The organism is Maricaulis sp. (genome assembly GCF_048270095.1).
Classification (GTDB): Bacteria; Pseudomonadota; Alphaproteobacteria; order Caulobacterales; family Maricaulaceae; genus Maricaulis.
On record NZ_JBLWTL010000005.1, the window covers coordinates 57258 to 153492 of the forward strand.

The following is a 96235-nucleotide window of genomic DNA, read 5'->3' on the forward strand; positions in this document are numbered from 1 at the left end:
AAAAACGACCGAACTCGTTGTGGCGTCAGATAGTCGGCTGTCTGGCGGACGCGCATGGGACTGCAATCCTAAGATCGTTCTCCTCCCTCGATCTGATGCTGTAATCTCATTTGCCGGCGCAACTCATGATGCCTACCCCCTGATGCTTCAGGCAGTGAACGCGATCAACATGCATAATCCGGCTTCCAATAGGGTGATGGATATCTCGGATCTCAAGGGGCATTTGGTGAGAGTGTTTACCGACACTCAGTCTTTCATCAAGAACCTGCCGTTCGGACAAGTTGAAGCAGATCCCCCAGAGGCAGTTTTCCTTTTGAGTGGCTATTCATGGAAACAGGGAAAGTTTCGAATTTGGGAGCTGCATTTTGACTCCAACATCCAAAAGTTCACATTTCGACCGGTATCAGCATGGCGGGGTCAAGCAGCGGAAGCACGAAAAGTTGTAAAGTTTGTTGGCGATGAGACCGTGGTAGCAGAGGCGAAGGAGCGACTTACTGCTCTCCTCAAAAGCAGAGGGAAAATTGATAGCGGGTCTCTGGATATGGAACCATTTGAAGTATTGCGCGATCTTATCCGCGAGGCAAAGCATCCTACTGTAGGCGGGCCTCTCCAGTTCGTTAAGATATATCGGCACTCCAATGTTGTGCCATTTGGAGTGTACTGGCCGGATCGGACAAGCGGAAAAACTTGTGTGTTGGGGCGACCGTTATTGGATTATGAGAAAAATCCTTGGTCGACCATTGACCCAGACACACTTGAGAAGTGTTGAAAGTAGTATTTCTAGCAAGTTCAATCACGCACCCCACAAAAAAAAGCCCCAGCGTCCCCGCCAGGGCTCTTCCCGTTCAGCCTGGCGCAAACGCTAGTCCGCAAACATATCCGCATACCTGTGCCGCGGCCGCTTTTCCCAGTCGCGCGTATGATAGACCGACGACACCATCACCGGCGCCACCGTGGTTGCTTCGGCGAAGACCATTTGTTCCAGGGCGGTGTCGACCTTGCCCCAGGAGCAGGCTTCCTTGAGGGTTGAGGAGGAGCAGGCGCCGTCGCGCACGTCGGCGACGGTGATCTGGACGGCGTAGGCGTGCATCGGCACTTCTTCGCCGAGGATTTCGGCGCAGACGACGGTGTCCTGGGCGAAGTTTTTCGGGACGCCGCCGCCGACCATGAACAGGCCCGTCTTGCCGGCCTTGATCTTGATCTCTGTGAGTTCGCGGAAATCGGCGACGCTGTCGATCGACAGATAGGGCTGTTTGGCCTTCATGCGCTCGACCTGGTGTTTGACCAGGCCGAAGCCGGCGGAGCAGTCGGAGAAGGCGGGGCAGAAGATCGGCACGCCGTGCTCATAGCAATCCTGCACGAGGGAGCCTGGCTTCTTGGCATTGCCGTCGGCGAGCCATTTGCCCATCGCCTTGATATAAGAGCGCGAGGAGCGCGGGCCAGGCTCGAGCATGTCGGCGATTTCCAGCGTCGCGTGATCGCAGGCCTGCAGTTCTTCCTCATCGATATAGGTATCGTAGATGCGGTCGATATAGAGATCGCGCAATATGCGGTCGTCGGGGATTTCCTTCGCCTGGTAATGCTTGAAGCCGAGGGCCTCGAAGAAATCCATGTCGACAATGGCGGCGCCGGTCGAGACGATGGCGTCGACCATGTTGTGACGCACCATATCGCGCCAGACATCCATACAGCCGCCGGCCGAGGTCGATCCGGCCAGCGTCAGGATGACACTGCAATCCGGATCGGCCACGGCGGCCTGCAGGATGCGCGAGGCGCGCGCGGCATCGCGCGAGGTGAAGGACATCTTCTCCCACGCGTCGATCAGGGGACGACCATCGAAAGCCGTAATGTCGATATGCTCGACAGGGGAGGACAGGAGTTCCGCTTTACGGTTCGATTGATCAGTCATGCACGTCTCCGCAATTTCGGACGGCGGCGGCGGGCGCGGGCCAGATTGATGACCGTCGAGTCCTCGCCGGTCGCCCGGTCTGGTTGTTGATCGAACATGGAGGGCCAGGGGGCGTCCGCCACCATGGCCAGCTCCGTGCTGCCAAAGCCGTTGAAGTCCGACGCAATCGCCGTCCCATAGGCTCCGAGCATGCCGATCTCGATAATGTCACCCTCGGCGGTATCGGCCGGGAGCTCGAATGGTCCTTGCATGGCATCGAGCGAATCGCAAGTTGGACCGAAGAAACGGAACATCGCCGTTTCGGCCTGGCTCGCGCCGCTGGCGCGGTGATGGCGCACCGGGAAAGGCCATTTGGAATGCGCCGCATCGAACAGGCGCCCATAGGCGCCGTCGTTCAGATAGAGCGCATCGCCCTTGACCAATTCGACCCGCACCAGCACCGATTCCGCTTCCGAAACCAGGGCGCGGCCGGGCTCACACCACAGATCGGCATTCTCCAGCACCATCATCTCTTCGAAGGCATCCTCGATGGCGCGGACATATTCGGTCAGCGGCGGCGGGGTCAGGCCGGGATAGATGGACGGGAAACCGCCACCGACATCGACGATGTCGACGGTAACGCCGGCCTGGGCAATCAGGCGCGAGGCCTCCATCATCGCCGAGCGATAGGCCGAAGGCAGCATGCACTGGCTGCCGACATGGAAGCTCACACCCAGCTCATCGGCATGGGCGCGGCAGCTACGGATCAGCTCGGCGGCGTCGAAGGCGGGCACGCCAAACTTGCCGGCCAGCGAGAACACGGCCCCCTCATTGGACACCGCCAGGCGCACGATCAAAGTCAGATCGTCCGCGTGATTGGTTTCCTCGAGGATCTTGTTCAATTCCGCTTCGGTATCGAGCGCGAAGATGCGCACGCCAAATTCGTAATAGGCGCGGCGGATCGACTCGCGGCTCTTGACCGGATGCAGAAAGGCCTTCTTCGCGTCCGGGCAACGCTCGGAAATCAGCGCGATCTCGGGGATCGACGCGACATCGAAAAAGCGCGTGCCGGCTGCGTACAGACCGTCGATAATCCATGGGCTGGGATTCGCCTTGACGGCGTAGAGCACTTCACCCGGAAAATTTTCCTGAAACCAATGGCTAGCTCGGGCCAGACGATCCGGACGTGCACAGACGACCGGCTTTTCTAGGTGCCGTAAGCGGACCAGGTCCAGGGGAGTATGGTACGTGTGCAATTCACGTGACCCCCTGTTAGTTGTTTACCCAATCCGGCATCGTCACCTCCGCCGGGAAAACGCGAGTAGGGCCTATTGCCGATCGTGTAAAGAAAAAAATATCAGAAAGTGCTGCAGGAGGCTTGCCGGGGCAGGCGCGGGGCGGGGGTGTGGGGGTGCTCCGGACGCGGAAATTTCGTGCAGGCAGGCGCGGGCTGGCGCGCGAATTCTGTCAGGATGGCCGCGAAAAACGCGTGTGTTATCGTCCATGATGGGCAAAATGCCTTGCGGCAATCCTGCCCGTGCCCGAGCGGCGCCCCTGAACCGGGCCGCTGAACCGGGCCCCCGAACCGAGCCATAGAGCCAGCCATAGCGAGCGACCATGCCCTTTCTCGATATTACCGTCATGCCCGTGCCGACCGCCAGCAAGGCGACCTATCTGGAGCATTCGCGCCAGTCGACGCCGCTGTTCAAGGAACAGGGGGCGATTTCCGTCACCGAGGCGTGGGGCGATGATGTGCCTGACGGCGAGGTCACCGACTTCAAGCGCGCGGTCAATCTCAAGGCCGGCGAGACCGTCGCCGTGGGCTGGATCACCTGGCCCGACCGGGCGACCCGCGACAAGGCCTGGGAGGCCCTGATGCAGGACGGGCGCATGATGGCGATGGAGATGCCCTTCGACGGCAAACGCATGATCTTCGCCGGATTCGAGCTCGTGCAGGAGAGCTGAACGGGCGGAGCGGGGGCGCGCCGAATAAACGGGGACAGGCGCCTCGTTTTAATCGATGCTCGCCGGGAAAAACGGTACGTGACCCGCTGCTTTAAGACACAACAGCTAATCTCAGGTTTGGGGTGCGATAATGGTACACAAGGGCGACGATCAGAGCGCAAACCCAGCTTCAAAAAATAAGCCTCTTAGGTGGATTCTGCCGGCTGATAATGGAGTGGATAACTATATAGTGCACAATTTTGCCTTTGTTTATATTTTACTATACTCGACCGTAGCTATGGTCGAGTATAGTGCCAGTGACATTGTATTGCGGCTTGATTCGTCTATGGCATCTGGTGCATTTTTTGCCGCTCCAGTAATTCTCTTTTATGCATTTCTAGTTCTTAGGTCTATTGCGTTTCTTTTTTATAGTGACAAGCCACCTGCTAGGTTTTTCAGCTGGGTCGTTTCAATTGTATCTATGGCTATAATTTCAATATCGTTTGTTGCCACATACTCGTCGGTTTCGGCGTTATTTTTTGCCTACCTATCCTTGCTTATGATTCATGTTATTGTGAGAGATAGCAGATATTTCGGCCTCGCGCTGAAATTGAATGGTCCCGCTAAAGGGATTGTCGGAAACATTTTCTCACGGTCGAGAAGTTTCGAAGGGCAATCACATAAAACCTCTCCCTCTCTATTGGCGATGGTCGTCATTAAGAGGAATTTCGATTCAATATTGTTGGTGTCAATTTTTTCCCTCACTATAGTAAGCATTATCGCGGCATTTGCAAGCATTGGTTATTCGACAGTTTTTATAAAGACGGCGACTCTATTGTTTAGGGTAAGTTCTTGGCTTAACGTCAATTTTCCAATGAATCTTATTTCTGCGTCGTTCTTTGTGTTGTGTGTAATATCACTTGCTCTTGGATGCGCAGTCACTCTCCGATGGGCGGGTAAAATTTCTAAATATGCCGCAACCTGTTCAACCGCTTTCGCTTTCTTGGGAATTATGTCGATTGGTGGTCAGCATGTCGACCGCAGCTTTGGTCATCTAAGCGACATATCGCTTCCATCAGCATCCTCTCGGTTAGAGGCCGAGGCAGTTCAGGCCTTCCGCGTGCTGGTGCTTGCTGAGTTTCTAAGCCCTGACAATGGAAATGCCGAGAGGGCCACCCAAGCTATTAGGGTTGGGTACAGGGAGTGTCTGGCACTGAACGCAGAGTCAACAGAATCAAATGAACTGACGGATGCTGAATATGCAAGATATGCCGAAATATGGGACCCCGCGACCGATTATTTTCGGCTGGGAAGCGAGACTTTAATTTGTTCGCATAGGCGGTTTCTTGCCGAATATATATCGACGCTGGCTCGTTTGCGGGGGTGGGCGGCTGCCTCATCTGAGTTTGTTGAGACAAGTCGTCTAACCCAAAATTTTCCACCCGATGCGCAGTTCGCGCTCAGTGCGCCGCCAAGCCCTGAAAACCTCAGCGCGCGTCTGGAAGAATTCAAGCTCCGTAGACCTAGAGTCGCGGCGTTGGTCGGAATCTCAAATCAGGTTTCCGGCGACTTGATTGCAACTCTGTCAGGTATGCTCGGCATGGAAAGCGAGTTCATGAAGGCGGTTTTATTCGATGGCTTGATGGACGCAATGTTTGTGATTGGTGATGAAGTCCCAGCGGGGCGCTTAGACCTTAACCATGACCGGGCACGGCAAGTGGCACAAGATTTTGCAATTGATTCGCGGTGGGAAGGCTTGGCCTCTACGGATTTTTCCGATGCGAGTTTCGCGCGACCGGCAATTCTTGAAATGATGACTATCCTTCGGGAGGACGCGGAGGTCGCAAGGGCGCAAGTTCACCGCCATATGCAGGCTGAGGGGGGTATTCGACCCCACAGGACAAATGGACCATATTCGGAGGCTGGAGAAGCACTTTTGAAGATTATTCGGCGGCTATGATTGGGTCGGTCCCGAAGCTTGCAATGGTGGAATGAACGGGGACACGTACCGTTTTTCCATCAAGGCTCACTGCGCGGACGCCCCGGGAGGCCGGGGCGGCGGCGGGCGGATTTGGTTGCCAAGTCTGTGACCCAGTGATCGTCGCAGAGTGGGTAACCTGTCTGCGTGAAATCAACGAATAGCGTTTCCTCGGAATAAATGGTGCCGGCACCCATTCCCGCAAGCCAAGCCTCTATAAGATTGTTTGAATTTCCAGTTTTGCCCCGACCCGCGCCGGGCAGAGCCATCCCTGAAACCCTTGCCAAGCAGGGCGCCAGACTGGACTTGTCTCGTCAAGGGCGCGGGAGCGCCGCTTCGCGGTCAGGACCCTTGACGAGACAAGTCCAGCCTGGCCGGATGCCGGCATGGTTTTCCGGGCGGGGTCTGGCCCCGCATTGGCCCGATCCGCTCGCCGCCTCACATCAACACGCCGACGGCGACCGCACCTGCAGCACAGCTGCCGTCTCCGCCGCCGTCCAACTTGTCCGCCCCCGGGCGGTGCGGCGCTATAATCGTGGCCGCCTTCGCTCTTTGACATCGTCGATTGATCACCACAAACGCGTCCGCGCCGCGCCGGAATGCCGCCGGACGGCCGGCAGTGTCCAGGCGCAGGGCCGGTGCTTCGGTGGCAGACTGACAGCCTCTGCCATGCGCCCTGTCATGGCGTCCGGGCATTTACCGGCAGGGCTGCAGCCCCGCAATGACAGGATGACAGACTGGCAGAGTGTTTGCCGCGAGAAACGCAAAACCGCGTGGCGGGGGGGCGTCCGGACTAATTGGCGCCGGGCCCCCATTCATCAAATTACGCGCATCGGCCGCGTCAGACCCCGCGGACCGCTCTGTCGCGCTGAACCCGCTCATGCCTTCGGGCGCCACCGATCCAGCCGCAGATCAAAACCCCACCACCATCCCCGGCCCGTAAGCACGCCAGATCCAGCAAAGCGCGATGCCCAGTGCCAGCCAGGGGCCAAACGGCAGGGGCTGGTGCGGGTCCGGCGCGCGGCGGCGGATCAGGGCCAGGGACAGGACATAGAGCAGGGCGCTGACGCTGCCCGCCAGCAGGACCATTGGCAGTAGCCAGGCGCCACACCAGGCGCCGCCGGCGGCGAGCAATTTGGCGTCGCCGCGGCCGAGGCCGTCGCGGCCGCGAAAGCGTTTATAGGCCAGTTCCAGCGCGACCAGCACGCCATATCCGAGCGCTCCGCCGATGATCGCTGCCCAAAGATCAGAAAAAATCAGTCCGTTCACTGCAATCCCTGCGGCGATCAGAGGCAGGGTCAAAACGTCCGGAAGCCTTTGTGTGCGCGCGTCAATCAGGCTCAGCGCCGCGAGCGTGAAAAACAAAATTACGGTCGCAGCGTGAATCAGCATCATCTTCCTCTTGTCACAAATGTGTCATGCCCTTACGCCACAAAGCCGTGACCAAACAGGGGGACGCCCAAGATGACAGACGCCGCTCTGGCGCTCCACGCCGAAGATCTGAAAATGACATTCGGCGAAACCAAAGCGCTCGACCATGTCAGCCTGTCCGTCGCACGTGGCGAGATGGTGGCCTTGATCGGACCCTCCGGTTCGGGAAAATCGACTCTGCTGCGCGTTGCCGCTGCCCTGCAAGTGGCCGATGCCGATTGCGGGCCGGTCTCTGTGCTCGGTCATCGCATGCAGTCGAAGGGCAAGATTGCCTCGGGCGTTCGCGAGCACCGTTCGCATCTCGGCTTTATTTTCCAGCAATTCAATCTGGTCGGCCGTCTGTCGCTGTTCGGCAATGTGCTGATCGGTGCGCTGGGCCGGATTTCGCCCTGGCGCGGTGCGTTGGGAATATTCCCGGCCGCTGACAAGCAAAAGGCGATGGATGCGCTCGAGCGGGTCGGCATTGCCGGCTTCGCCGCCCGCCGCGCCTCCAAACTCTCCGGTGGCCAGCAGCAGCGCGGCGCCATCGCCCGCGCCCTGGTGCAGGGCGCCGAGGTCTTGTTCGCTGACGAGCCGATCGCCTCGCTCGATCCGGTCGCCGCGCGCACGGTGATGGAATTGCTGCGCGAGCTGAACCGCAAGGATAATCTCACCGTCGTCGTGACGCTGCACCAGGTCGATTATGCGCGCCAGTTCTGCGACCGCATCGTGGCACTCAACAAGGGCCGCGTCGTATTTGACGGACCCAGCCTGGAATTGACCCAGGAAAAGCTGATCGAGATCTACGGCCCTGAGTATGAGCAGGCCTTCTACGGGGGAGATGACGCATGAGCGGCTGGGTAACAAAGAGCTTGCGTGCGCTGGTCACCGGTCTTGGCCTGATGCTGGCCGCCTGCGCGCCGGCGTCGACGCCGGATGCCGATGAGACCACCGGCAGCGGCTCTGCCGCGTCGCGCGGGACGCTGAATTTCGGCATTATCGCGACTGAATCCTCCTCCAATCAGTCGGCCAACTGGCAGCCCCTGATCGATGCGATGTCGGAGTGGACGGGCTATGATATCCAGCCCTTCTATGCCTCCGACTATGCCGGCATGATCCAGGGCATGCGCTATAACAGCGTGCAATTTGCCTGGTTCTCCAATTTCTCCGGCTTGCAGGCCGTGCGTCTCGCCGATGGTGAAGTCTTCGCCAAGGCCACCTATCCCGATGGCAGTGAGGGCTATAATTCCGTCCTCATCGTGCCCGCCGACAGCGATATCTACTCGCTCGACGATATCCTGACCTGTGATCGCTCGCTCGATTTCGGCATGGGCGATCCCAATTCGACCTCCGGCTATCTTGTGCCCTCGGCCTTCATCTTTGCGCCGCGCAATATCGATCCGGCGGAATGCTTCAACTCGGTGCGCAATGCCAATCACGAGGCCAATGCGGTCGCGGTCGCCAATGGCCTGATTGATGTCGGCACCAATAACACCACCAGCCTGACCGTGCTGCACGGCTCGCGCCCGGAAATCGCCTCGCGCATCCGCACGATCTGGACCTCGCCCGCGATCGGCACGGATCCGATCATCTGGCGCAATGATCTCGATGAGGAAGCCAAGCTGCGGCTGCAATCCTTCTTCATGAATTACGGCCGCCGCGGCACGCCGGAAGAGATTGCCGAGGCCCGCGCGGTACTTGAGCCGCTCTTCTTTGGTCTCTTCCTGCCCGCCTCCAACACGCATCTCGATCCGATCGTGCAGCTGGAAATCGTTCGCGACCTGATCCTGGCCCGCAATAATACCGACCTGACCGATGCCGAGCGCGCCCAGCGCGTTGCCGAGCTGGAAGCCCGGCTGGCCGAGGTCGAAGCGGGCAATACCGAGCTTGTCAGCCTGTCGAGTGCGACCGGGCAGGCCGGCAATGGCGGCGATGCGGAACTGGAGTCGACGCGTAACTGGCCGCTGATGGGCGGTCTGGTCTTCCTCGCCGGGCTGTTGCTGGCGGGCCTGCTCTGGGCTGGTGCCCCGCGCGGCCCCGGACCCAAGCTTCCGCTGACCGAGCGGCTGGCGAATGCCTTCATCGCCGCCGGCGTGATCATCATCCTGGTCTGGAGCTTTGATCCGGCCGACATGGACCGCAGCTATCTCCTGGTCGAGAATTTCGGCGATATGCAGGAATTCCTCGCCGGCTTCTTCCCCGACGATATTTCCAGCGCCGCATCGCGCGGGGCTTACTGGACCGAATTGCGCGCCGGCATCGCCGAAGCGGTGCCGCAGATGATCATCACGGTCCAGATCGCGATCTGGGGTACTTTCATCGCGGTCATCGCGGCGATTCCCTTCGGCCTGCTCAGCGCCCGCAATGTTGCACCGGGCTGGGTCGTACAGCCGGTGCGGCGTCTGATGGATGTGTTCCGCTCGATCAATGAGCTGATCATCGCCCTGATCTTTATCGCCGCCGTTGGTCTGGGGCCGCTGGCGGGGGTGATGGCGCTCGCGATCCACACCACAGGTGTGCTGGCGAAGCTGTTCTCCGAAGCCGTCGAAGCGATCGATCACGGTCCCGTCGAAGGTGTGCGGGCGACAGGCGCCCTGCCACTGCATGAGGTGATCTGGGGCGTGATCCCGCAGGTCGCGCCGCTCTGGACGTCCTTCGGGCTCTATCGCTTCGAATCGAATGCGCGTTCCGCGACCGTGCTGGGCCTGATCGGTGCCGGCGGTATCGGCCAGATCCTGTTCGAGGCCGTGCGCGCCTTTGATTATCAGCGCACTGCCGCGATCGTCATCGTCATCATTCTCGCCGTCAGTGCGATCGACATGATGTCCCAGCTTCTGCGTAAACGCCTGCTCTGATTGGCGCATACGACGTTTGAATGAAAAACCGCTGCGCTCTCGCGCGGCGGTTTTTTTCTGCCGTCCATCCAGTGCAACAAACCTGTCATGCAGGCGTCGCAAAAGCGTCATGGCTTCGGAATATCGCTAATTCCGGAATTACCGAAACCGAGAAACAAGCTTCACGAAACAATCGCCCGATTGTCACATTCGGGCTGTACGACCAAACCATCGCTTCTGATGGTTGGCGCCCATCAGAGACGAGAGCCCGATGATCAGACGTATTTTGGCGAGCACTGTATTGGCTGCACTGGCATCTTCCACGGCACTGACATCCGCCCATGCGGACGCTGCGAGCGGCTGGGAATTTGACGGCGTGCCCGGCTGGAGCAATGCCGCGAGCGGCGACAGCTTCACCTTCCGCGGCCGCATCTATCTCGATGCCGCCAATGTGGATTTCGAACGCGCCGGCACGACCACTTCATTCAATGCCAGTGAAATCCGCACAGCGCGCCTGGGCGTGACCGGCCAGTATTCCGGCGTCGGCTATGTCGCCGAGTTCGATCTGATCGATGAGGCGGTCATTGCCAAGGATGCCTATCTCACTTTCCATGCTGACGGCTTTGATATCCTGGCCGGCAATATGAAGACGCCGAACTCGCTCGAGGAGCAGACATCCTCGCGCTATATCACCTTCATGGAACGCGGGACGGGCATTGAACTTTTCGGGCTCGGCCGCCGGGTTGGCGTCGCCATTGCCCATCACGGCGAAAACTACACCGTCAAGGCAGGCCTTTATGGCGGTGCGCCGGGCGATCTGAGCGAGAGCTTCGAACTCGATGACAGCTCGGCCATCGCGGCCCGCGTCACCTATACGCCGGTCCATACCGATGCCCTTCTTGTGCATCTGGGCGCTTCGGTGCGCGAGTTTGATTATGGCGATGCCGGCACGCGCGTCCGCGCCCGTCCGCGTACCCATATCACGGACCGCATTGTGACTGCCGACTTCCGTCCGGGCAGTGCGCTTGGCGAAGCCGGAAGCTCGACCTTTATCGGGCTGGAAGCCGCGACGGTCTCCGGCTCCTTCCATGCCCATGCCGAATACATGACGATGGAGCTGGACGGGCCGGCGGGCAATCCGCGGATCGACAGTGCTTTCGTCAATCTGGGCTATTTCATCACTGGCGAGACGCGCAGCTACAGCACGTCGAGCGGCACATTCAGCCGCACGCGTCCGGCCAGGCCGGTTTCGGAAGGCGGGACGGGGGCTGTTGAGATTGCGGCGCGATATGATTATTCCGACCTCAACGACGTCGCGGCCGGCGCGTTGACGACCTGGACGGTCGGGCTCAACTGGTATGTGGAAGATCATTTCCGGGTGATGGCCAATTACGTCACCGGTGAGCTGGCTGTCGCCGGCGGAGCCAATACCGATGTGTCCGGGCCGCAAGTGCGCGTCCAGTGGGACTTCTAGACATCACCGGTTCAGGCTGTGGCCTGCATCATCGTCTCTGACTGAAAAGGGAATCAGACGCATGAAAATCACCACCCATCTTGCAGCCCTCGCCGCTGTCCTGGCGCTTGGCGCCGGCGCCGAGGCCCAGCAACGCGACCAGATCCGTATCGTCGGATCCTCGACGGTCTTCCCGTTCTCGACCGCGGTCGCAGAATCATTCGGCGCCAAGACGCGTTTCTCCACGCCGGTTGTCGAATCGACCGGTTCGGGCGGCGGCTTCCGTCTGTTCTGTGCCGGTGTCGGCCTTGACCAGCCGGACATCACCAATTCCTCGCGCCGCATGCACGCCTCGGAGTATGAGCGCTGCCAGGCCAATGGCGTGCGCCAGATCACCGAAGTGCAGATCGGCTTTGACGGTATCGTGCTCGGCTCCGCTGATCACGGCAATCCGCCGCTGGAACTCACCTTGACCCAGCTCTGGCTTGCACTCGCGGCAGAAGTGCCCGCCGATGACACCTGCACCAGCTTTATCGCCAATCCGAATAATCGCTGGTCAGATATCGACGCCTCCCTGCCGGCCCAACGCATCGAAGTCTTCGGTCCACCACCAACCTCCGGCACGCGCGATGCTTTCGTCGAGCTGGCCATGCAGGGCGGGGCAGCCGGTATTGCCTGTATGGACGCGCTCAAGGACAGCGACAGCGATCGTTTCGAAGGTATTGCCAGCCGTATTCGCGAAGACGGAAAATGGGTCGATGCCGGCGAGAATGACAATGCGATCGTCCAGACGCTGATCAATACGCCCGATGCTTTCGGCGTGTTCGGCTTTTCCTTCCTCGATCAGAATTCGGATCGCCTGCACGGTGCCATCATCAATGGCGTGGCGCCGGAATTCGATGATATTGCGGATGGGTCCTATCCGGTGTCCCGCTCGCTCTACTTCTACGTCAAGAACCAGCATGCCGGCCTCGTGCCTGGTCTGGCCGAGTATGTCGGTGAGTTCACCTCGGACGATGCCTGGGGCGAGTTTGGCTATCTGACGGATCGCGGCCTGATCCCGCTGCCCGATGGTGGGCGTGAAACGGTCGGCGAAGCGGCCCGCTCGCTGACCGCCATGACGCAGGCGCCGGAATAGTCGACGCCGCAGACTGACATGGAAAACGCCGCCCCGAGGGGCGGCGTTTTTTATTCAGCTTCAGTCCTCGACGCGCCGGCGGCGCAGGCGTTGCCAGAAACGTCGTCTTTCCGGCTTGGGCTGAGGCTTGAGATTGATGATGAAGTCGATCGCGCACTGTTGCCAGGAATGTTTCTCGGCGTGGGCGCGCGGGGCGGCGCGGTCGATCTCGAGGCAATCGAGACAGGCCTGGCGCAAATCCTCATTGATGAAGCCGCCACCCGAACCGGGAATAATATCCTTGGGGCCGTGGGCCGGGAAGGCCGCGACCGGTGTGCCGCAGGCCATGGCTTCCAGATTGACGAGACCGAATGTGTCGGTCCAGCTCGGGAAGACGAAGACATCGGCATCGGCAAAATAGCGCGCCAGCTCATCGCCGAACTTCGACCCCGGGAATACCGCCTTGGGGTATTTGACGCCGAGCGATTCGCGCTGCGGCCCGTCGCCGACCACGACCTTGGTGCCCGGCAGGTCGAGCTCCAGGAAGCCCTCGATATTCTTCTCGACCGCGATGCGTCCGACATTGACCCAGATCGGGCGTTCCAGACCCTCATAGACATCCTTGCCATCAACCATCCGCTTGTCGGGGTTGAACTGGACCGTGTCGACGCCGCGCGCCCAGGGGGTCAGATTCTTGAAGCCGCGCGCGGCGAGATCGTCACGCATGGACGGCGTCGTCACCATCATCCGGCCGCCGGCATTATGGAACCAGCGCATGAAGGCATAGCCGGCCGCCAGCGGGATGATCGGGAAGCGGGCATTGATGTATTCGGGGAATTTGGTGTGATAGCTCGTGGTGAAGGGCAGTTTCCATTTCACGCAGATCGCGCGTGCGGCCATGCCCAGAGGGCCCTCGGTCGCGATATGGATCGCTTCGGGCTCGAATTCCTTGAAGCGGCGCGCGATATCCTTGCGGGCGCCGAAGGCGAGCTGGATTTCCGGATAGGTCGGCAGCGGCATGGTCTTGTAGCCGAGGCCGGGATGGATCACCTCGACTTCATGGCCCATGGCGCGGCATTCGGCGACGGTGCGCGACAAGGTGCGCACGACCCCGTTCATTTGTGGCTCCCAGGCATCGGTCACCAGCATGATGCGTTGCGGCTGGTCGTCGCCGCCATTTTCCGTATCGGCCGCAGCAGCAGCGTCATCGTCATCAATGTCGGCGTCGGGGCGTTCTGTTTGTTCGGTCATCGCGTTGTCGTCTGCCTTCTTGCTACGGGCGGCGCCAGGCACTGGCAGGCTCGTCCTGTCTCTGGCCCAGCATAGCGGGCATTTGCGGGCAATGAAGCGGCGATAGCGGTTGCTCCGCCGGGGTGGGTCAGTCGCCGCGCATCGCGAACCGGGCGTCCGGGGAAAAGGGCTCGAAAAGCAGTGCCGGTCAAGGCGAAGATTCCGTCTTCGCGCCGGGTTGCAGCGGAAAATTCAATCGCCTCGCGGCCGAATCAGACGGCGTGCTGCAAACTTTCGTCTCGGCGAACCTGCGCCGGCATGGGCGGCGATGCCCGTGCGCGCTGGCTTCGGCGGTGAAACAGAGGACTGGGCTTGCCGCGCCGGAAAGCCCGGATCATTCTCCGGACCATTCCCTGGCAGGCCATGCGGGCCCGTCGGCAATGGAGGGCACGCCTTGAATACACAGCCTCGCGACAGCATGAACTGGGACAGCCTGGATACAGTGAAATTCGCCGATGAGGACGAATCAGTCGTCCATCTCGCTGAACGTACCGGGTTGAATGCTGACGCCCAGGCGCGCATCCAGACCGCCGCGGTCAAGCTGGTTCAACGCGCCCGCACTTCCAGTCGCAATCGCGGGCTGATGGAATCCTTCCTGCAGGAATTTGGCTTGTCCAACCGTGAGGGCCTGGCCCTGATGTGCCTGGCCGAAGCGCTGCTGCGCGTGCCCGATGCGGTGACCGCTGACCGGCTGATTGCCGAGAAGATTTCCGGTGGTGACTGGGTCGGCCATGCGGGCAAGTCGGAAAACTGGCTGGTCAATGCCTCGACGCTGGGGCTGATGATGACCGGCGGGATTATCGAAGTTGACCCGGAAGCGCGCAAAAACCCCTCGCTCTATCTGCGCAAGATGACGCAAAAGCTCGGCGAGCCGGTCATTCGCGCCGCCGTCATGCAGGCGATGCGGATCATGGGTGAGCAATTCGTGCTTGGCCGCACGATCAAGGAAGCGCTCAAGCGCGGCCGCAAGGCCGGCAATAGCCTGTGCTCGTTCGATATGCTCGGCGAAGGCGCCCGTTCCGCCGCCGATGCGGCCCGCTACCAGCAGCGTTATCTCGACGCGATTGCTGTCGTTGGCGCCGCCCGGGGAAAGGGCTCGATCGAGCAGGTCCACGGTGTTTCGGTGAAGATTTCGGCCCTGCATCCGCGCTTTCATGCGGTGCAGAGCGAGCGGGTCATGGCCGAGGTCTATCCGCTCTTGCTCGAACAGGCGCGCGCGGCCAAGGCGCATGATATCAGCCTCTGCTTTGATGCCGAGGAGAGCGATCGCCTGGTCCTCAGCCTGCAATTATTCGACCGGCTGGCCCGCGAGCCGGAGCTGGAAGGCTGGGGCGGGCTCGGCCTTGCAGTCCAGGCCTACCAGAAGCGCGCACCGCAGGTGATCGAACGGGTGATTGCGCTAGGGCGGGCTACCGGACGGCGCCTGCTCGTGCGTCTGGTCAAGGGGGCCTATTGGGATACCGAGATCAAGCTGGCCCACCAGATGGGCTGGCCGGACTTTCCGGTCTGGACCACCAAGCCGGCGACCGATCTCAACTTCCTCGGCTGTGCCCGCGCCATGCTGGCTGCGCCGGATGCGATCTATGGTCAGTTCGCAACCCATAATGCGCACTCGCTTTGTGCCGTGCGCGAACTGGCCGAACAGGCCGGGGTCGAAAGCTATGAATTCCAGCGCCTGCACGGCATGGGTGAAGCGCTCTATCTCGCCGCCGATGAAGCCTATGGCGAGACCGCTGTGCGGGTCTATGCCCCGGTCGGCAGCCATGAAGACCTCTTGCCCTATCTGGTGCGCCGCTTGCTGGAGAATGGGGCCAATACCTCCTTCGTCCACTCCTTCCTGGATCCCGACGTGCCGGCGGAGGATGTCGCCAGCGGGCCGTTCGGCACGCGGACGCCATCAGCGCGTCACCCGTCCATCGCCACGCCAATGGAGCTTTATGGCGAGGAGCGCGCCAATTCTGCCGGGATTGATCTGTCCCAGAACGCCGTGCGCGAGCGCATCGCCCGGGCGGTCGAGGCGCTCGACGATGCCGGGCCTATCGTCTCCGCACCGCTGATCGGCGGCATTGCCCGCCTCGGCGGCGCCGCGCGGGCCGGCCAGGAATTGCCGGTCACCAGCCCGGTCGACCGCTCGCGTATTGTCGGGACTGTGCTGGAGGCGACGACCGAGGATATTGACGCGGCCTTCGAGCTGGCTGTGGCGGCACAACGGATCTGGGATGCGCGCGGCGGCAAGCATCGCGGCGCCATCCTGCGCCAGATGGCCGATGCGCTGGAGGCCGATGGTGATCGTTTTCTGGCGCTGATGGCGCGCGAAGCGGGCAAGACCCTGGCTGATGGCGTGGCGGAATTGCGCGAGGCGGCTGATTTTTGCCGTTATTACGCGGCCCAGGCCGAGCGCGAATTCGACGCGCCGGTGCGCCTGCCCGGACCGGCCGGCGAGACCAATCATCTCGGCCTCAAGGGACGTGGCGTTTTCGTCTGTATCAGCCCGTGGAATTTCCCGCTGGCGATCTTCACCGGCCAGCTCGCGGCCGCCCTGGCGGCGGGCAATGCCGTGATCGCCAAACCGGCGGAACAAACCCCGTTGATCGCCCATGAAGCGGCGCGGCTCTTCTTCGAGGCCGGCTTGCCGGTTGATGTCCTGCACATCCTGCCCGGCCGCGGCGAGAGTGTCGGCGCTTCGCTGACCAATGACCCGCGCACGGCGGGCGTCGCCTTCACCGGTTCGACCGATGTCGCGCGCATGATCAATCGGTCGCTGGCGGCGCGTGATTGCGCCATCGGCCCGCTGATCGCCGAGACGGGCGGACTCAATGCGATGTTCGTCGATACCACGGCCCTGCGCGAGCAAGTGGTTGATGATGCAACGCTGTCGGCTTTCGGCTCTGCCGGACAGCGCTGTTCGGCGCTGCGCATCCTTCTGGTGCCGGACGATAATGCCGATGCGACGATCAAGGCGCTGGCCGGTGCGATGGATGAGCTGGCGATTGGTGACCCGGCCGACCCGGCGACCGATATCGGGCCGGTGATCGATGGCGAGGCGCGCGAGATCCTGCTGCGGCACATGGAGAGAATGGAGGCCCAGGGCACGGTGATCCGTCACCTTGATTCCGGTGTCTGGGGTGAGGCCGGCTGCTATTTCGGACCGGCTCTGGTCGAGTTGCCCTCGGTCGACCTGCTCGAGCGCGAAGTGTTCGGCCCGATTCTGCACGTCATCCGGTACAAGCGGAACCAGTTGCACGATATCGCCGCCGCCCTCGCGTCGAAGGGTTATGGTTTGACCCTCGGTATTCACTCCCGGCTGGAGTCTTTCCACAGGGAAATCCAGGCGGCGGTGCCGGCGGGTAATGTCTACGTCAATCGGTCGATGACCGGCGCTGTCGTCGGGGTCCAGCCCTTCGGTGGAGAGGGCTTGTCGGGCACGGGCCCAAAGGCGGGCGGACCGCATTATCTGCACCGTTTCGCCGGCGAGCGCGTGGTCACCGTCAATATCGCGGCCCAGGGCGGCGACCCCGAATTGCTCAATCTTTCCTGAGCCGGTTTCGAGCGTCTGCAGGCAGGTCTCAAACCCGTTTGAGGCCTGCCTGAAGGGCTGTCTCAGAGATTAACCGGGTGTGCCGGCTTGCCTTCGTGGTTAACCGGTCATTAACTAAAAAAACCACTTTCGACCGGTATGCCCCGTTGACCACGAGGCCAAGGTTGATCCACTATATATTGGGTCGGCTGGAGACAGCGGCACACTATACAGGTTTTTCCGACCATTCGGGTCTGCCGGGTACGCGAATCGACTTCCGCGCACCGCAGGGAAGAATTGTCTCGGAGTTGAGGAGCATGACCATCATGACGCCACCGGATTCGGCCACCAGCCGCCAGTTAGACAGCGGCGCGGACATCGTCCGTGCGCCCCGCCGTGGACAGCCGAAATCAAACGCGGCGACGCATTTGCGCGTGGTGGAATCGATCCGTATCGATCGCAGTCGCGATGCCCTGCTGACCGAGTTTGGCAAGCGCACGCTGGAAGACCGCTATCTGCTCCCCGATGAGAGCTATCAGGACATGTTTGCCCGCGTCGCGACGGCCTATGCCGACGATGCCGAGCACGCCCAGCGCCTGTATGACTATATCTCGAATCTCTGGTTCATGCCGGCTACGCCGGTCCTGTCGAATGGCGGCGCCGAGCGCGGCCTGCCGATCTCCTGCTTCCTCAATTCGGTCGGTGACAGCCTCGACGATATTGTCGGCACCTGGACGGAAAATGTCTGGCTCGCCTCCAATGGTGGCGGCATCGGTACCTATTGGGGCGATGTGCGTTCGATCGGCGAGAAAATCGGCGTCAATGGCCAGACCTCCGGCATCATCCCCTTCATCCGCGTGATGGACAGCCTGACCCTGGCGATTTCGCAAGGGTCCTTGCGCCGCGGTTCGGCTGCCGTCTATCTCGACATCCACCATCCGGAAATCGAGGAATTCCTCGAAATCCGCAAGGCGTCCGGCGATTTCAACCGCAAATCACTCAATCTCCATCACGGCCTCAACATCACCGATGCCTTTATGGAAGCGGTGCGCGATGATCTCGAGTTTGAACTGCTCTCGCCGAAGAGCAAAGAGGTCGTCAAAACCGTCAATGCCCGCAAGCTGTGGCAAAAAGTGATGGAGCTGCGCCTGCAGACCGGCGAGCCCTATATCATTTTCTCCGACACGGTGAATAACAATCTGCCCGCCCACCAGCGCAAGCTGGGCCTGAAGGTGCGCCAGTCGAATCTGTGTTCGGAAATCATGTTGCCGACCGGTTTCGATCATCACGGCAAGGACCGCACCGCCGTGTGCTGTCTGTCCTCGCTGAACGCGACCAAATATCTCGAATGGAAGGATGATCCGACCTTCATTGAGGATATTTTCCGCTTCCTCGACAATGTGCTGCAGGACTTCATCGATCGCGCGCCGCCGGAAATGGACCGCGCTGTCTATTCGGCGATCTGCGAGCGGTCGGTCGGTCTGGGCCTGATGGGTTTCCATACCTTCCTGCAGCAGATGAATGCCCCGTTTGAATCGGCGATGGCGAAAAGCTGGAACATGAAAATGTTCAAGCATATCCGCACCCATGCCGATGCCGCCTCGGTGGTGCTGGCCGAAGAGCGCGGCGCCTGCCGCGATGCCGAAGAGAATGGCGTCAAGGCGCGCTTCTCGCACAAGCTGGCGATCGCACCGACCGCGTCGATCTCGATCATTTGCGGTGGCGTCTCCGCCGGCATCGAGCCGATCCCGGCCAATGTCTACACCCACAAGACGCTGTCAGGCTCGACCACGGTCAAGAACCCGCAGCTTGAAGCCCTGCTCGAGGCCAAGGGCCTGAATGAGCCGGAAACCTGGTCATCGATTCTCGAGCATGAAGGCTCGGTCCAGCATCTCGACGCGCTCGACGAGCACGAGAAAGCGCTGTTCCGTACCGCGTTTGAAATCGACCAGCGCTGGGTGATCGAGCATGCCGCCGACCGCACGCCGTTTGTGTGTCAGTCGCAATCGCTCAATGTCTTCCTGCCGGGCGATATCAATAAGTGGGATCTGCACATGCTGCACTGGACGGCGTGGGAGCGGGGCGTGAAATCGCTGTATTATTGCCGCTCCAAATCGGTCCAGCGCACCGCCTATGCCGGTTCGCAAAACAAGTCCGAGATCGAGGAATCGCTCGCGGCCGCAGCCCCGACCGATTACGAGGAATGCCTCGCCTGCCAATAGGCGCCGCATCGCAAGTCTCTGAAAGCGCCGGTTCTTCTCCTTGAAGCGCCGGCGTTTTCATGTCGGCTTTCGGGACGCGCTGGCGGCCAGTATCGTCAGAAAACCGACCGGTCCCATTGCATTTGAGTGGACACATCCCCGCGAAACCCGTTAACAATATTCTCGTTAAGGGTGAATCCGGGTGCTTCGGCACCTCGTATTTGCTTGTATCGCTTCTGGGGAGAGTGCGATGCGACTGGGACGGACATCACAATTGCTTTGCGCGGGCATTGTCGCGTTTTCCGGGGCCAGCTATGTGCTGACGGCACCCGGTCAGGCCCGATCTGAATGGGCCTCCGCCAATCAGATGATTCAGGGGCAGTTTCCGGTCGAGGCCCCGGTGCGCCCGCTCTCCGCGCCGGCAGCCCGGGTCGCACTCACCGCACTGGCGCTCAATTCCGGCCAGGCCGATCATGACGCCTTCGCAGCGATGACCGTCCAGCCCGCTGCGCAATTTGATATGGGTGCGGCTGGTACCATCAAGGTGGCGGTTCTTGATGATGTCGCGCGCGATGCGAGTTTCGGGACGACCCGGCCAGGCCGCGGCGAGCATTCTCCGGTCGTGGTCGACCCGGCTGATCACCGCACCATTGTCGCGGTCAATTATGAACGGCCTTTCGTATCGCGCGGCGAGGGCGAACAGCTCGATGTCTCGCTGACCCCGCGGGCCGCAGTCAGTCTCGGCCCCGAAGGCTCGGCCGCCGGTGCCGGCGCGGAGGTCCGGATCGGCCGTTATCTCGCTGACGACTATCCCAGCTGGTATGTCTTTGCCGGAGCCGACCGGCGGGCCTTGATGTATGATCCTGCCCAGGGCATGGATTTCAACCGCGCGGTCTATATGACTAATCGTGAAGTGATCGGCGATGCCCAGGCCGGTGTCGCCATGCGGGTCGGCGAAGTCGATCTCTCGCTCGCCTATGTGCAGCGCAATTATCGCTATGTCGTCGGCGTCGACAAATTTCGGGAGAATGAGAGTTTTGGCGCCGTGACCGTGAATTGGCGCTGGTAGACTCACTTTTCCCCGGACAAACTGAGTCCAGCCCGCATCTAGCTGTAGACGTTTTGCTAACCACAGACGCAATATGTTGTGTGTCGGGTCGAAACCGATTCCCATTTGCCTGAGGTGAGCCGCTATGACCGAGAAATCCGCTGAAATTCCGGGCCTGATGACCCTGAGCCACGCCTACAAGCCTTTCCGCTATCCGTGGGCGCATGATTTCTGGAAGAAGCAGCAACAGGTTCACTGGATGCCGGAAGAGGTTCCGCTCGGTGAGGATTGCAAGGATTGGGCGACCAAGCTCAATGATAATGAGCGCAATCTCCTGACCCAGATCTTCCGCTTCTTCACCCAGTCCGACATCGAGGTGAATGACAATTACATGGAGCGCTATGCGCGCGTCTTCAAACCCGTCGAGGTGAAGATGATGCTCTCGGCCTTCTCGAATATGGAGACGATCCATATCGCGGCCTATGCGCTCTTGCTCGAGACGATCGGCATGCCCGATAGCGAATTCTCCGCCTTCATGGATTACAAGGCGATGGCCGATAAGCATGATTTCATGCAGAAATTCGGTGTCGAGACCAATGAGGACATTCTGCGCACGGTCGCGATGTTCGGCGCTTTCACCGAAGGCCTGCAGCTGTTCGCCTCCTTCGCCATGCTGATGAATTTCCCGCGCCTCAACAAGATGAAGGGCATGGGCCAGATCGTCACCTGGTCGATCCGCGATGAGAGCCTGCATTGCGAAGGCATGATCAAGCTCTTCCACGCTTTCGCTGAAGAGACCGGTGCCCTGAGCCAGGCGGTCAAGGATGATATCGTTGAATGCTGCCGCACCGTCGTGGCGCTGGAAGACAAATTCATCGAGCTCGCTTTTGAAATGGGCGAGGTTGAGGGGATGACCCCGGCCGATATCAAGACCTATATCCGCTATATCGCCGACTGGCGTCTCGGCCAGCTCGGCCTGCCCAAGATCTACAATATCGAGAAACACCCGCTGCCCTGGCTGTCAGAAATCCTCAACGGCGTCGAGCACGCGAATTTCTTCGAAGCCCGCGCCACGGAATATTCCAAGGGCGCCACCAAGGGCGACTGGCACGGCGATGAGGGTGTCTGGTCGATGTTCGACCAGGGCAAGGCGAAGAAGGTCGAGCCGGCGGAGTAGGGGAACCTTCCTTCTCCGTGAGGAGAAGGTGCCCGAAGGGCGGATGAGGCGGGCAATGGTTCCGTCTGCCAGCTTGGCGCTCACCCGCCGCACCCCCGGCTTCGCCGGACCCTCTCCTCACGGAGAGGGAAGCGGCTTGGGAATCTTGGGGACATGGTCCCGCGTGAGCGGCCGCGTCTGCCCTGTCCCAGCGGCGGAATAAGAAGTAGCGCAGAACTGGTCACAGTTACTTGCGAGCGCGCTCTACCCAAAACGGGACACGCACCGGCCTCATTGAGGCCGGACCATGTCCCGGTCCTGCGCTTTCGGGCATTGCGGACAATCCAGCGGGAAGTCTGCGTTGGTATGCGGGGGTATTTGAAGGTCTCCCGAGGGATTGTCCGCAACCCGGTGAAGCCGATTAAGGAAGCGCGTCCGGCCCGTCAGCCCCTGCGCTCCCAGCGCCACCCGATCAATCGCCAGCTGTGCACCGCCGGGTTTTGAACGTGGCGCTATTATGGGCGCACCTGGCAGGGCGGGGACAAGTTGCCGGCGCGGCGAGGCAAGCGATTGCCCTCATTGCCGGAATATCGAGGGCCTCAAGGGACAGGCGTCGGCCGGCCGCCTGCACGATCCTGCCCGGCTGCCGGCACCTCATGCTCGATGCAAAGCTCCAGGCTGTCAGCGCCCCGCAGCGGCTGATTGAGCAGGGCGCAATAGTGCGGCGCTCCAAGCGGGGCACGGTCGCGGAAATGGCGACAGGTCAGGCATTGGGCGAAGCTGCGGCCGCCGCGCTGGGTCAGCCAGGCGCGCAATACTGTCTCCAGGCTGGCGGCCAGGCGGTCGCGCTCGGGCCGGGGCAGGTGGTCGATGGCGTCGGACAGTTCGCCCAGCGGGTCGCGATCTATCAGGGCGCGGCCGGCCGGCGTCACCGCCAGCTGCACGCGCCGCCGGTCCTGCCCGTCTGTGCTGCGCGCGACCAGGCCTTTGCGTTCCAGCGCATTAAGCGTCTGCGAGACCGTGCCCTTGGTGAGGCCGAGATAGGCCCCGAGCCCGCCAGCGGTGCGCGAAAACCGGTTCGCCAGGGCCAGAAAGCGCAAGGCTTCCCATTGCGCCGGCTTGAGACCATCGGCATGGCCCTCATTGAGCATCAGGCGGCTGAGCCGCTCGAGATAATTCATCAACGGTGTCATTTCATCTCCAATGGTGTCGACTAAATACCGACTTGCGCGCCCTGGCAAGATCAGTTAGCTAATTAGCATCGAGTCGATACTTACTGGAGAACGCCATGAAACACAGTCTTTTCGCCTGCGCCGCGCTGACCGCACTTACCGCCTCCGCCGGCGCCCATCCTGTGAATTCCCCGCAGGATACTTCTGTCGATCCGGCCTTTGACATCACCCGCGTGACGGCCACAACCGATGGTCGCCTGGTCACATTCATGATGGAAGTCGCCGGGGTGGCGGGCAGCGTGACGCCGGAACCGACGGGCCAGCTGGCCGGCGCCAATGTCGAGGCCTATGTCTGGCCAACAAACCTCGATCCGGCTGTTGTCGGCTTCGACGCGGGATCGGGTACTCTCGCCCTGGCGATCACAGCCCACCCCGATTTCGATGACACGCCACTATTCGACGAAAATGGTGATGGCGATCCGGCCAATGATGGCGCTGGCTGGCATTCCCATTGGGTGGTTTTGACTGCGGACGAGGCCTGCGGCGCTGGCCTCAAGGTGCGCGATGTCTCGCCGGGCCAGGACTTGTTACCGGCCACGGCGCCCTACTTGCCGATCGCCCTCGACAGCCCTGGCATGAGCCCGGTGATCGATGGTCATCTCGCCCAGATCACCGTGCCGCTTGCCGACGGTGAATCCGTCAGCTTCGACGGCGTCACCGCCAGCCTGCACGTCAATGATGCCGGAACGGCACCGCTGCTCTGTGTCTCCGGTGTGCATGACATCGCCTCGGGAGACTTGTCGCTGCCGGGTGTGATCATGGCCAGCGAGCCGCACTGACAAACCGGCCGGCGGGGCAAGCCCTGCGCCCGCCGGCCCATTGCTACCGCCGCCAATGCGCCGCACGCTCACGAAGAGGCCCGACATGACGCTCAGACCCGCACCGCCCTGGCAGGTATCCGAATGGATCAACACGCCGAACCCCTTGAGTCTCGACGCTCTCAAGGGGCGCATCATCGTGCTGGAGGCATTCCAGATGCTTTGCCCCGGTTGTGTCAGTCACGGTCTGCCCCAGGCACGGCGCATCGCTACCGCTTTCGCTCCCGAGGATGTCGCCGTGATTGGCCTTCACACCGTGTTCGAACATCATGAGGCTCAGGGCAGCCGCGTTGCACTCGAGGCCTTCCTGCATGAATACCGTTTCGACTTTCCCGTTGGTATCGATGCCCCGGGCGATGGTGGCCTGCTTCCCGGCACCATGCAGGCTTACCAGATGCAGGGCACGCCGACCCTCGTCCTGATCGACCAGCTCGGCCGCCGCAGGGCACAGCATTTCGGGTCAGTCGAAGACATTCGCCTCGGGGCGCAGATCGGCGCGTTACTCGCCGAGCCTGCCCGCGCGCCCGCGGTTGACATGGATGCTACCGGTTGCGTTCCGGGGCCAGGCCGGTGCGAATAGGCGCCGGTTGAGTTACTGCCTCAAATCACAACCTCGCCCGCCGGCTCGCGCATATTATAGCTCGAGGCCATCACGCGTCCGTAGGCCCCGCCATTGGCGATGAGAAACACGTCGCCCTCAAAGCTCTCCGGCAAGAGCCGCTGCGCGCCCATCTTGTCGGCGGTTTCGCAGATCGGGCCGACAATATCGGCGACATAAGCCGGCGCATCATCGAGCCGCGTCAGGTTGAAGATCTCGTGCCGTGCGCCGTAGAGCGCCGGGCGGATCAGACTGTTCATGCCGGCATTGATGCCGACAAAGCGCGCATCCGGAGTCTGTTTCAGCTGGGTGACGCGGGCCAGCAGCACGCCGGCCTCGGCGATGATGAACCGGCCTGGCTCGAGCCAGAGCTTGTATTGCGGGAAGGCGGTGTGGAGATCGCTCAGCACGGCGCCGAGCGCGTCCATATCAATGCGGCGGGCGCCTGAGGCCTCGTCGACACCCAGCCCGCCACCGAGATCGAGAATGCGCACATCGGGCAGGACGCGCGCCGTCTCGGCCAGGAAGACACCGACGCGGCGCCAGTGATCGGGATCGCTGATGCCGCTGCCGGAATGCACATGCAGGCCGATGATTCTGGCACCGGCTTTGGCGGCGAGTTCGATGCCCTCAGGCAGTTCGTCGGCATGCAGGCCGAACTTGGCGTCGGGTCCGGCGGTGCGGACATGCTTGTGATGGCCCTCGGGGCGCTGGGGATTGACCCGCAAGGTGATCTCCGAACCGGCGAAAATCTCCGGCCAGTGGCGCAACGGGTGCAGCCCGTCCAGGGTGAGGTGAATGCCCAGCTCGATCGCCTCGGCATATTCGCTGCGCGGCGCGAAATTCGGCGTGAACAGGATGCGGTCGACCGGTAAGCCCGGCACGGCGGCCATCGCGGCGCGGACCTCGCCGATCGAGACACACTCCACTCCAAGCCCGGCGGCAACCGCCGTGCGGATCACATCGGGATGGCCATTGGCCTTCATCGCATACCAGCCGCGGTCCAGATGCGGCAGGTTGGCGACAGCCCCGGCCCGCGCCTTCACGGTTGCCAGATCATAGACATAGAGCGGTGCATCCATCGGGCAGAGCGCTAGCAGGGCGTCGCGCTGCGTCTTCCACCACACGGCCGGGCCGGCGGCGGCGACGGAGTCACTCTGGCCAATCTCGCGCCAGCTCGGACCGAAGGTCGGGTCGAGAGGTTTGGGCTGGATCAGCTGGTCGTGCAGGCGGCGGCAGAGCGGCTTGCCCTGGTCTTCATCGACGACAACGGTGAGGTTGAGATCATTCGCCGCCTGGCTGATCAGGCGGACGGGATAATGGGCAAAGGCCTCCATCGCCGGTCCGAGCTGGGACAGCAGGGCGCGCACCCCGCGCCCGACCATGGAGACGGCGGCGCAATTTTCGATCATCTCGACGCGGGCGATGGTGGCGAGTTCGTCCTGCAGCGCGGCCAGGACGGCCGGGGTGAGGCTTGGATCGGCATCGAGCGAGACGGTGACCGAGGTCTGCGAGGTCGATACCAGATCGATCGAGACCCCATGACGGGCGAAGGGCTCAAACGCGCTGGCAAGGAAGCCGGCCGCATGCCACATGCCGTCGCTCTCGAGCGTGATCAGGCGGACACCGAACTTGACCGAGACGGCTTTCAGGCGCGGGGCATCTTCGGACGGTGTGGCGCTGATCGTGGTGCCGCTCATCTCCGGGCGATGCGTGCACAGGACCTGCATCTCGATCCCGGCCTTGCGCACCGGCGCGATGGCGCGCGGATGCAGTACGGAGCCGCCCATTGAGGCAATCTCCTGGGCTTCGTCATAGCTCAGCGCCTTGATCTGGCGCGCCGCGCCGGTCAGGCGTGGGTCGGCGGAGAAGAAGCCGGGCACATCGGTCCAGATTTCCAGCCGTTCGGCAGAGAGCTTGGCGGCGAAATACGCCGCCGACGTGTCCGACCCACCGCGGCCAAGCAGGGCGGTATCGCCATCGGGACGCCGCGCGATGAAGCCCTGGGTGAGGGTGACCGTGAATCCGCCGTCATCAAGGCGTTGATGTAGACCGGCATCGGGGCCGTACGCGCAATCGGCGCTGAGATAGCCGCTGACCGGACCGCCGGTTCGGCTGGTCAGCAGGTCGCGGGCGTCGAGCCATTGGCACTTCACACCGGTCTGGTTGAGCCAGGCGGCGCTGAGGCTGGTCGCCATCAACTCGCCCTGGGCCATGATGCGGGCCCGCGAACGTGCCGAGGCATCGCCGGTCAGGGCCAGTCCGGCGCGCAGCTGGGTCAGCTCGGCGAAGCAGGGTGCCAGCACGGTCTCGCCTTCAAGCGCCAGCTCCGCCGCGAACTTGATATGCTGTGCCTTGATCGCGTCGAGTTCGGCCTCGCCCTGGCCCGCCATTGCGGCGGTGATCAGGGCTTCGAGCTGGTTGGAGATTCCGGCCAGCGCGCTATGGACCACGAAGACGCGCTTGCCGTCGTCGCGCAGGGTTTGGATGCGTTTGGAGATCATGCGCCAATCGGCCAGCGATTTGACGCTGGTGCCGCCGAATTTCAGTACGATCCAGTTTTGCGCGTTGTCCATGATCATCTCCTGCCCGCGAAAGGGCGCTTGGCTCCTTACAGGCTTGGCGTCTTGGGGCCAATGGATAGTTGCCGGTCAGCCTGCTTTTCTGCGGCGCTGCCCGACGCCCGGAGTTTCGCGTTTACCCTTGCGGCAATTCGTGCAAGAGACTGGCGATGATGCCTTTTCAGATCGCCAAGACGCCTTCCGACGCCGTTGATCAGCTTGTTGTGCTGTACCAGGGCTCCGTTGAACGCCTCCAGACCGCCCTCAAAGCCTTCCTCGATGGCGGTCCTCCACCCAGTCCCGAAGCCCGCGCCCAGGGCGCTTTCGCCTATCCGGAATTACGCGTGACCTACCTGCCCGAAGGGCCGCCGCCGCCGGTCAGCCGGGCGTTCGGAAAGTTTACCGATGCCGGTGTGTTCGCGACTTCGATCACCCATCCCGAATTGTTCCGCGATTACCTGATCGACCAATTGACCCTGCTCAATGACGAGTATGAGATCACGATCGAGACCGGCCTGTCGGCGGTCGAAATGCCGTTTTCCTATGCGCTGGATGATACCGATCATCTCGACATGAATGCGGCCAGCCCGGCCGAACTCGTCAGCCATTTCCCCTATGCCGATCTGAGCAAGGTCAATGATGATCTGCCCAATGGCCTCAGCCCGTCGACCCCGGGCGAGGTGCGGCCGCTGAGCCTGTTTGCCGCGCCGCGCGTCGATTTTTCGCTGCAGCGGCTGCGCCATTATACCGGCACGCCCTATGAGGATACGCAGCAATTTATCCTGTTCACCAATTATCACCGCTATGTCGATGCGTTTTCGGCCTGGGCGATCCGGCAATTGAAGGAAGACAATGACTATGAGTCATTCTCGGCCGCCGGTTTTGTTGAAGTTGATGCCGACACACCCAATGCCCATGCCATTGTCGAGGGCGCGCCCTGGCGCCGCTTCCAGATGCCGGCCTATCACCTCAAGGCACCGGGCGGGCGCGGTATCACGCTGGTCAATATCGGCGTCGGTCCGTCCAACGCCAAGACCATCACCGACCATCTCGCCGTCCTGCGCCCGCAGTGCTGGCTGATGATCGGCCATTGCGGCGGGCTGCGTCATTCCCAGCGTCTCGGCGATTATGTGCTGGCCCACGCCTATCTGCGCTATGATGGCGTGCTCGACGAGGACCTGCCGATCGAAGTGCCGGTGCCGCCGATTGCCGAGATCCAGATTGCTCTGGCCAGTGCCGTTGCCCGGGTCAGCGGTGACAAGGGCGAGGCGCTCAAGGCGCGCCTGCGCACCGGCACTGTGGCGACCTTCGCCGACCGGAACTGGGAATTGCGCTATGCCGCCCAGGCGCGGCGCATCAATCAGTCGCGCGCCATCGCGGTGGACATGGAATCGGCGACGATCGCCGCCAATGGTCTGCGCCTGCGTGTGCCCTATGGCACCTTGCTCTGCGTCTCCGACAAGCCACTGCATGGCGAGCTGAAACTGCCGGGCGCGGCCAATCTCTTCTACCAGCGCTCGGTGTCCGAACACCTGGCGGCCGGTATCGAGACGGTCGAGATCCTCAAGCGCGATCGCGGCGCGGCGCTGCATTCGCGCAAGCTGCGCAGCTTTGACGAACCCCCCTTCCGCTAGGCCTGAAGGCGCAAAGATTGTGGGCGGCGGGCCTTGCCGCGCTGCCCACGATTGCGTACCTCCAAGCCATGACACGGATCACACCCCTCGACGGCGTTCACAATTTTCGCCACTTCCACGGCTATGAAGCCGCCGATGGCACGCGTGTGCGCCCCGGCCTCTATCGTTCCGGCCATTTCTCGCGCTCCAGCGAGGCCGACCGGGATCTTGTACGCGCGCTTGGCATTACCGTCGTGGCCGATCTGCGCCGTCCTCGCGAACGCAAGCTGGAGCCCTCGTCCTGGCCGGCTGACCATGTCCTGCGGGTAATTTCCTCTGATGCCGATGATGATGGCGAGCCGCCACACCTCAAATTCCTGCGCACCGGCGATCATTCGCTCGAAGCCGTGCGGGCGTATATGCAAAGCGCTTATCGCCGCATTCCCCGGGAGACGGGCAATCAATCGGTTTTCCGCGAGGGCTTCAAGGCACTGGCCTCGGGCGAGGCCGATGGCGGCTTTCTGGTCCATTGCGCGGCCGGCAAGGACCGCACCGGGATATTCTGTGCCCTGGTGCTGGGCGAGCTCGGCGTCAGCCGGGACGAAATTATCGAGGACTATCTGCTGACCAATACGGCGGTTGATTTCGACAGTCTTGTTCCGATGGTGCGCCAGCGCCTGCAGGAGAATTATGGTCATGTCATGCCGGATGAAGTGATGCGCGCCTTTCTCGGTGTCGAGGCCGATCTGCTTCACACCGCGCTGACCACGATCGGCGATCAGGACCGGTATCTGCGCGATGTGCTCGGCATTACCGATGACGAGCGTGCCGCGCTGCGGGAGCGCTGGCTGGAGCGATGAGCCCGCTCGCCGGACAGGCAGGCTTGGAGGCCGGGGCGCGGCCCCTGCTCGAGATCACCCGGCCCTGGCGTGATCCGATTGCCGCCTTTGCCCCGCTGGCCGGCGAGGACAGGGCGCTGCTCCTGCATGATGGACGCAGTGGCCGGGCGCGCATCTTCGCCCGCCCGTCGCGCGTTTTCGACGATGGCACGCGCGCCGGTTTCGAGACGCTGCAGGCTGAATTCCGCAGGCCCGGCACGGAGGGCATGCTGGCCGGTCTGTTCGGCTATGATCTGGCATCCGCCTTTGAAACCCTGCCGACCTATCCGGCACGCTGGCCGGCGCTTGCCTTCGCGCGCTATCCGGTCTGGGCCGAATTTGACCACACGGCCGGGACGCTGATCGTGCGCGGCCGCGATCTGGAATTGATGCATGGTTTTGCCGACCTGCTGGCCTCGGGACAGGTAACCAGCCCGACAGGGTCAGGTCCCATGGCGGCACCGCCGGCAGCCGGCTGGTCGCCCCGCTGGTCGCCCGAGCATTATCTCGCTGCCGCCGCCCGCGCGCGCGACTATGTCCATGCGGGCGATGTCTTCCAGGTCAATATTTCCCAGGCCTTCGAGGCTGAACTAAATCCGGGCGATGATCCCTATGCGGTCTTTGAACGTCTGTGCCGTGCCAGCCCGGCGCCTCATGCCGCCTATTTCCGCCTCGATCCAGCCCATGTGATCCTGACCAATTCGCCGGAACGCTTCGTCTCGGTGCGCAGCGGTCATGTCGAGGCGCGGCCGATCAAGGGGACGCGCAAGCGCTCCGGCGATGCGCTCGAAGACGCTGCGCTGGCGCGTGAACTGGCCGCCAGCGCCAAGGATCGCGCCGAAAACCTGATGATCGTCGATCTGATGCGCAATGATCTCTCGCGCGTCTGTACGGCCGGCTCCGTCAATGTGCCGGTGCTCTGCGCCGTGGAAACCTATGCCAATGTGCATCATCTGGTCTCGGTGATTGAAGGCGTGCTGGACCCGGGCCTCGACGTGTTCGACCTGGTCGCCGCCAGCTTTCCCCCTGGTTCCATCACCGGCGCACCGAAAGTCCGGGCGATGCAGATCATTGCCGAGCTCGAAGGCGAATCGCGCGGACCCTATTGCGGAGCGCTCGGCTGGATTTCCCAGGATGGCGATATGGACCTCAATGTGATGATCCGCACCGCGGCAATGCGGCTGGAAGGCGATGCCTGGCACGCCACCATCCGCTCGGGCGGCGGCATCATCGCCGATTCCGACCCTCAGGCTGAATATGAGGAAACCCTGACCAAGGCGTCGGCCCTGCGCCGGGCGGTGGAGGGGCCGGCATGACGGTCTGGCTGAATGGTGAATGGCTCAATGATGAAGCGGCTGGTCCCGGCGCCGGTGATCGCGGCTTTCTGCTCGGTGACGGCCTGTTCGAGACGCTGCGCTATAGCGGCGGGCGCGTGTGCCGGCTTAAGGCGCATGAGCAGAGATTGCGCGCCAGCTGCCAGGCGCTCGATCTGACCTGCCCGCTGGACGCGGTATCGCTGGGGCCGGTCATCGCGGAACTGGCCGGGCGTGCGGGTCTGCCTGAGGCGGCGATCCGGCTGACGCTGACCGCCGGTCGCGGTGAGCGCGGTCTGGCGCGGACGGGCGCGCACGAGCCATTCTGCCTGATTACCGCCGCGCCGCTGGGCGCGCGGCCCGCCTCGCTCAGCCTGGCCAGTATTGGCCTGCAACGGTCGGGCAGCAGTCTCGCGGCGCGGCACAAAACTCTGAGCTATATTGATAATGTGATGGCGCGGCGCGAGGCCCGGCGGGCCGGGGCCGATATGGCGCTGCTGCTCGACACGCAGGGCCGGTTGTCCGGCGCCGACTGCGCCAATCTGTTCTGGCTGCGCGATGGCCGGCTCTTCACCCCGGCACTGGAATGTGCGGTTTTGCCCGGCACGGCCCGGGCGGCGATTATCGCGGCGATGGATGTCGAACAGGGCGGGTTCGGCCCGGACAGTCTGGCCGCGGCCGAATGTGTCTTTGTGACCAATGCGCTGATGGGTGCGGTGGCGGTCAGCCGGATCGATGGCGGGCCCGCCGGGGCCGGCCAAGCTGTGCCTGCGGCCGTCAAGGCTGTGCTGGACTAGCTGCGTGCGACGACAATCGACTGGCGCGGGCGCAGATAGAAGACTTCACTAATGTCGAACTGGCTGACGCCGAGCTCGCTGAACATCGTGTCGTAGCGGTATTTGACCTCGACCATGATGACCGACCGGTTCCGCTGCAAGACGCCCGCGGGCACAGGCGCGGTGCCACCAGCGGCATAGGCCGTCATGCCTACCGCATCGCTCCACTGCACGCGCACTTCGTCGGAGCCATTCATCAGCACGCTTGTGATGCGTACCTGGAGCGGGGCGGTGTTGAAGGGGGCGATGATGACGCCGCCGGCATTCATGATGTCGTCCATCTCGCTGTCGGTGATGACATCATCTTGCGCCACCAGGTCGGCGAGGGCGCTGGCCGCACTGGTAATCTTGCGATCGATGGACAAGGCGAGGCTGATCTCGACCGCCCCGAGATAGAGCAGGATCATGAATGGCGCGATCAGCGCGAATTCGACCGCTGACGCGCCGCGGTGATCGCCGCAGATCCGTTTCACAGCGCGTTTGAGGGCATTAATCATCGAAAGGCTCGTTTCGGAACACGCTCGCCGCTGACAATAGCCGCTGATTGCCACCCATATTCGACAATGCGCCACCGAAATTCGGCGTCAGCAGTGACCAGCGGTAGAAGACGCGGACCAGCACGATGTCCCCGGCCTCGCCCGGGTCCCAGCCAAAACTGGCATTGTCGAGCGTGCCGTCCGGCAGGACCGGACTGCCTTGGTCAACAGTGTCGAAGCCCTGGAAGACGCGAACGTCAAATTCCAGCCGGTCGCAATCACCAACGACTTCGATACGGGCGCAGACTTCATCCTGAAAGCCTTCGCGAGTCATGCCGGCGGCCTGCGCCTGGCCGGTGCGGATCTCGCGGGCGGTTTCGAGCACAGCATTTTCAAGCACTGTGCTGGTGAAGAATACCGCGGCAATCTCGATCATCGCGAAGAGCAGGAAGAAGAAGGGCGCTGCCACCAGTGCGAACTCGACGGCAGTCGCTCCGGAGCGATCGCGCCGTGCGCGGCGCAGCAGCCGCAGCAGCGGCTGGCCGGAAGTCTTCGACGTCGGGCAGCTCATATTCGTGACTCCACAGGATGAAGGTATGGATCGTGTGCCGTCAGGACGGGTCGCTGACGGCCGCTTCCACGATGGCCAGGCGACTCGATTGCCCATCCGTCAGCTGGGTTGTGCGTCCGAAATCATCGCCAACCCGAGGCACTTCATCGCAGGTTTCCGCACAGGAAAAGGTTGAGCGCTCCGCCCCTCGATACAGCGCCACCTGGTTTTCGGTCGGATTGGTGACCGCGATGTCGCGCGAATAGATCACCCGGCCGATGCGATCCATGGCAATGACATTGGTGCGGCCCTGCAGCCGTCCGGTCAGGACCAGGGTGCGACCGTCATGGACGAGCGCATCAGCGATGGAAGGATTGCCGATAATGATGGCCGAGGCTTCGCCGGGCAGGCGCACGACTTGTGCATGCTCGACAGCAATCGTCAGATCCTCGGCGAGCGCCGGTGCGCTGCAGACGAGGGCGATGGTCATGATGGATGCAAATCGGCAGATCATGGAGGCGCTCCGTGGGCACGGGTGATCCGTGTATGACCCATCATCTCGCGCGCGTCTGAATCTTTTCTAAACGCTGATGCAATTGTTCGAATGGAAATCAAAGCGCCAATATTGTCATTTGGTTTACTATAGCGAGCACTTGCTGATATATAGATTTTGTTAATCACGATTATTTACTGGATGGAAATTCTTCTCGTGTCTATTGGTCAGCGTTCAGGAGGGGTCGGGACGGATCGTCTCCTGGTGGTGTGGACCTTTACGGGAGTAAAAAAAATGAAAATGATTTCTCGCTTTTTCAAAGACGAATCTGGTGCAACTGCAATTGAGTATGGCCTCATCGCCGCTCTGATCGCGGTCGTGATTATCGGCGCTGTCACTGCGCTGGGCACCGAGCTTTCCGGTAATTTCGCTGCGATCACCGCCGCGATCTAAACCGCACCCGAAATACCGGGTTAAAGCAAGGCCGCTCCGAAAGGAGCGGCCTTTGTTTTGTTTGATAGCCTCTGTACTGTGCAGATTGCCATTTTCGCCAACCTGCCATTAATGCTCTGCCGCTAGGCTGCCCCGATCTGCAGACCGGGGAATGAATTCATGCTTGTTCAAATCGCCAGCCTGAGCCTTGTGGCGCTGCTTCTGTACGGTGCCTTCACCGACGCAACCCGCTTCATCATCCCGAACTGGCTGACAATCGCCGTCGCCGTGCTGTTTCCGGTTGCCGCGGTGCTGGCCGGTTTCGGTTGGGCCGATGCGGGCAATCATCTTCTGGCCGGATTGCTGGCGCTGGTTCTGGGCATGGCCCTGTTTGCACCCGGCTGGATCGGTGGCGGTGATGCCAAACTGTTTGCAGCAACGGCACTCTGGTTTGGATGGCCGGGTCTCGCCGGCTTCCTGATTCACACCGTATTGCTTGGCGGCGTTCTGGTCCTGGTGCTGCTCATTGCGCGCAAGGCGCTGCCGATGGCGGGTATCTCCCCGGAAAAGCTGGACGGAAGTGCGCTCGCACCAGCGGCACCGGTGCCCTATGGCATCGCAATTGCGGGCGGTGCGCTGTGGAGTTTGCCGGCAACGGTCTTCGCATTTCAATTTTGAAGCGCCGGAAAATACGCAGGAAATGCGGCAATGTTCGGATAGAATTAACGAGGCTTTGAGGAATTGGACGTCTCATCACGGATATATTCGTGTGCCTGAGAGGTTTGAAGCGTCCAATGAACGCGGTCCGTATTGCCATTCTTGTTGCCGCAGCCTTTGCTGCGATCGCCGTGGCATTCTTTGTCAGACAGGCGATGTCGCGCCCTGAAGCGCCGCAAGCGGTCGTGGTCGAAGAGCGCCCGGCAATCCGGATTCTGGCTGCGCGGCGCGATCTTGCGATCGGCGAACGAGTCGGCGCGGCGGACTTTTATTGGCAATCCTGGCCCGATGAGGCGATGAGCCCGGGCTATATCGCTGAAAACCGCGGTGCGGGAATTGAAGATTTTGCCGGTTCGGTGGTGCGCGCGCCGATTGGCGAGGGCGAACCCATTACCGGGCGCCGCCTGGTGCAGCCTGGCGATGCCGGCTTCATGGCTGCCGTCCTGTCGCCCGGAATGCGGGCGGTTGCGGTCCCGATCTCTGCCGAACGCGGCGCGGGCGGCTTCATCCTGCCAAATGACCGCGTCGATGTCATCGTGTCGTTCGAGGAAGATGTCGCAAGCCAACGCGGCACAATGCGGTCCTATGTGGCCCGCACCATCGTTGAGAATGCCCGTGTGCTTGCGATTGACCAGACCTATGGTGAGGGTGAGGAAAGTGTAGTCGGTGAAACGGCAACGCTGGAGCTGACCCCTGACCAGGCCCGGGCCGTGTCGCTGGCGGTCGCGCGTGGTGAGATTGCACTCGTCCTGCGCAGCCTGCTCGACAATGAGGGTGGGCCAGTCCTGCTCAATGGCGGCGAGGCTGCAGCCATGGGCCGAGAGGCTGATTCCGACAATTCCAGGCAAAGGAGTGTGACCCTGATCCGTTACGGACATTCACAGACCGTTGTTCTGGCCGGCGATAATTGAGGTCTGAGGTGATGATCCGCTCAATATTCCTGTTCGCTGCCCTCGCGATGGCTGCGCCCAGCCTGGCGCAGGCGCCCGGTAGCGAGCGCGGAAATACGATGCAGGTCTATATCCGCGAACCGGGCAATGGCCCGGTTTCCGAGAGTCTGCTTCTGCCCCTGAGCAAGGCTGCCGTCATCAATCTGCCGGTCGATGCTGTCGATATTCTCGTGACCAATCCGGAAGTTGTACAGGCTGTGATCCGGACGCCGCGTCGGGCCTATCTGCTCGGTATTTCGGTTGGGCAGACCAATGCCTTCTTCTTTGATGCTGACGGTCAGCTGATCCTCGATCTCGACTTGCGCGTCGAGCGCGATCTGGGTCCGTTGCGGGAATCGCTCACCCGTTTCCTGCCCAATGCCCGCGTCACTGCCGAAGCCATGAATGACCATATTGTCCTGTCCGGCTCTGTACCGAGCGCCGTCGATGCCGACACCGCCCTGAGCATTGCCCAGCGTTGGGTCGATGTGCCGGAGAACATCTTGTCGATGATCACGGTCGAGGGGCGCGACCAGGTGATGCTGAAAGTGCGCATTGTCGAAATGCAGCGCTCCATCGTGCGTCAATTGGGCGTCAATCTGAATGGCACGACCAATTTTGGCGAGTTCGCGCCGCCGGTGCGCGTGCAGCGCTACCAGAATATCAACGGGATCGACATTCCTGTCGTCGATTCAAACGGCAATAATGTCTTCGATACGATCAATGAAGGCTCCTATGCCAGCCAGACCACGGTGGGCACGGACAATGGCTATGGCGTCGCCGGGCGGGCCCTGGGCGGGCTGGTCATGGGCGGCACGTTGAATAATCTGGTCGACGGCGTCCTTCAGAGCTCGATCGGTGCAACCCTAAACGCACTGGAGCGTGTCGGCCTGGTACGCACACTGGCTGAGCCCAATCTGACCGCAATCACGGGCGAGTCGGCGAATTTCCTTGCCGGCGGCGAGTTCCCGGTTCCAACCGGCCGCGACCGCGATGGCAATGTGATCATCGAATACAAACCCTTCGGCGTCGGGCTCGGCTTCACACCCGTTGTCTTGTCCGAGGGGCGGATCAGCATGCGGATCTCGACCGAGGTGTCCGAGCTTTCCTCCGACGGCGCACTGGTCTTGAACCAGTCCGTCAGCACAGACGGCGCGGGCAACCAGATTGTGATCCCCGGCATGACGATCCCGGGGCTGACGGTCAATCGAACCGAGACCACGGTCGAGCTGCCATCGGGCGGCAGCCTTGTTCTTGCCGGCCTGATCCGTGAGGAGACCCGCCAGAATCTCGACCAGGTCCCCGGTATTGGCAATGTGCCGATCCTCGGTTCGCTCTTTCGTTCGCGCGACTTCCTCAACCAGGAGACCGAACTCGTCATTCTGGTCACGCCATACCTCGTCGATCCGACCAATCCCGCCGCCCTGGCGACGCCGGCGGACGGCTATGAAAATGCCAATGAGATGGATGCCATGCTCTTTGGCCGCCTTAACCGGATCTACTCCGTGCCTGGCGCCGATACCGGCGAGCGGCGCTGGAATGGTCCCGTTGGCTTCCTGTTCGATTAGTGGAGTATCCGATCGTGTCGAAACTCAGCGCAAAATGCCTCGTCATCGCCCTTCTGGGGTCGATGGTGCTGGCCGCCTGCTCCACGACGACGCCGACTGGTCTTGGCCTGCCGCAACCGAGCGCGGTTGCTGAAACTTTCCGGGCCGACATGCCTGTTGATCCGCGCGATAATGGTTTGAGCTGGGCCCAGGAGGACATGCTCCGGGCCATCGCCACCGAGTACAAGGTGCGGGGCCACGGGCCGCTGGTGATCAGCTATCCCCAGGGCGCCGCCAATGAAGATGCCGCGATCGGCGCCATCGCCGCTTCGCGCACCTTCCTTTACGAGCAGGGGCTGGACTGGCGCCAGATTACCGGCGGCGCCTATGATGCAAGCCGGCAGGTCAATGCAGCGGTCATTTTCAGCTTTACGCGCTATCGCGCCATTGCGCCTGACTGCCCGCAGGGCTGGGAAAATCAGCGCCCCGATTTCGACAATCGTCATTCGGCGCGTTTCGGCTGCGCACTCGCAACCAATCTGGCGGCCATGATCAGCGATCCGCGCGATCTCGTTGCGCCGCGCAATATGGATGCCTCCGATGCCGGACGCCGACAGACCATTCTCGACCGGTACCGGGCCGGGCAATCAACGACGAGCGAACGTAGCGAGCACGAAAGTGGCTCCGTTAGCAATGTCGGCAACTAGTTGAGGGGCGGAAGGAGCGATCATGGCTGACGCAAAACATGCCCTGAACAGGGACGCAATTCTGGACGGGGATGATCCCTTTCTCGATGCTTCGGATATCGAGCGGCTGATGCTCGGCGAGGCGGCGCCGATGGCTGCGCAGGCCGCCGCGAAACCTGCCCCGGCGGATGTCGACAGGGGGAGCCGGCGTTTTGGTGCCGGCTCGACGCCCGAGGCCGATGAATTCCTTGATAGCTACCATTCGGAAACCCCGGCACCGGCACCGCAGTCGCAAAGCTCTCTCGACGCCGAATTCGCAGAGCTGCAGGACGAGTTCATGGCGAGCCAGGCCTCGATGCCGGCCGGCGAGGCCCTGTATGGTGAGATCGATCGCGAGATTGCCGATCAGCCGGTGCCGCGTATCTCGATCGCAGCCTTTTGCGAGCGCCCCGAAACCGGGGCGCTGGTGCATAACGCGGCCGGCGACCGCCGGCTCGCCAAGGCGCATATCGCGGTTGAGCTTGGCGGACTGCCTGCGGCCATCGAACGCTATCATGACGCGACCACGCCCAATCTCCTGATTGTGGAATCAGGCATGCGCGGGCAGGGCTTGTTCGAACAGCTTGAGGAACTCGCCAGCGTCTGCGACCCGGACACCAAGGTCATCATCATTGGTGCTGCCAATGATATTGCGCTCTATCGTGAGCTGATGAAGCGCGGCGTGAGCGAGTATCTCGTGCCGCCGATGACGCCGCTTCACCTGATCCGCTCGATTTCGGACCTGTTTCTCGATCCCGAACAACCCTTTGCCGGCAAGACCATCGCTTTCATCGGTGCCAAGGGCGGTGTCGGGTCTTCGACCATCGCGCATAATTGTGCCTGGTCCTTGTCGGAAGGCCTGCAGACCGATGCCGTTCTGGTCGATCTCGACCTTTCTTTCGGCACGGCTGGCCTCGATTTCAACCAGGACCCGGCCCAGACCCTGGGCGATGCGCTCAACGAACCGGACCGGCTGGATGATGCATTGCTCGACCGGCTTCTGGTACGCTGCACCGAGCGCCTGAGCCTGTTCTCGGCGCCCGCGACGCTCGATCGGGACTGGGAGTTCACCCCGACGGAATACGAAATGGTCCTCGACAAGGTCCGCCGCCAGGCGCCCTTCGTCGCGCTCGACCTGCCGCATCTCTGGCTGCCCTGGGTTCGCGATACCCTGCTTTCGGCAGACCAGGTCGTCGTCACCGTGACGCCGGACCTCGCCTCGCTGCGCAATGCCAAAAACCTGTTTGACCTGATCGCCGGCGCCCGCCCCAATGATGAGCTGCCCAAAGTCGTGATCAATATGGCCGGTATGCCGAAACGTCCGGAAATCCCCGTCAAGGATTTTGCCGATGCGCTGGGCACCCAGCCCGCGCTGGTCTTGCCATTCGAGCCGCAATTATTTGGCAAGGCAGCGAATAATGGCCAAATGATCCACGAGCTTGATCCCAAATCCAAGGCTGCGGACGGGTTCGCTCATCTCGCCGGACTGGTGACCGGGCGCACGGCAGGCCCGATGCGCAGGCGCTCCATCGTTTCGAAACTGTTCGGAGGCTAACCCGTCATGTTCGGAAAACGGGCTGGAGGTCCAAAACCGACGCCGGCACCGGCGGCACCGGCCCCGAAGCGGGCCGAGGCCCGCGCCGCGCCTGTTGCCAGCTCTGCGACCCGTACCGCATCCGACACAGCGGCGAATTCAGGTAGCAAGCTGGCCGCCAAACTGGCGCCGCAACCGGCTGCCAAGCCAGCCAACAAGCCGGCCGCCAAAGCCGTGCCGCGCACCGCACGTGTCGCGGCCGACCCGGTTGGTGGGCGGTCTGAAGAATATTACGCAATCAAGACGACGATCTTCAATGCCCTGATCGATACGATTGATCTGGGCCAGTTGTCGCGTCTCGACCAGGAGACGGCCGCGGAGGAAATCCGCGACATCGTCACCGAGATTATCTCGATCAAGAATGTTGCGATGTCGATCGCCGAGCAGGAACAACTGCTCCAGGACATCTGCAATGACGTGCTCGGCTATGGCCCGCTCGAGCCCTTGCTGGCCCGGGATGACATCTCCGACATCATGGTCAATGGCGCCGATGCCGTCTTCATCGAAGTCAATGGCAAGGTCGAGAAGACCAATATCCGCTTCCGTGACAATGCCCAGCTGATGAATATCTGTCAGCGGATCGTCAGCCAGGTCGGCCGCCGGGTTGATGAAAGCTCGCCGATCTGTGATGCGCGTCTCGCCGATGGTTCCCGGGTCAACGTCATCGCGCCGCCTCTGGCGCTGGATGGCCCGACCCTCACCATCCGGAAATTCAAAAAAGACAAGCTGACCATGCCCGATCTGGTCAATTACGGCTCGATCACGCCGGAAGGCGCCAAGGTGCTCGCCGTTATCGGTGCCAGCCGCTGTAACGTGCTGATCTCCGGCGGTACCGGTTCCGGCAAGACGACGCTGCTCAATTGTATGACCGGTTTCATTGAACTCGATGAGCGCGTCGTGACTTGCGAAGATGCCGCCGAACTGCAGCTTCAGCAGCCGCACGTGGTCCGTCTCGAGACCCGCCCGCCCAATCTGGAAGGCAGTGGCGAGGTCACCATGCGTGACCTGGTCAAGAACTGCCTGCGTATGCGCCCTGAACGCATCATCGTTGGCGAGGTCCGCGGGCCGGAAAGCTTTGATCTGCTGCAGGCGATGAATACCGGCCATGACGGCTCGATGGGCACGCTGCACGCCAACTCACCGCGCGAAGCCATGGCGCGGATCGAATCCATGATCACCATGGGCGGCTATAATTTGCCGACCCGCACGATCCGCGAAATGATCGTCGGTTCGATCGATGTCATCGTCCAGGCAGCGCGCCTGCGCGACGGCTCGCGCAAGATCACGCACATTACCGAAGTGATCGGCATGGAGGGCGATGTCATCGTCACCCAGGATCTCTTCCTCTATGAAATCCAGGGCGAGGATGATGATGGCGGCATTACCGGTCGCCATGTCTCGACCGGTATCGCGCGTCCGAAATTCTGGGACCGCGCCCGCTATTTCGGTCTTGACCGCGAACTGGCCGCTGCCCTCGACGCGTCGGAGGCCTGAGCATGAGCCCCGACCTTGCCTTTATCCTCGCCGCGGCCGCGGCCTTCTTCGCAGTTGGCGGCGTCGGCTGGGTCACTCTGGGTGCGATGGGCGATGCCCAGTCGAAAAAACGTCTCGACCGGGCGGTCGGCGGGCGGCCTGCCCGTTCCAAGCGCGCGAATGCGACCCTCGACAGCGCCGCTCAACGGCGCCGCCAGGTCCAGGATTCGCTCAAGGACATGGAGCAACGCCAGAAGGATATCCGGAAGAAATCCATTACCCTGAAGGCGCGAATCCAGCAGGCCGGGATGAGTTTCACCCCGACCGCGTTCTGGATTACCTCGGCGTGCCTCGGTGTGGCCGGCTTCCTGATCGCTCTGGTGACCGGGCAAAGCCTGTTGGTCTCGGCAGGCATTGCACTGGTTTCCGGGTTGGGCATGCCGCGCTGGACGCTCGGGTTGTTGCGAGGCCGCCGTCAGGGCAAATTCACTGGCGAGTTTGCAAACTCCATCGACATCATCGTGCGCGGCGTCAAATCGGGCCTGCCGCTCAATGAGTGCCTCAACATTATCGCCCGCGAATCCCCGGAGCCGATCTGCTCGGAATTCCAGCTGTTGACGGAAGGCTTGCGGGTCGGTCAGTCACTGGAGGACGGGCTCGACAAAATGTGTGAGCGCATGCCGCTCCCCGAGCTCAACTTCTTCCGTACCGTGTTGATCATCCAGCAAAAGACCGGTGGCAATCTGGCCGAGACCCTGGGCAATCTGTCTGGCGTCCTGCGCGCACGCCGGATGATGCGCGAAAAAATCGACGCCCTGTCCGGCGAGGCCAAGGCCTCGGCGGCGATCATCGGCTCGCTCCCACCAGGCGTGCTCGCCATCGTCTACGCCACGACGCCAGACTATATGAGCCAGATGTTCATCCACCCCACCGGCCAGCTCATGCTGCTCGGCGGCGCGACCTGGATGGCGATCGGGATCTTTGTCATGCGCGGCATGATCAATTTCAAAATGTGAGGCGATGGGCATGTTCGGCATCAGCTTCAACGATTTGCGCGACTTTCTGACCGACCCGGAAATGCTTGTGATGGCGATCTCCGCCATCCTGGTCTTCGCCACCATCGTCACCCTCGCCGGGCCAATGATGGGCGGCGACAATCTCGACAAGCGCGTCAAGTCGGTTCGCAACCGGCGCGAGGAATTGCGCAAGCGCAATCGCGAACAGCTCGAGGCCAATTCGCGCGGGCGCGGCGGCGGTTCGATCCGCAGTGTTGAAGCCAAGGGCGTGATGCGCAAGGTGGTGGATTCCCTCAACCTGCAAAAGGCCTTCGAAGACCCCGCTTTGCAGATGAAGCTGCAACAGGCCGGATTCCGCGGCAGCCGCCCGGCGGTCACCTTCTACTTCTTCCGCCTGACCATGCCTTTCATCCTGCTGGCGGGGGCCTTGTTCTATGTCTTCATGGTCAATGATTTCGGCCTGCCGACGATCACCCGGGTCTGTTTCTCGCTCGGCTTTGGCATGCTCGGCTACTACGCGCCGAACCTGTATCTCTCAAACGCCGCCGCCAACCGTCAGCAATCCATCATGGGATCATTTCCCGACGGGCTGGACCTGCTATTGATCTGCGTCGAGGCGGGCATGTCGATCGAGGCTGCCTTCCACAAGGTCGCCACCGAGATTGGAAATCAGTCGCTCGAACTGGCGGAGGAGTTGTCCCTGACCACGGCCGAGCTCGCCTATCTGCCCGATCGCCGTGTCGCCTACGAAAATCTCGCCAAACGCACCAATCATCCCGGCGTCAAGGCCGTCTGTACCTCGCTGATCCAGGCCGAGCGCTACGGTACGCCCCTGGGTCAGGCCCTGCGGGTCATGGCGAAGGAAAATCGCGACATGCGCCTGGCCAATGCCGAAAAAAAAGCCGCTGCACTGCCTGCAAAATTGACAGTGCCGATGATTGTCTTCTTCCTGCCCGTGCTGTTCGTGGTTATCCTCGGACCGGCCATCATTCGCTTCAACAGCATGTGATGGCCTCAGTTGGCGCGCTATTTGAATAGTGTGCCCCATGTTGGACAGGTGGACACAGCCCATGTTTTCCGGGCGCAAATCGGCGGACAAGCTCCGCGACCAGATCGATGCAGCGGATCTGGCTGTGGCGTCAGCCATGGCTGCGATCTTTGAGGATGATGTTGCGGCAGCGCGCAAGGCGCTGGCGGCTGCGCCGAAAACCCATTTCGCGGATATGGGCTGGAAGGTGGATCTCGCCACGGCGATGATCGAGCTCAAAACGGGACGTCACAAACAGGGAATCCAGAAGCTGATCAGCGTCTGTGCCCGTCTCGACGACACTTCGATGGGCCGCGACGACAAGAATTATCTTCGCCTGTACGCGCTCTATCGAGCCAGCGAAGCCTCCAAGGGCGGCAAGGCACCGATGGAAATGCGGATTCTTGTGGAAGATTTCCGCTTCGATCACACCATGGTGACGCCCTTGCTGCGCAAGGACTTTCCGCTCAAGAAAATGGATGATGCCGAGATCGCGCCGCCGCCACCGCCGCCGCCCGCCATTCCGCTTGTCGAAAGCTGATCCCGGACTTCCGGTTTCGATCAGCCGACTTCAATCCCGGAACCGAAGACGTCAGTCCCCGCGCAGCGAATCATAGCTGCGTCGTGAGGTCAGCATGGCGCGGACATAGGCCATATTCGATTCGGCCATCGCCGGTGTGACATCATAGCGTGCCACTTCCTCGGCTTCCGCGAACCGGCCCTGCAAGGCAATCACAAGGGCGAGATTCTGGCGTACTGCGGCTTCGGCGCCGGGCCGGATCATGGCTTCGCGCAACATGCGCTCGGCGGTTTCCGCTTCGCCTGACAGCGCATGGGACAGCGCCAGATTGGACATTGCCGTTGGCTCTCCCGGTGAAAGAACCAGGGCGCTGCGGAAGCTTTGCCGGGCCTGGTCGGGCTGGCCACCCTGCTCATAGGCGACGCCGAGCGTGTTGAAGACGCGCCAATTGGTCGGATCAGCCTGCGCCGCCCGGCGCAGCGGCTCGGTGGCGCGGGTGCCGCGGCCGGTTGAGGTGAGGGCGGTTCCATAGGCGAGCAGTAATTGCGGGCTGCCCGGATGGAGGGCCAGGGCCTGCTGCGCAATCTCGATGGCCCGCTGTGGATTGCCCAGCTGGCGCAGCGCATTGGACAATTCATAGGCCGCTTCAAGATCGGAAGGGTTGAGTTCATGCGCCTCGGCCCAGAATGTCGCTTGGGTCAACATGTCCTGGCTTCGGATCGCGACCCGTTCCTGACTGGTTGCGGGCACGATGCTGCGCGCATCGAGTTCGGCGGCGAGCGCCTGCTCCTCGTCGGTGCGCGCTGTCGTCGCGCACGCGGTCAGAACAAGGGCGGCAAGGGGGATGGCGAGGAATGAGATGCGCATGACGGGACCATTTACTGCGAGCCTGGCTTGAATCTGCGCCCGCCCGGTCAAGAATGCGTTAATACACACGGCGCCGGCGATATCGCCGCACCATGATCCCGCAGGGAAGGTCAGCCCCATGAATTCGTTTTTCTCGTCCTCGGCTTCGGCGCGCACCGTTCGTCTGGTCAGCCAGGCGCAGCGCGACGATGTGGTCGCCCAGCTTCCGGCCGCCGAGCGCCCGCTCGCGGCGGGTTTCGCGGGCAAGCCTGGCCAGATCGTTCTGCTGCCATCCGACAGTATTTCGGGAGCCTTGTTCGGGATCGGCAATGGCGAGGATGCGTTTGCCCTCGGCGCAGCAGCCTTTGGCTTGCCCGAGGGTGACTGGCAGATCGATGACATGCCTGACGCGCTCAATCCCGGCCTCGTTTCGCTCGCCTGGGCGCTGGGCAGTTATCGCTTTACCCTGTTCAAGGCCGCTGAGCGCGAGCCTGCGCGCCTTGTGCCGCCTGCCGGGACCGATATCGCCGAAATCACGTCGATTGCCTCTGCGGCGATGCTGACGCGCGACCTGGTCAATTCCCCGGCGGATATCATGGGCCCGGAGGGGCTCGAAGCGGCCTTCCGGAAACTGGGTAAGCAGCATGGCGCCAAGCTCACCGTCACCAAGGGCGACGCGCTTTTGAAGCAGAATTTCCCGATGATCCATGCCGTCGGCCGCGCCGCCGGCGAAGCGCCGCGCCTGCTCGAACTGGAATGGGGCGATCCGGCGCATCCGCGTTTGGCCCTGGTGGGCAAGGGTGTGTGTTTCGATAGCGGCGGGCTCGACCTGAAGCCGGCCGCCGGCATGCGCTGGATGAAGAAGGATATGGGCGGCGCCGCCAATGCAATGGGGCTGGCCCAACTGGTGATGGCGGCGAAATTGCCCGTGCGGCTGCATGTCCTGGTGCCGGCGGTCGAGAATGCGGTGGGTGCTGATGCTTTCCGGCCCGGCGATATCCTGGTCTCGCGCCAGGGGATCACGGTTGAGATCGACAATACCGATGCGGAAGGCCGCCTCGTGCTGGCCGATGCGCTGAGCCGCGCCGTTGAGGACAAGCCGGACCTGCTGATCGATTTCGCGACCCTGACCGGTGCGGCCCGCGTGGCGCTCGGCCCGGAAGTCATGCCCTTCTATACCGATGACGAGGCCCTGGCAGCGGAGATTTTCGCGGCCGGAAATGCCGTCGCTGACCCGCTCTGGCGCATGCCGCTCTGGGATGGTTATGAGCGCGAAATCGAGGGTGATATCTCCGACATCGTTAATAGTGCCGCCATCCCGCTGGCCGGCTCGATCACCGCCGCGCTCTTCCTGCGCCGCTTTGTCGGGACATCCAAATGGGTGCATTTCGACATTTTTGGCTGGAATCTGAAGGATCGCCCCGGCCGGCCCAAGGGCGGCGAGATGCAGGGCGCGCGTGCCGTTTACCAAATGCTCAAACAGCGCTTCGTAAACTAGGCCCGAATCGATCACGGGCTTCAGGGTAGCAATATGGCTTCGCAGGCGATGACATCGCTTGAGATGATGAGACGCGTCTCGGCGGATGCCGTTCGCGGGGCTGCGGCCGATCTCACAGCGCGCCAGTTCGCGCTCCTGCTGGCGATTTTCATGCGCCCGGGACCCCATAGCGTGCGTGAACTGGCGCAGGCGCTCGACCTGCCAAAACCGGCGGTGACCCGGGCGCTCGACGTGCTCGAACGCCTTGGCTTCATCCGGCGCAAGCGCGACCAGACCGACCGGCGCGATGTCTCGGTGCATCGCACTGTCAAAGGGGCCGTGTTTCTGTACGATTACGGCGAAACCGTTGCTCACCGCGCCGAGGAGACCGCCTCATGCCCGCTCTGGATCCCCGCCTCACACCGGCACGCCCCGACCTTGCCGCTGCCCATCTGAAGGGGCAGGTCGAGGCGACGCGTTTTGTTGAACCGGTGGACTATCAGGCGATTGCCGCCTCGGTCGCGATCCGCCGCACGCCGGAAGCTGACGGCGCCGTGGATGACCAGCTATTGGCCGGCGATATTTTCGCCCTGCTCGAGGAGAAGGATGGTTGGGGGTGGGGCTTTTCCCGCGCTGACGGTTTTGTTGGCTGGGTCGATTTGCTGTCCCTGAGCCGTGAGGTTGAAGCGGTGGACCACCGGGTGACGGCGCTCCGCACCTACGCCTTCTCCGAACCGGACCTCAAATCCGAGCCTAACCTCTTGCTGTCGCTCAATTGCAGTTTCAGGGCCGGCCGTCGCGAAAGCCGCTATGTCGAGGCGATCGGGCTGGGCTGGGTGTTCGTGCCGCATTGTGGCTCGCTTGACGAGCGCGCGTCCGATTTTGTCGCCGTCGCCGAATCCTTTCTCGGCGCACCCTATCTCTGGGGCGGGAAAGAGAGCCTTGGTCTCGATTGTTCCGGCCTGGTGCAGATGGCGCTTCTTGCGGCGGGGACAGCCTTGCCCCGTGATTCCGATCAGCAGGAAGCGTATCTGGCCAAGCACTGGCGTGATGTGACCGGAAACCCGCAACGCCAGCGCGGCGACATCGTCTTCTGGCCGGGGCATGTTGGCATCATGACTGACAGCGAACACTTGCTGCACGCCAATGGCCATTGGATGGATGTCACGCTCGAGGAATTCGGAGCGGCTGAACGCCGCATTCGCGAAGCCCATGCCCCGGTCCGCGCGATATACCGCCAAGCCTGATTTCCGCTTTTCAGACAAAAAAAGCCCCCGGAACATGCGTTCCGGGGGCCTTCTTGTCATCAGTCCGATCAGGCCTTAATGGCCGTCGTTCGGGAGCTCGGCAGGGGCTGCCTCGTCGATGGCTGCCTCCATGGGCTCGGTCGCATCCTGCGCCGCCGGCATGTCCACCGCGTCCATGGCATCGGTCATCGCCGCTTCGACAGCGTCCGGCGCGTCGGCGGGCAGCGGATCAGGCAGGGCCATTGGTGTGTCCGACAGGCTGCGCAAATAGGCGATCAGGTCCATACGCTGGCCTTCATCGCGCAAGCCGGCGAAAGTCATCGCAGTGCCCGGTGCATAGGCGGATGGGCGTTCGAGATAGCCATCCAGCTCGGCATAGCCCCAATCACCACCCAGGCTGTTGAGAGCCTCCGAATAGCTGAAGCCCGCAACCGATGCGACAGCGCGTCCGACGACGCCCCAGAGATGAGGGCCGGTACCATCGGCGCCGCCATTCTCGAAATTATGGCAGGACTGGCAACGACGGGCGACGCGTTCGCCGGCACCGATATCGGCACTGGCCAGCAGAAGTCCGTAATCGGTTGGGCCTTCCACAACGGCTTCCTGCGAGGCGGACCCGTCGCTCTCAAGCGCTGCCCAGTCAACCGGATACGCCGTGTTCTCAGCTGTCAGCTCGTCGGCTGCATGGGATTTCACCAGCATGTGCCCGAGTTCAGTGATCGCCAGGATGGCAAGAATGCCGCCAATAATGACGCCAGCAATCTTGTTGAAGAAGAGATCGCCCATCGACGCCCCCGTTATGATTTAGCCGAAAGTTGAGCCGTGTTTGGCATGCGCCGCGCTTGCAGGCAACAGGCTAGCGCGTTCCTGTGCATGCGGTATCGCGCCGCATTTTGTGCTGTCTGGAGCCGGGGTGCAATATCTGTGGCGCGCTTGCGGGCGCAAAAGCCGGTCCCCACATGTCTGACCACGCCGGCAAGCGATCCATCGCCGGACGCTGCATTTGCCACGGAAGCGCCTTAATCCATGCCTTGAAAACACCGGATTGCGGGACGAGATCAGACCTCTAAGCCGCACGCATTTCGCGTGCATTACGAAATTGTTACCTGAGGTTAATGACAAAATGATGCGTACCATTATTGCCGCTTCTCTCTCGGCTCTTGCGATCGGTTCGGTCGCGCAGGCCCAGGATACAAGTTATACTCTCGGCGCCGGCTATGAGCGCTTCAGTGGTGACGGTGTTGACCTTGATTCAGTCGTGCTGCGGGGTCGCTACGACTTCAATCGGTATTTCGGCGTAGAGGGTCAGGCCAATATCGGCGTTGGCGATGACAGCGTGACCGAGCTCGGCGTTACCGCCGATGTCAGCCTCGACTACGCTGTTGGCGTGTTCGGCGTTGTCCGCCCGTTCAGCAATGAATACGGCAATGTCTTCCTGCGCGCCGGCTACACCAATTCCCAGATCGACGCGAGCGTCGCCGGCTTCTCCGGCAGTGCCGACTCCGACGCCTGGGCCTATGGCATTGGCGGCGAATACCTGTTCGACAGCCGCAATGGTGTCCGCCTGGACTACACCAATTTCGATTATGATGGTGGTGGTAGCTCTGATGTCTATGGCATCAGCTATGTGCGCCGTTTCGGCGGCTAAGCGCCCCCGTTAGACCGCAGAATGGGGCCGTACGCCAAGCGTGCGGCCCTTTTTGCATTTGGGGTTCAGATTTCCCCGTCAGCCCATAATTCCACCAGGCGCCGGGCGATGGCGACCGATGGCGGCAACTGGGCCTCGCGATGTTGGCCGATGAGCATGGCGCGAACCTCGTCGCGGCTGAACCAGCGGGCATCTTCCAGCTCGTTCTCGTCGACGGTCACGGTGGCATCGGTGACCGGCGCGACCAGGCCGATCATCATCGAGGAGGGGAAAGGCCAGGGCTGGGTCATCACATAACGGATGGCGGCCGTGTCAGCGACGACGCCGGCTTCTTCCTGCAATTCGCGGGCGCAGGCTTCCTCGATGGTTTCGGCCGGCTCGACGAAGCCGGCCAGGGCCGACCAGATGCCCGGGGGCCAGCTGGCCTGGCGTCCGAGCAGGCAATTTTCGCCATCAATGGCGAGCATGATCACGACGGGATCGACGCGGGGGAAGTGCTCGGCCTGGCAGCCGCCACACACTCGTTTCGCGCCGCCGCAGACGATCTCTGTCGCCAGGCCGCAATTGGCGCAAAACCCGTGGCGCTCATGCCAGGCGAGCAGTGCCTTGGCGTGGGCAAAAATCGCAGCCTCGCTCTGGCTCAAAGCCATTGCCGCCTGGCGCGCATCCATGAAGGCGAGGCCGGCCTCGGCTGGTGGTTCCTGGGCCAGTTCGGTGGCGAAGACCGGATCGCCACGCAATTCGCCGAGATAGACCTGCAACAGGGCCGGGCCGTAGAGCCGGGCGCATTCGTCGAGCTTCATCCAGCCCAGCCCGTCGCCCCCCGCAATCGCCGGCAGGCCCCGGAACAGCACCATGGTCCAGGCATTCTCGCGGCCGGCCTGGGCGGCGAGCTTGTCAGGGTCACGCCGCAAGAGTTCACCGCGATCCAGTGGCGACCCGGCAAACACGAGCGGCGGCCGATTAATCAGGATGGAACGGTCACTCATGGCTAACTCCCGGGGGCAGGGGCAAGTCGCAGGGTCTACTCGGGTTCCGGACGCGCTTCAACGGGCGCCCGGCTCAAAGCATGAAGCGGTCGAGATGGCCGGGTGTCTCGCAGGACCAGCCCAGCTCGCGCTCAATCCGTTCGCGCAAGGCGCGCGAGGAGGCCGGTTCACCATGCACAAGGAAGGTCTTGCGTGGCGGCTTTTTGAAACCCTGAAGCCATCGCATGAGCTCATTGCTATCGGCATGGGCTGACAGCATGGATATCTCTTCCACCTCGGCCTGGATGGGCACATTGCGGCCGTGGATCCGCAGTTCGTCGGCACCGGCGACCAGGGTCGCGCCGGGTGTTCCCGGGGCCTGAAAGCCCGAGATGACGATCGTGTTGCGCGGGTCCGGGGCATAGGATTTGAGGTGGTGCAGGATGCGCCCGCCGGTCGCCATACCGCTTGCCGAGATGATCACTTTCGGCATTTTGTCTACGGTGAGCGCCTTGGAATCCTCGGTGTCTCGGACATAATTGACCATGTCGCCGATCTCCCGGGCATCCTCGGGCGATATCCTGTGGTCACCGAAATGATGGCGCAGAATGGCGCTGGCATTGATGGCCATCGGGCTGTCGAGATAGACCGGCACGGCTCTCAGCCGGCCGGCCTTTTTCAGCTTCCACAGATAATAGGTCAGCAATTGCGCCCGTCCGACGGCGAAGGAAGGGATGACCACCGTGCCGCCGCGTGCGGTGGTTCGCTCGACGATTTCGGCCAGTACTTCGCTCGCATCCCCCTGCTGATGCAGCCGATTGCCATAGGTGGATTCCAGCAGGAGATAATCGGCGTGCCCGATGGGTTCGGGATCGAACAGGACCGGGTCATCATAGCGGCCCAGATCGCCGGAAAACGCGATCGTGCGATCATGCCATTTCAGCGTCACCGTTGCGGCGCCGAGGATGTGGCCGGCGCGGCGCAGCTGCAGCTGTGCGCCATGGCCAATATCGGTCTCGACCCCAAACTCGACCGGGCGGAAGCTTTCCATCGAGGCTTCAGCCTCATCTTCGGTATAGAGCGGCAGGGCCGGTTCATGGCGGGAGAATTTCTTGCGATTGGCGTATTCGGCATCGCGTTCCTGCAGATAGCCGCTATCGGGCAGCAATATCCCGCACAGATCAATTGTCGGCGGCGAACACAGGATTTCGCCCGCATAGCCGTCGCGGATCAGGCGCGGCACATAGCCGGAATGGTCCATATGGGCATGCGACAGAACGACGTTGTCGATCGAACGCGGTGCGACCGGGAAGGGGTCCCAATTGCGGGTCCGCACATCGCGTCGGCCCTGGAACATCCCGCAATCAAGCAGGATACGCCTGCCATCCGCCTCGATCAGGTGTCGCGAACCGGTGACGGTGCCGGCGGCCCCCATGCAGGTCAGGCTCATCTCGGTCAAGGCGGGGCTCCGTTTCATTCTCGGCGGCGCCCGAGGGCGGCGGGTTCGCCAATCGTATCAAGATGCTGCGGGCTGTCGAAAGAAATATCCGGCACTCGTGCCTTGTCCGGTGAACTATTCGCGATTGGGTGCCAGCCAGCCCGAAAGCAAGACGCGTCCGAGCCAGAACACTGTGAGGATCACGACAGCCAGGATCGGCGCGACCAGCAAAGGAGGGTGCTGAAGGAACTCCGGCAAGACATTGCTGTTTCCCAGGAAGAATATAGTCACGGCGATGAACATGGAAAAGCCCATCCGCCAGAGGTGTCTCGCGATGCGGTTGCGGCCTGAAAGGCCGCGGCGCCTGATAAGCCGAAAGTCCAGCACCCCGAAGAACATCGCCAGCGCGGCCAGCACATAATACGCAGCCGGTGGTGGGAGGTCTTCCGGCTCCCCAAGGCTGGCCGGTGCGAAGAATCCACTGATCGCACAGGCAAACGCACAGACGATAATGACAGAAAACGCGATGGTTTCGAACCGACCCGTTGTCCCATCAGTTCGTTTTGCTGCAACCCAGCCAGTGGCCACAAGGTAGAGGGCGAAAACACCGAGAAAGCCGGTGAAGATAATCTCGCGCGTGAAGCTCAAATAGATGCCGCTCAATGCCAGGGCGATCATGCAGCCCAGGAAAAGGTTTCCGGCAAAGCGGTGCACGAAATGCCCCTTGCGAGACAGTATCGCTACCGATCCGGCCAGGACCGTGACCGAACCGGTTATCAAGTGGACAAGCGCTATCTGCGGGATTTCCATTGGCCAACTCTCTCTCTCTGTGTGTTCGGGACGAGCCGGGTCAAGCTCGAACTGTTCACGCGTGTCGGGAGCGGCTGAACATCAACACACCGCCGACCCAGATGAACCAGACGATGAAGCCGAGCCCGAAGACGCTTCCCGCCTCGCCCAGCGCCGGCACGACAGTCAGCAGGCCGGCTGTACCAATAATGGCACCCAGCGCATTGAGTCCGGTTGGCAGGGATTTCGACCACTGACCCGCCCAGCTCAGCAACAGGATCCAGAGGCCGCCCGCGATCTCATTGCCGCCGCCCAGGCCCTCTTGCACGATTGCGAGCACCTGCCAGACGGTGGTGGTCAGTGGCGAGTCTGCGGCCTGCAGGTTGATCACTCTGCCAAGCGCGACATTGGCGAGCATGCCGCTGGCGAGAAGCAGTCCGGCCCAGATGAGGCCAAAGCTGGTGGCGGTTTGGGCCAACCCGGCACAGCCTGATTTCACGCGCTGGTGGAGGGCAACCGCAAGGATGACAAGACAAAATGCATTGCCGACGTAGATGATCAAATTCCACGCATGCATCACCGACTGGTTCTCGACCAGGAACAAGACATGTTGCGCCGGATCGATCTGCCCACTGCCAAAGCGCGCCGGCCCAAGGACCGTGAAATAAAACCAGAAGCCAATGAGATAGGTGCCAGCAGCCAGGATAGCTGCCGCGCCGCCAAGACGTTGAAAGTTGATCATACCGGTGATTATCCTGCTCGAACGAAACACGAGACCGGCAAGGACCGCCCTCGTGAACTGATGGGTGCCGCCACAGTCAGGTGATGACTGAAAGGAACGGCTGAACTGCTCGATGTCTGCCCGAACCGGCACATGCTGTCGCCCGCGCCTATTGGCTGAGACATGGACATGTTCACGCCTGTCGGGCAGGACAGCTCGCAGATCGCCGGTGCCGGTTTCCGAATCGGGGGAGGGCCGCTGCGACGCGAACTGGAGGATAGCATTGAACGAGACCGTCACACTGGCACTTGCGACGGCCACACTGGGTCAGGTCGCGCTTTGCACGACGATTCTGGCGATGCGATCTGCGCAATGGCCGGGGTATTGGGCGCTGGCGACGTTTTTCATTGCAATGGGTATCGTCAGTGCCGGCCCGCTTGTCTCAGCATTCTTGCCGGCCCTGGAGTCGCGATATTTCTCGATAACCATTCCGGCCTATCTGCTCATGGGTCCGGCGCTTTATTTGTATGTGGAGGCGCTGACATCGGAGCGCGTTTGGCGCCCGAATCGTCGCGAAGCCCGCCATTTGATTCCGTTCGGCTTTGGTCTGGCGGCCATGGTATTGGCGAACTCGCTGCCGGCGTCCGAACGCCACGAAATCTTTGTTGTCGGGGAGACCAGCGGCGCGCTTTTTCCGGCCGTCGTCGTGATTTTCATCTTCGCGCTCGTGCTGGGCTGGATGATCCAGTCGGCTTACTATGTGGTTCGCATCCTGTCCCGCCTGACATCCTATCGCCGTCGTCTCAGAATGCTGTTCGCCAGTACCGAAAACAGTGAACTCAGATGGGTCGGAGGGCTCCTCCTGATCATGGGGACGACATGGCTGTTGTCATTCGTCAGCCTCGTCTTTGACAATTTCACCGGGCGTTCGTTTGCGGGGCCGCAGACCGCAGCGCTGATGTCACTTGTCCTGGTCTGGTCATTGGCGAGTTGGGGCTTGCGGCAAAAGCCGGGGTTTGAGGGCCGTTATCTTGATGACGAGACAGACGAAACTGCCGCACCTTCACCGATCTCCGGCTCAGACGCGAAATACACCCGATCGGCATTGACCCCGGAGCAGGCAGGACGGATCGCGGCGAAGATCGAGGCTGCGATGGTCCGGGATCAAATCTATCTCGACCCGACGATTTCACTTCCCGTATTGGCTCGCCACATTGGAGCGCCGACCAATCATATTTCGCAAACTCTCAACGAGACCATCGGCGAATGCTTCTTTGATTACATAAACAAGTGGCGAATTCGCGCGGCCGAACCACGCATCTCCGCGGGATCCGAGACCATTCTCGAAGTCGCGATGTCGGTCGGGTTCAACGCACGGTCCTCGTTTTACAAAGCGTTCAAACGGGAAACCGGGCAAACGCCAAGTGAGTATCGACGGTCGAAATCGGAGGCGTGACCCGGGGGTGTAGCGGAGCGACACCGGGAAGCACGATATCGATCAAGGGTCGGACGGGTTGACCGGAATGCGCGCGATCGGACCGCTTGTGTGATCGGAGACGACGTCCTGGTTGCCGCGCGCGAAGACCATGCGAGTTTTCCCGGTGCCGAGGCGCGCATCGCCGCGGAGAGTTTTCGCCGTTCGCTGTGAAGCCATGACTTGCACCATGCCGCCCGGCTTGCGATATAGAGCGTGGAAGATCGGCGGTGGACGAGCTCCTCGCCAACCCGGTCAGGTCCGGAAGGAAGCAGCCGTAACGAGTTTTCGCACGGGTCGCTGTCCGGTCTTCCACGCGCACCAGCGCAATTAGCCCCGCGCAGCCCGGATTTCAGTCACCTGAATTTTCAGGCACCCGAATCTCAGTCAAGCGAGCCGATATGGACGATACGCCGCTGCCATCCGACGAGACAGGCGCAGCGGAGGCGCTGATGCCGGGGCTCGATCTGCCCAAGGCCGGCCCGGTTCCCGGATATCAGGTACTGGCGCGCAAATACCGTCCCGACACGTTCGAAGACCTGATTGGCCAGGCGGCGATGGTGCGCACCCTGACCAATGCCTTTGCGGCCGGTCGCATCGCCCACGCCTATATGCTCACCGGCGTGCGCGGCATCGGCAAGACGACCACGGCGCGCCTGATCGCGCGGGCGTTGAATTTCCGCAATGCCGAGATCAATCAGCCGTCGATGAAGCTCGATATCCGCGGCGAGCATTGCGATGCCATCGCCCGTTCGGCCCATGTCGATGTGATGGAGATGGATGCCGCCTCGCGCACCGGTGTCGGCGATATTCGCGAAATCCTCGAGGGCGTGCGCTACGCTCCGGTCTCGGCACGCTATAAAGTCTACATCATCGATGAGGTCCATATGCTCTCGACCTCCGCCTTCAACGCCCTGTTGAAGACGCTGGAGGAACCGCCCGAGCACGCCAAATTCATTTTCGCCACCACCGAGATCCGCAAGGTCCCGGTGACGGTGTTGTCGCGCTGCCAGCGTTTCGATCTCAAGCGGATTGATCGCGAAGTGCTGACCGATCATCTTGAGCGGATTTGCGGCCTCGAATCGGCTGCGGTGGAACGCGAAGGGCTGTCATTGATCTCCCGCGCTGCAGAAGGCTCGGTGCGCGACGGGCTCTCCCTGCTCGACCAGGCGATTGTCCAGGGTGCCGAGGCTGATGGCCCGGTAACCGCGATCCAGATCCGCGACATGCTCGGTCTGGCCGACCGCGCCCGCGTGCTCGATCTGCTCGAACATGCGCTGGGGGCCCGCACCAAGGAAGCCCTGACCGAACTGACTTCGCTCTATGATGGGGGCGGCGACCCGGTCGTGGTGACACGTGATCTGCTCGATTATGTCCATGCCGCCTCGCGGGTGAAGGCGGTCGGCTCCGGCGCCGATCTCGGTGAGGCCGCCGATACGGTGCAACGCCTCGCGGCGATCGCCGAAAGCCAGAGCCTGGCCCAGCTGACGCGTCTGTGGAAAATCCTGCTGACCGCACTCGATGACGTCCGGACCGCGCCCGATCCGCTGGCCGCTGCCGAGATGACGCTGTTGCGTCTGGTCGCGGCCTCGATGTTGCCGCCACCGGAAGATGCGGCTCGCCTCCTGGCTAGCCAGCCACCGGCTGCTCCCGACAGGGAGGCGCCGGGAAAGCCTGAGCCGGCCGCTGCGCCGGCCGGTGCCGAAGCCGCGCTCGACGCTGAGGCCGGCACCACTGATACGCCCGGGGTACAGCAGGGCCCGGACACATTTGAAGCGCTGATCGCCATGCTGCAGGAACGCCGCGATATCATTCTGCAACTCGATGTCGAGCGCTGTGTGCGCCCGGTTTCCTTCAAACCCGGTGCGATGACCTATCAGCCGGCCGAGGATGCACCATCGGATCTGGCGCAACGCCTGTCCAAGCGTTTGCAGGAATGGACCGAGACGCGCTGGATGATCCTCGCCGATGCCAATGCCAGGGGCGGCGAGACCTGGTCGGAACGCCGCCAGCGCGGCAAACAGGAAAGAATGGCTGATATTCGCAGCGACCCGGCTGTGGAAGAGGCGATGCGTCTCTTCCCCGGTGCCGAGATTGTCCGCGTGATTGAAGCCGCGACCACCGAACCCGATGACGAGACCAGCCAAGCGGAGAATCGCGCATGACCGATTTGATGGGATTGATGAAGCAGGCTCAGGCCATGCAGCAGAAAATGGGCGAAGCACAGGAAAAGCTCGCCGCCAGCCAGGTGGTCGGTGAAGCCGGTGCCGGGCTGGTCACGCTGACCTTGAGCGGCAAGGGCGAAATGCGCGCCCTGTCGATCGATCCATCCCTGCTCAATCCCACCGAGGGCGAAGTGGTCGAGGATCTGGTGATGGCGGCCCATAATGACGCCAAGCGCAAGATGGAAGCGCTGCAGCAGGACGTGATGAAAGACGTCGCGGGCGGCCTGCAATTGCCACCCGGCATGTCGATGCCGGGCTGAGCGGACTGGATACGACCCGATGCGCACCGCCTCTGCCGGACCTGAAATCGAACGCCTGATGGCGCTGCTCGCCAAATTGCCGGGCCTGGGCCCGCGCTCGGCACGGCGTGCCGCCCTGCATCTGCTCGGCAGGCGCGACAGCCTGATGCGTCCGCTCGCCGAGGCGCTGGGCGATGCCGCCGACAAGATCGGCGCCTGCAGCGAGTGCGGCAATCTCGATGTCACCAATCCCTGCGCGGTCTGCGCCTCACCGGGCCGGCAGCCGGCGGCGCTGTGCGTCGTCGAGACGGTGGGCGATCTGTGGGCGCTCGAACGCGCCGGCGCCTTCAAGGGCCGTTATCACGTGCTCGGCGGTGTGTTGTCAGCCCTCGATGGCGTGCGGCCCGACGATCTCAATATCGCCAAGCTGATCGAACGCGCGGCGCGCGAGGAGATCGTCGAAATCGTGCTCGCGCTCAACGCGACAGTCGATGGTCAGACGACGGCGCACTACCTCGCGGACAAGCTGGCGCCAACGGGTGTCTCGGTCACTTCGCTGGCGCGCGGCGTTCCGGTGGGCGGCGAGCTCGACTATCTTGATGACGGGACGCTGGCCGCAGCCTTCCGCAGCCGGGCGGCCGTCTAACCAGCCCTGTTCAGCCGGGCAAATCGCTCTATTGTCGACTCACCCACCAAGGAAGAGGCGACCGGCAATGGACGATGAAGCGGAGCGTAGTCTGCACCTGGACATCCGGCTGACGCGCAAGACCGTCACCCTGTTCTTCTGCATCGGCCTTTTCATGGTCTCGCTGGTCATGGCTGCGCTGACCTCGGTCAAGCTCCAGCAGTTTCATATCGGCGGGCTTGCCGTCCTGGTCCCGGCCGGGACCATCGCCTTCGGTCTCACCTATCTGGCAACGGATGCGATCAGCGAAGTCTGGGGTCGCAGCTATGCCCTGTGCGTCGTACTGGTCGGCCTGGTGATGCGCTTGCTGATGATGTTGTTGATCATGTATGCGCTCTATGCCGAACAGGTCTTCCCCTTCATCTCCGCCACCGAGGACTGGACCGGGGAACGTCAGGCGGCGTTCGAGTCGGTGTTTCGGGCCGGCATCCGGCTCAATATTGCAGGCATGATCGCCTTCGGCATCAGCGCCTGCGCTGACGTTCTGATCTTTCACTATTTCCAGAAGCGGGACGCCGGCAAGAACCGGCTCTGGTTCCGCAACAATTTTTCGACGATTACGTCGCAAATCCTCAACAGCGTCATTTTCATCAGCGCCGGATTTCTGGGCGCGGTACCGATGGCAGCGATCGGCAGCCTGATCCTGGGGCAGATCGTCGTCAAGATCGTGGTGGCGGCGTTCGATACGCCGGCCATCTATCTGATCCGCAATTTCGCTGAAGGCCGGCGCTTGCTCGACTTGCGTGGCTAGAGCGTCAGCGCCCGGGCCATGCTGGCCAGTCGTGGCGGCAGGCCGGATTCAAACGCCGAGGCCTGGGCCCAGCGGCGGCGCAGGCGGGCCGGGATTTCACCCAGCTTTCCGGGCATGATGCGGGCTGCAGATTCCGTCATTTCCCAGCTGCGTATACCCAGCGCTGCAAGTCCGCGGCCGAGCACCCGTCCCTGCCCGAGCGGGACATCATAGCTGCGATAATATTTCTTGTAGTGAGCGCTGCCCGCGCCCAGATCGACGCGCTCAATACCGCGTTCGGCTGCGTGTCTGAAAATGCCCTGCATCAACAGCAGGCCCGGTGAGTATTTCGCCAGTTCCGGGTCATAGGCCGGGAACCATGAATGGTAAACTTCGCCCGCAACCAGACCAAATTCGACTGCGGCGAGCCGGTCGCCGAACCAGAGCGCCGCGGTCAGGCCGCCGAATTCCGAGCCTTCGCCCTGGCGTAAATCGGTCAGCGCCGCCTGGACCCAGTCAATCGCGAAGACGTCGAGCTTGCCGGTCGCGCGATACTGGGTCTGTTTCCAGTTGCTCAATGTCTCGAACAGGCGCCCGTCGGGATCACCCATCTGTATGCGCACCGGACCGTGATCCCGCTCCGCATTCCGTTGCAGGCGTGCCGTCTTGCGGAAGTGTGACGGCGATTCCGTCTTCCGGGCCGCGAAATAGGCGTCGGCGCCACCCGCGAGATCGACAATTGTCGAGCCGTCAATGTCGCGCATGGGTGCCGCCTGATCCGTGAGCGGGCCATACCAGTTATCGAAGACAAGCGCCGAACCACCGGCACTTCCGAGGACTGCCCTGAGATCAAAGCTCTGGCCGGGGGCAGCGATAATGCCCTGATAATCGCTCATTGGCGCGCCGATCGGCCGGATCACGCCCTCGCGGGCCGCATGATGCGGGAAAAAGCCGATGATCTGCCCGGCATCTTCGAAGACGGCAATCCGGACATCGTCGCGTACGCGGGCGATGCACCGGGTGAATTCAAATCTCAGATAGGGACTGACAAGCCGGCCACCGGGCGAAGCCCAGGCGTTCCAACGCGAGACCATTGCGTCGTCGATGTCCCCGATTGAAACGATTCTCACGTGCACTCAGCTTCCCCGTTCTCGCCTGTGAGGGGAGACGCAAGTTGCGGGCCGGATGGATCACGCCTAATTGCAGGCGACAGTTTTTGTCCGGGCCACTGTGCTAGGCTTCAGCTCACCCATCAGATTCGGATCGACGCCATGGATATCGCCACGCTTCTTTTACTCGCCGGGCTCGGCATCGTGCTCGTACTTCTGGTTCTCATTCTGGTTCGCAAGCCGGCCGATAGCGGCGCCGCAACGGCGGTGCAGGTCGAGGAGCTGAAGCTCGAACGCGATGAGCTGCGCAACGAGTCGGATCGCCAGTCCGCGGCGCTGTCAGAAGCTCGCCAGGCGCTGGCGCGCATCGAGACTGCAGTCGAGGAGCGTGATCGTCTGCGCGTGAAGCTCGAGGCAGTCGAGGCGGAGAAGGGAAAGCTGGACACCCAGTTCGCCAGCCTGCGCGCTGAACATGATGCCGCCATCCGCCATCATGACGAAAAACTCGCCGAGCTCGAAAAGGCCCGCGAGAAGTTGACCGAGACCTTCAAGTCGACCGCCGCCGAGATCCTCAAGACCAGCGGGGCGGAGATGAACAAGCAGGGCGCCGAAGGCCTGCAGGTCTTGCTCAAGCCCTTGCGAGAACAGCTCGACGGCTTCCAGAAGCGGGTGATCGATGATGCTGAAAAGCGGATGGGCCAGACCACCGAGATCAAGACCCTGATCCAGACCCTCCACTCGGATGCCCGCCAGATGTCCGACGACGCCAAGGGGCTGGTCAATGCGCTGCGCTCCTCGGGCAAGGTGCAGGGCGATTGGGGCGAGATGGTGCTGGCGACGATCCTGGAACGTGCCGGCTTGCGCGAGGGCCAGGAATTCTTCACCCAGCAGAGCGAGACCACCGATGATGGTGCCCGCCGCCGGCCCGATGTCGTGGTGGAAATGCCGGGCAAGCAACGCCTGGTGATCGATTCAAAGGTCAGCCTGACCGCCTTCGAGCGTTGCGTGAATGCGGAGGACGAGGACGCGCGCGGCGTCGCGTTGAAACAGCACATCAATTCCGTGCGCACGCACATCAAGGCGCTGGGCGACAAGGACTATGCCCAATTCTACGAAGGCGTCGATTTCACGCTGATGTTTATCCCGCTTGAAGGTGCGGCCTCGCTGGCGCTGCAGAATGATCCGGAGATCTCGATCTTCGCGGGCGAACGCAATGTCATGATCGCGACTCCGACGACGCTGATGATGGCGATGCGCACCGTGCATAATCTGTGGACCATCGACCGGCAGAACCAGAATGCCCGCGAAATCGCCAGCCGCGCCGGCTCGCTCTACGACAAGTTCGAGGGCTTTATCGGCGATCTGGAAAAGGTCGGTCAGCGCATCGATGCGGCCAAGACTGCCTGGCACGATGCCAAGGGCAAGCTGTCCGAGGGGCGCGGTAATCTCGTTCGCCAGACCGAGATGCTCAAACAGCTTGGCGCCGGAACCAAGAAATCACTGCCCGATGATTATCTCGAAGCGGCTGGCCTCGACACCGAGGAGGAAACTGCCACACGGCCTGCCCTCACCGCCCCGGAGGCGGCGGGCGAAGCGTCCAATTCTTGATTCGCTAACCGGCACGTCCTATCTAGAGCCCATGGCTGTCAGAGAAATTATCACCGTTCCCGATCCGCGCCTGAAACTGGTGTCCAAACCCGTCGAGCGGGTGGATGACGATTTGCGCGAACTGATGGATGACATGCTGCAGAGCATGTATGCCGCCGATGGCATCGGCCTGGCTGCCATCCAGGTCGGTGAACCCAAGCGGGTGATCGTTATGGATCTGGCCAAGGCTGACGAGGCGCCGCAGCCGCGCTATTTCGTCAATCCGGTCCTGTCCGACCCGTCCGATACACTGCAGCCCTATGAAGAGGGCTGTCTGTCCGTGCCGACCGTCTTCGATGAAGTCGAGCGTCCAGACCGGATCAAGATCGAGTATCTCGATTATGACGGCCAGCCGCGCGAAGAGATCGCCGAAGGCATGTTTGCCGTCTGTATCCAGCACGAGATGGACCATCTCGAGGGCATTCTCTTCATCGATTATCTCTCGCGCCTCAAGCGCCAGCGCGCCGTGGCCCGGGTCAAGAAGCTGGAAAAAGACAAGACCCGCGAAGACGCAGCCTGAGGCACCGGCCTGCCCTATTGGGGCGGCGGCGTGCCGAGAAGATCGGAAATCGCCTGCACATACGCGCGAAAGGCGGTGCGCCCGGCCTTCGTGATGCGCACGCGGGTCAGGGGCTTTCGGCCGAGGAAGCTCTTCTCGATCGTCACGAAGCCTGCCTCCTCCAGCTTTCGCAAATGCACTGACAGATTGCCCTGCGTCGCATCGAGCACCGACTTCAATTCCGTAAACTCGGCCACTTCGGCATTCGACAGATAGGTCATCACGCCGAGCCGGAGCCTGCCGTGAATGACTTCGTTGATCTGGCCGATTCCCGATTCTGGTCCCGGTTCGTTCATCGGATCAGGACTCCGCCTTCCGGCCTGATCGCATCATGATCCAGCCCGGCAAGGCCATCAGGGCGAACATCCCGAACGAGGCGACCAGGACGAATTCCGGAGTGCCGGCCGTCAAGGCCAGCAGCACCGCCGTGACAAACCAGCCCACCGATACGGCGCCGAGCCATAATCTCTGCCGGATCCGGAAAGCGATGAACCACACCATGCCCTGAACGGCAAAGATCGCGGCGCCATAGCTGAACCAGGCATCGGGGCTGTCGAGCTTGACCGCGGTAATCCAGAAGATAGCGAGCAGGCAGAGATTGGTGGCACCGATGGCCGAGAAGGCATAGTCCAGCGCGCGCCCGGCCATCGTCTTGGGGCCGTTCTTGCCCGCCCCGCGCAGAATGACCACCAGGACGCCGAGGAAAACCAGGGTCGGTCCGAGGATGACTGCGAGCATCCCGATACCGGTGATTTCGAGCCGTCCGCTGAACTCGGCCCATTGCAGCAATGTCTGGACGCCATAAATCAGACCGGCCGCAAACAGGGTCTTTCCGGTCGTCTGGCCCGGAGGTGTGGTGTCGGAGACCAGTTCGCGCATGAAGGCGAGGTCGGCGTGGGCGTTTTCCTTGTCCTGATTCATGGTGTCCTCTGAGTCGGCAGGCGGGCCGGGGCGATCCTGCCCCAGCCCGGAAGGGAAGTCATGACTGCGTTGCTTGTGGGGCGAGGGCCGGTTCATCCTTGGCGGGTTGGCGCCCGTACCGCCGGCCATTGATCCAGGCTCCAAGCCAGCTATTGCGGACCAGAAGCTGATAACTGCCCAGCAAAATGATCAGGGTGATGGCCAGCACCAGCGCGAATTTCACCTCACCCGGCCAGGCGAGATCCGACACCATGACCTGCAGGGCCATCACCAGTGGCAAGTGCATGATGTAGAGCCAGTAGGACGAGTCTGCGAGATAGCGCCGGATACGGCTGTGTCCGGACCAGAATTGCAGCGCCAGACCGGTGATCGCCAGGGTCCACGCCCAGCTCGCAATCGCATAGCTTGCGGCCAGAATGGCCTTGTCCGGTCCCGGTGCCGGTGGGACAAAATCCGGGACCAGCCCCAGTTGACGCACACAGATCATGGTCGCCGCCAGCGCCAGCGCTGTATTGACGGGCCACCAGCGCCGCCAGGCATCGACCAATCCCGATTGCCCCTGCACCAGCCAGCCGGCGCCAAACGCCATGCCGTAAGCGATCAAGGCTCCATTATTGGGCACGAAGCCGGTGTCGGGTGTGGGAATTCCGAACCAGGCGTACCAGGCGGGGTTGAGCCAGAACCAGAGGCCGATGGGCGCTGCCAGGACGGGAATGCCGATCGGGGTTCTCAGGATCAATGCGGCCAGGCGGTCGACCGGGTTTTGTCGCGCTTCCGACCGGTCGCCCAGGCGGGGCACCAGATAGAGCGCAGCCGCCGCGACGTAGAAAATCAGCAATAGATAGAGAAACCACAAATGGGTGAGCGGCAGCGTGGCCAATTCCAGCGGCGGTGGCGGCGGTGTGCCTTCGGGCACCACCCCGCCATTGGCCTTCAGGAAGCCCCAGATGAAGACGGCCGTGATCATGGCGAAGAGCGGGCCCCAGAAGATCACGAGCGGCAGGGCGATCCGTTTGCTCCGATCTCGGAGGAAACCGATCACGCCGCGCTTTTCTATCGCCATGCGGGCAAAGAAGCCGGCGATGAAAAAGAACAGCGTCAGCCGGAAAATGTGCGGGACCATGAAGGCGAAGGCGAAACCCTCTCCGGCGGCAACATCCTGGGTGGCCCAGATTTGTGGGCCCGGCAGGAAGGACATTGAGGCGTGGAGGAGAATTCCAAGCATCAAGGCCATGGCGCGAACCGCGTCCAGCGCGTGCAGGCGTTCGGTTTGAGGGTGGGTCACGGGCAGTCTCCGATTGTTCGAAGATCAGCAGATATCATAGACTAGTTTATAATGTAAACCAGTTTTGCTATTAACCGTGCGCCCGGCGCTGTCAGGTCGGTCGGTTAGAAGCGTCCAGCCTGGAAATCCGTTACCGCTTGCTGCAATTCCGCCTGTGTGTTCATCACGAAGGGGCCATAGCGGGCCACTGGCTCATTGAGCGGCTGGCCAGCGACCAGCAGGAAGCTGGCGGCCTTGGCCCCGGCCCTCAACTCCACCGTATCGCCGTCGCTCAGCACGGCGAGGTCGGGATCCTTGACGCTCTTGCCGCCGGCCGAGACCTCGCCCTTGTAGACCGAGATGAAGACGGTATGTCCGGCGGGTACGGCTTCGCTGAACGTGGCGCTCGGCTCGAGGGTAATGTCGAGCAAGAGCGGCTTGGTCGCGATCTGTTCAACCGGGCCGGTGGTGCCGCTGGCGCTGCTGCCGGCCAGGACGCGGATCTGGCTGCCCTCGCGATCCTCGACTGGGATTTGCCCGGCGGAGAACTCCTGGTAACGCGGCGCGGTCATCTTCTGTTTCGCCGGCAGATTGACCCAGAGCTGGAAGCCCCACATGCGGCCGTCTTCCTGCTCCGGCATCTCGGAATGCACGATGCCGCGACCGGCCGTCATCCACTGGATGCCGCCAGGCCCGATCACGCCCTTATGGCCCTTGTTATCGCCATGGCGCATGCGGCCATCGAGCATGATGGTGACGGTTTCAAAACCGCGATGCGGGTGGCTCGGGAAGCCGGCGATATAATCATCGCGATTATCGGAGCGGAACTGGTCGAGCATCAGAAAGGGATCGAGATAATCCAGCCCCTGATGCCCGAGCATACGGGTCAGTTTGACGCCGGCTCCGTCGGAGGTCGGCAGGCCGCGCGAGATCTGGCTGATGCGGCGGGCTCTGGTCTTTGCGATTGTGCTCATGACGGGCTCCTGTTCGCTGTCCTGAGGCTCAAACTAGGATTTTGCCGGAGCGGAAAACAGCCGCCACCGCGAAAAGCATTCTTTCCCCTGTGGAGAGGATGACTTGTTGCTTGACCCGGGCAGGCGGGCACAGGATCGTGACCGGAAGAATTTCAGGGAGATTGCCAACATGAAACTGATCCATGCCAGCGCCGCGCTTGGCCTGATAAGCCTTGCAGCCTGTTCCGCACCGCAATCAACGCCAGCCAGCGACGACATGCTGCTCGCACTGTCGCAATATTGCGGTCAGGCCTTCGAAGGCGGCGTGGTCAGCGATGATCCGCGCGATGCCGACTGGGCGGCGGAAGTGCTCACCATCCATTTCCGCGAGTGCAGTGAGGACGAGGTCCGCATTCCGCTGCATGTCGGCGAGAACCGGTCGCGCACCTGGATCATCAGCCGTCAGGGTGATGGCCTGCGCTTGCAGCATGATCATCGCCATGAAGATGGCAGCGATGATGCGGTGAGCATGTATGGTGGCTCGACGGTGACGCCGCCCGCCAATGGGCGCGCTGAGTTCCCCGCCGATCAGTTCTCGAAGGATTTGTTCGAGCGTGAGGGCCTTGCCGTCTCGGTCACCAATGTCTGGACGCTTGCGCTGACCGATGAGGCGCTGACCTATGCGCTGGATCGCCCGGAGCGCCATTTCGAAGTCAGCTTCGATCTGACCCGGCCGGTGGATGTTCCGCCAGCCCCCTGGGGTTTCGAGTAGGCTTTCAGGGACATGTGCCTTTGGCGCATGTCCCGTTGCCCTGCGCTCTAGTCATCATCTGATGGTGCACATGCACCATTCTGCGCAATGCTGACGCCGGCCGCCGCCGCTGTGCAGGCATTGCCATAGGTCTGGCCATCGCAGCCGCAGACCGGGCGATATTCGCGCGTGCAGGCTTGGGGGCGAGGCGTGCAAATACCGCTCTGGTCGGCGGCGCCGCACTGAGCTGCCGGCTCATAGCGGCAATAGGCGCCGCTATCGGCGCAGCCGGTTCCCATCATTCCGCCGCACATGCCGCCAATTTCCGCCTGCGGACGCGGGTCGGTTGCCGGGCTGGACGGGTCTGATGTGGCGCAGGCGCCCAGCGCCAGGAGTCCGAAAACGAGGGTGATCAGTATGCCGGCTGGTTTGGTCATGATGTCGCTCCTGCTTGGCGGTGAGCCTATATCAAAGTTAAGACAGCGGGAAGAATGCACTTGATTTTGACAGGAATAAGCCACGCATGACGCTTCGCCTCGCCTTTATGGGTACGCCTGATTTTGCCGTCCGCTCGCTCGCCGAGATCGCCGCAGCGGGGCATGAGATCGTGCGGGTCTACACCCAGCCGCCACGCAAGCGCGGGCGGGGTCAGTCGGAGCAGAAAACGCCGGTACACCAGCTGGCCGAAGTGCTCGGAATCCCGGTTTCCACCCCTGTCAGCTTTAAGGATGATGCGGTGCTCGAGGAGTTCGAGGCGCTTGATCTTGACGCTGCGATTGTCGTGGCCTTCGGACAAATCCTGCCACAGCGCGCGCTCGATGCGCCGCGGCTGGGTTGCCTCAATCTGCACGGCTCCCTGCTGCCGCGCTGGCGCGGTGCGGCGCCGGTCCAGCGCGCCATCATGGCGGGTGACGCGGTGACGGGCGTGCAGATCCAGCAGATGGAAGCCGGCCTCGATACCGGCCCGATCCTGCTCTCCGAAACCGTTGCGATCAGTGATGCCGACACGGCCGCCAGCCTGCACGACAAGCTGATGAATGCCGGCGCGGGCCTGTGGGGACCTGCCCTGGCAGCGCTGGAGCGCGGCTCGCTGCAAGCCGTGCCGCAAGCGGACGAGGGCGTCACCTACGCCAGCAAGATCACGCCGCAAGAGGCCCGTATCGACTGGTCGCGCCCGGCTGCCGAGCTCTCCCCGCACATTCGCGGCCTCTCACCCTTTCCCGGTGCCTGGTTCGAACTGGCGACCGAGAAGGGGCCGGTCAGGGTGAAGGTTCTGCTCGCGACCAGCGAAGCCGGTGAAGGCGCGCCGGGTACAGCGCTCGATGACGCGCTGTTGATCGCCTGCGGCTCCGGTGCGCTGCGTCTGAGCCGTCTGCAACGCGAGGGCAAGGGCGCGATGAAAGCGGAGGACTTCCTGCGTGGCACGGCGGTGCCGGCCGGAACGGTGCTGGGCTGATGCCGCGCTACAAACTCATCCTGGAATATGACGGCACGCCCTTCTATGGCTGGCAATGGCAGGATCATGGCCCCTCGGTCCAGGGCTCGCTGCAACGCGCTGTCGAAGCGCTCAATGGCGCACCGGCAATCGTACAGGGCGCCGGTCGCACCGATAGCGGCGTGCATGCGCTGGGGCAGGTGGCGCATGTCGATCTCGACAAGGATCTGCGCTGCGACCGCGTGCGCGATGCGCTCAATCACCACCTTCGCCCCGACCCGATTGCGGTACTCGAGGCGGAAAAGGTGACGGAGGAATTTCATGCCCGCTTCTCGGCGACGAAGCGGCACTATCTCTACCGCCTGATCGACCGCCGCTCGCCGCTGACCCTGGACAAGGGCCAGATCTGGCGCGTGCCGCAACAGCTCGACGGCGATGCCATGCATGCCGCCGCGCAAATGCTGGTCGGCAGCCATGATTTTTCCACCTTCCGCGATGCGCAATGCCAGGCGGAGAGCCCGGTCAAGACGCTCGACGAGATCCGCGTTTCGCGCATTGGCGAGGAAGTGCAAGTGACCTGCTCGGCCCGCTCCTTCCTGCACCGCCAGGTGCGCTCCTTCGTCGGATCCCTGGTCGAGGTCGGTGTGGGCAAATGGTCAGTGCGTGATTTCAAGGCCGCGCTTGATGCCGCTGACCGCAAGCGCTGTGGCCCGGTAGCGCCGTCTGACGGGCTCTATCTGGTGGCGGTGGACTATCCGGACTGAGGCCGGTGACTAACCCGCCGGAATTGCGGGCGTCATGGCGAGGCTGATCAGGATCACCATGATCTTCGCGGCCAGGATCGGCACCGCGCAGGCTGCCGCTGATGTGATGGTCGGCGTGCCCAGCGCGATATAGGCGATGCGCCAGTGCACCAGTATCCGCAGATAGCCATAGAGGCCGGACAGGATACCCAGGACCTGAAGATTGATCAGCCCGGCCAGGAAGAGTGTCCAGAAGCTCGCCTGCACGGCGAACAGCAGGATTGAGCTCCAATTGTGCAGCACCACCCAGGCGGCCCAGCGTCCGCGCGCGCCAACGATGTGGGCTGCGAGCGAGGCGGCCAGCGGAAACACGACCCAGGACAGGGAATAGACGAGGAAATCCTCAAGCCCGTAGCTGCGCTCGCCGGCCGAGCCATGCCAGGCGCTGAGCAGGATGAGGGCGACCAAAGGCAGGGCGAAGACCGCGGCGGAGAAGGAATGCCAAAGCCCGCCCATCGAGGTGTCGAAACTGGTTTCCCAGCCATCCTTGAAGGTGAGAATGCGCCAGCTGCCCTGCAGCGCCAGCCAGGCTTCGGCGACCAGACGCATCATGCCGGCGTGTCCGCGAAATAGGCGCTCAGGATACGGGTATAGATCCGCGTCAAAGTCTCGATATCGGCGACGGGCACACATTCGTCGATCTGGTGCATGCTGGCACCTACCAGGCCAAACTCGGCGACCGGGCCGTATTTATGGATGAAACGGGCATCGCTGGTGCCACCGCCTGTGGTCAGCGCGGCGCGGCGTCCGGTTTCCGCCTCGATGGCGTCCTGCAGCAATGTGGTGAATTGCCCGGCCGGGGTCAGGAAGGCCTCGCCGGTGACATGGATATCGCAGGCGACCTCACCATCGAAGGTCAGGGCAACAAGCGCCGCTTCGGCTTCGATCCAGCGCCGCAGCTCATCACCGGTATGGGCGATATTGAAGCGGATATTGAACCGCGCCTCGGCATGGCCGGGGATGACATTCGTGGTCGGATTGCCCACATCAATGCTGGTGACTTCGAGATTCGAGCGCTGAAAATTCTCCGCTCCATCATCAAGCACACGCGCAGTGAGGCGGCCAAGCAGGGTCAACAAGGGCGGGATCGGGTTTTCCGCCCGTTCCGGATAGGCGACATGGCCCTGGCGGCCAGTCACGTTGATCTGGCAATTGAGACTGCCGCGACGGCCCGATTTGATCGTTTCACCCATCACGGTTGGATTGCTCGGTTCGCCAACCAGACAGTGATTGAAGCTCTCGCCCTCGGCCGCGAGCTGTTCCAGCGCCGCCTTGGTGCCATTGATCGCCATGCCCTCTTCATCGCCGGTGATCAGGAAGGCAATCGAGCCGGCCGGTTCGCCCTGATCGGTGAGCAAGCGCTGGACGGCGGCGACCATGGCCGCGATGGCGCCCTTCATGTCAGCCGCACCGCGACCCCACAACACGCCGTCTATCGCTTCGGCGGCAAAGGGCGGGTGGGTCCATTTGGCGTCATTGCCCGAGGGCACGACATCGGTATGGCCGGCGAACATGAAACAGGGTGAGGCGCTGCCGCGGCGGGCATAGAGATTGTCGATCTCGCCGAAGGGCAGGCGGCGGCAAGCGAAGCCGAGACTTTCCAGTGCCTGCTGCACCACATCCAGCGCCCCGGCATCGGCTGGCGTCACCGAGGGGCAGCGGATCAGACGCTGGGCCAGCGCCAGTGGATTGGAAAGATCGAGTTCAGTGTTCATAATCGAAACATAGCCGGTTCGTCCGGGCGCGCCAGAACAAGGATGCAGCAATGAGCACGTTCGCAATCAGCGAAGTCGAAGAAACTTCCAAATGCAGCTATCCCGCGCCGTTCAGTGAGCCGTGCCGCGGACGCCACACTCGCCGCCTTGGCGAGCTTGCCGGCCTGACCCAGTTTGGCGTCAACCAGGTTCGGCTCGAGCCCGGTGCCTGGTCATCCCAGCGCCACTGGCACACGCATGAAGATGAATTCGTCCAGGTGATTTCCGGCGAGGTCGTGCTGGTGATGGATGGCGGCGAGACCGTGATGCGCCCGGGCGATTGCTCCGGCTTCCGTGCCGGTGTCGAGGACGGGCATCATCTGGTCAACCGCTCGCGGGAGGATTGCGTCTTTCTGGCCATTGGCACCCGTATTGATGCCGATGGCGCCGAATACCCCGATATCGACATGAAGGCCCTGCCGGAACGCTATGACCGGCCGGGTGCGGGCACATTCGTGCACAAGGACGGCACGCCCTACTGAGCTTTAGTGCGAGCGCCCGTGCGTTTCGCGGAAGCGTTCCATCGAGATCGAGATCTTGAAGGTCTCGCGGTATTTGGGCGAGCCGACGGGGCGCGGCGGGTGCTGGGCGGTCAGGGCGAGGATGCGTTCCAGGGTGTCGTGGGCGGCACCGCTCTGGCCGGCGCCGATATAGGCGTGCAGCTCGACCAGCGCATCCGACAACGGATCGCCGCCACGGATGATGAAATAGGGCTCATTGGCATCGAGCCGCTTGAGAACATCGAATTCCGACGGGTTGTTGGCGGAGCCGTAGGGCGCTGTCGGATCGGCAGCATCCGGATTGGTCTTGGCTTTCACATCGCTCACGGCAATATCCTTCATGGTTCTTCGCTGGCGGGTATTGCATCAGATTCGAGCGCCCCGCGACAGGGCCGCATCAGCGTACTGGGCGGATTTCTGGCTGTTGTCCCGGGAAAAGACTAGAAGACCGCCATGACCCAACAATCTTCCAGACAAATCGCCATTATCGGTGGCGGCCCCGCCGGCCTGATCGCCGCCGAGCGCCTCAGCGCCCATGGCCATGGCGTCACCGTTTATGAACGCATGCCGACCCTTGGGCGCAAATTCCTCATGGCCGGACGCGGCGGGCTTAACCTGACCCATAGCGATGACCGCGAGGCTTTCATGGCGCGCTATCGCGAGGCCGCTGGCTGGATGTCATCCTGGCTGGAAGTTTTTACGCCGGCTGATCTGTGTGCCTGGGCCGAGAGCCTGGGGCAGGAGACCTTCGTCGGCACCAGCGGCCGTGTCTTCCCGCAGGCGATGAAAGGCTCGCCGCTCTTGCGCGCCTGGATCGCCCGGCTCGAGCGGCAGGGCGTGCAGTTCCGCCTGCGCCATCAGTGGGCGGGCTGGAGCGCGGACGGCGCGCTCATGTTCAACACGCCCGAAGGGGATCGGGTTGTCGACAAGCCTGACGCCGTCCTGCTGGCGCTCGGCGGCGCGAGCTGGTCGAAACTGGGTTCCGATGCCGGCTGGGTCGATATGCTGCGCGCGCGCGATGTCGAGATCGATGATTTCGCCGCCGCCAATTGCGGCGTCGAGATCGCCTGGAGCGAGATCATGAAATCGCGCTTCGCTGGCAAGCCGTTGAAAACGATCTCGATCAGCCTCAATGGCGAGACCGTGCGCGGCGAGGCGATGATTTCCGCCTACGGGCTGGAAGGCGGCGCGGTCTATGCGCTCTCCACCCCGATCCGCAAGGCGCTGGCGACCGGTTATCCGGTCACCGCCACGATTGATCTGCGCCCCAATCACAAGATCGCCGAAGTCACTGCCCGCCTCAGCGACGCGAAGAAGGGCCAGTCGCTGGCCAACACCCTGCGCAAGGCCGGCCTCTCGCCCGAAGCGATCAGTCTGTTGCGCGAAAGCGGCGAACTGCCGACAGCCCCGGCCGATCTGGCGCGGCGGATCAAGGCCACACCCGTCACGATCACCGGTCAAACCGGTCTGGCACGGGCGATTTCCTCATCCGGCGGCATTGCCCGCGAGGGTCTCGATATCGGCCTGATGATCAAGGCTATGCCGGGCGTCTTCGTCGCCGGCGAGATGATTGACTGGGAAGCGCCCACCGGCGGCTATCTGCTGCAGGGCTGTTTCTCGACGGGAATCGCTGCGGCGCGCGGGATTGAGGTCTGGATGGGGTTGCAGGCGGAGCCGGAAGGCGCGGCGGTGTCTGAGGATGCGGCTGGCGACGGCACTGACGGCGAATAATCGCTCCGGGTGGAAAAGACCGGGACGGACAAGGTTTCCGGCGATTTAGTGGAGGCTGTCCCAGTTATTCGCGCATTCCGGACTCAAGTTTCGGGCCAAGCTTTCCAATACCAAGTACCGGAACTCCTGGAGGGCAAAATGTTTGGGTTAAAAAAAAGCTACAGAGTGGGCGATGAATTCTTTTTGGGAGATAAATTTAAGTTGATTGTGAGAAATCCGGACGATGAAGGTCTTGTCAGGGTCGGGCGAGATATCCGAAATATTGAAGTGCTTTCTCTGTGGGACAATCAAGGTTGGTTTTTGAAATACAAATTTCCGTTTGATTCTGACGTCGAGAATTATATCGGGACGATCATTAAGCGAACCAATAAAGATATGATAGAGCTCCGAGCGTTTGATTATCATGGAATTGAATATGAAGTGGGTGCGGGGTTGCGAAGTGCTTCACCTACAGGACGACGAAAGAAATAACTCTTATCGAATAAACTGGGACAGACACAGTCAGCCCCCACTTCCCCGTTTCAATTCACATATCTGCGCCCCGGCGCACAGCCTCCCATAAACCGCTTGCCAGCAGCGGGCCCTGCGGGGTTCAGCGTGTCAAGGCCGCCTTCGGCGCCGCTTCGCGGGCATGCGCCTTGACACGCTGAACCCCGCAGGGCGACATCTCGGCATGAGGTTTTGGTGGAGGTTGGGCACATCCGGCGCCGGATGCTCGGTTCAATACAGCACCGGCGGGACATGGTCCCCTCCAGGCGCCGCCTGAAAAACGGTACGGGTCCCCGTCTGTTCTGCGCGCACAACGAGATTGGCTGATTGCGAATGGCTGGCGTGTGCCCCCGAATTAGACAAGTAGGATAACAAGATGAAGTTTCTAACTCGACGGAGCGTAGGTCCACTCGCGAGCGACAAGCTCTACGAAAGTGCACATGACCGATATCAAGAAAGTCTAGGTCTTAGCATGAAGTACATGGACGAAGCTCTTGTAAAGCTGGCCGCTGGAGTGCCGTTCCATGACGGGGTTGTTTCGTCAATTTCGGTGGATGGGTCTGAAGTTTCAATCGCGTATGTAATTGGAGATCTTCAGATTGGTTATCGATTTGTCACTGTCAAGTATATTGATGGACACGTAAGCAACGAAACAAAATGTAAATCCGTTGTCCGGGATAGACGGTCGGAAATTTTGGCGAGTGAGTTTGTATACAATAATGATGGGGCATGGGTTCACAACTTGCTTTTTGTTCCTACGGGCGAGTTTTCGATAACTTTTAGAACTCTTCTAATTGCTGAGAAGTCAATGAAAAGCAGAATTATTGATTACATTGGAGATCCATACTCAAATGAAAAGACGGACGCACGTAATAGATGGTGAAATGTGGAATAAACGAATAGGCAAACGAATAAACGGGGACATGGCGGTAATCGCGGCTGCAGGACAAATAGGGGCACACACAATTAATTCGATCCTACTCCGCTAAATTCATTGCCTTTACCGAGTTTCGGCCTGCCCGATGCGGGCCGGCCTTGGTGGGACGCGAAACGGCGGGGGCGTCGATTTTGTCGACCGCATTCACCGGCCATCAAAGAGGGACGTGTACCTCTGGTACGCGTCCCCGGGGAAAAGGGGAGCTTCCCCTGAGGACAGGTACCCGAGGTACCTGTCCCTCGCTGTGCCGTTGAATAAGCGCGGTCTTATGTATCAAACGCACCAAGTGTCATGATGATTAAGGCTCCTTCAGTTCGCCGCCTCATCGCCGCGTTGTTTGCGGTCGTAATTGTAACTCTCGCCACCCCATCGGCTCACGCCGGGAAGGTTGTATTTACAGGCGAACGCGAACGACTGTCGCCATCGCTCCCCGGCAATGTCCTCATAAATGAAATGGCCCCACAGTATAAGTCGCTCACCTTGGGCAAGACGCTCATACTGCCGCCATCCGTGCACGCAATATGGGGAGGAGAAGCTGCGCTCGGACCCTGCCTGCGGAGGCAGTTCAAGCTCTGCTTCCAGAAATCGGAGATCCCGCTCTCGCTCATTGATGTCGTGTTCGTAGCCCACCGAAATGGACTCAGCGACGATCAAAGCCGGGACACGGCCAACATTTCGCACAACGATATTGGCGTCAAAGGGCCAACTGGGGTTTTCATCCCCGCGCGCTTTGTCGAGGTCTATTTTTATCTCAGCATATGGCACTCGGACCCGCAGATAAGGCTTTTGTTCGCGCAAGAACTGCTTTTCTGCAATGCCCGCTTGACGCCTTGCCTGTTCGAGCGCCTGAAAGGCGTAGACAGCCGCTTTTCGGCTCTCGCGCAGAGTTTCGTAGATAACGAATATGCCCACCACGCTGACAATCAGGCCAACCATTCCAACCCACAGCATCGCGAAGGTCCACTTCGCCATATCGCTTTGAGCGCTAAGATCGGCTATGGTGGCTTGGCGCTCTTGCTCGGCATCTATGCGCTCAGCCAAACAGGTAAGGCGCGCCGTAGCGGTATCGATAACGCGGCATATCTCTTCGGCGCGGGAGTAATGGGCGTACTGGTCGGTTGCCTGGTGTTCTTCTCGCTGCTTCTGACTGAAATAATCTATTGAGGCGGTGCCGGCCCAAGTCGCGGTGACGCCGATCAGCAGAACAATGATCGCAAAAGCGATCAGATGTGGAGGGCTTGCGTCCCTATCGCGCTTAGACATGCCAGCATAAAAGCAGCACTGAACTTTCCGCGCGAGAGTTTATTTCGAATGTTGACCTCTTTCTCGTCGATTCCGATGGCAGCGAGTTTTTCGACAAGCTGGGCATAGGTCACGCCGTGGCGCTTCAATTCGGCCTTTAGGATATTGGCCGCGCGGGTCTCGAAGTCGGTTTGTTCGGGCATTTGTATCGCCTTTGTGTAAAAAAGTACTGTAAACGATACTTATGCCCTTGCATTAGATACGTCAACGCACTATATACGTTACATTGGTAACGGACATAGTGACATGGCTCAACATTTTCTCCTCTCCGCTCAAGCGCGCACCCTCTCGCTTAAGGACATCTACAAGGCTGGCGAAGAGGCCGCCTATGAGACGTTCCGGGCGATGCGCTGGGCTGACACGCATGGCGAGGCTGTTTGCCCGCGCTGTGGCTGCACAGAGACCTATGACATTGCCACCCGCCGCAAGTTCAAGTGCGTGGCCTGTCATCACCAGTTTTCGGTCACGTCCGGCACCATCTTCGCCAGCCGCAAAATGGACTTCTCTGACCTGCTTGCCGCGATCTGCCTGTTCGTCAACGGCGTGAAAGGTATGAGCGCGCTTCAAATGAGCCGCGATCTGGACGTCCAGTACAAGACGGCTTTCGTGATGATGCACAAGCTGCGCGAAGTTCTGGCCGCTGAAATGCGTGGCCTTGAGCTGTCAGGCGAGGTCGAGATTGATGGCTGCTATATCGGTGGCCATATCCGCCCGTCGAACCTGAAAGAAGATCGCGTTGACCGCCGCTTGGCCAAGCACCAGACCGGCACCCGCCGCGTTGTGGTCGCCCTGCGTCAACGTGGTGGCCGCACACTGCCATTCATTGCCCGCCGTGAGGGCGAGGGTGTCGAGATTGCTTCGCGCATTGTGGCGGACGGATCAACCATCTTCGCTGACGAGGCGGCACACTGGGATGATCTGGTTCGTGACTTCCCGATGGGCCGCATCAACCATTCCGAGGCGTACAGCCTGCACGGCAAGCACACCAACAACGTCGAGAGCTTCTTTTCCCGCCTGCGCCGCATGATCCGTGGCCAGCATCACAAGGTCAGCCCGCAATACCTGCACCAGTACGCCAGTGAAGCAGCTTGGAAAGAAGATCACCGCAGCGTTGCCAATGGCGCGCAGGCTGGCCGGGTTATCTCACTGGCGATGGCTTTGCCGGTTAGCAGGGCTTGGGCTGGGTACTGGCAACGGGCGGCTTAATCCACTCACCGAAACCGCTTCGTCACGTCCTTAACTCGCCCGGTCACGTCTCTGACGCGCTCGTCAGTGGCTTCCCATTCCATCCGGGCGATCACAGCAAGGGCGATGGCGTGATTGCCTTCTGCCCCGGCTCTCATGGCATCACAGACCAGCGCTTTGAGCTGGCCACGGGCGAATAGCTGGGTTGGTGCAGCATTTCCGCCCATGACCCGGATAGCGGCTTCAATAGTGCGTAGATCGGCCTGAGCTGATTTGATGATGGCGCGGAGTTCATCGCGCTTCTGGTGTAGAGCTTTCATGCCCGGCATCGTGCCGGAAACCAGCGCTCAAAGCATCATGACACTTGGTGCGTTTGATACATAAGGCCGAATAAGCGCACGCGCGCGGGACGTGGTCCGGTCCTGCGGACCGGTGCATGTCCCGACTTGCTGGGTGCTCGACGACTGCGGCTGGACGGCTTCAATCCAGACAATACCGGCAGCAGGTAGCGCTCGACCCAGGTCGGGACATGCACCCGTTTCGGGGAAACGGGACCACGTCCCGGCAGCGACCTGTACTTATACCGAAAGTAAATGTTGCCCGCATCCCCTGCGGTACAACTTGTCCGCCCCCCGGCGGTGCGGGGTTATAATCGCGGCGGTTTCGCTCTTTGACATTGTCGATTGATCCCCACCAACGCGCCCACGCCGTGCCGGAAGCCCGCCCGGCAATGGCAGAGTGGCAGTCTCTGCCACCCGCCCTGTCATGGCGTCCGCGCCTGTGCAGACAGGGCTGCAGGCCCGTAATGACAGAGTGGCAGACTGGCAGGGTGTTTCCCACGAAAAATTCAAAATCCGCCCAAGCGGGACACCGACCCTCCGGGACTGGCACAATCTACCCGTCCCCGATATCCGGGGATATGACGGGCGCGCATTCCACCATGCCCCCGGACGGCCCGGCTCCCATACCCGCTAACGCGTGACGGAAACCCCCGCGTCAGGCGAAGCTAGCGCAACAGCTCATTGATCGAGGTTTTCGAGCGCGTCTGGGCATCGACGCGCTTGACGATCACGGCGCAGGCGAGTGACGGCCCGCCCTTTGGGTCGGGCAAGGTGCCGGGCACCACGACCGAATAGGCCGGGATTTCGCCGCGGGTGATCTCGCCGGTGGCGCGGTCGACAATCTTGGTCGACTGGCCGAGATAGACGCCCATCGAGATCACGGCGCCGGTGCGCACGATCACGCCTTCGGCGACTTCGGAACGGGCGCCGATGAAGACGTCGTCCTCGATGATCACGGGGCCGGCCTGCAAGGGCTCCAGCACGCCGCCAATGCCGACACCGCCGGAGATATGCACCCGTTTGCCGACCTGGGCGCAGGAGCCGATCGTCGACCAGGTATCGACCATCGTGCCTTCATCGACATAAGCGCCGAGATTGACATAGGACGGCATCAACACCACGCCCGGCGCGATAAAGGCGCCGCGCCGCACGGCGCAAGGCGGCACAGCGCGAAAGCCCGCCGCCTTGAATTCGGCTTCGCCCCAGCCCTCGAATTTCGACGGCACCTTGTCCCACCAGCCGGCGCCGGCGACGCCGCCATCGATCAAACCCATTGGATTCAGCCGGAAACCCAGCAGGACGGCTTTCTTCAGCCATTGATTGACCGTCCAATTGCCGTTGGCCTGCCGTTCGGCGACCCTGGCCTGGCCGCTATCGAGCTGCTGGATTGCCGTTTCGACGGCATCGCGTATTTCGCCGCCGGTTTCGGTGGAGACGTTGTCGCGATTGTCCCAGGCGGATTCGATAATGGTCTGGAGGGGGTCAGTCATCGGAAGTCTCCGGTGTCGTCGATGTCCGCATTTCACCCAGAAACGTCGTCAGGCAATCGGCGGCGAAGTGGACGTGGTCGGGGTGTTCGCCCGGTGCGGTGTGGTCTTCGGTACGCAGGCCTTCCTTCGCGCGGATCAGGACGGTTGTGAAGCCCATTTCATGCGCGGTTTTCAGATTGCGGACCGAATCCTCGAACAGGACAGATTGCGGCACGGGCAGGTCGAACCGGCTGGCAAAGCGGTCGAAGCCCTCGCGGTGCGGCTTGGGCGTGAAGCCGGCGGCCTCGACGTCGAAAATATCGTCGAACAAATGATCAATGCCGAGATGGATCAGGACATTCTCGGCATGTTTGAGCGAGCCATTGGTGTAGACGAGACGCTTGCCGGGCAGGGCCTCCAGCTTGCGGATCAGCAGTGGATTGGCCGGAATAACGCTGTGGTCGATATCATGGACGTAGTCGAGATACTCACGGATATCGAGCGGGTGATTGGCCATCAGCCCGTGCAAAGTGGTGCCATATTCGCGCCAGTAGGATTTCTGCAGCAGGCGCGCCTCGTCCTGCGGCAGGTCGAGCAGGCGGGCGACATATTCGGTCATCCGGGCGCTGACCTGGGCCATGACCGGCGCGTCGGACGGGTAGAGCGTGTCGTCGAGATCAAATACCCAGTGATCGATATGGGTCAGGTCGGGGCGGTTACCGGTCACGCCGCGGGCCTTCGAAATCGGATTCCTCGATCGTCACGCGCACACCGCCATCGACCGGTTCGGGGATGCGGCGGAAATTTGCTGTCGCATAGCCACGCTCGGCGCAGCTGGTGCGTTCTTCGGCGAGGAAGCGGGCCGGAGCGATGCAGAAGGCGTCCTGGCCACCATTGATCGGGCGGCGTGCTGTTGGCGTCAGGCGCTCGGCATAGAAAAAATTATTCACCGTTTCCAGCCGCGCCGCCAGCAGCCGGGCGCATTCGCCGGCATGCAGTCGCCACCAGCCCCGCGACTGCCATATCTCGCCGGTGCGGTAGCCGATCGCGGCCGCGATATCACCGTCCGACTGATTGCAAACCGTCAGACCGCTTTGGGCATTCCGGGTCATGGCGCGCGATTCGAGGGCATCGATCAGGGCGGTATTGGCTGGCCTTGAGGCGAGCTCGGCATCGCCTAGGAAGCGGGTAATGGCGCGGTCGGTGCCGCGGCCGTCATAGCCATCGACGGCGGTTATCGGATAGCCGGCCGATTGTAGCAGGCGCTGGATCCCGGCGATCTCGGCACGCCTGCCGAAGCTGTCGGGCCCGACCAGTACGGTCCGGTCGCGGGCGGCGCCTTCCCGGACAATGAAGTCGCGCGAGGCCAGTCCAAGCGAGGTGCAGCGTGTATTGGCGACGACCTCGAAATCGGCTTCATCGACGCACAGGGCGGTATTGCCGCGCCATTCGCGCACCCCACCGAGATAGGCGTCACTGGTCTTGGCGTAGAAATAGAGCGGTTGATCGTCCGCGAGTTCGACCTCGGAGGCGACGGCCTCGCAGGCACCGGGCCGGAGCCGCATCCAGCCCTGGATGGCGACACCGCCGCTAACCGGCCAGCCGGTCGCGACATGCACGATATAGCTGGTTTCATTGCAGATATCATAGGCCCGGGCCGGAGCGGTGACGCAAAATGACAGGCCGAGGAGGATCAGTAATCGCATCAGCATGGTAGTCGGCGTCCTATCCTGCGGCATCCGGCAGAAGCGCGGCGATCTCGGCCCGCAAATCGTCCAGCCCCTGGTGTTTGCTGCTGGAAGTCGCGACGGCCCGCGGGAAGGCGGCCGGGCGCTTGCGGATCGCGGCCAGGGTTTCCTCGATCGTGCGCGCGACTTGTGGCGGCTTGATCTTGTCGCACTTGGTCAGCACGATCTGATAGCTGACGGCGGCCTCGTCGAACACGTCCATGATCGCATGATCAACGGGTTTGAGCCCGTGGCGGCTGTCGATCAGCAGGTAGACACGCTTGAGATTGACGCGGCCGCGCAGGAAAGCGCGCGTCAGCCGGGTCCATTTCTCGACCACATCCTTGGGCGCCTTGGCAAAGCCATAGCCAGGCAGATCGACCAGGCGCAGATTGCTGCCCTCGAGATTGAAGAAGTTGAGCTCGCGCGTGCGGCCCGGTTCGCCCGAGGCACGGGCCAGCCCGGTCTGGTTGGTCAGCCCGTTGATCAGCGACGACTTGCCGACATTGGAACGGCCGGCGAAAGCGACTTCGGTCCGGTCTGGCGGCGGCAAATGATCGAGATCAACCGCACCCATGAGGAATTTGCACGGGCGCGCAAACAGGCGGCGGCCTGTGGTCAGATCCAGATCATCGTCGGACGCGGTCAGCTCCGGTCTCCCCTCATGCGGTCGCGGATATGGGCGATCAGCTTGTCGAGCTGGGTCTCATTTCCGTGGCGGCGCATGATGACATATTGTTGTGCGACCGACAGGGCGTTGTTCCAGGCCCAGTAGATCACCAGGCCTGAGGCGAAGCCCGCCAGCATGATGGTGAAGACGAAGGGCAGGAAGGCGAAGATCTTCGCCTGCATCGGATCGGGCGGCGGCGGGTTGAGCGCCTGCTGCGCAGCCATGGTCAGGCCCATCAGAATTGGCCAGATGCCGATCGCAAGAACACCGCCGAGAATCGGCCAGCTCGACGGATCGAAGGGCAGCAGGCCGAACAGATTCCACATATTGGTCGGATCGGGTGCCGCCAGGTCGCGGATCCAGCCGAAGAAAGGCGCGTGGCGCATTTCGATGGCATTGAAAAGGGTCTGGTAGAGGGCGAAGAAAATCGGAATCTGCGGCAGGATCGGCAGGCAACCGGCGAGCGGATTGATTTTCTCTTTCTTGTAGAGATCCATCATCGCCTGTTGCTGTTTTTGCTGGTCGGCCGCGTAGCGTTCCTTGATCTCGGCGACCTTCGGCTGCACCGTTTTCATCTTCGCCATCGAGGCAAAGGCGCGGTTGGCGAGCGGGAACATCACGATCTTGACCATCAGCGTCAGGGCGAGAATTGCGAGGCCGACATTGCCGGTCAGGTTTTCCAGATGGTGCAGCAGCCAGACGAAGGGCCGCGCCAGGAACCAGAGCCAGCCCCAATTGATCGCCATATCGAGCTTCTGGATGCCCTGGTCATTCTGTGCGGCCTGCAGCACATCGAGTTCCTTGGCGCCGGCAAAGATATGCGTGACCGAGCTGAGCGAAGCACCGGCGGGCAGGATTTGCGCGGTTTCGACATAGCTGGACTCAAAGGCGGTGATGCCGGCGCGCTCGATGGTGCGGAAACGGGCGGTGAAGCTGCGGTCCTGGTCCGGAATGGCGGCGGCCATCCAATAGCGCATCGTGATGCCAGACCAGCCGCCAATGCCGCTGGCTTCGTCTTCTTCGCCATCTTCAAGCTTGGAGAATTTGCGCTGGATCAGGCGGCCGTCGACCACGGCGAGGGCGCCTTCGAACACGGCCATATTATTGGTCAGGTCGGTCGGCATGCCTTCATCGCGAACCAGGCCGTAGCGCTGCAGTTCGACATCGCTGCCGGTCGTATTGGTGACGCTGTCGGAGACGGTGAAGAGGTAGTTTTCGTCAATGCTGATCGTGCGTTCGAAATGCAGGCCCGACGGGCTGTCATAGCCGATCACGACCGGGGTCTCGGTGGTCAGGACATCGCCGGAAATCAGCGACCAGACCGTGGTGCCGCCTGGCAGGTCGGTGAAGCCCGGAGTCGGCGATTGCCAACCGTCACGGACATAGAACACATCCTCGCTGCCAATCGGGTTGAGCAGGGAGATCAGCTCGTCGCCGCCGACCTCGACCGTGTGACGGCGCAGGCGCAAATCATCGAAGCGCGCACCGGTCAGGGAGAAGGAGCCCTCAACGCTCGGCGCATCGATTTCGACGCGCTGGGCCGTGGCCAGGGCTTCGGGACGGTCCAGGGCGGAGACTGTCGGCTCTGCGGTGAGGGAGGCGGGCAGGTCGGGATCGACTCCCTGGTCGATCAGGCTGGCCTGTTCCGCTTCCAGCGCAGCGCGCTGGCGCTCCTGCGCCGGCCCGGTGACCAGGAATTGATAACCGAGCATGATGGCCAGCATCAGCCCCAGCGCGATAAAGAGATTGCGTTGTTCTCCGCCCATGACGTTCAGGCCTCTCAGGCTCGTTGTTTCGCGTTGCCCGGGGCCTCGTCAGACGCGAGGCTCACCAATGCACTTTCAACATCTTGCAGCAAATACGGCCAGGCCCGATCGGCGGTGGTCGCGCGTGCAATGAATACATAGTCAAAGCCGGGCCGTCCGTGGAGGGGCAGTAGCAGCCGCGCCGCTTCGCGCAGGCGTCGCTTGACCCGGCTGCGTACAACCGAATTGCCGACTTTCTTTGTGGCTGTGAAGCCGGCGCCCAAACGCAAAGCGCCGTCCCGCTGGCGTGCCTGAATGACAACACCAGAGCGGACGGCTTTTTTGCCTTGCGCGCAATACAGGAATTCACGCCGCTTTTTCAGCCGGTCAATGGCTGGCGGCGTGGTGTCCATGATCGTTAAGCGGAGAGCCGCTTGCGACCTTTGGCCCGGCGGCGAGCCAGGATAATACGACCAGATTTGGTGGCCATGCGGGCCCGGAAGCCGTGCCGGCGTGCGCGGACGAGCTTGGACGGTTGAAAAGTGCGTTTCACGGTCGCGCTCCATCGGCGATCAATTCAAGAGCGGCGCTAATACGCATATGCGGAGCAGGCGTCAAGCGCGCGGGCAGTTATTCGCATCAGCGCAGGGTGCCGAAATTGCAGTGACGGTGTAGGAATATCCAATGCATGAACCGGTATCAATCGATCCAGCAACCGTGAAGACACCGGTGCGTCTGCGGCTTGTGGCCGGAGTTGTCTTGCTGGGCGTCATGCTAACGGCGCTTTTTCTCGGTGCCTCGCCCCAGGCCCTGCTCGGTGCGATGGGCGCGGATGGATGGGAAAGCTGGGCGAACGATCACCTCCTGCTGGTCAGCATCATCTATGCGGTCTTCTACATGCTCGCCGTCACCATCTCGCTTCCCGGCGCGCTCTGGTTCACCATCGGCGCCGGTTTTCTGCTGGGCAGTACAGCGGCGATTCCCGCTTCGGCTTTCGGGATTGTTTTCGGCGCGGCCAATGCCTGGCTGATCATGCGCTATCTCGCCGGCCCGGAATTGCGGCAACGCTTCAGCGCGCGCATTGCCCGGTTCGCGGCCGGATTTCAGCGCGATGAATTCGCCTATATCGTCCTGTTGCGCGTGCTGCCCTTGCCCTTCTTCCTGGTCAATCTGGCCGCGGCCCTGCTCGGGCATCGATTCCTGCCCTATGTCGCGGGCACTTTGCTGGGCTCTCTGCCCTCCATCATTCTCTACGCCAATCTGGGGGCAGGGCTTGGCGAACTGGTCGAGGCCGGCGTGCGCCCGGGCCTGTCCGACCTGACGCGTCCCGCTTTTCTCGTGGCGCTGGCAATGGTTGTGCTGATGGTGGGCGTCGCGGTCGGGCACCGGATCCGGGTCCGGCGCCGGAGTCGCGAAGCCTTGCCGCAATCCCGGGCCTCGGATATGCGGCACGCCAGAGATGAATGATCCTGCCCCCCCAATCCCGGATGCCAAGCGCGATCCCCTGAACCGGCTGGGCGGCGCTGTCGCCGTGCTTTGCCGCGGGCTGACCGAGAGCCTGCCGGGTCAATTGCTGATGCTGACCGTTGGCCTGATCGCGATCGGGGTTGTGCTGGTCTATTTCCCCGCTTCGGCGAGTTATCGCCTGCAATGGATGATGGGCCGGGCCGAGGCGGCGCACCTGGCCGCGCTCGCTGCCGATGTCGCACCGGGTGGTGCGCTGGGCGAGGATGAGGTCGGGGCGCTGCTGGCGGGCGCTGACGCGGTCGCTGTGTCGCGTGTGCGCAATGGCATGAATGAGCTCGTGCTTTACGCCGGCCCGATCGACGGCCCCCTGGTGGAGAGCGATGTACGCACCACCGGCTGGGTCGGGCATGTGCGCGACACGGTCGGCACGCTCACCGCCGGGCCTGGCCGCTTCGTGCGGATTCGCGCCACGCCGATGGGGCGCCGCGACGAAGTGATCGACGTCATCGTCCCGGAAGCGCCGCTTAAAGCCGGGCTGGCTGACTTCTCGCGCCGCTATCTGGCCTATTCCGTCCTGATCGCGCTGGGCGTCGGGGTGATCATCTATCTGTCGCTCTTCTACCTCTTTGTGCGCCCGATGCGGCGGCTGGCGACAGCGATGATTCGCTTCCGCTATGCGCCCCATGATCCGGCCCGAACCATCCGTCCCGGCGGCGCGCGCAATGAGATCGGTCAGGCCGAGACCGAACTGGCGCGGATGCAGACGGAAATCCGTCAGGCGCTGCACCAGCGCGAGCGGCTCGCCGCGCTTGGCGAAGCGGTCGCCACCATCAATCACGATTTGCGCAACGTGCTCGCCAGTGCCCAGCTCGTCTCCGACCGGCTGGCGACCGACAGCGATGAGCGCGTGCGCGGCATGGGCCAGCGTCTGGTGCGGGCGGTCGATCGCGGGGTGCGTCTGTGTGAGGCGACGCTGGAATTCGGCCGGGCCGAGGAAAGCCCGCCCGTGCGCCAGCGCGTGATCCTCGCTGATCTGCTCGAGGAGGCCGCCGATGACGCGCTTCTCGTCGAGGGCGGGACCGGGATCGACTGGCGCAATCAGGCCGGGCCTGACCAGACCATCCACGCCGATCCCGATCATGGGCACCGCATCTTCCTCAACCTGTTCCGCAATGCGATCCAGGCGATGGCCGGCAGTGATGCGCCGGCTGTGCTCGAAGTGAGTGCCAGCGCCGAGACCGGATTCTGTCGCATTGACGTGCGTGATACCGGGCCGGGCTTGCCGTCACGTGCGCGGGACAAGCTCTTTCGCCCCTTCGCCGGCTCGACCAAGCGTGGCGGGACCGGGCTCGGCCTGTCGATTGCGCGGGAGCTGGCGCGGGCGCATGGCGGGGATATTGAACTGGTCTCGACCGGCCCTGAAGGCACGGTGTTTGCGGTGCGTCTGCCGGTCTGATTTCGGGTGGCCGCATGGTCGACCCGCAAAACCGCGTCCCGCTTTTTCTGAATGTGCTCAGACTTTTTCGCTGACCTTGATCGCCAGACGGCAACCGGCCTGGATCAGTCCGGACAGGAGCGGATAGCCCGGAGCGTCCTTGGCCCCTTCCTCGACGGCGAGGTCACGATGGGCCAGTTCTTCCATACGAAACTGGTCAAACCGGTCGGCGAGTGCGTCTTCACCCATGGCGCGCAGCTCGGTGATCTGGCCGGCATAATGCTGTTCGATCACCGTCTCGACCGCTTCGGTGCAGGCATGGGCCGCCTTGTCGCCCATCAGGGCGGTTACGGCGCCGAGCGCGTGGCCGGCCATGTTCCAGACCGGACCCAGTGCAGTCGGGCGGGCCCGGTGTTCGACCAGCAGGGCGTCGAATGCGTCCAGATGGGCCTGTTCGTCGGCTTCCATCTCTTCAAGTTGGCGGGCGATGCGGGCCTTGTGCGGCAGCTTGCCGTAAATCGCCCGCTGGCCGCCATAAATCGCCACGGCTCCGTATTCACCGGCATGGTCGACGCGCAGCATTTGCTCGATCCGGTCCGGATCGCGGCGCTTGCCGGGCAGGGGGATGCCGGGTTGGGGAATGATTTCGCCGGGCGTGCCGGCCTTGTCGGCGGGGCGGGTGGTCATGATGCCTTCAACCCCCGGAAGCCGACCCAGGCCGCGACGCCCGCCATGCCGGCGGAGATCAGCGCGTTATAGCCGGCCATCGAAATACCCAGCATGCGCCAGGCCGCCTCGTCGCACAGTACGACCGGCCGTTCGCCATTGAGGGCCGCCATGATGTCGCTGGCGGTGATACTGCCGCCGCCGGACACGGTGCAGCTGGCCGGGCCATCCCACCAGCCGTTTTCGATCCCGGCATGCCAGCCGGCAAAACCGGCTGAATACAGCAGCAGCGCGGCCATCGCGAAAAGCGCCCAGGGCGCGAAGCGGGCAAGGTCGGGCTTGATCATCAGCGCAAATCCGACGGCGAAGCCAAAGGCGATCACAGCCATGTGGATATGACGCTGGTCATAGCAAAGCGCGCACGGGTCGTAATGGCCGATATATTGAAATCCCCAGGCGCCGAACATCATCAGCAGCGAGCCACCCGCGAGCAGGAGCGGCCATCGGGTCAGCGGAAAGCGGGACAGGACAGGGTTCATCTCGGGCATGATTACCGACCTTGATTGGGCTCGCACCGTGACGAATGCGCACACAGGAAAACGATTTCTAGAAGACAGATTGCAGGTAAGTCTTGATGACATCAATCACCGCATGTCCAAAGACCAGCAGCAGGGCGATCCAGACCATGCCCAGCACCAGACCGGCGATCACCAGCAGGCCATCGCGCGTCAGCAGGCCAAGCGCCGCAATCGCCAGCGCAATGCCCGGTGTCGTATTGGTCGCGGGTAGCGGGATCAGGATCGAGGTGCAGAAAACCACGAATATACCGCCGACCAGGCGTTCCGCTGTCGGGCCCGACAGGGCGGTCAGCCGCGGCCGCGCCAACGCTTCCAGCCAGCCAAACCATTTGCGGCCACCTTGCGCCATCCGCATCAATCCGCGCTTTTCCAGCCGGCTGGCCTTGAAGCGTGCCGGCAGCCAGGGTTCGCCGCGTCCGAGCAGCATCTGCGCCGAAAGCGCCATCATCGGCAGCGCCATCACTTGCGGGACGCCATAGAGGAAAGGAATAGAAACCGGCAGCGCCATCGCAAACAGGATGATCCCGAAGGCGCGTTCGCCCAGCGCGTCGACGAATTCGCCCAGGCTCATCCCGTCTTCGCCAGCGCCATCAGCGATGTATTCGAGAGCGCCAATCAGCCCGCGCGAGGCAGTCGTTTCGGTCATCGGGCCTCCTGGATCGAAAAGCGTCCGCAAACCTAGCTGTACGAGGGCTGCCGGTCGAGCGCATTGGGCCGTTGACAGCGGGCGCGCGGATCGTCAGCTTGCGCCTCCTGCATTTCCCACGGTTAGCCCCTGTGGCGGAACTGGTAGACGCGACGGATTCAAAATCCGTTTCCTCACGGAGTGCCAGTTCGAGTCTGGCCAGGGGCACCATTTTTCGACAGACCGGTTTCAACGCGAATCGGCCGGTACTCTCGCCACCGGAGAGCACCGGTGCTAGCCTTTGCCGGCACCCCTCAGGAGACCGGTTCGTGCCATCCACAACCAATGCCTTGCTGTTCGCCCGCGCGAGCCTTGCCGTCATCTTTATCTGGTTTGGTGCGATGGGTTTCACGCCGGTTGGCGAAGCTATTGCAGGCTCGTGGATCAGCGGCCATGCCTTCCTGTCGGGACTTGAAGACCAGGCCGCCTCTGCTGCCCGGGCGCTGGGGATTTACCAGATCGTGATGGCTGTGTTGATCGGTGCGCCGCTGCCGCTGGGCAGTTTCCGCCGCATCGGTTTCGTCCTGCTGGGGATCTTCGCAGGTCTGGCGGTGACGGCGCTGGTGACCAATCCGGTCTGGCTCGCGGCCGAGGGCGGGTTTCCGGCGATCGGGTCGGGGCAGGGCATTTTGAAATACATCGCCATTCTGGGCCTTGCCCTGTGGGCCGGCAGTTTCGATAATTCCCGGATATTCTCAAACCGGACCAGCAAGACGCGCGCGATCAGCCTGCCGGTGATGTGGTGCGGACTGTTTATCGTGCTGGTCTGGATCGGCCTGATGAAATTCACCGCTGCCGAAGCCGCCGGTATCGCGCCACTGATCGCCAGTAGCCCGCTGTTTTCCTGGATGCAGGCCTTCATCCCCGATCGCGTGATCTCGGGTCTGATCGGGGTGATCGAGCTGTTCACCGCGCTGGCTTTGCTGGGATATTGGTTCAATCCGCGCCTGTTCCGGATCGGTCTGTTGATGTCGATCATCACCTTCGTGCTGACGCTGTCATTCCTGGTCACCTATCCCGGAGCCTGGGACGCGGATCTCGGTGGCTTCCCGGCGCTCTCGCGCAGCGGTCATTTCCTGCTCAATGACCTGGCACTGCTGTCGGTCTGCTTCGCTTTCATCACCGAAACCCGGGTGCGGCGCTACCGCTAGGCCGCCGCCCGGCCCGTTACCAGCTGTCTTCGAATACGCGCAGGAAATTGCCGCCGAGCACCTTCTCGACCACGGTTTCTCCATAGCCATGGGCGAGGAGTTCCTCGGCGATCCGCCGCATGCGCTGCGGACCATTGAGTCCGGTCACAAAGGGGGGCGGCCCTTCGCCAGGGGCGGCAATCCCGGTCTCGCGCCGGTGGACGATGCTGGCATTCCAGTCCTCCATCGCCCCGGGCGAGGTGTCGAATTCCAGCATCAGGGCGTCGCTGCCAATGCCAACATGCTCGGTGCCGCAGATATCAAGCGCATGGAGGAGGTGGCGCATATAGTCGGCCAGCGTCTGTTGCTCGAGGCCCGGCGTCAGATAGGCCAGCTCATACAAGCCGACGACCCCGCCCTGGTCGGCGATCGCCCGGAGTACCGCGTCCGACCGATTCCGTGGATGATCATAGACGCCCTTGCAGCCGGCATGGGACAGCATAACCGGACGGTTGGACGCGGCGATGATGTCGAGCGTGGAGCGGTCATTGGAATGGCTGGCATCAATGGTGACGCCGACGGCATTCATCGTATTGACGGCGCGATGCCCCGATTCGCTGAGGCCGGCCGTTTCATCCGCAACCATCACGCCGGAGGCCCAGGGCGAACTCCCGTTATAGGAGAGCTGCATCGAGCGCACGCCCAACCGATGGAAGAAAGGGATACGTTCGATATCGCCCTCGAACATGGTGGCGGCTTCAAACGCATAGATGATGCCGATGCGCCCACTCGCCTTTGCGCGCGCGATATCCGACACCTGCAAGACCGGCAGGTAGTGCGCCGCATGACGGGTGATCTCATTGCTGATCCAGCCGATATGGTCGACCGCACCTTCGAAGCCGGCACCTGATCCGCCGAGACTGTATTTGACCGCGGTCAGACCCGTGGCGCTCAATTGCCGACCGAAGGCCTCGTCTTCCGGGTTGCTTTCGAACGCCGGCAGCATATTGCCATTGATCACCGTGGCGCGCGCCATCAGGGCGTCAAGCCGGGCCGGATCCGCCCGGCTCGTGAAGGGAAGGGCCGGTGCGGCGAGCGCCGCCGTGCCAGCCATCAGGAAGTTGCGGCGGTGCAGTGGGAGGTTGGTCATTGCAGATCCTTGAACAAGCGGGCATTTACGTAGGTGCCTACATATATCCACGCGACCGAGCTCCGTCATGTCCGAAACCCTAAGGATCCGTCATGTCCGAAACTGACTATATCCGCGATCGCGGCAGCCGCGCCCTCGGCGCGAGACTGCGCCGCATATCCGAAGCGATCGATCTGGATGCGACCCGATGCTATGCGCTGACCGGATTGAAATTCGAGCAGCGCTGGTTCGGCACGCTGAACCAGCTCCGGCTCAAAGGGCGGATGTCGGTGGGTGAGATTGCCGCGGTGCTGGGCGTCACTCATGTCTCGGTCAGCCAGGCGCGCAAATCGCTCGAACTGAACGGGCTGATTGCCGCAGAAGCCGACCCGCGCGACGGCCGGCGGACATTGCTGGCGCTGACGGCTGCGGGTGAGGCGCTTGTCGACCGATTGAATCCGCTATGGGAGAGTTTCGAGGCCGTGGCCGCGGAAATCGAGGCGGAGGCGGGCGGCGTGATCGCGGCCCTGGAGCGGCTTGAAAACAGCCTGAAGCGGCAATCATTCGAGGACCGCGTACGCAGTCGATTCGAGGCGGATCAGTAGAAAACGGCCATGGTAGCGCCCGCCAGCGTGCCGCTTGCCGCAGATTTCCTGCGTAACCTTGTGAAACTTCGTTCACAACACCTGCGCAATGACGCCCTTTGCTTGACGGTAACCCGGACGCACATACTCTGGTGAAAACCAATCGGGAGAATTGGCCTATGGGAGTATTCACCAGCATCACGCGTGAAGCCGGGTTTTTGACGGCGATGCTGCGCGTGCTCGGTCAGATCAAGAAGGTCGGGCCGGCGTCAGGCCTGCGCGTGCCCGATCATATCGAAAAGACCGTGGATCGTTTCGCGGACCGTCCGATGGCGCTCACCGATGAGGGTGAGGTCAGCTATGCGGCGTTCGACGCCTATGCCAATCGAGTCGCTCACTGGGCCCTGGAACAGGGTATGAAGCCCGGCGAGACCGTTGCGCTCTTCATGTCCAACCGCTGGGAATATATCGCCGTCTGGTTCGGTCTGTCCAAGGTCGGTCTGGTGACTTCGCTGATCAATAACCAGCTGCAGGGCAATTCCCTCGCGCATTGCCTGACGATTGGCGAGACACGCCATTCCATTGTCGAGGCGTCGCTGGCTGACGCCTATATGTCCGCCGAAGCGGCCGGCAATGTCGAGGCTCAGGCCTGGTGCGTCGATGGCGAATTTGCCGGCTCGCGCGATTTCAACGCGGCGCTGCAGCGTCAGAGCGATGCGCGGCCTGATCCATCGGTGCGCGCATCGGTCAAATCGTCCGAGCCGGTGCTGAAAATGTTCACCAGCGGCACGACCGGTCTGCCCAAGGCGGCGCTGATGACGCATGTGCGGGCGCTATATTATCTCAACATTTTCGGTATCGCAGCCAAATGCACAGACCGTGACCGCATGATGATGGTGCTGCCGCTCTACCACGCGACCGGCGGGCTGTGCGGCGTCGGCTGTGCGCTCTCCTTTGGCGGGGCGCTGGTGATTCGGCCAAGATTCTCCGCCTCCGCCTTCTGGCCCGATACGGTGAAATTCGGCGCGACCCTGTTCATGTATGTCGGGGAGCTCTGCCGCTTCCTGGTCAACTCGCCCGAAGTGCCCGAGGAGCATCAGCACACACTGCGCTGTGCGATCGGCAATGGCATGCGCCGCGATGTCTGGGAACAATTCCAGGAACGGTTCAAACTGCCCCAAATCGTCGAATTCTACGGGTCGACCGAAGGCAATGTCGGTCTCGTCAATGCCACCAACCAGCCCGGCGCCATCGGGCGGGTGCCGTCCTATCTGCGCAATCGCTTCAATATAGATCTGGTCAAGTTCGACCTTGAGAGCGAAATGCCGCTGCGCGGCGCCGACGGGCATTGTGTCGTGTGTGCGCCCGATGAAGTCGGTGAGGCCATCGGCCGGATCGATCCCGAGGATGCCCGCTTCCGCTTTGACGGTTATGGCAGCGAGGAAGACACCGAGAAGAAGATCCTGCGCAATGTCTTCAAACCCGGCGATGCCTGGTTCCGCACCGGCGATCTGATGACGCGCGACCGGCTGGGCTATTATTATTTCGTCGACCGTGTCGGTGATACCTATCGCTGGAAATCGGAGAATGTCTCGACCGGTGAAGTCGCCGAGGCGCTCAATTTCGACGGCATCGAACAGGCCAATGTCTATGGCGTCGAGGTCCAGGGCCATGCGGGCCGGGCCGGGATGGCGGCGCTGGTGGCCGGACATCATGTGGTCGATCTGGAAGCACTGCACGACCATATTCACCGGGCCCTGCCGGCCTTCGCGCGTCCGCTTTTCCTGCGGCTGCAGGAGCAGACCGATACGACCGGCACCTTCAAGCTGCGCAAGGTCGAGCTGGTCAAGGAGGGCTTCGATCCGGATCAGATCGAGGATCCGCTTTATATTGATCATCCGGTGATCGGCAAATATGTCCGGCTGACGCGCGAACTCTATGAGCAGATCGTGGACGGGCGGTTGCGGGTATGACGGCGCCGGCCGTCACCGCGGCGGGTATCCGCAAATTCTGGTTTGACGAAGCCGGGCCGGCTGCCTGGTATCGAGTCTCCCCGGAATTCGATGCCCGGATGCGGCGGCGTTTCGCAGCCAGTGTCGAGCGCGAGGCGGCTGCGCTGCGCGCCGGTGAACATCCCTGGCAGGATGAGGCCGAAGGTGCGCTGGCCCTGATCCTCCTGCTCGACCAGTTTCCGCGCAATATCTGGCGCGGTTCCGGCAAGGCTTTTGCCTTCGATGCGCTTGCCCGCCAGGTCGCGCGCATCATGATCGAGCGTGGCTTCGACTGGGCCGTCCCCGAAGAGCAACGGGCTTTTGTCTATATGCCTTTCATGCATTCGGAAGCCCTGGGCGATCAGGATTATTGCGTCGAGCTGGCGGCCGAGAGACTGACCTCCCAGGGTACGCATGATCACGCCGTCAAGCATCGCGACGTCATCCGCCGCTTCGGTCGTTTCCCTTATCGCAATGAGGCATTGCAGCGCGAAACAACACCGGAAGAAGCCGACTATCTCCAGGGCGGCGGTTATGCACCGGGCCGGATCGACTCGGCAAAAAAGACCTGAGGGCAGACCTGACCGCGGGTGCGCTATCCGGGTGATCTTCAAGTCATTGTAATTGTATCACAATTTGAACGCGGCATCTGGCCCCGGGCTTGCTGATACTCTGGCAAGACTTCAATGCTCCGGAGAGCCCGCTCATGACGCCGCACGTCCATATCACCGTCGAAGACATCCGCCAGATCGCCTGGACCCTGGTCGATCTGCACGGGCCACAGGCCATCGGCTATGCCGATGAGGCGGTTCTCGATCTCGACGGGCAAGGCAAGGTCGAGGGCGCTGACGCCTGGCGCGCCCTGCGCTCGGTGATGGAAGATGCCCTGGCCGGGCGGCTGGGCCGTACCGGTTCGCTGTCGATCCACTAGCGCTACGCGCCCGCGGCAATCTATCCGTTTGCGGCCCGAAACGGCTGTGCTAACTCGGGGCCATGGACACTTCTCCCTGGACACGGGCGCTCAGCAAGTTCGGTCTCGACGACCCGTTTGAGCCGGGCCGCACCGCGACGCATATGCGCAAGGCCTTGCGCGATGCCGCACCGCATCTCGATGTCACGCCGCCCCCGGTCGAGGCCGTGCGCGAGTTGACGATTCCCGGTCCGGACGGCGCAATGCCGGCGCGGCTGTATATTCCCAATGGATCGACGGCACCGGCGCCTTGCCTGCTCTTTTGCCATGGCGGCGGCTATGTCATCGGTGATCTCGACAGTCATGACGCGCTGTGTCGCCGCCTGGCGGCGATCAGCGGTGTGCGGGTGCTGGCGGTCGATTACCGCCTGGCGCCGGAGCATCTTTTCCCTGCAGCGACCGATGATGTCCTCGCGGCCTTTGACTGGCTGGCCGGTGAGGGCGCTGATATTGTCGGCGCGGACCCCGAACGGCTTGCCGTTGCAGGCGATTCAGCCGGGGGCGGGCTTGCAGCGATGCTGGCGCAGGCCCGGCGCAGACAATTGCGTTTTCAGCTGCTGATCTATCCGTTGATGCAAATGGTCGAGCGCCGTAAATCCAGGCTCAAGGCCCTAGAAGGGCATATCTTTTCCGCCATAACGCTGGATCAGATCGCGCGCTATTATTTCGCCGATGAAAGCGAGGCCAGCGACAAACGCGCCTCGCCGCTGCTCGAGGATGATCTGGCCGGATTGCCGCCGGCCTATATCGCTGCAGCCGAACTCGATCCGTTGATGGATGAGGGGCAAGCCTATCGTGACCGGATGATCGCCGCTGGTGTGCCGGTTAGCTATACGCTGGGCAAAGCCTTGCCGCATGGCTATTTCAACCTTACCGCAATCCTGCCGGGAGCCCGCGCCTTGATCGACAAGGCGGCGCTGGCGCTCGGCGATGCCCTGCGCGACTGAGCCATTTGCGTTTTGCCCGGCAAGTGCTTAGCTCGTCACCATGTCGAACAAAACGCCCTACACGCCCGATCCGCGCTTCATGGCTCTGGGCCCTGACTTCGCCGACCCGGTTGAGCCAGCCGCCTTCCCGAAAGCCATTGAGCGTTTCTGGAACGGGCGCTGGGCGGCTGCGACCGGGCTGGAGACGCTCGATGCAGCGGCCCGGATCGCGCATTTCCAGCGCTTCGAACCCTTGCCCGGCAATCAGCCCGAGCCGCTGGCGATGCGCTATCACGGGCATCAATTCCGCAATTACAATCCGCAGATCGGCGATGGTCGCGGCTTTTTGTTTGCGCAATTGCGCGACGGGCAGGGGCGTCTGCTCGATCTGGCGACCAAGGGTTCCGGCCAGACGCCCTGGTCGCGCGCCGGCGATGGGCGCCTGACGCTGAAGGGCGCGGTGCGCGAAATTCTCGCGGCGCAAATGCTCGAAGCGCTCGGCGTGTACACGTCCAAACTCTTCGCCGTATTCGAGACCGGCGTGCCCTTGCAGCGCCATGACGAGCCGTCGCCGACGCGCTCGGCCGTGATGACGCGGCTGGGGCATTCGCATTTGCGCTTCGGCAGCTTCCAGCGCCAGGCCTATGAGCAAAGCCCGGAACGGATCAATGCGCTGATCGATCACGCCGTCGCAGAATACTATCCGGCGCTGGCCGAGAGCGAGGATCGCCCGGCGGCGCTGCTCGAAGCGGTGGTCGCGGCGAACGCCCGGCTTGCGGCGAGCTGGATGGCGGCGGGCTTTGTGCACGGCGTCCTCAATACCGATAATCTCAATCTCACCGGCGAGAGCTTTGATTACGGGCCCTGGCGTTTCCTGCCGCATTATGATCCCGGTTTCACAGCGGCCTATTTCGACGAGAGCGGTCTTTACGCCTATGCGCGCCAGCCCGAGGCGGTGTTCTGGGCGCTGCAGCAATTGGCCGGCGCCTTGTCGCTGGCGGGCGAGCGCGAAAGCCTTGAGGCGGCGCTCAATACATTCCCGGCGCTGTATCGCCAGGCCTTGCTGGACATGTTCCTGGCCCGGTTCGGAATCGCTTCGCGCGGTGATGACAATGACGAAGCCATGCTGCGCGCTTTCCTCGCCTTCATGCTCGCCTCGCGCCTGCCCTGGGAGGCGGCGTTTTTCGACTGGTTTGGCGGACCGGCCTCGCAGGGCCGGGCGATGCAGGGCCCGCGCGCCAGCGTCTATGCAGGCGAGGCCTTCGAGGCCTGGCACGCCTTGCTGATCCAGCATGCGCCCGTGCGTCCGGAGCGGCTGGAGCATGCTTATTTCGCGCGGGCTGAACCGGTGGCGATGACGATTGATGTCGTTGAGGCGATCTGGGAGCGGATCGCCGGGGATGATGACTGGTCGGCGCTTGATGCGGCATTGGCCGATATCGAGCTGGCGCGGCAGGGTTATGATCTGGGCCGGGATGATCAGGGGGCGGGCCGGACCGGGTTTTTGCCATGAGCCTTGATCTACTCACCTCGCCCTTGCTGGCCGGCGAGAGCGGCCTGGTGCACGCCTTCACGACAAGGGCCGGCGGGGTCAGCGAAGGGCCCTATGCGAGCCTCAACATGACGCGGTCGCGCGGCGATAGCGCTGAGCATGTTGCGACCAATCGGGGCCGCGTGCGCGAGGCGCTGGGGCTGGACCATCTCGCCTTCGCGATCCAGGTGCACGGCAATGCGGTTGTGCGTGTTGACGCAGCGCCGAAGGGTGATCAGGCGGCCGGTGAGGCCGATGCGATGATCACCGACCGGCCCGGCATTGGCCTGGTGTGCCAGACGGCGGATTGCACGCCGATCCTGATCCTTGATCCCAAACGCCGCGCCGTCGCTGCGATCCATTCCGGCTGGCGCAGCACGGTGCTCGATATTGTTGGCGAGACGATTGCCGCGATGGCCCGCGAATATGGCAGCGAGCCCGGCGACCTGATCGCGGCGATCGGGCCCTCGATTTCGGCGGCGAATTACCGGGTCGGACCGGAAGTCGTGGCGCAATTTGAAGCGGTTTTCGCCGATGCGGGCGGCATTCTCTCCGCGCGCGACGATGAGGGCGGGGCGCAGCTTGATGTCGGCGAGGCTTGCCGGCGACAGCTTCTCTCTGCGGGTCTCCAGGCGGAAAAAATCGAGCGTTCTCAACTGTGTACCTATGCCGAGGAGGGCCGCCTCTTCTCGGCGCGCCGCGCGCATCACCGCGGGCAGAGCGGGATTTTCGGCGGCCAGGCGGGGATTATCGGCCTGCGCTGAGGGCGGCGGCTTTCATCGCCGGTCGCGAGTGCCTAGATTGACCGCAAATCGCACCCAAAAGGATTCTCCCCATGCCCGCATCCCTTGGCTATGCCGCCTCTGCGCCCGACGCTGCCCTGGCACCGATCCGTTTCGACCGGCGCGAGCCCGGCGCGGGCGAAGTGCTGATCGAGATCGAATATTGCGGCGTTTGCCATAGCGATATTCACCAGGCGCGCGGCGAATGGGGCAATACGCTTTACCCGTGCGTTCCGGGTCACGAGATCATCGGCACGGTGACGGCGGTCGGCGAGGGCGTCGCCAAATTCAACACCGGCGACAAGGTCGGCGTCGGCTGCATGGTCGATAGTTGCGGTGCGTGCGAGAGCTGCCATGACGGGCTGGAGCAATATTGCGAAACCGGCATGACCGGCACCTATAATGGCCGCCTGGCCGATGGCAGCCACACGTTCGGGGGCTATTCCCAGCGCCTGACGGTGAAAGAAGATTTCGTCCTGCGCCTGCCCGAGGGCATGGATCCGGCCGGGGCGGCACCGCTCCTGTGTGCCGGGATCACGACGTTTTCGCCGCTGCGGCACTGGAAGGTCGGACCGGGCCAGCGTGTTGGCGTGGTCGGTCTGGGCGGGCTGGGCCATATGGGCGTCAAGCTGGCGGCTGCGATGGGCGCCGAAGTGGTGCTCTTCACCACCTCGCCGGGCAAGGCCGAGGACGCGAAACGGCTCGGTGCGAGCCAGGTGGTGATCTCCAAAGACCGCGCGGCGATGAAGGCCATGCGCGGCCAGCTCGACTTCATCCTCAACACGGTGGCGGCGTCACACAATCTCGATCCCTTCCTCGATTGCCTGAAGCGCGACGGGACGATGGTGATGGTGGGTGTGCCCGAAGTGGCGCATCCATCGCCCTCCGTGGGCCGTTTGATCGGACGCCGGCGCACCATCGCCGGATCCCTGATCGGCGGTATCGCCGAGACCCAGGAAATGCTCGATTTTTGTGGGCAACACGGCCTGGTCTCCGATATCGAGATCATCCCGATGGACGGCATCAATACCGCCTATGAGCGCATGCTGAAAAGCGATGTGAAATACCGTTTCGTGGTCGATATGGCGACGCTGAAATAGGCGCGGACGGCGGCGTAGATTTTTTCCGGTAAAAACGGGGCGTCTGCTACGACGTCTACTACAATGCTGACTGTCACTGAAAACCGCTGTCTGCCAGTCTGTCATTCTGGCGACCGGCGTGCGGATCAGCCTTGCAGGGCAGGGAATTACGGGTTGCGCCCGGATGGCCGGCAGACTGTCACCCTGTCACTGTCTGTCATGCGAGCGGCCGCCACTGCGGGCGGGGTATTGCGGGGGCGGGCGATGTCAAAGAGCGCAATCTCGCCCCGAGGATACGCCCGCCCCTGGGCCAGCGGGA

At 62.2% G+C, this 96235-nt stretch carries 95 protein-coding genes, 1 tRNA gene and 1 other RNA gene; 59 read left to right on the top strand and 38 right to left on the bottom strand.

From position 1 onward, the window contains the following. The first annotated feature begins 142 nt into the window (after positions 1-142). Positions 143-769 (top strand): hypothetical protein, encoded by a 627-nt coding sequence (locus tag ACN0YJ_RS04785; protein WP_417478326.1) that lies wholly within the window; start codon positions 143-145, stop codon positions 767-769. 93 nt (positions 770-862) lie between these two features. Here the strand turns inward: ACN0YJ_RS04785 and ACN0YJ_RS04790 are convergent, their stop codons facing one another. Together ACN0YJ_RS04790 and ACN0YJ_RS04795 are read right to left on the bottom strand one after the other, a co-directional pair. Continuing rightward, complete coding sequence (locus tag ACN0YJ_RS04790) at positions 863-1909, bottom strand: 1,9-bis(guanidino)-5-aza-nonane synthase (protein WP_417495496.1); 1047 nt, start codon at positions 1907-1909, stop codon at positions 863-865. Then, on the bottom strand, positions 1906-3144 hold the full coding sequence (locus ACN0YJ_RS04795; RefSeq protein WP_417478328.1) for a type III PLP-dependent enzyme: 1239 nt from the start codon (positions 3142-3144) through the stop codon (positions 1906-1908). The genes ACN0YJ_RS04790 and ACN0YJ_RS04795 overlap by 4 nt, the downstream gene beginning before the upstream one ends. A gap of 361 nt (positions 3145-3505) precedes the next feature. Between ACN0YJ_RS04795 and ACN0YJ_RS04800 the strand changes: the two genes are divergently transcribed. Together ACN0YJ_RS04800 and ACN0YJ_RS04805 are read left to right on the top strand one after the other, a co-directional pair. Continuing rightward, positions 3506-3853 (top strand): DUF1428 domain-containing protein, encoded by a 348-nt coding sequence (locus ACN0YJ_RS04800; protein WP_417495497.1) that lies wholly within the window; start codon positions 3506-3508, stop codon positions 3851-3853. A 214-nt stretch (positions 3854-4067) separates the two neighbouring features. Next, entirely contained in the window at positions 4068-5792 is a 1725-nt protein-coding gene (locus ACN0YJ_RS04805; RefSeq protein ID WP_417495498.1) for a hypothetical protein, read from the top strand. 930 nt (positions 5793-6722) lie between these two features. Here the strand turns inward: ACN0YJ_RS04805 and ACN0YJ_RS04810 are convergent. Next, positions 6723-7205 carry a prepilin peptidase gene (locus ACN0YJ_RS04810; RefSeq protein WP_417495499.1) on the bottom strand — a complete coding sequence of 161 codons (483 nt, stop codon included), beginning with the start codon at positions 7203-7205 and terminating at the stop codon, positions 6723-6725. Between the two features lie 69 nt (positions 7206-7274). On the opposite strand from ACN0YJ_RS04810, the gene phnC reads away from it, so the two are divergent. The 4 genes from phnC (at position 7275) to ACN0YJ_RS04830 (ending at position 12645) form a co-directional block, all read left to right on the top strand. Further along, positions 7275-8072, top strand: a complete 798-nt coding sequence (phnC, locus tag ACN0YJ_RS04815; protein WP_417478332.1) for a phosphonate ABC transporter ATP-binding protein — start codon at positions 7275-7277, stop codon at positions 8070-8072. Beyond that, a complete protein-coding gene (gene phnE / locus ACN0YJ_RS04820; RefSeq protein WP_417495500.1) occupies positions 8069-10075 on the top strand; it encodes a phosphonate ABC transporter, permease protein PhnE in 2007 nt (668 codons plus the stop codon). Before phnC ends, phnE begins: the two co-directional genes overlap by 4 nt. Positions 10076-10325: 250 nt before the next feature. Continuing rightward, positions 10326-11528 carry an OprO/OprP family phosphate-selective porin gene (locus ACN0YJ_RS04825; RefSeq protein WP_417495501.1) on the top strand — a complete coding sequence of 401 codons (1203 nt, stop codon included), beginning with the start codon at positions 10326-10328 and terminating at the stop codon, positions 11526-11528. A 61-nt stretch (positions 11529-11589) separates the two neighbouring features. Then, a complete protein-coding gene (locus tag ACN0YJ_RS04830; RefSeq protein ID WP_417478335.1) occupies positions 11590-12645 on the top strand; it encodes a substrate-binding domain-containing protein in 1056 nt (351 codons plus the stop codon). A 60-nt stretch (positions 12646-12705) separates the two neighbouring features. Here ACN0YJ_RS04830 and ACN0YJ_RS04835 read toward each other — a convergent pair whose 3' ends face one another. Then, positions 12706-13773 (bottom strand): glycosyltransferase family 4 protein, encoded by a 1068-nt coding sequence (locus ACN0YJ_RS04835; protein ID WP_417495548.1) that lies wholly within the window; start codon positions 13771-13773, stop codon positions 12706-12708. 559 nt (positions 13774-14332) lie between these two features. Here ACN0YJ_RS04835 and putA point away from each other — a divergent pair. From putA to ACN0YJ_RS04855, 4 genes are all read left to right on the top strand, one after another. Beyond that, positions 14333-17452: a bifunctional proline dehydrogenase/L-glutamate gamma-semialdehyde dehydrogenase PutA gene (gene putA, locus ACN0YJ_RS04840; protein ID WP_417495549.1), complete on the top strand. Its 3120-nt coding sequence runs from the start codon at positions 14333-14335 to the stop codon at positions 17450-17452. Positions 17453-17757: 305 nt separating this feature from the next. Next, on the top strand, positions 17758-19653 hold the full coding sequence (locus tag ACN0YJ_RS04845) for a ribonucleoside-diphosphate reductase subunit alpha (protein ID WP_417495550.1): 1896 nt from the start codon (positions 17758-17760) through the stop codon (positions 19651-19653). Positions 19654-19882: 229 nt separating this feature from the next. Further along, positions 19883-20701, top strand: a complete 819-nt coding sequence (locus tag ACN0YJ_RS04850) for a lipid A-modifier LpxR family protein (RefSeq protein WP_417478336.1) — start codon at positions 19883-19885, stop codon at positions 20699-20701. Between the two features lie 124 nt (positions 20702-20825). Beyond that, positions 20826-21857 carry a ribonucleotide-diphosphate reductase subunit beta gene (locus ACN0YJ_RS04855; RefSeq protein WP_417489148.1) on the top strand — a complete coding sequence of 344 codons (1032 nt, stop codon included), beginning with the start codon at positions 20826-20828 and terminating at the stop codon, positions 21855-21857. Positions 21858-22435: 578 nt separating this feature from the next. Here ACN0YJ_RS04855 and ACN0YJ_RS04860 read toward each other — a convergent pair. Continuing rightward, on the bottom strand, positions 22436-23029 hold the full coding sequence (locus ACN0YJ_RS04860) for a MarR family winged helix-turn-helix transcriptional regulator (RefSeq protein WP_417495502.1): 594 nt from the start codon (positions 23027-23029) through the stop codon (positions 22436-22438). 95 nt (positions 23030-23124) lie between these two features. Here ACN0YJ_RS04860 and ACN0YJ_RS04865 point away from each other — a divergent pair, with 95 nt between their 5' ends. Both ACN0YJ_RS04865 and ACN0YJ_RS04870 read left to right on the top strand, forming a co-directional pair. Then, a complete protein-coding gene (locus ACN0YJ_RS04865) occupies positions 23125-23847 on the top strand; it encodes a hypothetical protein (RefSeq protein ID WP_417477916.1) in 723 nt (240 codons plus the stop codon). Between the two features lie 85 nt (positions 23848-23932). Further along, positions 23933-24466 carry a peroxiredoxin family protein gene (locus tag ACN0YJ_RS04870; protein WP_417489151.1) on the top strand — a complete coding sequence of 178 codons (534 nt, stop codon included), beginning with the start codon at positions 23933-23935 and terminating at the stop codon, positions 24464-24466. A gap of 20 nt (positions 24467-24486) precedes the next feature. Here ACN0YJ_RS04870 and ACN0YJ_RS04875 read toward each other — a convergent pair whose 3' ends face one another. Then, the gene (locus ACN0YJ_RS04875; protein WP_417495503.1) at positions 24487-27060 is read right to left on the bottom strand and encodes a bifunctional aspartate kinase/diaminopimelate decarboxylase; all 2574 of its coding nucleotides are present in this window, start codon (positions 27058-27060) and stop codon (positions 24487-24489) included. A 155-nt stretch (positions 27061-27215) separates the two neighbouring features. On the opposite strand from ACN0YJ_RS04875, the gene ACN0YJ_RS04880 reads away from it, so the two are divergent. The 4 genes from ACN0YJ_RS04880 to ACN0YJ_RS04895 all read left to right on the top strand — a co-directional run bounded on the left by ACN0YJ_RS04880 (position 27216) and on the right by ACN0YJ_RS04895 (position 31646). Next, positions 27216-28679 (top strand): AMP nucleosidase, encoded by a 1464-nt coding sequence (locus ACN0YJ_RS04880; protein ID WP_417495504.1) that lies wholly within the window; start codon positions 27216-27218, stop codon positions 28677-28679. A gap of 68 nt (positions 28680-28747) precedes the next feature. Continuing rightward, on the top strand, positions 28748-29518 hold the full coding sequence (locus tag ACN0YJ_RS04885; protein WP_417495505.1) for a tyrosine-protein phosphatase: 771 nt from the start codon (positions 28748-28750) through the stop codon (positions 29516-29518). Then, entirely contained in the window at positions 29515-30852 is a 1338-nt protein-coding gene (locus ACN0YJ_RS04890; protein WP_417489154.1) for an anthranilate synthase component I family protein, read from the top strand. The genes ACN0YJ_RS04885 and ACN0YJ_RS04890 overlap by 4 nt, the downstream gene beginning before the upstream one ends. Continuing rightward, positions 30849-31646: an aminotransferase class IV gene (locus tag ACN0YJ_RS04895; protein WP_417495506.1), complete on the top strand. Its 798-nt coding sequence runs from the start codon at positions 30849-30851 to the stop codon at positions 31644-31646. The genes ACN0YJ_RS04890 and ACN0YJ_RS04895 overlap by 4 nt, the downstream gene beginning before the upstream one ends. Here ACN0YJ_RS04895 and ACN0YJ_RS04900 read toward each other — a convergent pair. Genes ACN0YJ_RS04900 through ACN0YJ_RS04910 form a run of 3 tightly spaced genes read right to left on the bottom strand, consistent with a single transcriptional unit; the run spans position 31643 to position 33225 of the window. Continuing rightward, a complete protein-coding gene (locus ACN0YJ_RS04900) occupies positions 31643-32182 on the bottom strand; it encodes a TadE/TadG family type IV pilus assembly protein (protein ID WP_417495507.1) in 540 nt (179 codons plus the stop codon). The genes ACN0YJ_RS04895 and ACN0YJ_RS04900 overlap by 4 nt on opposite strands. Continuing rightward, positions 32175-32732: a TadE/TadG family type IV pilus assembly protein gene (locus tag ACN0YJ_RS04905; protein ID WP_417489155.1), complete on the bottom strand. Its 558-nt coding sequence runs from the start codon at positions 32730-32732 to the stop codon at positions 32175-32177. The genes ACN0YJ_RS04900 and ACN0YJ_RS04905 overlap by 8 nt, the downstream gene beginning before the upstream one ends. A gap of 40 nt (positions 32733-32772) precedes the next feature. Beyond that, the gene (locus tag ACN0YJ_RS04910; protein WP_417489156.1) at positions 32773-33225 is read right to left on the bottom strand and encodes a pilus assembly protein N-terminal domain-containing protein; all 453 of its coding nucleotides are present in this window, start codon (positions 33223-33225) and stop codon (positions 32773-32775) included. Positions 33226-33498: 273 nt separating this feature from the next. Here ACN0YJ_RS04910 and ACN0YJ_RS04915 point away from each other — a divergent pair, with 273 nt between their 5' ends. The 10 genes from ACN0YJ_RS04915 to ACN0YJ_RS04960 all read left to right on the top strand — a co-directional run bounded on the left by ACN0YJ_RS04915 (position 33499) and on the right by ACN0YJ_RS04960 (position 43205). Next, positions 33499-33657, top strand: a complete 159-nt coding sequence (locus ACN0YJ_RS04915; RefSeq protein WP_091766720.1) for a Flp family type IVb pilin — start codon at positions 33499-33501, stop codon at positions 33655-33657. A 159-nt stretch (positions 33658-33816) separates the two neighbouring features. Then, positions 33817-34314, top strand: a complete 498-nt coding sequence (locus tag ACN0YJ_RS04920) for an A24 family peptidase (protein ID WP_417495508.1) — start codon at positions 33817-33819, stop codon at positions 34312-34314. A 116-nt stretch (positions 34315-34430) separates the two neighbouring features. Next, positions 34431-35264: a Flp pilus assembly protein CpaB gene (cpaB, locus tag ACN0YJ_RS04925; protein WP_417477928.1), complete on the top strand. Its 834-nt coding sequence runs from the start codon at positions 34431-34433 to the stop codon at positions 35262-35264. Positions 35265-35275: 11 nt separating this feature from the next. After that, entirely contained in the window at positions 35276-36850 is a 1575-nt protein-coding gene (locus tag ACN0YJ_RS04930; RefSeq protein WP_417477929.1) for a type II and III secretion system protein family protein, read from the top strand. A 14-nt stretch (positions 36851-36864) separates the two neighbouring features. After that, complete coding sequence (locus tag ACN0YJ_RS04935) at positions 36865-37536, top strand: CpaD family pilus assembly protein (protein WP_417477930.1); 672 nt, start codon at positions 36865-36867, stop codon at positions 37534-37536. Between the two features lie 22 nt (positions 37537-37558). Continuing rightward, on the top strand, positions 37559-39109 hold the full coding sequence (locus ACN0YJ_RS04940; RefSeq protein ID WP_417477931.1) for an AAA family ATPase: 1551 nt from the start codon (positions 37559-37561) through the stop codon (positions 39107-39109). 6 nt (positions 39110-39115) lie between these two features. Next, the gene (locus tag ACN0YJ_RS04945) at positions 39116-40642 is read left to right on the top strand and encodes a CpaF family protein (RefSeq protein WP_417477932.1); all 1527 of its coding nucleotides are present in this window, start codon (positions 39116-39118) and stop codon (positions 40640-40642) included. Between the two features lie 2 nt (positions 40643-40644). Continuing rightward, on the top strand, positions 40645-41637 hold the full coding sequence (locus ACN0YJ_RS04950) for a type II secretion system F family protein (protein WP_091766700.1): 993 nt from the start codon (positions 40645-40647) through the stop codon (positions 41635-41637). Between the two features lie 10 nt (positions 41638-41647). After that, positions 41648-42646: a type II secretion system F family protein gene (locus tag ACN0YJ_RS04955; RefSeq protein WP_417495509.1), complete on the top strand. Its 999-nt coding sequence runs from the start codon at positions 41648-41650 to the stop codon at positions 42644-42646. Positions 42647-42707: 61 nt separating this feature from the next. Next, the gene (locus ACN0YJ_RS04960; protein WP_417477934.1) at positions 42708-43205 is read left to right on the top strand and encodes a hypothetical protein; all 498 of its coding nucleotides are present in this window, start codon (positions 42708-42710) and stop codon (positions 43203-43205) included. 51 nt (positions 43206-43256) lie between these two features. Here the strand turns inward: ACN0YJ_RS04960 and ACN0YJ_RS04965 are convergent, their stop codons facing one another. Continuing rightward, complete coding sequence (locus ACN0YJ_RS04965) at positions 43257-44051, bottom strand: tetratricopeptide repeat protein (RefSeq protein WP_417489163.1); 795 nt, start codon at positions 44049-44051, stop codon at positions 43257-43259. Positions 44052-44169: 118 nt separating this feature from the next. Here ACN0YJ_RS04965 and ACN0YJ_RS04970 point away from each other — a divergent pair, with 118 nt between their 5' ends. From ACN0YJ_RS04970 to ACN0YJ_RS04980, 3 genes are all read left to right on the top strand, one after another. Then, positions 44170-45528, top strand: a complete 1359-nt coding sequence (locus ACN0YJ_RS04970; RefSeq protein WP_417495510.1) for a leucyl aminopeptidase family protein — start codon at positions 44170-44172, stop codon at positions 45526-45528. 63 nt (positions 45529-45591) lie between these two features. Further along, complete coding sequence (locus tag ACN0YJ_RS04975) at positions 45592-45963, top strand: MarR family transcriptional regulator (RefSeq protein WP_417495511.1); 372 nt, start codon at positions 45592-45594, stop codon at positions 45961-45963. After that, positions 45903-46754, top strand: coding sequence for an NlpC/P60 family protein (locus tag ACN0YJ_RS04980; protein ID WP_417495512.1), 852 nt, complete (start codon positions 45903-45905; stop codon positions 46752-46754). The genes ACN0YJ_RS04975 and ACN0YJ_RS04980 overlap by 61 nt, the downstream gene beginning before the upstream one ends. 75 nt (positions 46755-46829) lie before the next feature. Here the strand turns inward: ACN0YJ_RS04980 and ACN0YJ_RS04985 are convergent, their stop codons facing one another. Continuing rightward, positions 46830-47540, bottom strand: coding sequence for a c-type cytochrome (locus ACN0YJ_RS04985; protein WP_417495513.1), 711 nt, complete (start codon positions 47538-47540; stop codon positions 46830-46832). Between the two features lie 337 nt (positions 47541-47877). Between ACN0YJ_RS04985 and ACN0YJ_RS04990 the strand changes: the two genes are divergently transcribed. Beyond that, on the top strand, positions 47878-48402 hold the full coding sequence (locus tag ACN0YJ_RS04990; RefSeq protein WP_417489168.1) for a porin family protein: 525 nt from the start codon (positions 47878-47880) through the stop codon (positions 48400-48402). 65 nt (positions 48403-48467) lie between these two features. Here the strand turns inward: ACN0YJ_RS04990 and nudC are convergent, their stop codons facing one another. From nudC to ACN0YJ_RS05010, 4 genes are all read right to left on the bottom strand, one after another. Further along, positions 48468-49391: an NAD(+) diphosphatase gene (gene nudC, locus ACN0YJ_RS04995; protein WP_417489169.1), complete on the bottom strand. Its 924-nt coding sequence runs from the start codon at positions 49389-49391 to the stop codon at positions 48468-48470. 73 nt (positions 49392-49464) lie between these two features. Then, entirely contained in the window at positions 49465-50847 is a 1383-nt protein-coding gene (locus ACN0YJ_RS05000; protein WP_417495514.1) for an MBL fold metallo-hydrolase RNA specificity domain-containing protein, read from the bottom strand. Between the two features lie 96 nt (positions 50848-50943). Continuing rightward, positions 50944-51618, bottom strand: a complete 675-nt coding sequence (locus ACN0YJ_RS05005) for a hypothetical protein (protein WP_417489171.1) — start codon at positions 51616-51618, stop codon at positions 50944-50946. 55 nt (positions 51619-51673) lie between these two features. Beyond that, complete coding sequence (locus ACN0YJ_RS05010; RefSeq protein WP_417495515.1) at positions 51674-52618, bottom strand: hypothetical protein; 945 nt, start codon at positions 52616-52618, stop codon at positions 51674-51676. On the opposite strand from ACN0YJ_RS05010, the gene ACN0YJ_RS05015 reads away from it, so the two are divergent. The 6 genes from ACN0YJ_RS05015 (at position 52602) to ACN0YJ_RS05040 (ending at position 57692) form a co-directional block, all read left to right on the top strand. Beyond that, the gene (locus ACN0YJ_RS05015) at positions 52602-53774 is read left to right on the top strand and encodes a helix-turn-helix domain-containing protein (RefSeq protein ID WP_417489173.1); all 1173 of its coding nucleotides are present in this window, start codon (positions 52602-52604) and stop codon (positions 53772-53774) included. The two genes, ACN0YJ_RS05010 and ACN0YJ_RS05015, sit on opposite strands and share 17 nt — an antisense overlap. 236 nt (positions 53775-54010) lie before the next feature. After that, positions 54011-54109, top strand: an RNA gene (ffs, locus tag ACN0YJ_RS05020) — signal recognition particle sRNA small type. An 84-nt stretch (positions 54110-54193) separates the two neighbouring features. Next, positions 54194-55957 carry a DNA polymerase III subunit gamma/tau gene (locus tag ACN0YJ_RS05025; RefSeq protein WP_417495516.1) on the top strand — a complete coding sequence of 588 codons (1764 nt, stop codon included), beginning with the start codon at positions 54194-54196 and terminating at the stop codon, positions 55955-55957. After that, the gene (locus tag ACN0YJ_RS05030) at positions 55954-56277 is read left to right on the top strand and encodes a YbaB/EbfC family nucleoid-associated protein (RefSeq protein WP_417477944.1); all 324 of its coding nucleotides are present in this window, start codon (positions 55954-55956) and stop codon (positions 56275-56277) included. The genes ACN0YJ_RS05025 and ACN0YJ_RS05030 overlap by 4 nt, the downstream gene beginning before the upstream one ends. A gap of 19 nt (positions 56278-56296) precedes the next feature. After that, a complete protein-coding gene (recR, locus tag ACN0YJ_RS05035) occupies positions 56297-56902 on the top strand; it encodes a recombination mediator RecR (protein WP_417495517.1) in 606 nt (201 codons plus the stop codon). A 67-nt stretch (positions 56903-56969) separates the two neighbouring features. Beyond that, on the top strand, positions 56970-57692 hold the full coding sequence (locus ACN0YJ_RS05040; protein WP_417495518.1) for a queuosine precursor transporter: 723 nt from the start codon (positions 56970-56972) through the stop codon (positions 57690-57692). On the opposite strand, the gene ACN0YJ_RS05045 is transcribed toward ACN0YJ_RS05040, so the two are convergent. After that, positions 57689-58801: a GNAT family N-acetyltransferase gene (locus tag ACN0YJ_RS05045; protein ID WP_417495519.1), complete on the bottom strand. Its 1113-nt coding sequence runs from the start codon at positions 58799-58801 to the stop codon at positions 57689-57691. The genes ACN0YJ_RS05040 and ACN0YJ_RS05045 overlap by 4 nt on opposite strands. A gap of 141 nt (positions 58802-58942) precedes the next feature. On the opposite strand from ACN0YJ_RS05045, the gene rmuC reads away from it, so the two are divergent. Both rmuC and def read left to right on the top strand, forming a co-directional pair. Further along, complete coding sequence (gene rmuC, locus ACN0YJ_RS05050) at positions 58943-60388, top strand: DNA recombination protein RmuC (protein WP_417495520.1); 1446 nt, start codon at positions 58943-58945, stop codon at positions 60386-60388. 31 nt (positions 60389-60419) lie between these two features. Further along, entirely contained in the window at positions 60420-60947 is a 528-nt protein-coding gene (def, locus tag ACN0YJ_RS05055) for a peptide deformylase (RefSeq protein ID WP_417477949.1), read from the top strand. Positions 60948-60961: 14 nt separating this feature from the next. Here the strand turns inward: def and ACN0YJ_RS05060 are convergent, their stop codons facing one another. The 4 genes from ACN0YJ_RS05060 to ACN0YJ_RS05075 form a co-directional block, all read right to left on the bottom strand. Continuing rightward, positions 60962-61282 (bottom strand): winged helix-turn-helix domain-containing protein, encoded by a 321-nt coding sequence (locus tag ACN0YJ_RS05060; RefSeq protein ID WP_417495521.1) that lies wholly within the window; start codon positions 61280-61282, stop codon positions 60962-60964. Between the two features lie 4 nt (positions 61283-61286). Then, positions 61287-61907: a hypothetical protein gene (locus ACN0YJ_RS05065; RefSeq protein ID WP_417495522.1), complete on the bottom strand. Its 621-nt coding sequence runs from the start codon at positions 61905-61907 to the stop codon at positions 61287-61289. 58 nt (positions 61908-61965) lie between these two features. Then, a complete protein-coding gene (locus ACN0YJ_RS05070; RefSeq protein ID WP_417495523.1) occupies positions 61966-63192 on the bottom strand; it encodes an acyltransferase family protein in 1227 nt (408 codons plus the stop codon). Between the two features lie 104 nt (positions 63193-63296). Then, positions 63297-64145 carry a pirin family protein gene (locus ACN0YJ_RS05075; protein WP_417495524.1) on the bottom strand — a complete coding sequence of 283 codons (849 nt, stop codon included), beginning with the start codon at positions 64143-64145 and terminating at the stop codon, positions 63297-63299. 169 nt (positions 64146-64314) lie between these two features. On the opposite strand from ACN0YJ_RS05075, the gene ACN0YJ_RS05080 reads away from it, so the two are divergent. After that, the gene (locus tag ACN0YJ_RS05080) at positions 64315-64896 is read left to right on the top strand and encodes a hypothetical protein (RefSeq protein ID WP_417495525.1); all 582 of its coding nucleotides are present in this window, start codon (positions 64315-64317) and stop codon (positions 64894-64896) included. Between the two features lie 47 nt (positions 64897-64943). On the opposite strand, the gene ACN0YJ_RS05085 is transcribed toward ACN0YJ_RS05080, so the two are convergent. Continuing rightward, on the bottom strand, positions 64944-65312 hold the full coding sequence (locus tag ACN0YJ_RS05085) for a Kazal-type serine protease inhibitor family protein (protein ID WP_417495526.1): 369 nt from the start codon (positions 65310-65312) through the stop codon (positions 64944-64946). Between the two features lie 86 nt (positions 65313-65398). On the opposite strand from ACN0YJ_RS05085, the gene fmt reads away from it, so the two are divergent. Then, on the top strand, positions 65399-66331 hold the full coding sequence (gene fmt, locus ACN0YJ_RS05090; protein ID WP_417495527.1) for a methionyl-tRNA formyltransferase: 933 nt from the start codon (positions 65399-65401) through the stop codon (positions 66329-66331). After that, entirely contained in the window at positions 66331-67074 is a 744-nt protein-coding gene (gene truA, locus ACN0YJ_RS05095; RefSeq protein ID WP_417495528.1) for a tRNA pseudouridine(38-40) synthase TruA, read from the top strand. The genes fmt and truA overlap by 1 nt, the downstream gene beginning before the upstream one ends. Before the next feature lie 9 nt (positions 67075-67083). Here the strand turns inward: truA and ACN0YJ_RS05100 are convergent, their stop codons facing one another. Together ACN0YJ_RS05100 and dapE are read right to left on the bottom strand one after the other, a co-directional pair. Further along, positions 67084-67665, bottom strand: a complete 582-nt coding sequence (locus ACN0YJ_RS05100; protein WP_417495529.1) for a hypothetical protein — start codon at positions 67663-67665, stop codon at positions 67084-67086. Then, complete coding sequence (gene dapE, locus ACN0YJ_RS05105) at positions 67662-68828, bottom strand: succinyl-diaminopimelate desuccinylase (RefSeq protein ID WP_417495530.1); 1167 nt, start codon at positions 68826-68828, stop codon at positions 67662-67664. Before dapE ends, ACN0YJ_RS05100 begins: the two co-directional genes overlap by 4 nt. A 50-nt stretch (positions 68829-68878) precedes the next feature. Between dapE and ACN0YJ_RS05110 the strand changes: the two genes are divergently transcribed. Continuing rightward, entirely contained in the window at positions 68879-69349 is a 471-nt protein-coding gene (locus tag ACN0YJ_RS05110) for a cupin domain-containing protein (protein ID WP_417489456.1), read from the top strand. A gap of 3 nt (positions 69350-69352) precedes the next feature. Here ACN0YJ_RS05110 and ACN0YJ_RS05115 read toward each other — a convergent pair whose 3' ends face one another. Beyond that, complete coding sequence (locus ACN0YJ_RS05115) at positions 69353-69694, bottom strand: aspartate decarboxylase (RefSeq protein ID WP_417489455.1); 342 nt, start codon at positions 69692-69694, stop codon at positions 69353-69355. Between the two features lie 126 nt (positions 69695-69820). Here ACN0YJ_RS05115 and ACN0YJ_RS05120 point away from each other — a divergent pair, with 126 nt between their 5' ends. The 3 genes from ACN0YJ_RS05120 to ACN0YJ_RS05130 all read left to right on the top strand — a co-directional run bounded on the left by ACN0YJ_RS05120 (position 69821) and on the right by ACN0YJ_RS05130 (position 72470). Then, positions 69821-71098 carry an NAD(P)/FAD-dependent oxidoreductase gene (locus tag ACN0YJ_RS05120; protein WP_417495531.1) on the top strand — a complete coding sequence of 426 codons (1278 nt, stop codon included), beginning with the start codon at positions 69821-69823 and terminating at the stop codon, positions 71096-71098. Positions 71099-71107: 9 nt separating this feature from the next. Next, entirely contained in the window at positions 71108-71569 is a 462-nt protein-coding gene (locus ACN0YJ_RS05125; protein ID WP_417495532.1) for a hypothetical protein, read from the top strand. 490 nt (positions 71570-72059) lie between these two features. Continuing rightward, complete coding sequence (locus ACN0YJ_RS05130) at positions 72060-72470, top strand: hypothetical protein (protein ID WP_417495533.1); 411 nt, start codon at positions 72060-72062, stop codon at positions 72468-72470. Between the two features lie 363 nt (positions 72471-72833). Here the strand turns inward: ACN0YJ_RS05130 and ACN0YJ_RS05135 are convergent, their stop codons facing one another. Beyond that, positions 72834-73787, bottom strand: coding sequence for a hypothetical protein (locus ACN0YJ_RS05135; protein WP_417495534.1), 954 nt, complete (start codon positions 73785-73787; stop codon positions 72834-72836). Beyond that, entirely contained in the window at positions 73748-73969 is a 222-nt protein-coding gene (locus tag ACN0YJ_RS05140; protein ID WP_417495535.1) for a DUF6471 domain-containing protein, read from the bottom strand. The genes ACN0YJ_RS05135 and ACN0YJ_RS05140 overlap by 40 nt, the downstream gene beginning before the upstream one ends. A gap of 103 nt (positions 73970-74072) precedes the next feature. Here ACN0YJ_RS05140 and ACN0YJ_RS05145 point away from each other — a divergent pair, with 103 nt between their 5' ends. Next, complete coding sequence (locus ACN0YJ_RS05145) at positions 74073-75032, top strand: IS1595 family transposase (RefSeq protein WP_417495536.1); 960 nt, start codon at positions 74073-74075, stop codon at positions 75030-75032. Between the two features lie 5 nt (positions 75033-75037). Here ACN0YJ_RS05145 and ACN0YJ_RS05150 read toward each other — a convergent pair whose 3' ends face one another. The 8 genes from ACN0YJ_RS05150 to rpmH all read right to left on the bottom strand — a co-directional run bounded on the left by ACN0YJ_RS05150 (position 75038) and on the right by rpmH (position 81516). After that, the gene (locus ACN0YJ_RS05150) at positions 75038-75340 is read right to left on the bottom strand and encodes a hypothetical protein (RefSeq protein WP_417495537.1); all 303 of its coding nucleotides are present in this window, start codon (positions 75338-75340) and stop codon (positions 75038-75040) included. Between the two features lie 677 nt (positions 75341-76017). Beyond that, complete coding sequence (gene dapD, locus ACN0YJ_RS05155) at positions 76018-76842, bottom strand: 2,3,4,5-tetrahydropyridine-2,6-dicarboxylate N-succinyltransferase (RefSeq protein WP_417477963.1); 825 nt, start codon at positions 76840-76842, stop codon at positions 76018-76020. Beyond that, the gene (locus ACN0YJ_RS05160) at positions 76835-77548 is read right to left on the bottom strand and encodes a pyrimidine 5'-nucleotidase (protein ID WP_417495538.1); all 714 of its coding nucleotides are present in this window, start codon (positions 77546-77548) and stop codon (positions 76835-76837) included. The genes dapD and ACN0YJ_RS05160 overlap by 8 nt, the downstream gene beginning before the upstream one ends. Continuing rightward, a complete protein-coding gene (locus ACN0YJ_RS05165) occupies positions 77538-78533 on the bottom strand; it encodes a DUF1036 domain-containing protein (RefSeq protein WP_417495539.1) in 996 nt (331 codons plus the stop codon). The genes ACN0YJ_RS05160 and ACN0YJ_RS05165 overlap by 11 nt, the downstream gene beginning before the upstream one ends. A 13-nt stretch (positions 78534-78546) precedes the next feature. After that, positions 78547-79125 (bottom strand): ribosome biogenesis GTP-binding protein YihA/YsxC, encoded by a 579-nt coding sequence (gene yihA / locus ACN0YJ_RS05170; protein ID WP_417477966.1) that lies wholly within the window; start codon positions 79123-79125, stop codon positions 78547-78549. 68 nt (positions 79126-79193) lie between these two features. Further along, positions 79194-80984 (bottom strand): membrane protein insertase YidC, encoded by a 1791-nt coding sequence (gene yidC, locus ACN0YJ_RS05175; RefSeq protein WP_417495540.1) that lies wholly within the window; start codon positions 80982-80984, stop codon positions 79194-79196. A 14-nt stretch (positions 80985-80998) separates the two neighbouring features. Further along, a complete protein-coding gene (gene rnpA / locus ACN0YJ_RS05180; protein WP_339741513.1) occupies positions 80999-81376 on the bottom strand; it encodes a ribonuclease P protein component in 378 nt (125 codons plus the stop codon). Between the two features lie 5 nt (positions 81377-81381). Next, a complete protein-coding gene (rpmH, locus tag ACN0YJ_RS05185; protein ID WP_091766596.1) occupies positions 81382-81516 on the bottom strand; it encodes a 50S ribosomal protein L34 in 135 nt (44 codons plus the stop codon). Positions 81517-81647: 131 nt separating this feature from the next. On the opposite strand from rpmH, the gene ACN0YJ_RS05190 reads away from it, so the two are divergent. Further along, positions 81648-82430, top strand: coding sequence for a TVP38/TMEM64 family protein (locus ACN0YJ_RS05190; protein WP_417489448.1), 783 nt, complete (start codon positions 81648-81650; stop codon positions 82428-82430). Continuing rightward, positions 82423-83886 carry a sensor histidine kinase gene (locus ACN0YJ_RS05195; RefSeq protein ID WP_417489447.1) on the top strand — a complete coding sequence of 488 codons (1464 nt, stop codon included), beginning with the start codon at positions 82423-82425 and terminating at the stop codon, positions 83884-83886. Before ACN0YJ_RS05190 ends, ACN0YJ_RS05195 begins: the two co-directional genes overlap by 8 nt. Before the next feature lie 57 nt (positions 83887-83943). On the opposite strand, the gene ACN0YJ_RS05200 is transcribed toward ACN0YJ_RS05195, so the two are convergent. The 3 genes from ACN0YJ_RS05200 to ACN0YJ_RS05210 are packed head-to-tail and all read right to left on the bottom strand — an operon-like array spanning position 83944 to position 85755. After that, a complete protein-coding gene (locus ACN0YJ_RS05200) occupies positions 83944-84552 on the bottom strand; it encodes a demethoxyubiquinone hydroxylase family protein (RefSeq protein WP_417495541.1) in 609 nt (202 codons plus the stop codon). Continuing rightward, a complete protein-coding gene (locus ACN0YJ_RS05205; protein ID WP_417489445.1) occupies positions 84549-85079 on the bottom strand; it encodes a disulfide bond formation protein B in 531 nt (176 codons plus the stop codon). The genes ACN0YJ_RS05200 and ACN0YJ_RS05205 overlap by 4 nt, the downstream gene beginning before the upstream one ends. Positions 85080-85137: 58 nt before the next feature. Beyond that, complete coding sequence (locus ACN0YJ_RS05210) at positions 85138-85755, bottom strand: exopolysaccharide biosynthesis protein (RefSeq protein WP_417477972.1); 618 nt, start codon at positions 85753-85755, stop codon at positions 85138-85140. A 125-nt stretch (positions 85756-85880) separates the two neighbouring features. Between ACN0YJ_RS05210 and ACN0YJ_RS05215 the strand changes: the two genes are divergently transcribed. Together ACN0YJ_RS05215 and ACN0YJ_RS05220 are read left to right on the top strand one after the other, a co-directional pair. Continuing rightward, positions 85881-85965: transfer RNA gene (locus ACN0YJ_RS05215), tRNA-Leu, on the top strand. A gap of 98 nt (positions 85966-86063) precedes the next feature. Continuing rightward, on the top strand, positions 86064-86945 hold the full coding sequence (locus ACN0YJ_RS05220) for a YkgB family protein (RefSeq protein WP_417477973.1): 882 nt from the start codon (positions 86064-86066) through the stop codon (positions 86943-86945). 16 nt (positions 86946-86961) lie between these two features. Here the strand turns inward: ACN0YJ_RS05220 and ACN0YJ_RS05225 are convergent, their stop codons facing one another. Next, complete coding sequence (locus ACN0YJ_RS05225) at positions 86962-88074, bottom strand: dipeptidase (RefSeq protein WP_417477974.1); 1113 nt, start codon at positions 88072-88074, stop codon at positions 86962-86964. A 92-nt stretch (positions 88075-88166) separates the two neighbouring features. Here ACN0YJ_RS05225 and ACN0YJ_RS05230 point away from each other — a divergent pair, with 92 nt between their 5' ends. From ACN0YJ_RS05230 to ACN0YJ_RS05265, 8 genes are all read left to right on the top strand, one after another. Next, a complete protein-coding gene (locus tag ACN0YJ_RS05230) occupies positions 88167-88658 on the top strand; it encodes a MarR family winged helix-turn-helix transcriptional regulator (protein ID WP_417495542.1) in 492 nt (163 codons plus the stop codon). A 158-nt stretch (positions 88659-88816) separates the two neighbouring features. Beyond that, entirely contained in the window at positions 88817-90610 is a 1794-nt protein-coding gene (locus ACN0YJ_RS05235; protein WP_417477976.1) for a long-chain-acyl-CoA synthetase, read from the top strand. Further along, positions 90607-91200: a DUF924 family protein gene (locus tag ACN0YJ_RS05240; protein ID WP_417495543.1), complete on the top strand. Its 594-nt coding sequence runs from the start codon at positions 90607-90609 to the stop codon at positions 91198-91200. Before ACN0YJ_RS05235 ends, ACN0YJ_RS05240 begins: the two co-directional genes overlap by 4 nt. Before the next feature lie 134 nt (positions 91201-91334). Beyond that, positions 91335-91559, top strand: a complete 225-nt coding sequence (locus tag ACN0YJ_RS05245; RefSeq protein WP_091766909.1) for a hypothetical protein — start codon at positions 91335-91337, stop codon at positions 91557-91559. Positions 91560-91621: 62 nt separating this feature from the next. Next, positions 91622-92545, top strand: coding sequence for an alpha/beta hydrolase (locus ACN0YJ_RS05250; protein ID WP_417495544.1), 924 nt, complete (start codon positions 91622-91624; stop codon positions 92543-92545). Between the two features lie 40 nt (positions 92546-92585). Then, the gene (locus tag ACN0YJ_RS05255; RefSeq protein ID WP_417495545.1) at positions 92586-94037 is read left to right on the top strand and encodes a protein adenylyltransferase SelO family protein; all 1452 of its coding nucleotides are present in this window, start codon (positions 92586-92588) and stop codon (positions 94035-94037) included. Then, complete coding sequence (gene pgeF, locus ACN0YJ_RS05260; protein ID WP_417495546.1) at positions 94034-94819, top strand: peptidoglycan editing factor PgeF; 786 nt, start codon at positions 94034-94036, stop codon at positions 94817-94819. Before ACN0YJ_RS05255 ends, pgeF begins: the two co-directional genes overlap by 4 nt. Before the next feature lie 71 nt (positions 94820-94890). Then, positions 94891-95937 (top strand): NAD(P)-dependent alcohol dehydrogenase, encoded by a 1047-nt coding sequence (locus ACN0YJ_RS05265; protein ID WP_417495547.1) that lies wholly within the window; start codon positions 94891-94893, stop codon positions 95935-95937. Positions 95938-96235 lie beyond the last annotated feature (298 nt).

Bases quoted from the DNA above. Each gene is read 5' to 3' on its own strand.
- ACN0YJ_RS04785 (WP_417478326.1), top strand. From the start codon at position 143: ATGCTTCAGGCAGTGAACGCGATCAACATGCATAATCCGGCTTCCAAT.
- ACN0YJ_RS04790 (WP_417495496.1), bottom strand. From the start codon at position 1,909: ATGACTGATCAATCGAACCGTAAAGCGGAACTCCTGTCCTCCCCTGTC.
- ACN0YJ_RS04800 (WP_417495497.1), top strand. From the start codon at position 3,506: ATGCCCTTTCTCGATATTACCGTCATGCCCGTGCCGACCGCCAGCAAG.
- ACN0YJ_RS04810 (WP_417495499.1), bottom strand. From the start codon at position 7,205: ATGATGCTGATTCACGCTGCGACCGTAATTTTGTTTTTCACGCTCGCG.
- phnC (WP_417478332.1), top strand. From the start codon at position 7,275: ATGACAGACGCCGCTCTGGCGCTCCACGCCGAAGATCTGAAAATGACA.
- phnE (WP_417495500.1), top strand. From the start codon at position 8,069: ATGAGCGGCTGGGTAACAAAGAGCTTGCGTGCGCTGGTCACCGGTCTT.
- ACN0YJ_RS04825 (WP_417495501.1), top strand. From the start codon at position 10,326: ATGATCAGACGTATTTTGGCGAGCACTGTATTGGCTGCACTGGCATCT.
- ACN0YJ_RS04830 (WP_417478335.1), top strand. From the start codon at position 11,590: ATGAAAATCACCACCCATCTTGCAGCCCTCGCCGCTGTCCTGGCGCTT.
- ACN0YJ_RS04835 (WP_417495548.1), bottom strand. From the start codon at position 13,773: ATGCTGGTGACCGATGCCTGGGAGCCACAAATGAACGGGGTCGTGCGC.
- putA (WP_417495549.1), top strand. From the start codon at position 14,333: ATGAACTGGGACAGCCTGGATACAGTGAAATTCGCCGATGAGGACGAA.
- ACN0YJ_RS04845 (WP_417495550.1), top strand. From the start codon at position 17,758: ATGACGCCACCGGATTCGGCCACCAGCCGCCAGTTAGACAGCGGCGCG.
- ACN0YJ_RS04850 (WP_417478336.1), top strand. From the start codon at position 19,883: ATGCGACTGGGACGGACATCACAATTGCTTTGCGCGGGCATTGTCGCG.
- ACN0YJ_RS04855 (WP_417489148.1), top strand. From the start codon at position 20,826: ATGACCGAGAAATCCGCTGAAATTCCGGGCCTGATGACCCTGAGCCAC.
- ACN0YJ_RS04860 (WP_417495502.1), bottom strand. From the start codon at position 23,029: ATGACACCGTTGATGAATTATCTCGAGCGGCTCAGCCGCCTGATGCTC.
- ACN0YJ_RS04865 (WP_417477916.1), top strand. From the start codon at position 23,125: ATGAAACACAGTCTTTTCGCCTGCGCCGCGCTGACCGCACTTACCGCC.
- ACN0YJ_RS04870 (WP_417489151.1), top strand. From the start codon at position 23,933: ATGACGCTCAGACCCGCACCGCCCTGGCAGGTATCCGAATGGATCAAC.
- ACN0YJ_RS04875 (WP_417495503.1), bottom strand. From the start codon at position 27,060: ATGGACAACGCGCAAAACTGGATCGTACTGAAATTCGGCGGCACCAGC.
- ACN0YJ_RS04880 (WP_417495504.1), top strand. From the start codon at position 27,216: ATGATGCCTTTTCAGATCGCCAAGACGCCTTCCGACGCCGTTGATCAG.
- ACN0YJ_RS04885 (WP_417495505.1), top strand. From the start codon at position 28,748: ATGACACGGATCACACCCCTCGACGGCGTTCACAATTTTCGCCACTTC.
- ACN0YJ_RS04890 (WP_417489154.1), top strand. From the start codon at position 29,515: ATGAGCCCGCTCGCCGGACAGGCAGGCTTGGAGGCCGGGGCGCGGCCC.
- ACN0YJ_RS04895 (WP_417495506.1), top strand. From the start codon at position 30,849: ATGACGGTCTGGCTGAATGGTGAATGGCTCAATGATGAAGCGGCTGGT.
- ACN0YJ_RS04900 (WP_417495507.1), bottom strand. From the start codon at position 32,182: ATGATTAATGCCCTCAAACGCGCTGTGAAACGGATCTGCGGCGATCAC.
- ACN0YJ_RS04905 (WP_417489155.1), bottom strand. From the start codon at position 32,732: ATGAGCTGCCCGACGTCGAAGACTTCCGGCCAGCCGCTGCTGCGGCTG.
- ACN0YJ_RS04910 (WP_417489156.1), bottom strand. From the start codon at position 33,225: ATGATCTGCCGATTTGCATCCATCATGACCATCGCCCTCGTCTGCAGC.
- ACN0YJ_RS04915 (WP_091766720.1), top strand. From the start codon at position 33,499: ATGAAAATGATTTCTCGCTTTTTCAAAGACGAATCTGGTGCAACTGCA.
- ACN0YJ_RS04920 (WP_417495508.1), top strand. From the start codon at position 33,817: ATGCTTGTTCAAATCGCCAGCCTGAGCCTTGTGGCGCTGCTTCTGTAC.
- cpaB (WP_417477928.1), top strand. From the start codon at position 34,431: ATGAACGCGGTCCGTATTGCCATTCTTGTTGCCGCAGCCTTTGCTGCG.
- ACN0YJ_RS04930 (WP_417477929.1), top strand. From the start codon at position 35,276: ATGATCCGCTCAATATTCCTGTTCGCTGCCCTCGCGATGGCTGCGCCC.
- ACN0YJ_RS04940 (WP_417477931.1), top strand. From the start codon at position 37,559: ATGGCTGACGCAAAACATGCCCTGAACAGGGACGCAATTCTGGACGGG.
- ACN0YJ_RS04945 (WP_417477932.1), top strand. From the start codon at position 39,116: ATGTTCGGAAAACGGGCTGGAGGTCCAAAACCGACGCCGGCACCGGCG.
- ACN0YJ_RS04950 (WP_091766700.1), top strand. From the start codon at position 40,645: ATGAGCCCCGACCTTGCCTTTATCCTCGCCGCGGCCGCGGCCTTCTTC.
- ACN0YJ_RS04955 (WP_417495509.1), top strand. From the start codon at position 41,648: ATGTTCGGCATCAGCTTCAACGATTTGCGCGACTTTCTGACCGACCCG.
- ACN0YJ_RS04960 (WP_417477934.1), top strand. From the start codon at position 42,708: ATGTTTTCCGGGCGCAAATCGGCGGACAAGCTCCGCGACCAGATCGAT.
- ACN0YJ_RS04965 (WP_417489163.1), bottom strand. From the start codon at position 44,051: ATGCGCATCTCATTCCTCGCCATCCCCCTTGCCGCCCTTGTTCTGACC.
- ACN0YJ_RS04970 (WP_417495510.1), top strand. From the start codon at position 44,170: ATGAATTCGTTTTTCTCGTCCTCGGCTTCGGCGCGCACCGTTCGTCTG.
- ACN0YJ_RS04975 (WP_417495511.1), top strand. From the start codon at position 45,592: ATGATGAGACGCGTCTCGGCGGATGCCGTTCGCGGGGCTGCGGCCGAT.
- ACN0YJ_RS04980 (WP_417495512.1), top strand. From the start codon at position 45,903: ATGCCCGCTCTGGATCCCCGCCTCACACCGGCACGCCCCGACCTTGCC.
- ACN0YJ_RS04985 (WP_417495513.1), bottom strand. From the start codon at position 47,540: ATGGGCGATCTCTTCTTCAACAAGATTGCTGGCGTCATTATTGGCGGC.
- ACN0YJ_RS04990 (WP_417489168.1), top strand. From the start codon at position 47,878: ATGATGCGTACCATTATTGCCGCTTCTCTCTCGGCTCTTGCGATCGGT.
- nudC (WP_417489169.1), bottom strand. From the start codon at position 49,391: ATGAGTGACCGTTCCATCCTGATTAATCGGCCGCCGCTCGTGTTTGCC.
- ACN0YJ_RS05000 (WP_417495514.1), bottom strand. From the start codon at position 50,847: ATGAAACGGAGCCCCGCCTTGACCGAGATGAGCCTGACCTGCATGGGG.
- ACN0YJ_RS05005 (WP_417489171.1), bottom strand. From the start codon at position 51,618: ATGGAAATCCCGCAGATAGCGCTTGTCCACTTGATAACCGGTTCGGTC.
- ACN0YJ_RS05025 (WP_417495516.1), top strand. From the start codon at position 54,194: ATGGACGATACGCCGCTGCCATCCGACGAGACAGGCGCAGCGGAGGCG.
- ACN0YJ_RS05030 (WP_417477944.1), top strand. From the start codon at position 55,954: ATGACCGATTTGATGGGATTGATGAAGCAGGCTCAGGCCATGCAGCAG.
- recR (WP_417495517.1), top strand. From the start codon at position 56,297: ATGCGCACCGCCTCTGCCGGACCTGAAATCGAACGCCTGATGGCGCTG.
- ACN0YJ_RS05040 (WP_417495518.1), top strand. From the start codon at position 56,970: ATGGACGATGAAGCGGAGCGTAGTCTGCACCTGGACATCCGGCTGACG.
- rmuC (WP_417495520.1), top strand. From the start codon at position 58,943: ATGGATATCGCCACGCTTCTTTTACTCGCCGGGCTCGGCATCGTGCTC.
- def (WP_417477949.1), top strand. From the start codon at position 60,420: ATGGCTGTCAGAGAAATTATCACCGTTCCCGATCCGCGCCTGAAACTG.
- ACN0YJ_RS05060 (WP_417495521.1), bottom strand. From the start codon at position 61,282: ATGAACGAACCGGGACCAGAATCGGGAATCGGCCAGATCAACGAAGTC.
- ACN0YJ_RS05065 (WP_417495522.1), bottom strand. From the start codon at position 61,907: ATGAATCAGGACAAGGAAAACGCCCACGCCGACCTCGCCTTCATGCGC.
- ACN0YJ_RS05075 (WP_417495524.1), bottom strand. From the start codon at position 64,145: ATGAGCACAATCGCAAAGACCAGAGCCCGCCGCATCAGCCAGATCTCG.
- ACN0YJ_RS05080 (WP_417495525.1), top strand. From the start codon at position 64,315: ATGAAACTGATCCATGCCAGCGCCGCGCTTGGCCTGATAAGCCTTGCA.
- ACN0YJ_RS05085 (WP_417495526.1), bottom strand. From the start codon at position 65,312: ATGACCAAACCAGCCGGCATACTGATCACCCTCGTTTTCGGACTCCTG.
- fmt (WP_417495527.1), top strand. From the start codon at position 65,399: ATGACGCTTCGCCTCGCCTTTATGGGTACGCCTGATTTTGCCGTCCGC.
- truA (WP_417495528.1), top strand. From the start codon at position 66,331: ATGCCGCGCTACAAACTCATCCTGGAATATGACGGCACGCCCTTCTAT.
- ACN0YJ_RS05100 (WP_417495529.1), bottom strand. From the start codon at position 67,665: ATGATGCGTCTGGTCGCCGAAGCCTGGCTGGCGCTGCAGGGCAGCTGG.
- dapE (WP_417495530.1), bottom strand. From the start codon at position 68,828: ATGAACACTGAACTCGATCTTTCCAATCCACTGGCGCTGGCCCAGCGT.
- ACN0YJ_RS05110 (WP_417489456.1), top strand. From the start codon at position 68,879: ATGAGCACGTTCGCAATCAGCGAAGTCGAAGAAACTTCCAAATGCAGC.
- ACN0YJ_RS05120 (WP_417495531.1), top strand. From the start codon at position 69,821: ATGACCCAACAATCTTCCAGACAAATCGCCATTATCGGTGGCGGCCCC.
- ACN0YJ_RS05130 (WP_417495533.1), top strand. From the start codon at position 72,060: ATGAAGTACATGGACGAAGCTCTTGTAAAGCTGGCCGCTGGAGTGCCG.
- ACN0YJ_RS05135 (WP_417495534.1), bottom strand. From the start codon at position 73,787: ATGTCTAAGCGCGATAGGGACGCAAGCCCTCCACATCTGATCGCTTTT.
- ACN0YJ_RS05140 (WP_417495535.1), bottom strand. From the start codon at position 73,969: ATGCCCGAACAAACCGACTTCGAGACCCGCGCGGCCAATATCCTAAAG.
- ACN0YJ_RS05145 (WP_417495536.1), top strand. From the start codon at position 74,073: ATGGCTCAACATTTTCTCCTCTCCGCTCAAGCGCGCACCCTCTCGCTT.
- ACN0YJ_RS05150 (WP_417495537.1), bottom strand. From the start codon at position 75,340: ATGCCGGGCATGAAAGCTCTACACCAGAAGCGCGATGAACTCCGCGCC.
- dapD (WP_417477963.1), bottom strand. From the start codon at position 76,842: ATGACTGACCCCCTCCAGACCATTATCGAATCCGCCTGGGACAATCGC.
- ACN0YJ_RS05165 (WP_417495539.1), bottom strand. From the start codon at position 78,533: ATGCTGATGCGATTACTGATCCTCCTCGGCCTGTCATTTTGCGTCACC.
- yihA (WP_417477966.1), bottom strand. From the start codon at position 79,125: ATGGGTGCGGTTGATCTCGATCATTTGCCGCCGCCAGACCGGACCGAA.
- yidC (WP_417495540.1), bottom strand. From the start codon at position 80,984: ATGGGCGGAGAACAACGCAATCTCTTTATCGCGCTGGGGCTGATGCTG.
- rnpA (WP_339741513.1), bottom strand. From the start codon at position 81,376: ATGGACACCACGCCGCCAGCCATTGACCGGCTGAAAAAGCGGCGTGAA.
- ACN0YJ_RS05190 (WP_417489448.1), top strand. From the start codon at position 81,648: ATGCATGAACCGGTATCAATCGATCCAGCAACCGTGAAGACACCGGTG.
- ACN0YJ_RS05195 (WP_417489447.1), top strand. From the start codon at position 82,423: ATGAATGATCCTGCCCCCCCAATCCCGGATGCCAAGCGCGATCCCCTG.
- ACN0YJ_RS05200 (WP_417495541.1), bottom strand. From the start codon at position 84,552: ATGACCACCCGCCCCGCCGACAAGGCCGGCACGCCCGGCGAAATCATT.
- ACN0YJ_RS05205 (WP_417489445.1), bottom strand. From the start codon at position 85,079: ATGCCCGAGATGAACCCTGTCCTGTCCCGCTTTCCGCTGACCCGATGG.
- ACN0YJ_RS05210 (WP_417477972.1), bottom strand. From the start codon at position 85,755: ATGACCGAAACGACTGCCTCGCGCGGGCTGATTGGCGCTCTCGAATAC.
- ACN0YJ_RS05225 (WP_417477974.1), bottom strand. From the start codon at position 88,074: ATGACCAACCTCCCACTGCACCGCCGCAACTTCCTGATGGCTGGCACG.
- ACN0YJ_RS05230 (WP_417495542.1), top strand. From the start codon at position 88,167: ATGTCCGAAACTGACTATATCCGCGATCGCGGCAGCCGCGCCCTCGGC.
- ACN0YJ_RS05235 (WP_417477976.1), top strand. From the start codon at position 88,817: ATGGGAGTATTCACCAGCATCACGCGTGAAGCCGGGTTTTTGACGGCG.
- ACN0YJ_RS05240 (WP_417495543.1), top strand. From the start codon at position 90,607: ATGACGGCGCCGGCCGTCACCGCGGCGGGTATCCGCAAATTCTGGTTT.
- ACN0YJ_RS05245 (WP_091766909.1), top strand. From the start codon at position 91,335: ATGACGCCGCACGTCCATATCACCGTCGAAGACATCCGCCAGATCGCC.
- ACN0YJ_RS05250 (WP_417495544.1), top strand. From the start codon at position 91,622: ATGGACACTTCTCCCTGGACACGGGCGCTCAGCAAGTTCGGTCTCGAC.
- ACN0YJ_RS05255 (WP_417495545.1), top strand. From the start codon at position 92,586: ATGTCGAACAAAACGCCCTACACGCCCGATCCGCGCTTCATGGCTCTG.
- pgeF (WP_417495546.1), top strand. From the start codon at position 94,034: ATGAGCCTTGATCTACTCACCTCGCCCTTGCTGGCCGGCGAGAGCGGC.
- ACN0YJ_RS05265 (WP_417495547.1), top strand. From the start codon at position 94,891: ATGCCCGCATCCCTTGGCTATGCCGCCTCTGCGCCCGACGCTGCCCTG.